This window comes from Clostridium sp. AF15-41 (assembly GCF_003604095.1).
In the GTDB taxonomy this organism is placed as follows: domain Bacteria; phylum Bacillota; class Clostridia; order Lachnospirales; family Lachnospiraceae; genus Coprococcus.
In genome coordinates, this window is record NZ_QTMQ01000008.1 from 269 (window position 1) to 115,611 (window position 115,343).

Below are 115,343 nucleotides of genomic sequence, written 5' to 3' on the forward strand. Positions count from 1 at the left end.
AATACTAAATCAGACGTCAGATGTCAACACTTTTTTTGACAAAAATTGTATTAAAATAAATACAATCTTATATGTACTCTAACGCCTGACTGATATTCGATACTCCTACTACTTTTATGCCCTCTATACTCTTAAGATGCTCTGCATTTGTCTTTGGCATAATACATGTCCGGAAGCCCATTTTCACAGCTTCTCTTACACGCTGCTCTGCTGCGGATACGCCACGAACTTCTCCTGAAAGTCCTACTTCACCGAATACGACCATACTCTCATCCAATGGACAATTACGAAAACTGGAAACAAGTGCAAATACAATTCCAAGATCTGCTGCCGGATCATCAAGCCGCATACCACCGGCTATATTGACATATGCATCACTTCCTGATAATACCATCCCCGCTCTCTTTTCAAGTACCGCAAGAAGAAGGTTCACACGATTATAGTCCAAACCAACTGTTGTACGTCTCGGCAGATTAAAGCTGGTCTGGCAGACCAGTGCCTGGATCTCCAACAGGATCGGTCTGGTTCCTTCTAAAGAACATACCACAACCGAACCGGATGTCTGAAGCGGTCTGCCTGCCAGCATAACCTTCGATGGATTATTCACCTCTGATAAGCCGGTTTCAAGCATTTCAAATACACCGATCTCATTTGTTGATCCAAATCTGTTCTTTACCGCACGAAGAATACGGAAGCCTGCATTACGATCGCCTTCAAAATACAACACCGTATCTACCATATGTTCCAGATTTCTCGGGCCTGCTACCGTTCCTTCCTTCGTAACATGTCCAACGATAAAGATCGCTATATCCATCTGTTTTGCCATCTGCATCAAACGTGCTGTTACTTCTTTTACCTGAGATACACTTCCCGGTGCCGAAGCAATATCCTCTACTACTATTGTCTGGATTGAGTCGATAACAATAACCTTCGGTCTGTCCTTCTTAACATATTCTTCTACATCTTCCAGATTATTTACGCACAAAAGCAGCATATTCTTCTGAAATGTACCAATTCGTTCCGCGCGCATCTTGATCTGTGACAAAGATTCCTCGCCTGAAACATAGAGGATCTTATGACCATCCGCCGATAGATTTCTGCACATCTGAAGCAGGATTGTCGACTTACCGATACCGGGATCTCCCCCTACCAAAACAAGAGAACCGTTTACGATTCCTCCTCCAAGTACTCTGTTCAATTCTTCCAGTCCTGTGGAAAATCTTGTCTCATCAGCCGTTTTTACTTCTAAAATACTTGTAGGCACCACAGCAGTCCGTCCTCCGGACTGTTTTCTGGCGCCTACCGTTACTTTTTCTTCACAGAACGTATTCCAGGATCTGCAACCCGGACACTGTCCCATCCATTTTGCTGACTCAAATCCACATTCCCGGCAAAAAAAGATCTGTTTTTCTTTTGCCATATAAACTCCTAGTCAAATGCTTTTCTGACGTCTACTTTTACTTCTCTGCCCGGTTCAAGATCTACACTGATGCTTAACTTGCCACCGAGATTTGTTTTATTCTTTCCTACATATATATCATCAATATGAATCTTGTAATCTGTTTCCGGTTCCAGCTCCAGTGTAATAGATGAGGTCTCTGTTCCTTCTACTATAAATGATACATCTTCTTCTGATGAACGGAAGCCATGTACCGCTGTACCCGGTACTGATTCATATACAAACATACCATTCTTCTCAAGTTTGGTGATCTCATTGAAAGTCTTGATCTTATAGATATCACCTTTATATTCAATACCATCTTTCTTTGTCTTTGTTGCTAATTCATAATTTCCGAAATCCAGTGAATCGGACTCTATGTTAATTAAATCGTTGATTACTGACATTTTTATCCTCCTGTACATTATACTCATGCCTTACCCGGCACTTTTATAATCTGATTATACAATAATGCTCCGGCTTTTGCCACACCAAATATAATCAGTTCACAATTATTTTATAGAATTGGAAGCAACTACTTTTCAGGCTCATTTTTTACTACAAACTTCACCTTATCGTTGCGCACAGTCACCTGAACGGTATCTCCTCGTTTGATCTCACCTTTTAAGACTGCTTCTGCAAGCTCATCTTCTATATTCGTCTGAATCGCACGTTTCAACGGTCTTGCTCCGTATTTCTTATCGTAGCCTTTCTCAAAGATCAGTTTCTTAACTGCATCTCCAAACTTCAACTGAATCTCCATCTGCGATGCAACACGTTGCTTTAATTCTTTTAATAGAAGATTCGAAATATTTCTTACATCATCCTCTGTCAGTGCACGGAATACGATAATGTCGTCAATACGGTTCAAGAACTCCGGCTTGAAGTTCTGTTTTACCTCATCCATAACATTCTTCTTCATATCTTCGTGCTCTGTATCTGCATTTGACGCGGTAACAAATCCAAGCTTCTTCGGATCAATAATCCTCTGTGCACCGGTATTAGATGTCATGATAATTATCGTGTTCTTAAAATCTACTTTTCTGCCCTGAGAATCTGTAATATGTCCATCATCCAGTACCTGCAACAATATATTAAACACATCACTATGTGCCTTTTCTATCTCATCAAACAATATAACAGAGTACGGATTGGAACGGACTTTCTCGCTCAACTGTCCTCCTTCCTCAAAACCAACATAGCCCGGAGGCGACCCGATCAGCTTCGACACACTGTGTTTCTCCATGTACTCCGACATATCGACACGGATCAGCGCGTCCTCGCTGCCAAATACTGCTTCTGCAAGAGCTTTCGACAATTCAGTCTTACCTACGCCGGTAGGTCCAAGGAATAAGAACGAACCAACCGGACGTTTGGGATCTTTTAAGCCTACACGGCTTCTCTTGATCGCCTTTGCTACCGCATCAACTGCTTCATTCTGACCGACAACTCTCTTATGCAGCTCCTCTTCCAGACGTTCCAGACGTTTGGATTCCTGTTCGGTCAGTTTATTTACCGGAATCTTCGTCCATACAGATACAACATCCGCAATATCCTCTGCATCTACTACAACATTTTTCGCATTTTTATTCTGCTTCATTTTATCAAGCTTTGCTTCCAGCTTTCTCTGTTTCTTTAACAGCTCTGCCGCTTCATCGATACCTCCAGCCTCTAAAATGTTCACAAGATCATCGGAAAGCGCTTGTATCTCAAGCTCCAATGGCAGGGTCTTCTTTGCTTTTTTCCCGAATCCCAGACGTTTTCTGGAACAGGCTTCATCCATCAGATCAATAGCTTTATCCGGCAGGAAACGGTCACTGATATATCGAACCGATAATGATACCGCTGTTTCCAGTGCCTGATCACTGATCTCTACATGATGATGTTCCTCGTATGCAGGTCGAAGTCCCTTTAAGATCTCTACTGTTTCTTCATTGGTCGGTTCTTCCACATAGACCGGCTGAAATCTTCGCTCCAACGCTGCATCCTTTTCTATATATTTTCTGTATTCTGCACGCGTCGTCGCTCCGATCATCTGGATCTCTCCGCGCGATAAGGATGGTTTTAAGATATTAGATGCATCGATTGCTCCCTCTGCTCCACCGGCTCCGATGATCGTATGAAGCTCATCCACAAACAGAATGACATTTCCGGCATTTTTTACCTCTGCGATCACCTTCTTGATCCGTTCCTCAAATTCTCCACGGTACTTGGAACCCGCTACCATACTGGATAAATCTAATGACAGCAGTCGTTTATCCCGCACCGTATCCGGCACATCTCCTGCAGCAATCAGGTAAGCAATCCCCTCTGCTACCGCAGTCTTACCTACACCCGGTTCTCCAACCATACATGGGTTGTTCTTCATACGCCTGCTTAAAATCTGAAGCACACGCTCTATCTCTTTCTCTCTGCCTATAACCGGATCCAGATTGCCCATACGGGCATCCATCGTCATATCTCTGGAGAACTGGTCCAACGTCGGTGTTGCCGATGCCTTGGATTTATTCTTTCCCTTTTTAAGACTTACAAATTCTTTCTTTGCCGTACTGCCATCCACTCCGCATGCAGACATGATATCTACATATATTTTCTGGATATTTGCCTTTAATGACAGTATGATCTTTACCGCCGTACAATCCAGATGCTTCAAAACGGCAATCAGAAGATGTTCACTTCCTATCTCTGTACTTTCCAGACGTTTTGCCTCATTTCCCGCAAGCTCCAGGATTGACTCTGCGGATTTTGTATATTTGCTTTTTTCTGCACCAAAGGTTCCTCCGGCTAATGGTATCTGGCTTAAGATATTAATGATCGACTGTATCGTTACTCCATTTTCCTGCAAAACAACAAACGGTGCCGTATCACTGACAAAGGTAAGTGCCATCAGCAGATGTTCGCTTCCTATATAATTCTGTCCCAGCTTCTTGGATATCCGTTTAGCTTCTTTTAATATTTCCTGTAATTTTTCACTGTTCGGAAGTTTCAAATTATGTCACCTCTTTTTTCATAGTATATGACATTTTCTGTCCTACTATCTTCTGTTATGATACAAAAGTCCCCGGCTCCCATATATTAGTATGTTCCCCAGAGACTTTTTTCTTTCGTATATCTTTCAATAATAATTAACACTCATCAATCGCTTTACCGATATCATGGCGCATATATTTATTCTCAAATGTGATCCACTCGGTTGCCTTGTATGCATTTGCACGGGCTTCATGAAGATCCTTTCCTGTAGCTGTTACTCCAAGTACACGACCGCCATTTGTTACAACTTTGCCGTCTTCAAACTTAGTTCCGGCATGGAATACATAATATCCGTCCTTGTCTTTGAATGTCTCAAGGCCTGAGATCGGATAGCCTTTCTTATAGGAAACCGGATAACCGTCAGATGCAAGTACTACACATACAGCAGCGTTGTCTTCAAATTCAAGCTCTACCTGATCCAGTGTTCCGTCAATACAAGCCTCAAATACATCAATGATATCATTCTTCATTCTAGGAAGAACAACCTGCGCCTCCGGATCTCCAAATCTTGCATTATATTCCAGTACCTTTACGCCCTGTGGTGTGATCATAAGTCCGCAGAATAATACGCCCTTGAATTCTCTTCCCTCTGCCTTCATGGCTGCCATTGTAGGCTTGTATATATTCTCCATGCAGTAATCTGCGATCTCATCTGTATAGAATGGGCTTGGTGAAAATGTTCCCATTCCACCGGTATTCAACCCCTGATCACCGTCCTGTGCACGCTTATGATCCTGTGCAGAGGTCATTGGTTTGATCGTTGTACCATCACAGAATGCAAGAACAGACACCTCACGTCCTGTCATGAATTCCTCGATAACCATAGTATTTCCCGCATTTCCAAAATGCTTATCCAGCATGATCTCTTTTACGCCGGCTTTTGCTTCTTCCAGATCCTTACAGATCAGAACACCTTTACCAAGTGCCAGTCCATCTGCTTTTAATACGATCGGAAAGCTTGCCGTTTCAAGATATGCAAGTGCTGATTCTGCATCTGTAAAATTCTCATATGCGGCTGTAGGTATATTGTATTTTTTCATAAGATCCTTGGAAAATGCCTTTGAACCTTCGATGATCGCTGCATTTGCACGAGGACCGAATGCACGGATACCTGCCGCTTCAAATGTATCGACTGCACCGGCAACCAACGGGTCATCCGGAGCTACAACTGCAAGATCAATTGCTTCCTTCTTTGCGAAATCAACCAGTTTATCAAATTCCATAACACCGATATCCACACATTCTGCCAGTTCTGCAATACCTGCATTTCCCGGTGCACAATAGATCTTTGTTACTTTACTGCTCTTTGCAATACTTGTAATAATAGCATGCTCTCTTCCGCCGCCACCTACAACTAAAATCTTCATTTGTTTTCCTCCTGTCAGTCTTCTACAACTGTTATGCCGTCTTCGATCCGAACCTTTCCATGTGCGATCTTATCAATAGCAGCAGGTAGAATATTCCACTCTGCCTGCTCCATGACTCTCTGCTGAAGCACCTTCGGAGTATCTCCGTTTTGTACTGCAACCGCTTTCTGCATAATGATCGGACCAGTATCGGTTCCTTTATCTACAAAATGTACCGTAGCACCTACTACTTTTACACCTCTTTTTAACGCTGCCTCATGAACCTTGAGTCCATAATAGCCTGTGCCACAAAAAGCAGGGATCAGAGAAGGATGAATATTGATAATCCGATTCTCAAATGCATCGATCACGCTCTCCGGAATAACTACAAGGTATCCCGCAAGTACGATCAGATCCGGATTCACTTCCTGTAAAGTCTTCAACAGGTTCTCATTAAATACTTCTCTTGTTTCAAAATCCTTTGGTGATACTACGATATCTTTTATACCTGCCTGTTTTGCACGTTCCAGTGCATAGGCATTTTTATTATTACTGATAACTGCCGCGATCTCGGTGTCTGTGATCTTTCCTGCTGCGATCGCATCAATGATCGCCTGCAAGTTCGTACCGCCACCGGAAACCAGAACTGCTATTCTTAGCATAAATCTACTCCCTTTTCACCGGCTACTACTGTACCGAGAACAAATGCCTTGTCTCCGGCACTCTCTATAGCTGCTATTGTCTTATCTGCATCTGCAGGATCTATTGCAAGGCACATACCAACACCCATGTTATATGTGTTGTACATCATATGCTCATCTATATCGCCCTTCTTTGCAAGGAGCTTGAATATAGCAGGCACTTCATATGAGTCCTTCTTCACCTGTGCACGAGCTCCGTCCGGAAGCATTCTTGGAATGTTCTCATAGAAACCGCCACCTGTAATATGGCTGCAACCCTTAATCATTACACCGGCATCCTTTACTGCCTTTAATGCTTTTACATAAATTCTTGTCGGAGCAAGAAGTGCTTCGCCAAGTGTTGTTCCGAGTTCATCATAATATGTATCCAGAGATTCCTTTGTCATCTCAAATACTTTACGAACCAATGAGAAACCATTGCTGTGTACACCGCTGGAAGCGATACCGATCAATGTATCTCCGGCTTTGATATTCTCTCCTGTGATAAGTTCATCCTTCTCTACGACACCTACAGCAAATCCCGCAAGGTCATACTCATTCTCCGGCATAAGTCCCGGATGCTCTGCTGTCTCACCGCCAACTAAAGCTGCACCGGACTGGTTACAGCCTTCTGCAACACCACTTACGATCGTAGCGATCTTTTCCGGATAATTCTTACCACATGCTATATAATCCAGGAAGAAAAGAGGTTCTCCACCAGAACATGCAATATCATTCACGCACATAGCCACAGCATCGATTCCGATCGTATCGTGCTTATCCATGATATATGCAAGCTGTACTTTTGTACCGCATCCATCTGTTCCAGACAGTAATACAGGCTCTTTCATCTCTTTGATCTTTGCAAGACTGAACGCACCAGCAAAACCTCCGATACCACCTAATACCTCTGGTCTCATGGTTGTCTTGATGTGCTTCTTCATAAGTTCTACTGACTTATATCCTGCCTCAATATCAACGCCGGCATTCTTGTAATCCATTGTAAAATCCTCCTGTTTTATCCATTATAAAGTGCATTTTCATGCCAATTGATTCTTATAAATTATACGGGATTAATTTCTGTTTGTAAAGAAGCCATTCTCACAAATATACCAACCCAAAACAGGTCTCTGTTCGGCACAATTTTGTTCATCAGCAAAGCGTGTTTCTTTTTTTGAAAAATACTATATAAATATCAAATATAATTTGATAATGATTCCCATTTATGGTAATATAATATCATATGCAGAGTAACTGTATTTTCGTTAACAAGAGGTAGTTGTATGACAAATAATAGATTAAACATCGGATTATTCATATGTCATCTCGACAATGAATATGCAAATGAAATATGTAAAGGAGCTGAATACGCAGCGAAAGAGCTGGACGTGAATCTCATCGTCTTTCCGGGCATGTTTTTAAATGCTTCATTTAACGATCCTGAAAACGAAATTTATGATTATCAGTACAACTCTGTTTTTTATTATGCTAAAAAAGAAAATCTGGATGCCCTGATCGTGTCCGTTGGCACGATTGCATCTTTTATATCACAAAAAAGTATCGAAGCATTTTTGGATACCTTTAAGGATATTCCGATTCTTACTCTGGAATCTAAGGTTTCAGGTTATCCTTGTTTACAGACCGACAGTACTGCCGGTCTTCGAGATGCCATTGAACATCTGATTATTCATCACAACCGAAAGCATATCTGTTTTGTTGCCGGAAGAAAGACAAATGAAGATGCTCTGGAACGTTTGAATATATACCGAACTACAATGAAAGCCCACAACATACCGGTCACCGAAGATATGATCGTATACGGTGATTATTCTGAATACAGTCGTGAGATTGTCGGCAAACTGCTTGATGATAATCCGGATGCTGATGCAATTATTTTCTCTAACGATCAGATGGCTATCGGCGGCTATCAGGAATTGAAAAGCCGTAACATCCGAATCGGAGCTGATATCAGTGTAATCGGTTTTGACAACTCTCCTGGTTCCGTAACTATGGTTCCACCCCTTACAACCGTAAACGCGAACACCCCTGCATTGGGCTATCGTGCCGTTGGCAAGATAATTCAGGATATTAAGGCAGGCGAATTCTGTTCTTCTGTCTTGGATTCCCACTTTGTAAAACGATTATCATGTGGGTGCAGTCTGCATGAAAATACCGAACATATGCCGATTGACAATTCCTCTACTGTAACAGATATTCTGGAATACTGTGATGATTCTATTTTAGGCAACATTAAAAACAGCTTTTTTGGTACGATTGTTCTTGATCAGATCAACAGCATCTGGAAGGATATAATAGAAATTGCTATTTTACCAAAGGCAAAACCATATCCAAAGAATCTGATTGTAGACAAACTGATGTCATTATTGTCATCTTCTGTCACAAGTTTCTTTTCAGTAACCAATATTGCATTTTCATTCCGTTGTTTTTCCGGTGTCATCATAGCATTAATCAATGATCCGGATAAACGGTCTGAATACTATCGGCTAAATTCTCATATTACAAGTGCTATCGCACAGTTTTTGTCAACTTCTTTGTACCAACAGGAACATGACAGCAAAACGGGATCATGGTCTTCAATCTATATTACAAGAGATACTCTTACATATGGAACCGATACAGCAAAAACCTTTTCATCTATGCTTGCTAAATTAAAAGACCTTGGATTTGCAGCATCTTATTTATATGCGTATGATGAGCCCGTCGCCATTCAACCGGACGGAAGCTGGAAAACGCCGGATACTTTGTATCTTCAAGCTTTTTACAATCCAAAACATACAGCTGTTTTATCAGGTGAAACACGTCGTATTGCATCTACCGATATCTTCGACAATGAATATACCGGTTTTGAAGATAGATTTACCGTTGTTATTGTTCCTATTTTTACAAATGAACAACATCATGGTCTGTTTGTATGCAATACAGATGTAAATCACTTTGGACACATTTATACAACTTCTCTTCATCTTGGGGCTTCTTTTAAATATTTATCACTTTTAAAAGAACAGATCCAGACAAAAGAACAATTAGTAATGTCCTTAAATGAGATCCATGAAAAAAATGAGCTGTTAAATCACCTGTCTACCTCCGATGAACTGACCGGAGTCAATAACAGACGTGGATTAATGGAAAAAGTAGAATACCTGATCAATAAACCTGCCAATCATGGACGTAAAGCAATGCTACTGTTTGCAGACATGGACAGCTTAAAGATCGTAAACGATAAATTCGGACACAACGATGGAGATTTTGCTTTAAAGAATATTGCAAATATCCTGATGACAAGTTTCCGGGCGAGTGACATTGTCGGTCGAATCGGCGGTGATGAGTTTGTATGTTTTGCTTTCATTGATGATCTTGATTTTCCTAAGACTGTACAGGCAAGGATTCAGGAATTGTCCAATGAATTAAATGAAACCTGTGGCAAACCATATTATATCGAAATGAGTGTCGGTGTATCGGAATTTTCCTGCGATCCGGATATCAAGATTGAGGATCTGTTAAGCCAGGCAGACAGCGCACTGTATTCAAATAAACGATATAAGCGAATGTCTGTTTTAAAATAATAAAATACGATACGAATACTAACTTCTTTATAAAAGCACAGATAAACGCTATGAAATAAAATAAACCATATAAATGATAGTTTCTCTCCCATGTTCAGGATGATGAATCCACTCTCATTTATATGGTTTATTTTTTATTTTGCCTCTTTAAACGGCTCATTTAACATCTCTGTTCCCGGAAGAACAAATCTGCCATTTTCGATAATGGCAACTTTGGTTCCATCTGCATGAACCGAATAAATGCCTCCGATCTCATCATATGGTATCGTAATATCGGTATGGCAGTTAAAATATGCCTTGCTGATATCCGTCTTTCGAAGGATCGAGCACTCATTATCCTTTGCAACGATTTCCTTGCCGTCCGGATTATGAAGGATATTTTCTTCGCTCCAGCTATAGCAGGTATCACCGACTGCAAAATGCGGCCCCATCTTCTCTACGATCAGAATCGGCAGTTTATATACCATGTTATATTTATTTGCAAGTACATATGCGGTCGTATTTGTTCCGATTGCAAACTCTCCGATCGGCAGTGTCTCCCGTCCGCCCAGAAGATTGTCCTTTACAAATTTGATATTATCTTCTTCTCTGTCAAAGTTCTTGCAGGTATAGGTTCTGATCTTTCCATCTTCAAAGGTCAGCTTGAGATCGACATATTTCAGATCATTCAGATAGACCTCACTTACATTTAAAACTCCATGCGTTCCGGTAAGCTTCGGCGATGTAAAAACCTCGCCAAGAGGAATATTCACATCCGCCAGACAGTTCTCAAAATTTGTCTCTGTCTCCGGGTGCTCTAACACATGCAGCATTACCTTCATATCAGTCTGATTGCCATTCTGTCCGATCACATGTACCCATTCTGCCTGATCCAGCTCATCGATGATCGTCTGATGAATCGGACGATATGCATTACTCTTCAAATTGTTTATTCGAATGATCTGTTCAAATATCTCCTCATAATTATCTCCGATCTCAGGCATTGGATATGCGATGATTGTAAAGCTATACTCATCTCCCGGTATATATTCATTCACAATCTGTGACAGTTCATTGGTATATTCCACACCAAGCTCCTGCTGCTTCTTGCTAAGCGTAAGCTGTCCTGGCTTGCTTACCGGTTCAAACGGTGTCTCACCAAAGATCTCGATACACGCCGGTCCTGCATATACGGACGCCTCATATCTGTATTTCTCATAAGCGCCACGCATTATCTCTAATTTTCGTTCCATCAACTTACGATCAAGGAATAACGCCTGATCCATCTGATGATCGTAATCCATCTGCTTATTTACCGGAGTACCTACATAACCGATCCGGTTCATTCTGATCCGATTGATCCGGTTGGTATCATAACGGAAGCATAACGGTTCCAGCCCCATATCACGGAACTGAAGAATTGCAGCTTTTACGATACGCTCCATACCGATCGAATAGCGGATATTTACATGCTTCTTTTTTGACATATCAATTCCGGCCGCTACAAAGCCCTGTCGAAACCCTTCTGTATAAGTCCGGGCAATCGACGCCATTTTTTCTGATGACATCCTGCGAAGAAACGCTTCCGTTTCCAATTCATTCTTTCCGATGTATTCGCCATATTCATATAAATAGCTGTTATCTCCGTCTTCACATTTCATGACAATATCTGTCGCAAAGGAAAGAATCGGATCCATCTTCTCACGCACACGATAATCCATGAAGAACTCCGCATAATCATGTTCAAAATAATAAATGGCATCTTTTACTGCTTTAACAGATGGAAAATCCTCAAAGATCCCATATACCTCCACAAACAATTCAAACCATACAGTAAGGTCTACAACTCTTCCTTCAAATGCTGCCGCGATCAGTCCATGGAATTCATAACAAAGGAATGTCAGGTAGTCAGCATACGAATATTCCCGCCACTCTGTATCTTCGATCTCATCCTCTGTTATCTTCTCACCAAACATCTGGCGGGTATATTCATAGTTGCAATAGCTTGTTCCATAATTTTCGGGCATAACATCCTGATAAAGTGCTGCATTTATCTGCTGTAATTCATCTGCTGTACAGCTCTCCGAAATGGATATTCCACTTTTTACCTTTTCAATCACTCTATCTAACTGCAGTAAAAATTCTCCGGTCTTTACAAAATAATCCCGATACCGCATGTCCACTGTTTCCTCTTTTGTGATTGAACGGATCCGTTCAACCATCAATTCGTAACGGTCTTCGATATCTTCATATTCTGCTGTTATATCCTTATAATATGTCATTTATTGTCTCCCTTTATGTTTCCAAGTTGAATGTTCTTCCGAAACACCTCATCGATCACCTGATATAACGTCTCTGATCCCTCCGGTGTCCGCTTATTTCTGCCATACACCTGACTCTCAAAAACTCCATGCTCTTTCCAGCCTTTTCCTCCGACTGCATCGCCTAACATAACCGGTGCCAGATTATCCATCACATGTGCAAATTTGGCTTCCGGCGTCTGATACTCCTCAAATTCATCCCATAGCCCACGAAGCTTCTTTGCCTGATCTTCCGGCAGGATATTAAATATCCGGTCAGCAGCCTTCAATTCCCGCTCTCTTTTTGTTGCATTTGCATTTTTATCATATGCATATGTATCACCTGCATCTATCTCGATCAGATCATGAACCAGCAGCATGGAAACCAACCTTAATACGTCAACCGGTTCATTTGAATATTCCGCCAGCAAGATTGCCATAAGTGCAATATGCCAGGAATGTTCTGCGTCATCTTCTTTTCTGATCCCATCTGTCAGATACGTCTGTCTGACTACAAATTTACTCTTGTCTACTTCCAATATAAAATCCAGCTGTTTCCTTAATCTTTCATCCATATACTACATCCCTTTAATAAAAAAGATACCCGCTATCACAAATACAACAATATTCAGGTAAACAGCCATTTTTTTAGATGTGACACCGCCTTCCTCAGAATGGTATCCGATTACGCCAAATACGATTCCTGTTAATGCCATCAAAAATGCACTGATCATCAATACACCATAGATACGTTCTACCGCACCTCTTGATATAATAGATTTGATCACGGACAGTACTATAAAAACACCACCGAGTATTCCTAATATATACGAAATTGTTGTATCTCTTGAATTTCCGGAAGGAGCCATCCTGAAATCACTGTTTTTCAAACTCTTTTCTCCTTTTTCTGTCAAATCTTGCTAAAATATAATAAATAATGTATCCAAGCATGCCGCCAAAGGTATTCATGATAATATCATCCACATCAAACACCCCAAGTTTTGTTATCAACTGTACCAGTTCAATACTTAACGAAAACGCAAATGCCGCCAGAGTCGCTGTAAAAAATCCGGTCTTTTTACCTCTAACCCAGCGGATCAACATTCCAAATGGTACAAAAGCAAGAACATTTCCAACCAGATTCAACATCACGCTTGTGGTCGTCATATAACTTCTGTACTTTACGAAACGCTTAATCTCGAGAAACGGTGTCAGATTGTACCGCATCTCTTCATATCCATGTCCCCTTCCAAACATATCACTGAATATCAGAAAATAGACAATGGATATACTGTATAATATAAATAGCACCAGGCATAACACCCGCAGCTTTTTCTTATTTTCTATGCTCAATGCCAGCCTCCAGGTAATATTATTTCCTCATTTTTATTAACTGGGTAAGAAGTCTGTCTGCACACTCCTCTTTACTCATCTGTGGCAATTCAATATCCTCATCCTGTGTGATCAATGTCAGCACATTGGTATCTGTCCCAAATCCAGCCCCCGCTGTCTTTAAATTATTTGCTGCGACCATATCAATCTTCTTTTTTTCCAGCTTCTTTCTGGAATTCTCTAACAGATTCTGTGTCTCCATCGAAAATCCGCATATGATCTGTCCGGCAAGTCTGCTGTCCCCATTTGTCTTTCTTGCCTCTTCTCTCTGCATTCCAAGGAATGCAAGAATATCCTTTGTTCTTGTAAGCGGAATGCTCATATCAGCATCCGATTTCTTGATCTTGTTATCTGCTACCTCTGCCGGTCTATAATCAGCAACTGCGGCTGCCTTAATAATGATATCCTGATCAGCACTGGCTGCTGTTACAGCTTCATACATATCCTGTGCAGAAGTAACCGGAACCACTGTTACGAATTCCGGTGGTGCAATCGCTACCTTTCCTGTTACGAGGGTTACATCTGCCCCACGGAGCATCGCCTGTCTCGCGATCGCATACCCCATTTTACCAGTTGAATGATTTGAGATAAAGCGAACCGGGTCGATTGCTTCCATCGTAGGACCTGCAGTAACAAGTACTTTTATTCCCTGCATATCTTTCTCTGCTGCAATATTTTTTAATATATAATCAACTAACAACTGCTCACTCGGGAGCTTTCCCTTGCCTGTATCTCCACAGGCAAGGTATCCGCTTGCCGACTCTATGATCTCATAGTCATAGGACTGCAGTTTTCTGATATTATCCTGAACGATCGGATTCTCTAACATATTCGTATTCATTGCAGGTGCGATCAGCTTCGGACATTTTGCTGCCATGATCGTAGTGCTCAACATATCGTCAGCAATTCCGCCTGCAATCTTCCCAATGATATTTGCCGATGCAGGAGCGACCATAAAGACATCTGCCCGTTTTGCAAGTGCAACATGCTCTACGTTAAACTGAAAATTACGATCAAAGGTATCCACCAGACACTTATTTCCTGTTAAGGTCTCAAATGTGATCGGATTGATAAAATTTGTCGCATTTTCTGTCATGATGACATTTACATCTGCATGCAGTTTTACAAGCATACTGGCAACATTTGCCATCTTATATGCCGCTATACTTCCTGTTACACCTAAAACAACGGTCTTATTCTTTAACATCATTTTCTCCATTCTGCATCGTATCATTGAAAATCATTCTGTCCGGAACGAATCCTGATCCGGCTGTTATTTGTTCATATCAAGGATAAAGTTATCGATCAATCTTGCCTTGCCAAATCTGACTGCCATAGCACAAAGGACATGTCCCTCTACTATATCGATTGACTTCATAGTATCCATATCCACCATCTCAACATAATCAATATCTGCAAGTGGCTCTGATCCGATCAGGTCTTTCATTGCTGCTACAATCTTCTTCGCATCTCGCTCACCATCTTCGATCATTTTCTGTCCAAGCTTAACTGACTTGCTCAGTACAACTGCTGCCTGACGTTCTTCCGGCTTCAGATAAATATTTCTGGAACTCTTGGCAAGCCCATCTGCCTCACGGATGATCGGACATCCAACGATCTCAATATCCATGTTCAGATCTGTAACCATACGCATGATGATCGCAAGCTGCTGTGCATCCTTCTGACCAAAATAAGCACGATCCGGCTGAACGATATTGAATAATTTATTTACAACTGTACATACACCTTTGAAATGTACCGGACGAGTCAGTCCGCATAATGCATCCGGAAGCCCTGTCATATTGACATAAGAACAAAATCCCGGCTTATACATTTCTTCCGGTTCCGGATGAAAGATCACATCTGCACCTGTTGTCTCGCATAACTTTGCATCTGCATCAAGATCTCTTGGATAACTCTCCAGGTCCTCTGTTGGTCCAAACTGCATCGGATTGACAAATACAGATACAACGGTTCTGTCATTCTGTTCTACGGATTTCCTGATCAGACTCTGATGTCCCTCATGGAGATATCCCATTGTTGGTACAAGTCCAACACTTAAGCCTTCTTTCTTCCATGCCTTAACCTGACTTCTTACTTCATCTACTGTTTTTAAAATCTTCATTTCTGATTTCCAGTCCTTTCCTGATCCTGTCTCCCGGTTTTTACCGGTTCAGACAGCTTCTATCTCTTAGTATAATTTATCGATTACTTCGTCATCAATTTTGTAGCAGTGTTCTTCTGCCGGAAATGTTCCATCGTCAATCTCTGCTATATAAGTCTTTACTGCTTCACGAATCATGTCTCCTGCATTTGCAAAATGCTTTACAAACTTCGGCTTAAAATCACTGAACATGCCAAGCATATCGTAAATTACAAGAACCTGTCCGTCGCATCCTGCTCCTGCTCCGATTCCGATCGTAGGAATGTTGATGCTCTCTGTTACAAGCTTTGCAAGCTTTGCAGGGACACACTCCAGTACCAGTAAAAACGCACCTGCTTCTTCTACTGCCTTGGCATCCTCGATCAGCTTCTTAGCTGCTGCTTCTGTCTTACCCTGAACCTTAAAGCCACCGAAAGTATTGATTGACTGCGGAGTCAGTCCCAGATGTGCAACAACAGGGATTCCTGCTGATACGATTGCTTTAATCTGTGGGCAGACTTCTTTACCACCTTCTAACTTTACAGCTCCAGCTCTGCCTTCCTTCATCAGACGGCCTGCATTTACGACTGCGTCATATACACTGGTCTGATAGGACATAAATGGAAGATCGGTTACAACCAGTGCATTCTTGGCTCCTCTTGCAACGGCTGCGCTATGATGGATCATGTCTTCTACGGTTACGGAGATCGTATCCTCATATCCAAGGATTACATTTCCGAGGGAATCACCGACAAGGATCGTATTGACTCCTGCTTCGTCCAATAATCTTGCTGTCGTATAATCATACGCTGTCAGCATAGAAATCTTATGCCCGGAATTCTTCATCTGCATAATTGATGTTGTTGTGTTCTTCATACGTCTTATTCTCCTATTCTGAAATCATTTCGTACTTTGTTCATTTCAAAATCCTGTTTTGTTATATCCGCCGGCTTGCCTGTCATAGCCCATCCGGCATAGCAGCATTTTCGTCTTTTACTCCTGCTTTGATAGAATATTCTTCATCTCTGAATAATCACGGTCAGGATATTTCTGTTCTGCCAGAGTAACTACAGCTCTTGATACACCGGTATAAATATATTTCTCATTTTTTTCAAGAACATTCAGATGTTTCTTTACTGTCGTTACGTCATTTCTCTCAATCGGTCCGGTCAGCCCTGCCACCGGTCCATCTTCTGCTATATGCGATGCATTTCCCATAAATAATGGAACAAGCGCACGTTCTGCCTGTTTATTTTCAAATCCGCAGTCTTCCAGTAATGAAACTGCCGATCCGTACAGACCATTTACCAGATTACTGGCAAATACTGCTGCAGCATGATATTTTGTTTTATTTTCTGTTGAGAGAAGTACACAGTCATTTCCTAAAAGACGAATAAAGTGGCAAATTTCATTTCCCCACTCTTCATCACCTTCTACTGTAAAAAAACATTTCTGCATTTCCCTGTAGGATTTTGTCTTTGAACTGATTGCATACATAGGATGAATCGAATAACCAAAGGCTCCTGCCTCTGTTACACCTGAAAAAATATTAGATGTCATAGCACCACTACAATGACAGATCAGTTTGCCCTTGATATCAAAGGCTTTTATACTGTCCCACACTGCTTCTATTCTTCCATCCGGAACGGTAAGCATCAGGACATCGCTTGCACAAACGATCTTCTTCAGATCATCAAACACTGCGGTATCGGTAAATGCTGCAGCTTCTTTTGCGCTCTCCACCTGTCTGCTGTAATATCCGGATACGGTTACTGTCTCCGGAAGATTCTTTTGTATCTTTTCTTTTTTCAAATTCTGCTCAAGATACTTTCCAAGTGTAAAGCCTACTTTGCCTGCACCGATAAATCCAATCCTCATATGATCACCTGCTATCGCCTGTTCTATCTGTGGTGTAAATCAGGTATAGTTTCTTTCGAATACCATCCGCCCTTTACAATACCATTTACAAGGTAAAAAGTAAAGCAGGAGAACCTGAATTTATCATCATTTTTTCTCCTGCTTTTCTTCTGTTTTCACTCTATGCAGATCACATATCTACATATGAAATCATCATTTTATATGACCTGCAACTGATTAATTATATTTTGCTATTACTTCTGCATTTGCCTTCATAGCTGCAGCTTCCATGGACTCACGTTCTGCTAAAAGTTTCTTTCTTACTTCTGCATTGCTATTTCCAATGATCTGAAGTGCCAGGTATGCTGCATTCTTGCTTCCGTTGATCGCTACTGTTGCTACAGGGATACCGGATGGCATCTGAACGATAGAAAGAAGTGCATCCATTCCATCTAATACTGAACCGGAAATCGGTACACCGATAACCGGAATAACTGTCTGGCTGGCTACGACACCCGGAAGTGCTGCTGCCATACCTGCGGCAGTAATGATAACCTGTGTTCCGTTATTATTTGCTTCTTCAATAAACTCCGAAAGTCCCGCATGCGCTCTATGTGCAGACAGACATCTCACATCAACAGTTACTCCATACTCCTTTAAAATGCCGATTGCCGGCTCAACCTTTGGCAGGTCACTTGTTGATCCCATTATGATTGCTACTCTCATGTTTTACATCCTTCTTTCTTACTTTATTATATTTTTAATATTCCTGTGCACTACATATCTATGTATTACACAATAGTATACTACTTACTGTTCAGATACTGATCGATAATCTCACTTGCACCTTCATAATCCATCGCATCTACCGTCATCCTTAACGCATTTAAGAATTCTATGTCAGCATCGCTATATTCATATTTTTCTATCTCGATAAATATCTCTTTAACAGACTTGATATCCGCATCCCGTAAGAAGCTACGCATATCCTTCAGCTGTCCACGATCAACAGAATCTTTCATTATCTTTTCCTGTGATTCTTCTGGATTGATCTTATCAAGATAAAGTCCGATATCCTTAAATAATCGTCTCAACATTGACACAAATTCATGCGTATTCTCTTTTGCATACTGCATATTTCCTATATTAATTGCCGATTCAAGATTGGCCGCTTTACGTTCGATGCTGTATGCGCCGATATTACCACTGCTGCTCTTAATATCATGAATGATATTCCGATATTTTCTGACATCATCGTCGATATATTCTTCCAGTCTGTCCGCATCCTGTTCATAATCTTCCTTAAACGCCATAATAAATCGGTTAAATGTATCAAAATTGCCACCAAGCATCTTCAATGCATTTTCTACAACAATACTGTTCTCCAGAATATAAACATCATCCTTAAATCTGGATTCACTGATATATTGTCTGATATTGCTTGTCTTTTCTTTGATCTTCTCCTCCGGCAGGAATAACCGGAACACCCGTTCAATTCCATCCATTTCAAGGGGTTTTACCAGAACATCACTGAATCCCTCTTTAACAATCTCATCCCTGTTGCTCTCTACATTATTCTCTGAAAGCGCAACAATCGGAACTCTCTTATACTCTTCTCCATCCAGGCCTCTGATCTCACGAACAGTATCTGCTCCATCCATAACAGGCATCACGGTATCAATAAATATCATGTCATATGGTGTCACCATTACCTTATCGATTGCCTCAAAGCCCGATAATGCCGTATCACAGACCAACTCATATGATTCAAATATAACTTTCTGGATTCCCAGACTGACATCAGAATCATCTACAAGAAGTATACGTACATCCGGCAGCCAGATTCTGGAACTCGAGTTACGGAAGGCCAACTCTTTTCGCTTGCTAACATTATAATTTACATAGCTGTAATCAAATACCTGCTGTATGATCGAGAACCGGATCGTCGTTCCTGCTCCATATGTGCTGTCAACCTCAGGAGTTCCACCCATACTCTCAATCAACTGTCGCGCGATCGCAAGCCCGATACTGACATCAAAATTACCGATATCTGTTCTGTCGTAAGAATCATCCAGATCAAAAAAGCTGTCCAAACGTTCTTCCTTTACACCCGTGCCTGTATCCGATATCTCTATATCCAGATATATACTGTCTTCTTTCTCGCATTCCTCAGGCGGAATCGTACGCCAGTCAACCGAAATACTTATACTTCCCTCTTTCGTCGTCTTAGCCGCCCTTTGATATAGATTAAGCAATATCTCTTTTATCTTTGAACAGTCACCAATCAGTCCATTTGGAATATCATCCTCAATACTTACTTTTATACTTACAAGCTCTCGATTGATCATCTCTTTAAATTGTATTGCCAGTTCTTCGATCACATCAGAAACTGCATATTCCTTTTCAACCAGATCAATTGTTCCATCCTGAAGATTTGATAGTCTGGAAATACCATCAATAATTCCAAGTATCTCATAACCGGAACCATAAACCGTTGATAATTGCTTTAGCTCTTCTTCATTTTGAGAATCTACATTACGGAGCAGCATCTCACTGATTGCAAGAATGGAATTCAACGGAACACGGATCTCACGGCTCAGATAATTAACATAATCATTCTTTGCCCGATTTGATTTTTCTGCTTGCTCATTCTTTTTACTTAATTCTTCTACCTGTTTATTTTTTCTGCCAAGTAATATGAAAATATATCTGGCAACCACTATGATCGTAATACAGGTCAGAATCACAAATAAAGCGATCAGAACCTTTGAAAACGATGTTTCCCAGAATTTCAATTCTTTTACGATTGAGAAAGACAGCGGTTCTTTACAGGCTATACCATCTGAATTCTCGGCCGTCAGGACAAAAGTATAGTCCCCGCCTTCCAGATTTGTATACTCCGCTTCAAGATAATCGGTCCCTGATAAGACACGATCCTTATCTTCAAAGCCTTCCAAATGATACTTTACCTGAATGTCTCCACGATTCACATAACTAAGAACCGAAAATTTCACAACGATACGGTTCGTATCTCCCGGAACGCGGATTTTACCATCCAGATCGGAAAATGCATATTCTTTATCATCAACCGTAACTGATGATATACGGACCTGTGGGGAAACCTCATTTGTATATATCTGATTCAGATCCAAAACACTGAGTCCCTGATCACAGCATACATATACTTTTCCAGTTGCTGATATATATTCTGTAGAATTATCCGAAATACCGGAAATCAATCCATCATTTTTTGTATAACTCTCACCTTCAGGCGCCGCTGAACTAAGCAGATCCCCCTCGTAATATTTCTGAATACCTCTGGATCCGAAGATCCATAAATTGCCGGATTCATCCATGATCAGATCTGCAATAGAATTTGATGAATCAATGGCACTAATCTGACGAATCACGCCCTCCTGATAGTACAGACCATTGTCTGTTCCGATCCAGATTCCATTACTGCCACCAACAATAGAAGAAACAATATTGGAATCCAGTCCGTCAGCTGCAGATAGTTTTCGAAGATTTGATTCTATGTCGATCGTATACAGACCGGAACCATTAGAACCTGCATACAGCGTTCCATCATCTCCCTGATACAGTGATATGATATCCGCATTTTCCATTCCGGAAAATCTGCCATAACTTGCTGCCACTTTACCATTACTGAGTATAGTAATACCATTCTCTGTACCGACTGCCATGCTTCCATCTTTCAGTTCAATTATACAGTTAACGGCATTACTGGTAAGAAGCGCTTCACTCTTATTATATACTTTATATTTACCTCTCGGATTAACCTTGATTACACCATAGAGACGATACGAACATATCCATAAATTGTTTCTGGAATCCACACAAAAATCACGGATACTTTTGCCGGAAAGCATGGTCACCAGATCTGATTCTCTGTCCAATGTCCCATCTGCATTAATGATGTCCAGACCATCATCTGTACCAACATACAATCTCCCCTGATATTCTGTCACACAGTTTACAATGGATTCATTCATGCCATATTTCAGTGTCGCATTCTGGAATTTGCTTCGACCGAGAAACAGTAGTCCTTTTCGATAAGAGGTCATCCAATAATTACCTTCAAAGTCTACCAGAATATCACTCATCGATTCATTAAACGCAAGCCCGGTCACATATTGTATACCGCCGTCCTGATTTATGTAACCTATACCATCATCCGCAAGCACCCAGAATCTGTCTCCATATAAGCCAAGCTTATTGATACCACTGAGGGCAGCTGTTGAAATCAGGGTAAAATTTTTATTCGTCGTTAAACGAACAATCGTATGCCCAACCGTACCAATATAGCGATTTCCATCCGAATCCACATACAGGCTGTTCAGATCTTCTTCAGTATATGCCGCCTTATTTGTCTTACTGACGATCTCATTATTTTTAATATTGACAATCGTATCACTGTTTACTATCGCATACACATAAGATTTGTATCCGCCGATTGCAGTCACATCCGGATATACGATATCTTCATCAGCAACTAATGTCATATCTCCGTCTGAATAATAATAAATACCTGAAGATGTTGCCAGCCATATCTTACCCTCTTCATCTTCATACATACTATGGATCGTTGTTATCTCTGCATCGGATGGATTTGTTACACGAAAAAATTTGCCTTTATCATAGACAAACAAGCCATAATTTTCTGTTCCAACATATAACTCACCGGAAGATGTTGATAAAATACTGTTTACAGAATAAACATTGCTTCCTTCATCTTCACCAAGTGTAAATTTACGGAATTCACTTCCGTCATATCGATACAGACCACTATCCGTTCCAATCCATATATATCCACTGGAAGACTGGACTATACAATTCGCCTCACCACTCTCAAATCCATCTTCTTCTGTATACTCTGTCTGACTGTAATCAGAGGTAAAATTCTCTCCGGCAGACACAACTAGCCGTGGTGAAAAAAGTATCATCACGGCTGCTGCTATTAAAATAATCATTCTGATTTTTGAATGTAACTGCTTCATAGTTTTCTTATGCACCTAATAAAAATGCTACATATCCTTTTTTAGTTTCGTAAATATCCGCTTTGGAGGTGATCTCCCATGGAGCATGCATGTTTAATACTGCCACACCACAGTCCACAACTTCCATTCCATATAATGATAAGATATAAGCGATCGTACCGCCACCGCCAACATCTACTTTACCAAGCTCTGCTGTCTGATAGTATACTCCTGCATCATCCATCACCTTACGGATAGCTGCGAGATATTCTGCATTTGCATCGTTGGAACCGGATTTGCCTCTTGCACCTGTAAACTTGTTAAATACCATACCTTCACCAAAGATAGCTGCATTCTTCTTGTCAAATGCACTTGCAAAGGTTGGATCATAGCCTGCAGATACGTCAGAGGATAACATTCTGGAGGATGCCAGACATCTTCTGAGTGCCAGTTCATTATAACAGCCCATCGCATTCATGATCTCAGCGACTGTATTCTCAAAGAAATGAGACTGCATTCCGGTTGCCCCCACGCTTCCGATCTCCTCTTTATCTGTCAACAGACAACAGGTCGTCTTTTCTACATCTTCTGCTTCCAACATCGCAACCATAGATGTATATGCACATACTCTGTCATCCTGTCCGTATGCCATGACCATACTCTCATCGATTCCACAGTTTCTTGCCTTTCCTGCCGGGACGATCTCAAGCTCTGCTGAAATGAAATCCTCTTCCTTCATTCCATATTTTTTCTTCAGAAGTGCAAGTACCTGTTCCTTTACTGCTTCTTTTTCTTTTCCCTTTAACGGCTTACTTGCAAATAAGATATCCAACTCTTCTCCTTCGATGACCTTATTTGCCTTTTTTTCCATCTGGGTACCGGCAAGATGGATCAGCAGATCGGTAACACAAAATACAGGATCATTCTTGTCTTCCCCAATGTTTACCTCTACAACTTCTCCGCCTGTCTTGGCAACTACACCATGGATAGCAAGTGGTAAAGTTACCCACTGATACTTCTTGATTCCACCATAATAATGCGTATCCAGATAAGCAAATCCCTCTTTCTCATATAATGGGATCTGTTTGATATCCATGCGTGGGGAATCAATATGTGCGCCAAGAATATTCATACCCTTTTCGATATTCTTCTTACCGATGTTAAATAGCGCTACGGTCTTATTCATCCATACCGCATATACCTTTGAACCTTTTGTCAGCTTCCTGCCTTCTTTGATTACATCCTGAATATCTTCATATCCGGCTTTTTTTACCTGTTTTACGATCTCTTTTACACATTCCCGCTCCGTTTTTCCTGCATCCAGAAATTCACGATAAGCTTTACATAATTTTTCCAGCTTTGCAAGTTCTTCCTTGTCATAACTGTTCCATGCATTTTTATCTTTCATTTTTATGCCTCCTAAACATATAAGTCATTGCTTATACTCTTTTTTATATATATAATGGCATTTCTGCGGATCCTGTATGTCACAAGTCCGAGAATTACCAGATAGATTGCAAAGATCATAAAAGAATCCATCCTTGTAAACTTAAATAAACAAAAACCGATTCCACATAGGATCATGGATACCAGAATTGCAATCGCCATATTAAAAAACGCATTCAAATTGCCTCTGAGCGCTCCATATTCATCTTCCCAGTTTAATTTCGGATGTGTTGCGTCCAACCAAAGGCCGATATAAGTACAACACATAACCGACAATAACGCAATAATAATAAAATAAATTGCTGTCGGCACACTGATATGCATACAGACACATAATACGATAATCGTAATTATAACCGTAATTCCGCTGTATACCAGACTGACACCTGCTTTGATCCCAATCTGTGTCCGATAGCTGACCGGTACATATTTGATAAAACTGAAATGCTCTCCCTCTCTTGTAAATGAGGTTGATGCGATACTGTTCATTGCTGTTGCAAAGAAAGAAACGATCAGCACCAGCAATAATGCGATCAGATCGGATGCTACAAAACCTTTGGAAAGCAGATTCTCAAATGAAGTCATGAAGTTCTTTGTTGCAGGCAGAACAAACAATGCCACCGCAAGAACCGGCCATATAATATTTACCATTACACAATATTTGCGATATGCCGGTGTCCGGTATAGTATCTTACATTCCTTCAGAAAATATGCTTTGTGAATACTTTTTTTCGCATATGCCGCATCAGAAACCACATCTTCTTTCTTCTCTGCTTTTCCGACAGATGAAACCAGATATACACCACGCAGATACAGCTTGCTTCCAAGAAAGAACAACAGTCCTGCCATAATCACATTTAGCAGAATGAACAGCAGAAAATATGCAATATTGTTCGTTTCAAGCGCTTTTAAGAATACAGGAACCGTAAAGAATATCTTTCCCATGATCACTGTAAACATATTGTTATGATTCATCAGACCATCAATATAATTGTTAATATTGATGCTGTCCATCTGAATAAACGATAATAAAAAGAGTCCGAGGAAAATAACGGTTACCAGTCCTGTCATGACATCTACATTCCGAAACAGTTTTATCCGGCTTAAAAATGCCATACAAAGTAAGGCGAAAATACCGCAATATACAAGCGGAAGGATCGGAAGCAGTGCAACTCCGACCAATGCAGTCAGTGCAGATACCGGCTTAAATCCGGCAGCTATGAAGTAGCCTACAAAGCCACTGAATAAAACCATAAACTCCATAACACTCTCTGCGATATATGCATTTACAAATTTGGCTGCTACGATCTCACCCGGCTTTACCGGAAGTGGAAGCAGATGATCCAGATCCGATGAAAAAAACAGTACATTAAACAGTACCATCACCGAAAAGATCATGCCAAATACGGACATCAACTGTATGATCAGCTCTACACCTTCGGTCATTCCTCCGGCTTCTATCAGTGCTTCTGTCATAATATATACAATAAATCCAACGACCAGACAACAGGGAACCATGATACAGAACATCGCAAGTGAACCAAGTGTCTTATATACCTTCGCTTTTTCTCCGGTGTCCGGCATCGTCATCTCTGTATCCTTTGCCATTACTCTGGTCAAATACAAAAAATTCTTCATAAGCACTCTATTCCTCATGTGTCATTTCTATAAATATATCTTCCAGTGACTTATTCTTATGTGCGGCAACCAGATCATCCAGTGTTCCCTGATAGATATCATGACCTTTCTTGATCATGATGATATTATCACACAATTTCTCTGCAACTTCCAGAACATGCGTTGAGAAAAATACGCAGTTACCTTCATCCGCATGCTCCCGCATCATCTTCTTTAATTCATATGCCGCATTCGGATCCAATCCGGTCATCGGTTCATCTAAGATCCAGACCAATGGTTTATGTACTAATGCGCCTATTACCATCATTTTCTGGCGCATACCATGCGAATAGCTGACCATTTGTTTATTTAAGCTGTCTTCCATACCAAAACGCCCAGCCATTTCCTCTAACCGCTTCTTACGGTCAGTCTCTGATACACCATAAATATCTGCAATGAAATTCACATATTCCAGTCCTGTCAACCGTAAAAAGATATCAGGATTATCTGCAATATATCCGATCGACTGTTTTGCCTCAAGTGGATCTTTCCGGATATCATGACCATTGATCTGAACTCTGCCCTCTGTCGGATTTAATATGCCTGTCAGCATCTTGATCGTTGTCGTCTTCCCCGCACCATTCTGCCCTACGAATCCGACGATCTCACCTTTCTTAATATGAAAGCTTAAATTGTTTACGGACACAAAATCTTTACCGTAAATTTTCTTTAAGTTATTGGCTATTATCATTCTTTATCTTCTCCCGGTTCTTATCTGTCACACCATCGTTTCTATCTGGTCTGTCATTTATCAAAATACTTCTTTCCATTTGGTTTTAATTATACCAAGCCCCTAATCTCTTTACAATATAAATATACCAAAGGCAGCCTGAAAATACTCTGCATAGTAACAGGCTGCCATCTTCTTTAAATGATTGTCCGTGGACATTTTACTGTTTATAAGTTGATACTGTCATCAAAATGAAAGGCATAGATGATCTTCTCTGTTACCATTCTTCCGGTAAGCTGATGTATCGTCTTTGCATACATATCAAGCTGCACATGATAACGGCTGACCAGATCCGATATCTGATCCACCCGATCTGTCTTGTAGTCCATTAAAACCACCTGATCTCCTTCCAGAAAATAGGCATCGATCACTCCCTGAACCACGACCATATCCTTGCTGTCTTTATACTCAGGTGATATATCTTCCGGCTTCATGCCGATATAAAACTGCTGCTCCCGGTATAAGGTATGGTTCTTCTGTGCTTCTGCCATACGGATTCCTAGCGGACTGTTGACCATGTTATAAATCTTATCTGCACGGACATGCTCTCTGTACCGTTCTTCCAGATATCCATGATCAAAAAATGACCGGATCTGCTCTCTGATCTCATCCATGCTGTTTCTTGTAAAATCAATAAGCTCCATGATCTTATGGATCACAGTACCCATCTCATTTCCTTTTACAGGCTCCTCCTTCATGCGGGAATGAAGCACTGGTATTGTAAGCTCTGCTTCTGTCACAGGCGGCTGATACAGGTCAGATCCCGGATTCTCCTCTCCGCGGTGTGCCAGTCGTTTGATCTCTGTAACGGACATCTTATTTTTTACTGCCTGCTCTGTTTTATATGGGTAGGTATAATCTAAAAGTTCCTTATACTTTTCATATAACTGACGATCTTCCTGTGCCATCATACTCTTAGATTTATTCTCTGTTTCATTCTCTGTCTGTACAGCATTTTCTTCTGACATATCTGTTTTTGTTCCGGCAAGTATCTGATTCTGATAGCCGGTCTTTGCAAGTACCCAGGTTGCATAAGTATCCTTTCTGCATACAATATCTTCTGATACGATATGCATAGATAACGCCGATAAGATCCAGTCCATAAAACAGCCGGCTTCCATTCTGGTGATATATGGAAGCTCCATCCGCATCTGTCCGGACGCTTCAATAAGAAAATCAGTCTGCAGCGGATAATCAAAGACTGCCTTTTCCGCTCCGGGGTCTTTTACCGCCGCTGTCATATATAACTTCTCTTTTGCTCTTGACAGGGCAACATATAAGATACGGATCTCCTCCGCCAGCTTCTCTGCATTCATGACACTGAGCATGGCCGCTCTTGCAAATGTTTTCTTCTTCGCACGGTTCTTCCGGTCGATCGCATAACCTGCCAGATAGCTGTCTGCATTTACCGTCACCGGAGATAAGGCATCCAGATTCGAAAAACGATTTGCCAGTCCACTGACAAATACAACCGGAAATTCCAGTCCCTTGCTCTTATGCATCGTCATCATCACAACAGAATCGTCATCATCTCCAAGCACCGACGCTTCTGCAAAATCCAGATCATTCGTCTTCAGCCGGTCCATGTAACGCAGGAAATTAAACAGTCCACGAAAACTGCTGTCCTCATAGGTATCCGCTTTCTGGATCAGCATATCGATATTTGCCTGTCTTCGTTTTCCCGACTGCATCGCGCCAACAAACCAATAATATCCGGTCTGCTCCAATATCGAATGAAGCAGTTCACTGATACTCATATAGTTTTTATCTGCCTTCCAGCTATCCAGCATACGAAGAAACTGTCGAAGCTCCTCTGAAGCTTCTGAGTCCGGCTTTTCTGCATAATAACAGACCTTCTGATAAAAACTCGCCGTCCGCGCCAGATTCTTCTCATGATCCTTGAAGTCCCGGTCATAGATACCTACAATCTCTGCAAGCTCCTGTTCCTTTACACCTGCAAGCGGTGAACGAAGGACTGCTGCAAGTGCATAATCCTGATGGGAATTATCGATCACCGCCAGCATATCAAGCAGGGTACTGATCTCGATCGCATCAAAATATCCACTCTCGCTCTCTACAAATAATGGAATTCCACGCTCCGCAAATGCTTCCTCAAAGGCTTTCGCATTCTTCTTCACACTTCGCATCAATACCGCAATATCCCGGTAAGAAACCCTTCTGGTCTCTCCGTTATCTCCATCCGGAATATAAAGTGGTTTATCACCCTTCACTAACTCATAGATCTCATCTGCGATCATCCGTGCCTCTATATCCACATTTGTTAACGACCGTATCTCTTCCGGCTGGGATTTCTCCGAATCTGCGCAATCATTCCTTACGATCAGGATCTCGGATCCATACCCCATATTATTCTTGTCTTGTCTTCCGATATGCAGCTTTGCCGATTCATCATAATCGATCCCGCCCAGATTCTCTGACATCAACGGTTCAAAGATCTGGTTGATCGTATCAATCACCTTTCCTGCACTTCGGAAATTATTCGAAAGCAGGATCTTCTGATCTTCTGCATCTTCCCGGTCAGAATATGTATTATATTTATTCAGGAACAGATCCGGTCTTGCCATACGAAAACGGTAGATACTCTGCTTGATATCCCCCACCATAAACATATTCTTCCGATCTTCTCCGTGACCTGTCACACAATTTAAGATATCTTCCTGTAAAAAGTTGCTGTCCTGATATTCATCGATCAGGATCTCACGATACCGTCTGGCAACCGTCTTTCCTGCTTCCGATGGAATCACACAGCCATTCTCATCCGTTCCTGCACACAGGATGTCATAGGCAAATTCTGAAATATCACGGAATTCATACAAATTCCTGTCGAGCTTTTCTTCCTTTAACCGCTCCATATAGGAACGTGTCAGGGATAATAAAGCTGACAATGGTCCTTTCATCATCGCACATTCTGAAAGTATGACACCTGTCGGACGGAACAATGCCATCATGTCCTTTACACTCCCACGATAGGTCTGCATAGTCGTCTTTACATACTGCTGTTTCTCCGGATCACAGGCTGCGATACGCTTCAGATTGGAAAATTTGGAAACCCGTTTATATGCCTCATCCATATCCTCGGCCTGTCTCAGATTCCGCAGTAATTCCAGATCCAAGCGTATAATAGGATCATAACCTGCAGGACCATCTGCTTCACCTGCAATCTCTAAGCACTGTTCTGCCTGACCGATCGCTGAATCAAGCGTGTCTGCTACGATCTGCATATAATCCCGATACCATTTTAAGGTATACAGTTCTTCCTTTGTTGATACTTCAAGTGCTGTTTCTGCTTCATTTATCCAACGTTCCGGCTTCGGATAACCGGAAGCAACCCGGTAGATCTGATAGACCAGCTCCCGGATCTTCTCATCCGATTCTTTTCTCGCAAAGCTGTCTACCAGTCCGATAAATTCATCGGATGCTTCCTGATATTTCTGTTCTAATACTTCATCCAATATATCATTCTTGATCAGATCCATCTCTGCATTATCTGCTATATCAAAAGAGGAATCGATCCCGATCATCTGAAAATAGTCTTTTACGATTCCAAGGCAGAAGCTGTCGATCGTCATAATATCTGCCCGTGGCAGCAGGGATAACTGCTTAACGATATGCTCATCCTCCGGATGATCTTCGGCTGCCTGCTCAAGCTTATCGGCAATCTTCTCTTTCATCTGGGCAGCCGCAGCTCTAGTAAATGTTACAACCAGAACCTCATCAATATCGATTTTCTCCTCTGCCTTATTGCCATCCGCATCAACTCCCATGACCATCTCAAGAATCCGTTCTACAAGGACAGCCGTCTTACCGGAGCCTGCCGCAGCAGATACCAGAAGATTACCATGTCTGGAATTAATGACTGATTTCTGTTCATCTGTCCATGAAATACCCATCTCTGCTACTCCTCCCTGTACCGCTTAAGCTTCTCGTTATCCGGTCTGCGATATTGATTTCCGCCATTCTTAACATCAAAATGACAGATATTCTTAAACTCACAATAATCACAGCCTGTATTGCTCTTATTCTTATATGGCTCGATCGCGATCTTTCCCTCTGCGATCTGACTTCCAAGTTCTTCTATATTCTCTCTCGTCAATTCCATGATCGTCCGGATCTGGTCTGCCGATACCACATTCTCACTTTTCTTGATGTCACCATTTTTATCAAGTTTTACCGGAAGTGACTGATTGCAGGTATGATCCATCTTCTGTATCACGGCAGGTGATTCATTGACAAATCCCTGCAGCTTCATTTTCTCCATTCTCTCAGCGTCTAATTTCTCCTGATCCGAGAATTCCGGCTGCTCTGTATCGGTATCAATCTCCGAAGATTCAATCTCGATCACCGGATCATCAAAGCTGTAATATAATAAACCGGCGATCTGAATATTCTTATCGGGATAGATCATTTTTTCAATCTCATATGCGATCGCAGAATAGGTCACAAGCTGAAGCTGTTCTCCATTCAGTATCTCCTCCAGACTGAGTTTTCTGGCAGATGATTTGTAGTCGATCACCTTGATATAAACGGTTCCATCCTCTTCTTCCACATCCACACGGTCGATCTTACCATTGATGCTCATCTGGATCTGATTTGGAAGCTCAAACAGATAGGAACCCACTTCATCCTTTGCGGAATCAAAGGTCTTTTCCAGCATTCCAGGCTTCATGCTGCCAAGTCTTATATGCTTCTGTAACATACCGGCGGATGTCTGTGCCATACGTTCGATCATCTGAAGCATGTAGGCATTTCTTGCATTATCTTCAAAGAAATCTCCTGCCGATTCCTCCGCTGCACGATTTACAAGCTCCGTGACCATCAGCATTCTTTCATCTTCCGGAAAATTCTCCCAGTCATTATTTCTGGTGTCTCTTACCTGCTTAAACAGTCCTTCCATTACACTGTGAAGGATAACTCCGACATTTCTGACATCGACCTGATACATTTCCCGCTCTTTTAGACGCAGACCATATTTTAAGAAATATGCAAATCCGCATCTGGCATATAATTCAAGCTTCGATACTGATGCATGCAGATATCTGCCATATAACAGGGCGATCGTCTCCGGTGGAAGCTGTTCTGCCACGTTTCTGTATGTTCTGCCTTTATAAATGGCTGTCAATTCTCCGGCAAATCCCTTTTCTGTCAAGATTCTTGTCAGTATCCGGCTCTCTGCATCTTCGCTATCCTCTGCACGGAGAATCCGTCTTAATGAACGGTTGACGGTATCCGGCATACAGGAAGCAGCATCATACTCTTCTGCCTGAAGGGACGGAAAAATGCTGCTGATCCTTCCAAGCAGATAAGACGGACGCATGCTTTCAAGTGATGCGCTTAATTTATGATACGATATATACAGATAATCGGATGGTTTCGTCAGTATCGTATAAATATAAAACTGCTCGATATAGCTGTTCTGTTTGTCGGATGGAGCAAGCTCCAGGCCGCAGTCTGACAAAATATCCCGGTCTCTGTCACTTAGGATTCTTCCCTTTTTCGGTGCTTTTGGCACGATTCCATCATTGACCGATGTAAAGAATAACACCTTTATATGATTTAATCTTGACCTTGTGATATCTCCGATCAACACCCGATCAACCGTAGGCGGTACAACACCGACTTCAATATCTGAAAGTCCGGTATCCACGATCTCATAAAACTCTTTCACGCTCATCTTTGTATCGCCTAAGAGTTCCGCTATCTTATCAAATAACCGGACCGTTTTCTCAAAGATCTGACCATAAGCATCTCCTTCATTGATCCGGTTTTCTTCATATAATTCATTCTTTCTGGCTTCTAACTTCTCATACATATGAATCTGAAGCAGAAAGTCATAAAGGGCTTCCACATAATCTTTTGTGACTGCCTTTTTATCTGCAAAGACCTTACGGATATCCCCAAACATCTTCATAAATGCCTGACGGATCTCTTCTATATTTACCGGAGAGGTCTTCTCATAGTTTTCAGATACTGCCCGGTTCCATCTGCTGTAGCCACGGACACCACGCTTTAATGCATAATTTTCCAGAAGCTCTATATCCTCAAAGGACAGATCTGTCATACCCGCTTTTAAGAACCGGAACACACTGTCATAGGAGAAATCATCTGCCAGAACCGCCAGTACACTTCGGATCGTTTCCGCACATGGATTTGCTTTCAGGCAGGCATTTGCATCGATAAATACAGGGATCTCATATTCATCCATCACCCGTTCATAGATGTGGGATGCCTGTTCCAGATCTCCCGCTACGATCGCGATATCCTTATAACGGTATCCTTTCTCCCGCACGAGCCTCCTTATCGTAGATGCGACAAATACGATCTCGTCCTGCGCATCTCCTGTCGCTGTCAGATGGATCCGCTCTAATGGCTGCTTCCATTTCTGATACGGACTACGGAACAAATTCCGCTCCAGAAAAAACAGTTCCCGGTTCTCCCCCAGACGATAGTTGATTGTTCCAGGCAGAACGACCGGAGACTCGATCTCCATACCAGCGGCTGCTGCCGCTTCTGTTAATTTCTTTATCGTAGTCTTTGTCAGATAGAATAATTCGTAGTCTTTTATATGCTCATACTTCTGATCTCTGTCATCTAATGTAAAGGAAAAGGTCAGATCATCCGCACAGGTCATCAACTTCTCAACAAGTTCAAGCTGTACCGGCGTAAATCCGGTAAACCCATCAAAATACAGAGAACTGCCGCACACAAGCTTAGACTGGCCAACATGTCTGGTCAACAGCTCCACCAACTGTTCTGCCACAATATAGCGTTCACCTGCAAATGCTTCAAATTCTTCGTAAATGTGTCTGATATCCTGCATTTTACCTGCAACAACGCTGTCCTCCGGAATCTGCTCCATGATCTCATCGATCGTATCCTGCTTGATATTATACTGGAAGATCTCCGACATCATGGATTTCATCTCGTCTACAAATCCAAGCTTGTCATAATAGCTTCCATATACGTGTAAGGTGTCCTGCTGTTCACATAAGATTTTCTTGATCAGCATACTTTTTCCAAAGTCTTCCAGCACCTGCCCGGTGCTGATCCCCAGTTCGTCAAATACACGATATGCCAGCCGGTTCATGCCGATCGCATCAATGTTCATCATGCCTCCGGCCGGATGCATTGTGACCAGTTCTCTCTGTGCTTCCATCGTATACTGTTCCGGCACGATCAGATAAAAATTCCGCTCCGGTTCTTTTATCGATGCCTGAATGATTTCATTGTAAATCTGTCTGGATTTTCCTGAACCGGATGCTCCAAGTAAGAATCGAACTGACATAACGGTCTCCTTTCACTCATCTGTCAAGCAATACTCTTTTTCTGACTCTCTCTTTGCTAAGCCATATTTACTTCAATATTGTTTTACTAACCATCTGTTCTTTGGTTATATTTTGTTTTCTCCGTGAATACAATATAGTAATAATAAATGAGGGGAATATTTATATGGCATCCACAAAGCTTATCGTTTTAAAATCTAAAGAAATCATATACACGGTTATTTTTCTCGGACTTGTCGCCCTGTTTATCATCATACTGACGATCATGTTCAAAAAACCTGCCACCGTTTCAGAAACTGCTTCTTCGAATACCGCTTCCGAAACAACGGAGCCTTCTTATAACCCCGGTACATATGATTCTACTATCACGCTTGGCGAATCTACTCTGTCTGTTATGGTTACGGTTGATGAACATTCTATCCGGGATGTTGCGCTCTCCAATCTGGACGAAAGTGTCACCACCATGTATCCGCTCCTGTCGTCTTCTTTAGAGGCGATCAACACCGACCTGCAGTATGTGTCATCCGTTGACGACCTCACCGTTTCCGGCGATACCAAGTATACCTCAATGCTGCTGATCAACGCCATCAAAGAGGCGCTTGCCAAGGCTGTGGTTCAATGATGCCACCGTACGATATATGCCGGTCAACTGCCTATTGTTACGCAAAACGTTCCCACTCTATCCTCGACGTAGCGGTACATAAGGCTGCAAAAGACGCAGCCTAAGTACCGACGCTCGGACAGGTTTGCTACACAATATCAGTTGTCCGGCATATATCTGTTTATTGACATAACACCGTTTCCAGCCTTGGCTATTGATACGGTACAACCACCTAAGTACTATGCTCCTTATTTCGCAGAACGCTTTCATAAGTCCTTGAATCAAAATGAAAGATACATTACATATTATTCCGTAAGACGCTTCCGCTCGTATCCACGCTGTGCAACTTCGAACTAACCTCGGCAAAGCCTCACTAAGGTCTCAGTTACTCGTGCAGCCGTACATAAAGTTGCAAAAAACGCAACTTAAGTACCGGCCTCGGATAATGCTTACGTCATAATAGTAATGCTATCTTCCATTTTAACTTAAAGTGCTAACATCTGGACAGGTCTGCTACATAAGGACATTCTACTCAGGTGATTTGTGCTTCTATACCAAGATGCGTTATATAACATTTCTGTATGTCAGTTTTTTGTACACTAGCACACTATTGTCCCAGCCTTGGCTGCGCTGCCTTTCAATCATAAATCGCATAGCCAAATATTTCTTTGTATGCTTACCACAATATAGAAGGATGATAGGTGTAGCCGGTACGCAGCTTTGATATCAAAGACAGAGAATGTGTGTAGATATTTTTATTTGACGGCCTTTTCTCACGTCGGTACTTAACGAATCGCATAAGCGATGAGTTTAGAACCGCTACGTGAGAATAGAGTGAAAACGCCCGGAAAATAAAAGATATCTACATCACATTCTCGTCCTTATACCATAACGTAAAGGCTAGCGACTAATGTTTGTTTACAATGTCGTTCCGGTCTTTGTAGATGCTGTTTGATGGCACATAACCTCTGACACGGGACAATGGGTAGATGTTTGAATGTGAGCCGATCACGGTGCCCGGATTTAAAACGCTGTTACAACCAACCTCTACATAATCGCCGAGCATTGCGCCAAATTTCTTCATGCCGGTTGCAATATCGAAGTCCGCACCTTTGACATGCACCAGTGTTTTGTCTGACTTGACATTAGAGGTAATGCTACCTGCTCCCATATGAGAATGGAAGCCAAGGATCGAATCACCTACATAGTTATAATGTGGAACCTGCACATTATTAAAGATAATGACATTCTTTAACTCTGTGGAGTTACCAACAACGCAGTTATCTCCCACTAAAGCACTTCCACGAATAAATGCACACTGTCTGACCTCTGTATCTTTTCCAATAATACATGGGCCTGCAATATAAGCAGAATCAAATACAGTTGCTGATTTATGAATCCAGATATTTTCACCACGTTTCTCATACTCTTCCGGATCTAAGCTGTTTCCAAGTTCAATGATAAAGTCCTTGATCTTCGGAAGCGCTTCCCACGGATATGTAACGCTTTCAAGCAATGGCTTTGCTGCTGTCTCTGTCAGATCATATAATTCTTTGATCGTTACCTGTTTTACTGTTTCATTATTCATTTTCTTATACCTCACTATCTTTTTCAGAATTTAATAGAAAACAATCATTCGCCCGCAAAGGACAATTTTTATCTAAAAAGCAATCATCTATCCACAAAGGATAATTCTTTCTATTAAGCAACTATGTTCAAGGTTATTTTTTATAATATACCCTTGTTCTGTCAAATACTGTTGTAATCTGGTTCTGATTACTGATTCCTTTTACCAGATTTGTATATTTGATCACAAAGGTGTTCATCTTGTCTGTATATTCTTCTTTTGTGATCGAACCATCAGCGACACCACACAAGCCTTTTTCCCAGCTTGCTGTCAGATCCGCCCGAAGCAGTCCATTGATCGAATAATAAACAACATCATAAATGATCTCGCCGAGAAATGTCGGTGTTACAATCTGCGTTTTCTTATTCAGAGCAATGTATTTGTTATTTACAAGCTTGGTGATGATTCCATCTCTGGTCGCACTGGTTCCGATACCTGCGCCCTTGATCTGCTCACGAAGCTCCTCGTCCTCGATAAACTGTCCGGCATTTTCCATCGTCAGGATAAGCGTACCGGAATTGTAGCGTTTCGGAGGTGATGTCTCACCCTCTTTGATCTCGAATTTGTCAAGTGAAAGAATATCTCCCTTTTTCAAATGTCCGATCGTCTCGATGAATTCCGGGCTGTACTTTGTATCATCCTTTTTCCTTGTAAAGCGGTTCGTGGCAACATTCAGGTAACCTTCTTTTAACATATATTTGAAATTGGCAAATAAGAATTCATCCTGCTTTGCCAGTGTCATTGAAAGCTTCTGATATTCTGCTGCCGGATAAAAGATGCTTAAGAATCGTCTGCAAATAATCTCATACACATTTGCCGCGATCTCAGACAAGCCCCTTAACGCACCCATGCCCTGTCCGGTCGGAATGATCGCATAATGGTCTGTGATCTGTTTATCATTTACATACTTGGTCTTTGCGATCGTCTTATAGCTTCCCATGTTAAGAACCTCATCGGCATAGGCAGCCATCGGCGTATAGCGTTTCAGGCCGGATATGTTCTTATAAATTTCCTTTGCCACAGCCGTTGACAACACTCTGGCATCCGTTCTCGGATATGTCACCAGCTTCTTCTCGTATAACTCCTGCACGATCTTTAAGGTGTCGGACGGACTGATCTTAAAGAGGGAAGAACAGTCATTCTGCAACTCGGCAAGGTTATACAGCATTGGCGGAGCCTTCTTTTCTTTCTTCTTCTCACTTGCAACAAGCGTGGCTTCCATTCCATTTGCCGACAGTTTTTTTACCAGATCTTCTGCATCCTTCTTCTGTTTGAAACCATTTTCTTTATACAGAAGCGGTGAATTAAAATACGGTGTATCCTTTACTGCTTTCCATTCTGCCTCAAATGTCTGCCCGGCAACATTTACCGTACCAACAACACGGTAAAATGGTGTCTTTACAAATTCACGGATCTCCCGTTCCCGCTTCACGATAATGCCAAGAACACAAGTCATAACACGTCCAACCGCAATCACACATTTGTCCAGTTTCAGATAATTTCTTATCACATAGCTGTATTTTAACGATAAGGCTCTGGAGAAATTAATACCCATCAGATAATCTTCTTTTGCACGAAGATATGCGGCATCACTAAGCGAATCATATTCTGAAAGCGGCTTGGCTTCCCGGATCCCACGTAGGATTTCTTCCTCTGTCTGGGAGTCGATCCAGACTCTCCGCTTCTCTTTATTTCCAACCTTTGCCATCTGATCCACCAGACGATAGATGTATTCTCCCTCACGTCCTGAGTCGGTGCAGACATAGATACAGCCTACATCATCCCGGTTCAACAGCCCTGCTACGATCTTGAACTGCTTGCTGACATCCGGTATCACTTCATATTTGAATTCTGTCGGAATAAAAGGAATCGTAGCCAGATCCCATTTTCTTAATTTCTCGTCATAGGCATCCGGATAGCTCATCGTGATCAGATGTCCCACACACCAGGTCACAACAGAATCTTCCGATTCCAGATAGCCCGCTCCGGCATTTCCTTTTACACCAAGCACATCTGCAAACTGCCTTGCAACACTTGGTTTTTCTGCTATATATAAATTCTTCAAATCAAACTCCTGATTCTTTTATATTTGATCAATATTACACATCACATCTTTTTATAATACCAGAAAAACGGGGTTTCGACCATAGCTTTTATGATATCCGTACAGTGATTCCATACGACAATGGCTCAAAGTAAAAAAGCACCCCGCCTTCTATTATAGAAAACGAGATGCCCTTTGACTATTTTAGGTTGTAATAAACATTTACTGTATTTGATCTTACTGCTCGAATAATAACTGCTCGTATGTAGGGAATGGCCATGCTGTCTTTGGAAGTTCTTTTTCCAATTCGTCAGCAGGTGTTCTTACAGAATCAAATGCTGCAAATACTACGTTGTGATAGTATTTTGCCCATGCTTCGATATCATCTTCGTAATCAGCAGCTTTTGCAACAAGCTCTTCCAGTTTTACAGTTGCTGTCTTCAGTTCTGCAAGCTTATCAGAGATTGTATTCAACAGAGATACCTGTACGCTTGGCTCGATACCAAGAGCTTTGATCTCAGCAGCGCCCTTTGCAAGCTCTGCCTGATATTCCATAACTGCTGGGATGATCTCTTCATTTGACATCTCGATCATTGTGAGTGCCTCAATGTTGATCTTCTTTGCGTAATTCTCAAGCATAACTTCTGCTCTGGCTGATAACTCTGCTTTATCCATAACGCCAAGGCCTTCAAAGATCTTAACGCTCTTATCTGCTGCCAGATATGGAACTGCATCTACCATACATTTGATATTTGGAAGTCCACGCTTCTCAGCTTCTGCGATCCATTCATCTGAATAACCATTTCCGTTGAAAATGATCTTCTGATGCTCTGTCAGAGTCTTTCTGATCAATGCCTTACATGCTGTCTCGAAATCTTCTGCACCTTCCAATTCGTCAGTCATCTTCTTTAACTGATCTGCAACGATCGTATTTAATACCATCATTGGGAATGCGATGGACTGTGTAGAACCTACCATACGGAACTCGAATTTGTTACCTGTAAATGCAAATGGTGATGTTCTGTTTCTATCTGTAGCATCCATTGTAAATGTAGGAAGTGTGGATGCACCGGATACATAAGTCTTGCCCTTTGGTGATTCTGTAGCTTCACCCTTCTCAATGATCTGCTTAACGATGGATTCAAGCTGTTCACCAAGGAATGCCGAAATAATTGCTGGAGGTGCTTCATTTGCTCCAAGTCTGTGGTCATTTCCTGCGGATGATGCGGACAGTCTTAACAACTCTGCATTGTTATCAACGGCTGCAAGAACGGCTGCAAGGAAGAACTGGAACTGAAGGTTTGTCTCCGGATGTTTACCAGGATCGATCAGGTTCTCGCCCTCATCTGTTGAAATTGACCAGTTGTTATGTTTACCGGAACCATTGACACCTGCAAATGGTTTCTCATGAAGAACACATTCCAAATCATGCTTTGCTGCGATCTTCTTCATCGTAGCCATAACCAGATGGTTCTGATCGGTTGCTATATTTGTTGTTGAGAAAATAGGTGCTAACTCATGCTGAGCAGGAGCAACTTCGTTGTGCTGTGTCTTAGCAAGAATACCGTATTTCCATAATTCTTCATTTAACTCGGTCATGTATGATGCAACCTTATCTTTGATCGCTGCAAAATACTGATCGTCAAGCTCCTGTCCTTTTGGAGGCATCGCACCGAATAAGGTACGTCCACAAAGCTTCAGGTCTGTTCTCTTGGCGAATTTCTTCTTATCGATCAGGAAGTATTCCTGCTCAGGACCAACAGAAGCTGTAACCTTCTTTGCTGATGTATTTCCAAATAATGCAAGTGCCTTTAAAGCTTCCTTGCTGATTGCATCCATGGAACGAAGAAGTGGTGTCTTGTAGTCAAGTGACTCACCTGTATATGATGTGAATGCTGCTGGGATGCAAAGGATACAGGTTCCTGCATCTGTTGTTTTTACAAATGCCGGTGAGGTACAATCCCATGCTGTATATCCTCTGGCTGCGCATGTCTCACGAAGTCCACCAGAAGGGAAGGATGAAGCATCCGGCTCGGATTTGATCAGCTCTTTACCTGTGAACTGAAGAATAACTCCGCCATCGCCTACTGTACTTACGAATGAATCATGCTTCTCGGCTGTTGTCTCTGTCAGTGGCTGGAACCAGTGAGTATAGTGTGTTGCGCCAAGTTCCATTGCCCATTCCTTCATTGCTGCTGCAACAGAATCTGCAATAGATGTATCAAGAGGTTCGCCCTTATCGATTGTGTTCTTCAAGGATTTATAAACTGCTTTTGGAAGACGCTCTCTCATAACCTGATCGGAGAAAACGTGTGAACCGAATACGGCTGAAATTTTGTTCATCATAATTTTGTACTTCCTTTCTTCTGATAAAACAAAAAAAGAAAGGTGTCCCAATGATTTGGAACACCTTTGTTCATTTCGTCTATTTATTTGATACAATATATATACTCCTTTTGATTTGAAAAATCAAGAGGAAAAATAAAAATTTTGAGGGGAAATTTTTTAGAAAGTTAACAGCAGTAACAATATCCAAAACATACTCACTTTTTTATCCTATAACTGCCAGCTTATATTTTCAGCATTTTTTGCTACTAGCAGTTTGGTTCTGAGTTCTGTATCATCCAGGTCTATAAAGTCACCATTTGAATAATACTTCCACTGTGCTACTTCCTGATTTCCTGACCAATTCATCTCACTGATCACATAAAACTGCATCGAAGCCAACGGTTCCTCACGATATTTCATATATCCATAACAATCGTTAAAATGTTCCCTATGCACCAGTTCCTTTATTTCCATAAATTCCTGTTCATTCTTTACCTGCCATATGGATAGTCTGCAGTCCTTTTTAGGCTTTCGTATTATTTTTTCAACAGATCGGTTGAACAAGATGGATATACAAATATAGAATACCGCATATTCTAATATATACACTCCAATATGTACAGAATCTCCCATGGTTGTATAAAAACGTTCCTGCTGCAACTGATTGCGGTAATATATAATTACCTCCGTAATATACAACGATAAAATGACATCTGTTACAAACTGTCCTATTGTGATTGCCGACTGCATACATTTTGAATTAGCAAAAAAACGGATAACTGCCAGCACAATTGCTGTTATTACAGCAACGATCAATAGCACAATTCCTATATTCCCAATTGAGGAAAATATCCAGTCCTTTTTATCTTTTATGCTTGGATTAACTACTTTTCGCGTACATTCTTCAAGGGACTGCACAGCCTCATTGGAATACAGTAAGGACAGAAAGCCCATTCCAAATCCTATTAAACATATAATCAACCCCATTAATTTCTTTTTCATATCTTCATCCCCCATATCTTATATATTTCTCCAACAATATATTCGTCACACCATCAGGCAAGAACCGCTTCTATTTCAACCCCAAGCACTTCCCCAAGCGTTTCTGCCACCTTCTCTGCGGCATAAAGTTTATAATACAGTCTGGAATCCTGTTCTCCCATCTGGAAATATCCATCGATGATCGTATCCGAAACAGCCACTGCATAATATACTTCTCCCGGTACACTATCCTGATTGTTTGGATCAATATTTCCCGTTGTACCGGTAATACCGATTCCAATGTCTGCACGATATGCCTGTTTACAGGCTTCCGCCATTGCCCGCGCTGTTTCTTTGGAATATACACCATAGGTTTCTATCACCGCTTCCGGAACACCCTGCATGATCTTTGCTTCGTTGGAATAGGTTACAAATGCTCCTTTTAATATTGCAGATGCCCCTTCAGTATCTGTGATCATGGAAGCAATCTGCCCGCAGGTGATACTTTCCATGGTTGTGATCGTCATTTTCCTGTCGATCAGACAGCCTGTCAATCGTCTGTAATTATTCCGTATTGTCTTTTCCATCTGTTCATCCAGTTTTTTTCCTGCCATTTATCCTTCCGCCTTTGTTGCCTTTAATCTATTTATTATTATAATATATTCACAAAAGGATTTCCACAAGTGGAAATCCTTCTGTCATTTCTATTTATCTTATCTCTTCTCCACCACCAGGAGCTCCTCGTCGTTCTTCACCTTTCCGGTCTTTACCGGACGCAGTTTATAGCCATCCGGGAGCTCTGTTATAATGACAGGGGATATTAAGGATGGCGCATGCTTCTTCAGATAAGGAAGATCCAGCCGCATGACCGGCTGTCCGGCAGACACTATCTGTCCGGTCTCAACCAGTACGTCAAAGCCTTTGCCATTTAGCTTTACCGTATCGATTCCAATATGGATCATCACACCGATTCCCTGTTCCGTTACCAGCCCTATGGCATGCTTCGTGTCGAAGACAAAAGCAATCGTTCCAGCAACAGGCGCGGTTATTTCAGGATCCGTTGGCAATACAGCGATTCCATCGCCCATCATTCCACTGGAAAATGCCTCATCCGGCACACTCGATAATTCAAAAACCTCTCCTGTAACCGGACTCAATATAGATACTGCAATAACCACCTTCTCATCATACCCTTCCAGATAATCTTCCAGATTGGATTTGATCACAGACACCTTCGGGCCATAGATGACCTGTACGCCATATCCTTTTTTCACCACGCCGGATGCTCCGCTTGCCCGGAGAACATCTTCTTTTACAAGAGCTGCATCATATACCGTACAACGAAGTCTGGTTGCGCAGCAGTCAACATCCGATATATTGGCCTTGCCGCCGAGTCCTTCACAGATCAGTCTGGAAGTCTCCATCTGTGGGCTGTGATTCCGGAAAACATCCATATTCCGGTCATTGTCTGATCCCTGCTCTCCGGCATTTTCTCCATGCTTTCTGGCATCCATATCACTTCGACGATATAATTTCACTTCGTCATTGTTATCTCTACCCGGTGTTTTCAGATCAAACCGCCGGATCAGATGATAGAACAATACATAATATACGATAAAATAACCGATACCGACAATAACGATCCAGATCCAGTTAGTCTTTGCATTTCCCTGCATGATGCCGAACAGGGTAAGATCGATCAGACCGCCGGAGAAGGTCATTCCCACACCGACTTCAAATACATGCATCAGCATATAGGCAAAGCCTGCCAGAATACAATGGATTCCATACAGAGCCGGTGCGACAAATAAAAATGTGAATTCCAGCGGCTCTGTAATACCTGTGATCATGGCTGTAAGGGCTGCGGAAAGAAGCAGTCCGCCTGCTGCCTTCCGTTTCTCCGGTGCTGCTGTTTTATACATAGCAAGAGCAGCTCCCGGCAGACCAAATATCATAAGCGGGAATTTACCGGACATAAATCTGGTGGCTGATACCGCATACTTTGTAACGGATGGATCTGCAAGCTGTGCAAAGAAGATATTCTGTGCTCCTTCTACAACACGCCCACCAACCTCCAGCGTTCCTCCGACCGCAGTCTGCCAGAATGGCAGATAGAACACATGATGCAGGCCAAATGGTATCAGAAGACGTTCCATAAATCCATATACCCAGGTTCCTGCATAGCCGGAATTTAAAACCAGATCACCTATGGTATAGATGCCTTTCTGGATTGCCGGCCAGATAAAGAACATCAAAATACCAACTCCGGTATATACCAATGCTGATATGATCGGAACGAATCTGGAACCACCAAAGAAAGACAACACCTGCGGCAGTTCAATCTTATAAAAGCGGTTATGCAGGGCAGCCACACCAAGTCCTACCAGGATACCGCCAAATACACCCATTTGCAAAGATGTGATACCGCAGACAGAAGTAACCGCTCCTGCAAGCATTGCTTCCGTACCACCATTTATCGTGATCAGCGCATTGATCGATGCATGCATGATAAAGAATGCAATAGCCGCTGATAGCGCAGCAACTTCCTTCTCCTTTTTTGCCATACCGATCGCCACACCCATGGCAAACAGGATTGGCAAATTGGCAAATACCACATTTCCTGCCTCACTCATTACCCCAAATACAGCAGCAAATATCGTTCCCGGCCCAAGGATCCGCATCAGCCCATATGTTTCAAGCATGGTTTCATTGGTAAATGAGCTTCCGATTCCAAGCAGCAGTCCTGCCACCGGCAGGATCGCAATCGGAAGCATAAACGACCGTCCAACTCGTTGTAATATTCCAAATATTTTATCTTTCATAAAAAATCTCCCTGTTTCATAGATACATATTCATACGAACTAGTATTTGCAAAACAGGGAGAATCATTCTCTTATTTTATATTTAACCTTATTTACTTACCTTACGGAAGTTCTTCTTACCACGTCTTACAACGATTCCGTCTCCATCAAACTTCTCTTCCGGGATTGTAACTGAGATATCAGGTATCTTGTCACCATCAACAGCAACGCCGCCCTGCTCTACCGCACGTCTTCCTTCATTTCTGGAGGATACCAGACCGGACTTTACAAGTACGGATACGATATCGATCGCACCATCCTTGAAATCATCGGCTGACAATGTAACAGATGGCATATCAGCAGCAACACCCTGGGAGAATAATGCTCTTGCACTCTCCTGTGCCTTTACTGCTTCTTCTTCGCCATGAACCAGCTTTGTAAGTTCAAATGCAAGGATCTCTTTTGCTGTATTTAACTGACTGCCTTCCCAGCTGTCCATCTTGTCGATCTCTTCCAGTGGAAGGAAGGTCAGCATACGGATACATTTTAATACATCGGCATCTGCAACATTTCTCCAGTACTGGTAGAACTCAAATGGTGATGTCTTGTTTGGATCAAGCCATACAGCACCCTTCTGTGTCTTACCCATCTTCTTGCCCTCTGAGTTCAGAAGCAGGGTGATCGTCATGGCATATGCATCCTTGCCAAGCTTTCTACGGATCAGCTCTGTACCACCAAGCATGTTGCTCCACTGGTCATCACCACCGAACTGCATATTACATCCATATTTCTGGAATAACTCATAGAAATCGTAGCTCTGCATGATCATGTAGTTGAACTCTAAGAAGCTTAAGCCCTTCTCCATTCTCTGCTTGTAGCACTCTGCACGAAGCATGTTGTTAACTGAGAAATGAGGGCCAACCTCACGAAGAACATCTACATAGTTCAGGTCAAGTAACCAGTCTGCATTATTTACAAGAAGTGCTTTGCCTTCTGAGAAATCAATAAAACGGCTCATCTGCTTCTTGAAGCATTCTACGTTATGAGCGATCGTTTCTGTTGTCATCATCTGTCTCATATCGGTACGTCCGGATGGATCACCGATCATAGCTGTACCGCCACCGATAAGGGCAATCGGCTTATTACCCGCCATCTGTAAACGTTTCATCAGACAAAGTGCCATGAAATGTCCTACATGAAGACTGTCTGCGGTTGGGTCAAATCCTATATAGAAAACAGCTTTTCCGTTATTTACCAGCTCTTTAATTTCTTCTTCATCTGTTGTCTGGGCAATCAATCCTCTTGCCACTAACTCATCATAAACCTTCATTTTTTCCTCCTGTAACAGCATCTGCTTAGATGCTGACCTTTTATATCATAATTATTATCTACTTTTTATTCTGTGTCCAACCGGCTACCGGCAAAATATATGTCTTCGACCACTTTCCGGCAGTTGTTTCATCTATAGTACACATACTTTGTGATTATACAACGAAATATAACACTTTGACAAGCCTGTACTTCCACAATCCCATTAACTCCTGTCAACTTCTCCTTCTCATTCCTGCCATAAGCGCAAGAAACAGGAATAAAAACGGTGTCGTGATCGGCTGTTCCACATTTACAAATGCCTGTACGACATATCCTATCATGCCTGCAAGAAGCGGCATACATAAAGGATTTTCCTTTACCAGCTTCACTCCATTCACAATGGACGTAATGATAAGCCCAAGGTATGTGATAAGACCAACGATACCCATAGTTACCAGATATTGCAGATATTCATTATGTGCACTGTCATAGACTGTTCCTGTCACTTCTATCATCTCATCACTGTACCTTGCGGACATCAATGTATAGATACTCTCATTTCCCGTACCAAATACCTTATTCACAAATGGAAGATCCTGATAAATCCGGAAAAGTCTGTTCCAGACATATCCCCGGTAATTGCCCCATTCATCGTCAAAGGTAAATATCTCCCACTGGTTGCCGACTCCTGTTACCACTGTTACAAATGCAGTAAGAATCAATATCCCAACCACGCTCCAAAATATTACCTTCCAACATTTCATTGTAGATGCCTGCTTTTTATCCTTAACAGACCTTAAACCTTTCTTTTGGGAAACTACACAATCTGCCTTTTTTCTACTGCCCCATCCGTAGAGCAGACTGCCTATCACCAACACTATAGATTCAATTGTTAAAATCAGGCGATGATCCACCAGCTTTGCAAGCCCTGTCAGCTTATCGTATCCCTTTCCGGTTCCGGTCGTAAGAAATGCCATCACCGTATAACCAAGAACGATACCGGCATATCCTATAAACCAACCTAAAAACGGGTCACAGGTGGAATTTTGTCCGATCACCATACGATCATCATATGTCTTTACCCGATTTCTTATCCCTGCTAATAACAGCACCACCATCGGTACTCCGATACCAATATAAGCTACATCACTATTTGCGGCAATAACTGCCATTCCTCCAAGGAACAAAACGAGTGTATATAACACACGCTTCCAGCATTTGTCTGCATACATGCCTGCCGCCATAAATAACGGGATCGTCAGGCAGAGAAAACTTGCGTACATATTAATATTGCCAAATGTCGATATAAACATCGGTCTCTGGTCAAATCGAATCGACGCATACAGATGAAACAGATCAATCTCCAGATGCTGCAGAATACTCATCAGATATGTAAGTCCACTCACACAGGCAAATACCGGATAGATCCATTCTTTCACGCTGCATCCTACTGCCACGCAGATATAGGCTGCTCCGACGAGAAGCAAAAATGCGAAACCGCATCTTCTTCCCAATTCCCCGGTGAATGCCGCCATCCGATCCTTTGCTGCTAAAAAAGCAAAAAATCCTGCAATCAAAAACAAAACCATAAAGACATCCGATGCCAGTATGGTATGTTTTTTTGATACTGCCCTATCACTTCCCGGATGACCCGTATTTCCCGAACGATCTGTCAGATACAGAACCAGAAGCAGTGCCATGATTATAAGAAGTGCCAGAACACCGTTCTTAAAAAAATTATATTTTGTTATGGTAATATCTTTATATCCATCATGCAGAACCAGAGGAAAAATCGCAAACATATAGACCAGATACAGATGGATCACTGCATCCGTTATCTTATAAATATCTCCTCTTTTGTTCTTCTGATCTACTTTTCCCATATTTTTATATCCATTCTACAAAAGCATTTTTCATTTATTTCCAATTCTGTTTAAAGCAGCGGCGATAACAGTCTGAGGAAGGCATCCACCAGTGTAATTCTGGACATATGCTCCTTACACCAGTCCAGCGTGATCTCCTCTGATTCCTTCATCGTTGAAAGCATATCATACTTCACTTCTGCAATGATACTGGAATCATATACCAATACACCGCATTCAAAATGATGATAAAAACTTCGGTTATCCATATTGATAGAACCGATCGATGTCAGATTATCATCCGTCAGGATACATTTGGAATGGATAAATCCCGGTGTGTACTGATAGATCTTCACGCCGGCACGAAGCAGCTCTTTGTAGCTCGACTGTGTCATACGAAAGATCATCTTCTTATCCGGAATCGCCGGTGTTACGATTCGGACGTCGATGCCTCTCTTTGCCGCAAGCTTTAATGCTGTCATCATCTCATTGCATACAATCAGATATGGTGTAAAGATATATACATACTCTCTTGCGTCATTGATCATCTGCATATATATGTTCTCGCCAATCGGCTCTTTCTTGAGCGGATTTGTCGTATATGGTTGAAGATATCCATCGTTCAAATGTTTCTTCTGCTCTGTTGGACGATAGCTTAAGATATGCTTATCTTCATTTCGGATACTGTTCCACAGCTGTAAAAACAGGATTGTAAAACGCCATGCAGCATCACCTTCCATACGGATACCATTATCCTTCCATTTGCCATAAGGCGCTTTCTTATTTATATACTCATCGGACAGATTAAAGCCGCCGGTATAGGCAACCTTACCATCCATAACCGCGATTTTCCGATGATCCCTGTTATTAAAGATCGTTGCCAGAAATGGAACCACCTGATTAAATGCCATACATTTGATCCCATAGCTTCCCATCTCACGCCAGTAATACTTTGGCACATAAAAGACTGAGCCGATGTCATCATAGATCAGACGGACTTCCACGCCCTCTTTTACTTTCTCTTTTAGGATGTCAAGAACCGTATCCCACATTTCACCCGGATTAATAATAAAGTATTCAAGGAAAATATACTTCTTTGCCTCTTTCAGATCATCAACAAAATCCGGCCAGACATCTTCACCCATCGGATAATACCGGACATCCGTATTCTGATATACAAGCGAACCTGCATAATCTTCTGTATATTTGAACAACCGATATGGCTGCTGCCCTTTTATCACATCACTAAAATATGCCATATTCGCATACAGATCCGTCTCATAATCCCATTCTGCCGCATGCTTCATGTATTTCTCTAACTTCTTCGGCATAATGATATGTCCGTAGAGCAGATAAAGCAGACCACCGAGAACCGGAAACATCAGGATCGGAACGATCCATGCCAGTTTAATTGACGGATTCACATCCTTTAATAACAGATGCATCACAGCTATAAAACTTAACAAATGCAGAATAGCCGCCACCAATACATAGTATTGCTGCAGCTTGAATACTTCTACCATAAAGAAGATCAACTGCGCCGCTACCAGCAGACATGTAATTACCATTCGACTAAATAACTTGTTCAATAGTTTCTTCATAGACAATTTCCTTCTTATTAATTTATGACAGGACACAGTAAACCGTGCCCTGCCATTTTATCTTTTATCCCGTATCTCTATTTTACTTGATCGAAGTTACCTTATATCCGGCTTCCTTCACTGTATTCTTAATCTCTTTATCGGATAACTCGCCACTTAAAGTAAGCACCGCCTGCTTCTTCTCATGGCTGACCTCCGCTTCTGTTACCTGTGGAAGTGCCTCAAATGCTTTCTTCACTCTTGCCTCGCAGTGTCCGCACATCATTCCTTCTATATACACCGTCTTATTCATCGTACCAGTCTCCTTTTCTATCTTATTATTTCCCTCAACATTTTTTGATACCATTTTTTGGTGTATTCTGTATTTACTATTATTAACATATATCTTCACAAAATTCAACCGTAATGCATTCATTACTACACAAAAACTGGAAAGGCTCATGGCAAATGCTCCAAACATCGGGTTTAATTTCCAGCCAAACATCGGATACCAGACACCTGCGGCAAGCGGTATTCCGATAATGTTATAAATAAATGCCCAGAACAGGTTCTCTTTGATATTTCGTATCGTTGCCATACTTAACCGGATCGCTGCAGGAACGGTTCGAAGACCTTCCCGCATCAGTACCACATCTGCCGCATCGATCGCAACATCGGTTCCGGCTCCGATCGCCATACCGATATCCGCACGGGTTAATGCCGGGGCATCATTAATGCCGTCACCAACCATGATCACACGGTGCTCCTTCATCAGTTCTCTTACTACCGCTTCTTTTCCATCCGGCAGTACATCAGCGATCACTCGGTCAACACCTGCCTGTTTACCGATTGCTTCTGCTGTCTTTGCATTATCTCCGGTTAACATAACAACTGAATAATTCATCTCTTTTAATTCTTTGATCGCAAGGATTCCATCATCTTTGATTGTATCTGCAACTGCAAGGATACCGATCAGTTTATTCTCATCGATTGCCAGATAGATCGGCGTCTTACCCTGTGAGGCTAATTCTTCTGCCAGTGTCTTATCCGTCTCGGATAAGGTTACATACCGGCTGATGAATTTTTCATTTCCTCCCAGCAAAATATGATCTGATATCTGAGAATGGTTCTGTCCTGCATAAAATACACTTTCATTCTGTGAAGCCGCCCCACTGCTTAATCTACAGCGGAGTCCATTTCCCGGAAGCACCTGAAAATCTTCGATTTTCTGTGGCTTAATTCCCTTCTGTCCGACATATTCCATAATGGCTTTGCCGATTGGATGCTCACTGTACTGCTCCAGACTTGCTGCAAAGGTAAGCAGGTCTGTCTCACTGTATCCATTTCCCGGAACTACATCTACCACTTCCGGCGTTCCGTTTGTGATCGTTCCTGTCTTATCCAGTACAACCACATCTGTTTTTCCTGTCATCTCAAGTGCCGCTGCATTCTTAAATAAGATACCCTGTTTTGCTCCGACACCATTACCTACCATTACGGCAACCGGCGTTGCAAGTCCAAGTGCACACGGACAACTGATCACAAGCACCGATATCCCTCTGGCAAGTACAAATCCTGTGCTCTCTCCTGCAATGATCCATACAATAATAGTGATCAGAGAACAGATCAATACAGCCGGAACAAAAATACCGGATACCTTATCTGCGATCTTTGCGATTGGAGCTTTTGTTGCTGCTGCATCACTGACCATCTCAATGATCTGGGATAAGGTCGTATCTGTACCGACTCTGGTAGCCCGACATTTCAGATAACCGGATTTATTGATCGTTGCGGCAGATACCTTATCTCCCTCAGCTTTATCAACCGGAAGGCTCTCACCGGATAAAGCAGACTCATCAACCGCACTGTTTCCTTCTATAACCACACCATCTACCGGAACACTGGAACCCGGACGGACGATAAATACATCTCCGACTGTCACATCCTCGGCAGCGACTTCCTGTTCTTCTTCACCACGAAGAACAATGGCTGTTTTGGGTGCAAGCTTCATTAATCCCTTTAAGGCATCTGTCGTACGTCCTTTGGAATATTCCTCGAGAGTCTTACCAACCGTTATAAGTGCAAGAATCATCGCTGCCGATTCAAAATAAAAATCATGCATCAAGGTCATAACACGATCGTTATCCTGTCTCATCACAGCATCTGTCATTGCAAATAATACATATGTGCTGTAAATAAAGGAAGCACCTGAGCCAAGTGCTACTAATGTATCCATACCCGGTGCTCCATGGATCACACCTTTAAATCCATTAATAAAAAACTTCTGGTTTACAACCATGATCGCAATTGCAAATAACATCTGGATCAGTCCCATAGCGACATGGTTATCACTGATGATCGCCGGAAGCGGCCATCCCCACATCATATGTCCCATGGAAATGTACATCAGCGGAATTAACATAACGATAGATGCGATCAGCCGGACCTTCATCTTGTGCAGAGCTGCATGATTATCCAGTTCATCTGCATCCATCGCCTGCTTCTTCCCGGCATCCTTCCGGTCTTCTCCTGTCATCAGACTGGCTCCGTATCCTGCCTTCTCTACTGCTTCGATAACTGCTTTTGGATCAGCCTTTCCTTCTACCGTCATCGAATTTGTAAGCAGACTGACTGTACAACTGTCAATCCCTTTCACTTTCTTTACTGCCTTTTCTACACTTGCGCTGCAGGCACTACAGCTCATTCCTGTTACGTTATATTTATCCAAATCATTCACCTTCTTATCAAGCTTTTTTATCATGTGCTTCATACATTCTATGCATTCCGCAAAATCAGCATCCTTGCAAGCAAATAATTTTGCGTTCATTATATCATGTGCTTCGCACATTCTATGCATTCCGCAAAATCAGCATTCTTGCGAGCAAATAATTTTGCGTTCATTATAATTTTTATTATGTTTCAGATCGAAACAATCATACGAATATATTATCCTTTCCGGCTGAAACATCTCTATGTATTTATTTCATTAATTTTTTAATAGTATCAACCAGATCATCCACTGTATCCTCTTTTCCTGCTTTGATATCCTCGATCACGCAGGTTCGGATATGCTCTGCGAGAAGTTCCTTATTAAAGCTGTTCAATGCAGAATTGACAGCAGCAACCTGTACTAATATATCCGTACAATATGCATCCTTTTCCAGCATCCCCTTGATTCCACGGATCTGACCTTCGATCCGATTCAGCCGGTTCATCAGCTTCTTATATTCACCTTCTGTTCTCTGTTTTGTTTTATGACAATGGCAACATGGTTCTTCCATTCCTGTTTGCTCCTTTCTGATCTGTTATGCAAATTCATCTATTTATAAATATCAGACTGTATCTTATCAGCCATCAGGTTATTTATACGATATATTTTATATACCCCATAGGGGTATTTTGTCAAGTCAGCTAATGATAAAATATTGCAATTATAAAAAAGAGTCACCAGCGGCTCTTTCCTGTAAAATAAAAACAGAGAATCTGATATCTTCTATCAAACTCTCTGTTCTATTCTTAATTATTATAGCCCTGATTACTTCGTTCTTTATTCTACATCGACAATGGCATCATCGTTACTTTCCAGTGTATCAATATCTGAGCTGTCTTTCTCATTATCTACATCACTTGAATCGATATCTGTATCGTCTGAACCATCATCTCCACCTATAATGGTGTCATCATCATATTCATCTGATCCGTCTTCTTCTCCGCCAATGGTATAAGTGCTGTCCATCGTATCATCATAATAAGCGGATGCATCTGTACTCTGAAGAACCTCTTTCAGATCATATATCGTTCCGTCAACTGCATTTACCATGATTGCCTGTACCGGATAATCATAATCGTAAGTTCCATCTTCTTCATCTGCCTGTGCGAATATCCATACCGGTACATATTGATATATATTCTCCTGCGATTCATCCTTCATGCAATAATACGTAAGTCTTACATCGTTATATTCAATATCATTATAAGAAGTCTTATTTTCTGTATAGTATGCCGGTACATTCTTATTCAATGCACTTAACAGATCTTTCCAGCTCATCAGTTCTACATTCTTCTGCTCATCTCCTGTCGGTGCAAGAAGCGGATAACAGCTTGCATTGATCACTCCGTTTGAATCAACCTGTATCGTAAATGTCTCAGATGTTGAATCATACCAGACATCATCATCGGATGAAAGGGAATCTACCATGGACAGATCCGCACTATATGGTGCAGTACCATTTACCGAACGTCCAAATGTCATGATATATCCGTCGTATTCTGTCGCTACAACGTCATATGAGGTATCGTAATATTCCCATAAAAGCTGGGATGTATATGTAGGGATCACATCATCAATACCACAGCTGCTCAGGAATTCCTGTGCAAGAGAAACTGCCTCGTCCTGTGTAAATGTACAGCTGTTCGGCATACTTTCATCTACATCTTCATCACCATACTGCGCATCATATGCATAAACATATGTAGCGCCCTCATGTGGCTTATAATTTATAAGTCCTTCGGACGGATAATAGGACAATTCAAAATTTGCTCCCAGACCCTCTTCCGAATCTGAAAATGAAAGCATATATTCATAATCACCGATATTACCTATAAAATCTGTTGCACTGTAATCACCCGCACCTGTACGTTCGTCTGTTGCATTCGTCATCTCATCTTCCAGATAAGATATATATTCATTACAATAGCTCTCCGTCTCTGTGTCTCCCGATGCCTTTGCCTCTTCTAACATTGCCTGAAAGGAGTCAATCTGCGACTGAAGATCACTCTTTGTCTGATGTTCCCAGTCATATACATAGATTCCTTTTGATTTATCAAACACTGCCTCGCAAACTTTCTGCTTATATGCATTATCAAATGTATTACTTTTATAGTTAATGATGGACATACTGTCAGATGACGGAATACTTATATCGTCATCTTTTATCTTAATACTCTTTAATCCGGAATCACCGACCTCAATATCTCCCTCATAAGATTCAGGAATTCCCAGACGTGAAGCAAGCGCACCACTATCTCCCGAACCACTGTTTTCACTGCTGCCGTCTCCATCCACATCATAATCCACCTTTTTATTACAGCCGGAAAAAACGGTTGCTGCTGACAATGCTGTTACTAAAAGCAGAGCTGTCATTTTTGTGAACTTTTTCTTTCTCATGATTTCCTCCTAGAAATTTTCAGACTATACACTGATTTTATTCAATTAAACAAGGTTATTATAATCGAGTGAATATTTAATAGCAAGAAAAAACACGCATAAAAAAACGAAAATACTGTGAACACACAATATTTTCGCCTTTATTTCAATTATTTTTATTCTTTTGATATTACAACTTTTCCGTCAACAACCTGAATCTTTACTTTATTTGTGTCAATTCCTGCTGCCTCCAGAATATCATCACTGATCTGAACACGATGCGCTTTATCCAGAACTGAATATTCCTCATGAGAATCTGATCCGTTGAAATTAACGCCTTCCATGTCATTAATTCTTTTCCGATAGTCCTCTTTCATAATCTTCTCTGTACTGATCTTGCCATCAGCGATCATAACCACTCGGCTTACCTTATTTGCCAGACTGATATCATGTGTTACTATGATAACCGTAATACCAAGCTCCTCATTCAGTTTCCGGAACAGATCCTGTATCATATCCGATGTCTTGGAATCGACTGCACCTGTCGGCTCATCTGCCAGAAGTATCTTCGGGTCATTTGCAAGTGCGATCGCGATCGCAACTCGCTGCTGCTCACCACCGGACATCTGAGACGGATAAGAATTCACCTTTTCCTTCAATCCCACTTTACATAACAGATCATATGCTTTCTTTTCTCTGTCTGCTTTATTATCTTTGTCAAAATACATCGGAACCTGAACATTCTCAAGTGCTGTCATATAAGGAAGCAGGTTTCTGGAATTCTTCTGCCATACAAAACCAACCGTATGCTTTCTGTATTCCACCAATTCCTTATCAGTCATGGCAAACAGATCCTTACCATCTACATACAGCTTACCCGCCGTAGGACGTTCCAGACCGCCGATCATATTTAACAGCGTTGATTTACCGCTACCGGATTTACCGATAACCGCCATCAGCTCACCTTTTTTGATTGTAAGCTCCAATCCCTGAAGTGCCATAACCTCAACTTCATCTGTCTTGTAGATCTTAACCAAACTGTCACAATCAATGATATTATCAGATTCCACAGAATCTGTATCAGTCCCAGCTGCCTCTGATGCTTCTGTATCCGTTTCAGCATCTGCTGCCGGCTTCTCCATTGTCTCGTCATTTTCTGCAGTTTCATACATTTCCGTATCTGTTTCCTGCTTTTCGGCTGTATCATCAGCTAAGACTGTAAGGCTGTCATTCTTCTGTTCTTCCATATCCCGTTGAACATCTGTATTGTACTCATCTGTAGATACAGAATCAAGCATCTCCGCCCCAGATACATTCTTTTTTTCTTTCTTCTTAAATAATCCACTATGCTTTGCCAACGATCTCACCATCCTCTATCTCAAATACAACATCTCCGAGTTCCATCAGGTTTGGATCGTGGGTCGTCATAACAATGGTTATTCCCTCTTTTGCAACCAGATCCTTGAACAACCGCATAACATTCAATCCGGAAGCCGTATCAAGTGCTCCCGTCGGTTCATCTGCAAATATAACTTTTGGCTTATGAGCAACTGCCCTTGCTATAGCTACACGCTGCTGCTCACCACCGGACATCTGATTTGGCATATGATACATTCTGGAACTCAGTCCAACCATCTCCAGTACTTCGCGAATTCGTGAATCACGATTGCCTTCATACTCCGCCAAGCGGAGTCCGAAATCAACATTTTCGTATGCATTCATGATCGGAATCAACGCAACCGACTGAAATACAAATCCAATATCAAATCGTCTTAATTTCTCTTTATCCGCAACAGACATCTCTGACAGGTCATTATTTTCTATAATAACCTGTCCCTCCGTTGCATCATCAAGAGCACTCAGTATATTTAACAATGTCGTCTTACCAGAACCGGATCGACCTTTTAATATTGCAAGCTTGCCTTCAGGAATATCCAGATCAATTCCCTTAAGAGCATAAAATGGTTCGCCGTTTCCAACCGTAAAGCATCGTTTTATTCCTCTTGCAGTAATCATATCCATAGTTTAATCCTCCCCAAGCTTCAATGCCTGTGTAATGTTCATCTTCTTTAATATTGTACGAAGAACAATAAAACAGATAACAAACATTACTACAATAACGATTGTCAGTTTCAAAATATCAAACAGATTAACCGTTATACTTATCGCTATATTATGAGCCTCCGGCAAATATACAACAGCTACCAGCTTTACGAACAGTGCTGTTGCTGCAGCTCCGACTCCGTAACCGGCAAGACTTGCAAGTACGGAGCTGAACATCTGCTCATTGATCAGCATCTTATTGATCTCATGCATACTCATACCCATAGCACGGTAAATACCAAACAGAAGCTCTCTCTGCTTGATGGATGTGATCCAGTAGATCAGGAATCCGATCGTACAAAGAATGACTGCAACTAAAAAGCTCAATGAGAATAAACCATTTGTGATCAGAACCAATGGGGATTCCAGCATGTCTCTGACATCCTGATCAACACTTTCATAACTGTTCAACTGAATATCCTGCTTCTGTACTGCATTAACGGCTTCTTTATAATCATGCCCTGCTGTGAGTCTTCCCCATACCTGATATGGTGTCAACCCAAATGATCCAACTACATATGCATAATTGGCAACAACCAGATAACGCTCATTTTCGACGATCTTACCACTGCTGTCTTTTTCATATGTATATTGATTGAAGCCCGGCCATGCATCAACAATCGCACAGATCGGACCACTTGCCGAACCAAGCTCTACATCTTCGCGTCCTTTGATATCGCTGTATCTCGTATACTTGATATTATCTCCGATCGACAGATCATATTTTTTTGCCAGATTAGATGAAATAATTACACCATTTGAAACAGTCGCTATGCTGTTCAGGTAATTAAACCAGTGTTTATCATTAAGACCGGATTTCAATTCTGCGGTCTCACCAAATTCTTTTGTATTAATACCCATCATAACAGAACCTGACAATTCTGAACCGGCAACGTTAATTGATACATTATCATCATAAATAACACGCGTCAGATCGGAGCAAATACCCGAAAGGCTTTCTGTATATCTCTCATAATCCGGTTCCTCATAATACCAGTGGCTCTGCTTATCCTTATCCAGATATGCACCGGCTTTCCAGCGTTCCTTCAAGATCAGATCCGTTCCCATATTATATTCGATACGTTCCTGATTATTTTCATTGATCGTTCTTGCCATATTCGAATTGAACATACCCATAGCGATCGTCATTACAAGAAATACAGAGATAAAGCCCTGTTTCTTAACCGTTCTTGTAATCTGAAGGAAAGACGCATATACTGCCGGAGACCACTTCTTCTTACCTACGAAATAGATGAACTTAATCAGATATTTAATCAGACGAAGCACCAGAAGACCTACCGCGAAAATAAACAGTGAGGAATTCAGGAAGATCAATGGATCCGGCTTCTTACCGGCTAAAATATTAAGTGCAATATCACTTTTCTGTTTATTGTAGTTGTACAGCAGATATACCGATACCGCTACCAGGATCACATCGAGAAATGCTTTCTCCCAGAACGGTTTGGTACTGATCTTGCCCATTTTGCTCTTTTGTTCTACGATCGAGTTCTTTGCATATTTCAAAACCGGAAGTGTCACAAACAGAACTGCCACCAAAGCTGCAACGAAACTGTATAACAACATTCCCCATGTCAGTTTATAGAAATGAGTATCACCAAACGTAAATTTCAGGAAGGATGTTGCACTTGCACATAACTTACATAACAGATAACCGATCGGAATACCTATTACAATTGCGATTCCTGAAAGAATTGCCGATTGTCCGAAATATATTCCAAGGATCTGTCTGGTACTTGTACCTCTGCTCTTCAACATGGCGATCTCGCCATCTTCCATTTCAAGTATCTGACTGGATACCATATAGATAAATGCCAGCAATAATACAATGATCGGAAGCTCCAGTACCCATATGATGATCATTATAGAAGTTGCATCATCCTGATACTCTGCGAGGATACTGCTGAAATTCTGTGTAAAATTACCATCTGCCTTCGAAAAAGCACTCAGGTAATAACGAATATCCGCTGCATTTGAATGATCGATATATGCATAATCAAGCATATCCGAATTCGTATAATATACAGTAAGTATATTATATTTCCGGATCATCTCATCAAAGGATGCCTTATCGGTAAACATCATTTTGTCAAAATCTGCCGGAGTCTCTTTCCAGTAAATATCACTTTCATCCGATGGTTCAAAAATACCAACGATCGTACATTTCAAAGTATTACCATCCGAATCGGTAAGCTTGTCAATAGATACTACCTCACCAACGACCAGATTATATGTGTCCATATCCTGCTGTGTCATCAAAACCGGATAAGTTCCTTCTTCTACCTTTCCGTTTTCCAGATCATCTCCAAATGCTACATTGATATGTTCCTCCATATCAGGCATATAGTTAATACTGAAAAATCTTCTGGAACCGAGGCTGGTCGTTGCATATGTCCCTTCAATAAACATACGGATCTGTCTGCTTAAAACCGGTACATCGATATAACTGAGCCATTTTTTCTCATAAGCACTTACTCTTGCTTCTACTGCATCTGAGTCCGGATATTCCTTTGTATCACAGGATCCTCCTCTTCCGATCACCGCCGAATATACATTGTTATCTTCTATCGCAGCGTCAAATTTCGATGATAATGTCATATCCATAGCACCGTTTTTGAACATCGGATTACAGGATGCTACTGCAACCAGAAGTACAATACCAAGAAGAAGACATGCATTGAGCCATTTCTTGTTTAATAACTTATGTCCTAAAAATTTAAACATTCCTCTTCTCCTTTCTACTCCTCTGAATCATCCTTCGATTTCTTCGATGTATTCTTACCTTCGTCCTCTATCGCACTCTTGATAATAACATCGCCTTCCGAAAGTCCTGTCAGTATACATACTTCCGTCTGTGTCTCATCTCCGAGAGTAACATATTGTTTTACGATTTCATCGCCTTCAAGTTTCCATACATATTTGTATTGTTTTCCGGATGTCTTATTCTGCTCTTCATAGACCAGGTTTCGCGGAATCGTTACAATACTGTCGAGTGACAGCTGAGCATAATTTACAAAATAGCCTTTTGGTGAGTCATAGAATTTTTCATCATCCACCTTGATATAGTATCTTGTTTCATCTGATGAAGCACTGCTTGTTACATATACTTCACCATCAATTGTTGTTACATATGCTTTCTGTGAATCCGCTGTTGCTCCGATACATCTTCCTGTATACTTATCGCTGTCATCCTTCTGGTTAACCAAAGTTATTTCCTGATTGATCAAAAGCTTTGCATTTGCATCGCCTGATCCGCCATCGGAATCATCGCCGCCGCTGTTATTTCTTCTGCTGTTTCCGCTGTTATCCTTTAACGACAGAGACATCATTTTAGACTCATTACTTCCTATACTGACAACCTTGTCGCCCTCCTGCAGCTGGTAACCGGTACTTACATATACATTCTGAACAACACCATCACTATCTGCATATACACTGATATTGCCTTTTCCGTCATTATTCTCATTCAGCTTATCCCGTTTTGCAATCAACGGATTTACAGTTGCATTATAGTTGATCTTTGCAAGCTGTTCATTATATTTCGCTACTTCTATCTGACATGACAACTGTTCAACCATATAAAGGGTATTTTCACCATCTGCATCACCCGGGGTTGCTGCCTGCTGCTTTTTCTTACCTGATTTATATTCGTTGATCTGTTTTCTGAGATCTGAAATCTGTTCCTCATATCCTGATATATTAGAATCATATTCCGTCTTTGCATCCGTAATCTGACCATTCAGCTCTAAAAGCTCTGCGCTTCCTCCACCACTGTCAACTGTAAATAACAGATCACCTTTCTTGACCTCCTGTCCTTCTGCCAGATCAAATTTGGTAAAATAACCCTCTACCGGTGATGAATATGTTACCTGATTAGTGTCCACCATCTTATAGGATCTGCTGGTTCCTGTTTTTTTGAAATTATTTAATTTGATATCATACGTTGTGTAATCGCTTGGTATGGCCGAATCAGAATCGTAATAAACAAGCTCTCCCTCTGATAAGCCGCTTACTACTTCTGTATAATTATCATCTGATGCACCGATCTTAATATCACGTCTCTCTTTATCACTGCTTTCTGTCTTCACATATACGAAATTCTTATCTCCATCCTGATACAGAGAATCGTTTCCGACAACAAGAACCTGAGATGCATCCGAAGTACTGAAATAAAGAGGTGTAACAGTTCCGGTTTTCAGGATTTTCTTATTATCCGCACCTTTTAGTTTGAATCTGACGTATGGAAGCTTGGATGCACTCTGTGCTGCTGCAATCTCCTGGTTGGTATAACTGTATTCTTCCAGATCATATCGTTTACCGTCGATCATCGTATACATTGTATTATAAACTGCCGCATACCCGTCTTTTGTGATCTGTTCTCCGGTAATCTCAATATATGGATCGTTATAATCTGAAATAATTACAACATTTTCACCGCCTGCAGCAGTTTCGCTGTTTTCATCTGATCCTGACAGATTCTTTGCATATGTAACATAACCGCTCTGGTTTGCCACTAATTTACTGTCAGTTGCAAGTGATTCTTTTTCCTTAATCTGCTGATTAAGTTTTTTCACCTGATATTTATACAGCAGATTATCATAGCGGTTATTTTCTGCATTTACAGCCTTTGCACTCTGATATTCTTTGGCTCCTGCCGTATCTCCTGCCTCTTCACAGGCCTTTATCTTATAATCATTTTCTTTCTGTGTCTGCTCATATATCTTTTCATTAATAGTGTGTGTCTGCTCCTGTGTAGATAATGAAGCCTTTAAATCATCAATTCCTGATGTGGTCTCATCATCATCTGCTTCAGCAAGTACAGTCCCTTTTTCAACATAATCTCCGACATTCACATAGATCTTCGAAATTGTCACAGAGGACTTATAGAAATAGCAATAATCCGTTGGAACTACAGAACCATTCTTTATGATTTTCTTACCAACATCTCCTTTTGATACCGGACGATATGCTTCATTGGTCGATACCGGATCCAACAATTCGGGTGCTTTCTCCGGTTTCTTGCCACAGGAAGTCACACACAACATCAGTGCCATAGATAACGCTACCAGTCGGGCTCCGTAAGATTTTCTTTTATAATTCATATTTATCTTTCTCAATTTATCGTCACCTGCTCTCCTGCTGTTAATCCTGATTTAATAATCGTGGATCCATCTACGGTCTCACCAACTGTTACATCTACTGCCAAACGATAACCATCATCATTAATTGTGTATACATAATACTGGCCTTCTGACTTTTCACATACTGCCTTTTCAGGAACATATACTACATTTTTAATTACCGGTTTATGAATAGTCATCGTTAGTTTATTATCTTCGGATATACCTGCCATATTGTCTACAGGCTCAAAAAGGATTGTTTGCATATCTTTTCCGGTCGCATCATCTGTATATTTCTTAACATCAATAACTTTCATATTGTATTTTGCGACCTCATAATCTGCCTCGTATTCATCTCCAACCTTAAATTCATACGTATCATCTGTAGTTACTGTATAATTTGAGGATCCTGATGCCACCGTTATCAAATTGGACGCGGAATTTGCATATCCATATCCCAGACTGTCGTCAACATAGGTCACTGTTCCGTCCTTTTCCGCAATCAGGCAGTAATCCTTCATCTTCTCATTCTGCTCTTTAATATATGTATCTGCAATTGTCAGATCTTCTTTCAGGCTTTCAATATCATCTGAATAATCTTCCGATCCATCAATCTGCATCAATTTCTGATAATGTTCGATTAAAAGCTGTTTTTCTTCCTTTTCTGCTGTATATTCATCAATCGTCTGCTGAATCTCATCTGCCTTAAACTGTACCATGATATCACCGGCTTTTACACGATCACCTTTTGCCACATTTACTTTTTCAACTTTATAATCATCCTGTTGAACTTTATATGACTTTGTTTCATATTTATCCGGGGAAAGATCTAACTCCAGAACAGGAGCAATGTCACCCGACTGAACTGTAGCTGTATCATATCCTACCTTGGTATATTCATCAATATGGATCGATGGCTTACTGCTTTCTGCCTTCCTGCTGCTACATCCACTGAGAAGGGCTGCAACCATGCTGGCACATAATATATATGTCATACCCTTTTTTATATGTTTTCGCATTGTTTCCTCCTTATTACACATCATTATTATGTATCTGTTTATTTTTATTTAAGAAAAAACCATTGTAATTTTACTCTGTCTTCCTGCTTTATTCAAGCAATGTATCAGCATATTAAACAATCTTAAGGTTTTCTGTATAATATTGTCATTACTTAATATTACAGTCTTCTGCTTTGGTATTATAAAAAAGAAATGTATCATATTTGCATCTTATAATTTTCTTTTTGCACATACATATCGGAAGTAGTATAGCATATAAATATGTCCATTTTGTGGTGAAAAGTCCTGTCATACTGCGTGTGTTTTAATTTTTTGAAAAAAAATGAAAAAACTTGTTGACATTTATATAGCACAGTGGTATTATCTTACTTGCGTCGGCGGTAAGCCGTACGGAATAAGACATGCGGGAGTGCTGGAATTGGCAGACAGGCTAGACTAAGGATCTAGTGCTGGAAACGGCGTGTGGGTTCAAGTCCCATCTCCCGCATCTTTATTTTTAGAAAACCTTTGAGGTTTTCTTTTTTTATGTCCACAAAAGCCTGATGCCGGAAGTTTTGCTTCTAATGTCAAGATTTTGTCTGTAGATATATCTTTATGTAGCAGACCTTTTCTTACATCGGTCCTTAACGATCCACCGTCAGGGGGGAGTTTAGTACCGTTATGTAAGAAACAGAGTGAAAGCGTTCTGCGGAATAAATGATATATCTACAGACAAAATCCCTGACGCGGATACAGCTTCCGACATCAGGGATTTTTCCATCTCAAATTTTTATCATATTGGTAAGTTTCTTTTCTACGTCTTCTAACAGATGTGCCTTAAATGCACTGTAGTACTCATGTGTAAACTGTGTATAAAGGAATTTGTTCCACAGATTACTGCAATATGTACTGTCAAAATCGTAGTAAGAGTCTGTGTACATCATTCCGTTGCTGTATCTGGTCACATCCAGATATGGCTCTTTTCCTGCATAATTCAATCTCATTACCAGATTCTTCTGTTCGCTGCAGCATGCGAATGTCTCTAAAAACATCTTCATCTGCTCTCTTGTTACTCGTTCTACAAACATAATATGTCACCCTCCATGTCCCATAAATTAGCTCAATATATAGTTCTATTATAGTATGAACAGGACAACTATGTAAAGGCAATTATGTCGATGTCCGCCTATTATTTATGATCTTTAAAATAACGGATCACTTGTCAAGGCAAACTTTCTGATAACGCAAAAACAGACCATAACCATCTTCTTCCGAAAATCATCATGATCTGTTTTTATCTGCTTATATTAAATTAAGCAAGCTTTTCCTTTGCAACAGCAACAAGCTTCGCAAATCCTTCAGGATCACTGATAGCCATCTCTGAAAGCATCTTTCTGTTGATGTCTACACCTGCAAGCTTTAAGCCGTGCATTAATTTGCTGTATGAAATATCATTCATTCTTGCAGCAGCATTGATACGAGCGATCCATAACTGTCTGAATTCTCTCTTTCTCTGCTTTCTGCCAGCATATGAACTTGTTAAAGCTCTCATAACTGACTGCTTTGCTACTCTATACTGCTTTGATCTGGCTCCTCTGTAACCTTTAGCCAGCTTAAGTGTTCTGTTATGTTTTTTCTTAGCGCCAACGCCGCCTTTTACTCTTGCCATTCTCTAGTTCCTCCTGATTTATTAGATATAAGGTAAAATCTTCTTCATTACCTTTTCATTTGTTGAATCTGTCATTGTTAATTTTCTAAGATTTCTCTTTCTCTTAGTTGTCTTCTTTGTTAAGATATGGCTCTTGTAAGCCTTGCTTCTCTTAAGACCGCCGTTAGCTGTTTTCTTGAAACGCTTAGCTGCTGCTCTTTTTGTCTTTAATTTAGCCATGTGTGTATTTCCTCCTTAATATATGTCATATTGTAAATTAACGTTTTTCAGTTAAAAACATTATCATACTTCTTCCTTCAAACTTGGCAGGCTTATCGATGACCGCGATGTCTGAAAGCTTCTCGGCAAATTCATCAAGAATGCCCTTTGTCTGTTCTACATGGGCAAGCTCTCTACCTCTGAAACGAAGTGTAACCTTTACTTTATCGCCATGTGTCAGGAACTTTCTTGCCTGATTTACTTTTGTATTCAAGTCGTTAGTATCAATGTTTGGAGATAAACGAACTTCCTTGATCTCCATTGTCTTCTGTTTCTTTCTGGCTTCTTTCTCCTTACGAGCAAGCTCATAACGGTACTTACCATAATCAATAATCTTGCATACAGGTGGTTTTGCCTGTGGAGCGATCTTAACCAGATCAAGCTCTGCTTCCTTTGCAAGCTTCAGTGCATCTCTGGAGGACATAATTCCGATCACCTGACCATCCTCGCCGATCACGCGCACTTCTCTGTCTCTAATCTGTTCGTTAATCATTAATTCGCTAATGACTTTTTACCTCCATTGCATAAAAAATAGTGGACAGCGCAAACCATCCACTATTATATATAAGTACATATTATAATCTACTTAGATATGAACCCGAGTCACTGTTCTTCGTGCTAAGGTGAGAGTGGATACTCTGCTTTCTTGTCTGTCTCTGCTAAACAGCTTCTACAGGTTAGCATATATATGTGCAAATGTCAAGAATTTTTTTACTGTATCCAGCAACTTTTTAATGCTCGCTCTCTTCCGCTTCGATCGGGATAAATACCCGGTCATGGGAGATTGCGGCATCTGCATCCTCCGGCTTTGCAGAACGCTTACGGGCTTCTTCTGCGAAATACATCTGGGAATCCAGCTTTACCTTGCCGCGAAGATCCTGCTTCTCGTAACTGCCATCCGGCTGCATGATGTGAGCCTTTAAAGTATCGGCAAGCTGGATCTTTAAGATGTCCTTGATCCGTTTCTTCAGATCAGGATCTTCTACCGGGAAGGTGATCTCGACACGCTTGTCAAGGTTTCTCGGCATCCAGTCCGCACTACCCATATAGATATCTTCAAATCCATCATTATAGAAATAGAAGATTCTGGAATGTTCCAGGAAATTACCAACGATCGAACGAACCGATATGTTCTCGCTGAGTCCCGGCACACCTGCTTTGATACAGCAGATACCGCGGACGATCAGATCGATCTTAACACCGGCAGCCGATGCATCATATAAGGCTTCCATCACCTTCGGATCACAAAGAGAATTCATCTTAGCAATGATCCGTGCCTTCTTACCCTGTCTGGCATTTTCCGCTTCACGGTTAATAAGCATCAGAAATTTATCCTTTAACCAGATAGGTGCAACTGCCAGTTTGTTCCATTTTCTTGGCTCTGAATATCCGGACAGCATATTAAATACTGCCGTTGCATCTTCGCCGATCGGGTCTGAACAGGTCAGGAGTCCCATATCTGTATATAACTTTGCTGTCTGATCGTTATAATTACCGGTACCAAGATGTACATAACGCTTGATACCATCTTCTTCTCTTCTGACAACCAGTGCGATCTTGGAATGAGTCTTAAGTCCGACCAGGCCATAGATAACATGGCAACCGGCTTTCTCAAGCTTTTTTGCCCATGCAATATTGTTTTCCTCATCGAATCTTGCCTTTAACTCAACCAGAACAGTTACCTGCTTGCCATTCTCCGCAGCCTGCTCTAACGCTGCTATGATCGGTGAATTGCCACTGACACGATATAAGGTCTGCTTGATCGCAAGTACATTTGGATCGACTGCTGCCTGACGGATAAATTCAATAACCGGCGTGAACTCATAATATGGATGGAACAACAGACGGTCATGCTTCTTGATCTTATCAAATATATTGCTGTAGTCACCATTTGAAAATGCTGGCTGTGGAACATATTTCTCATATTTCAGATGATCAAAGCCCGGCAGGCCATTTACTTTCATAAGGAAGGTAAGGTCAAGCGGTCCGTTTATCTTATATACAACACGATCAACCACATCCAGATGCTTCTTTAATTCTTTTAACAGCTTCTTATCCATCGTATCTTCTACTTCCAGACGGATAACCTCACCCCACTGGCGCTGCTTTAACTGCTTCTCGATCTCCTTTAACAGATCGGCTGTCTCTTCCTCATCAATTGAGAAATCCGCATTACGCATAATACGATATGGATGTGCACATACGATATCATAGCTTAAGAACAGCTTATCCAGATTCTTCTCGATCACTTCTTCAAGCAAGATGATCTCTGTCATGCCTTGTCGCTCAGATGGCAGAATGATCACTCTTGGAAGTACAGATGGAACCTGAACGGTCGCAATATCTGTAACGTCTTTCTTCTTATCATAGATCAGCGCACCGATATTTAAAGATTTATTTCTTACAAGAGGAAACGGTCTGGAAGAATCCACTGCCATCGGTGTTAATACCGGATAGATATCCCGCTCGAATAATTTATCTACATATCTGGACTGTTCCGGTGTCAGATCTTCATAATGTCTGACGATCTTCAGTCCATTTGCCTCTAATAACGGAACCAGAGAACGATTATAGGTCTGATACTGATTCTTCATGAATTCCTTTGTTGCAGGAATCAGCTCATCAAGCTGTTCTTCCGGTGTCATTCCGGCGATATCCTTCTTCGTATATCCCGCATTCTTCATATCCTTTAAGGATGCGATACGCACCATAAAAAACTCATCCAGATTGGATGCTGTGATGCTTAGGAACTTGATCCGTTCAAATATCGGAATATTCTTATCCTTCGCTTCACTCAGGCATCTTTTATCAAATTCCAACCAGGACAGTTCCCGGTTGTAAAATAAATTCTTATCGCTCATTTATATGCCCCTCCTTTGTTTCAATACTACTTTTACACCATAGACCTTTTCAAATAAGATATTATTCGTTTTAAACATGCCTGCTTCAAGTGTAATATCCTCCAGCGTATCTGTATAGATCACCAGTGTATTGTCATGTAATGAAATCCTGAGATTTGTAATCTTCTGTTTATAGCTCTTATCAAGCACATCTGCCAGTCGAAGGATAGCGGTAAGCTTGGCCACCTTCATATAATCTGCCGATCCGATCCGCCCGGATGCCCTTAATTCCGACGGAAGGTAAAATCCATTATAATAAACCGCATTTGCGATCTCCTCTCTCTCTTTATGAGAAAGTCCAAGGATTTCCGTCGCCATCACGATATGATAAGAGATCAGGGATACATCCTTCATATTTACAAATTTACCACAGTTATGCAGGATCGCCGCGATCTGTAACTGCAACCGTTCCCGTTTACCAAGTCCGTGTAATTTTCGTATGCTGTCAAATATTGCAAGTGCATTATCCGATACATTCTGGACATGCGCACGATTTACTTTATATTTCTTTGCAATCGTATTCACAGATGCAAGAATATCCTGATCAAAATTCTTGTCCATCAGGAAGGTTCCCTGCTTATCCATATAGTCGGCAATAATACCATCACAGAAGATCACGTTCGGAGTCAGGATCTCCTCTGCCCTGGAATTATCCAGAAATGACTGATAAATAATCGCCATCGGAAGCATCAGGGTGGCACGCTCATATGGAATACCATATCGTTCCGCCAGATCTTCCGGTTTTATGTCAACTACCCGTTTATAGAGAATGCGGAATTGTTCTCTCGATATACTGTTCGCAATCGAAAGCTCCGGACCAACTTTTTTCAGGTTGTTGATACCATCACCGATTGCAATAATACTCTTAATATCTTTATCATTTAAAAACAGATTTCTGAATTCTATGATCGCATTTGATGCGTACTCTTCCATCAGTGTTTCAAGATCTACCGTATCGGAACCGAACCGGGTCAGATAATCACGGATTCGGACTGCACCGATCGGAAGATTCTGTGTCTGTACCAGATTTCTTCTGTCAAAGATCGAAATCTGTAAGCTTCCGGCTCCGATATCAAGCAATGCGTTATTCTTATGAGTTGCCACATCCACATCCATCCCGGTTGCCACGAATGCTTTATAATTCATAAAACGTTGTTCTGAATTACTGAGTATCTGCACATCAAAATCCGTACACATCTTAATTCTCTCAATGATCATAGAAGCATTCTCCGCTTCTCTGACCGCACTGGATGCATATGCCCTGTAATCAGATACATCGTATTCCTTCATCTTTCTCCGGAATTTAATCAACGTGTCACACAGCTTATTCAAATTATTTTCTTCGATATATCCTTTGTTATAGGTATCACTTCCAAGCTCAATGATCGTTTTTACGGTATCAAGCTCCCTCGCACCCTTTCTTGGTGTGATCTCGCAGATCTTCATTGATATCTCATTAGAACCTACATTGATCGCGGCAAATGTCTTTCCTGCCATACTTTCATACACCTCACTTCTTTTTTACACCCCTAATATGTACCGATCAGACGAAAATCCATCGCATCTTCACAGATTCCCTGTAATGCATGTCTTGTTCTTGAATCTAATAGACTGCCTTCCATTGTAACAAAAAAGGCATATTCCCATTTTCTACCGGTAAGCGGTCTTGATTCGATGCTTGTCATATTAATTCCGTTCAGATTTATATGGCTCAATATATTGTAAAGTGTACCACTTTCATCCGGCAAGGAAAAGCGGATACTTATATTTTCAGCCTTTTCCACAAAGATTTTCTGTTTTGACAGGATTATAAAACGTGTCGTATTGTTGTCATTGTTCACAATGTCCTTTGCAAGGATCTGAAGTCCATAAAGCTCTGCTGCAAGCTCACTTGCAATCGCTGCCTGTGTCTTATCTCCTTCTTCAATAACCTTGACCGCCGCTACTGCCGTATTTGCAACACTGCACTGCTTCCACGGCTTCCGGCTCAGATAATTCGCGCACTGAAGCAAACCCTGTGTGTGTGAATATACGGTTTTGATCCGGGAAAGGTCACTGCCCGGCACACCCATTAATGCATGTGCTACATGAACCTCTTCTTCGCCGACGATGGTCACATCATTATTTCCCACCATGTCATAGATTCCATTTACAAATCCGGCTGAAGAATTCTCGATCGGAAGTACACCATAGTCTGCCTTGCCGTTCTTCACCATCTCGATCACATCTCCGAAATCCGGCACATTGATATTCTGGATCTCTTTTCCGAAGAACCTGAACATTGCCTGTTGGCTGTATGCTCCCGGAACCCCCTGATAACAGACAACAGTGTCCTTATCTACTTCTAATTTCTTCACACAGGTAAAATCCTTCATTCCATCACAAACAACCTGAGAGCTGTCATTCGTCAGTTTCTTATTCTCATTTGCCATACCTGCCAGGATCTTATCTCTTGTCTTTACAAGAGAAGCAATCTGTGCTTCTACTGTCCGTAAATCTTCCATATTATATTTATCCATTGTTTTATCTGCTCCAAATACAGGACATTCCGCCTGCAGTCTTTCTATAATATTGATATTGTCTTCAAAATTATGCAATACCATTAAATGCACATGCTCATTCATTTTTCCCGGTTTATTCTTCGTTCCGTTCCAGCTCGTCAAGCAGCTCCCGGATTGTCCTGCCATTGACCGGATGTCTCTTATAGCCTGCTATATTGGACAACGGCTCTAATACAAATTCCCGCTTGCACATCTCTATATGTGGGATATGGAGATTCTCCTCATCACAGACAAGATCATCATACAAAAGAATATCGATATCCAGTGTTCGTGGTCCCCAGTGGATAAGGCGTTCTCTTCCGGCATCCTTCTCAATCGCATTGATCAGATGTAACAGTTCATCCGGTGAATGAAGTGTCTCCACCTCGATACAGCCATTTAAGAAATTATCCTGTTCCACGCCACCATATGGCTCTGTCTCGATGAAATCGGAAACCTTTGTCACCTTGGTATATTCATCTTTATTTAATTCATCAATCGCAAAATCGAGATAGGATTCCCGGTCGCCCATATTCGAACCAAGTCCCAGATAAGCAATGTGTCTCTTTCTTCGTATCTTTACTGACACTGTCTGAAGAGGCATCAATACCGGTGCCCATGGTTTCTCAACCTCTACTTCAACCTCTGACATCGTCGGATATGACAGAAGGATATTCGCCGCTACTTCTTCTGCGACTGCTTCGATCAGCTTATACGTATGCTCTTTCATCGTCTTTTCAACCAGATTACAGATAGCTCCATAATCAATAGACAGCTTCAGATCATCCCGGATCCCTGCCGCCCTTGTCGATGTATACATATCAATATTAATTACAAATTTCTGTCCAAGCACATTTTCTTCTTTAAAAACCCCGTGATTGGCAAATATTTCCAGTCCTTTTATGCTGATTCTATCCATCCGACGCCTCCTGTCTGTTCTCCCTTTTACCAGATCAAACTTCATCTTTTTTATTTATGATTCATTGAAATTTTTCTTCTGTTCATTGAATCATTAAGTACTGCTTCATTTTCTCTTATTGACTGTATTAACTATGCATGATCGCCCATGCCATCTGAAGTGCGCGCGCATTTCCTTTTACATTATGCACACGGAAGAACCGGCACCCCTTCATAAGCCCCATGACCGATGTCGCGATCGTTCCTTCTTCCCGCTCTGTAACCGGAAGATCAAGAGTCAGACCGATCATGGATTTTCTGGATGTGCCAAGAAGAACCGGCAGCTCCCATTTGTGCAAAAGCTCCAGATGATTCATCAAAGCAAGATTCTGTTCTAAGTTCTTTGCAAATCCGATTCCCGGATCTACCATGATCTTCTCCTTCTTCACACCTGCATTCAGTGCCATCTGAACAGATTCGTCCAGATCTTTAACAACGTCGTTTAAATAATCGGTATAATCCATTACCCTTCTGTTATGCATCAGACAACATGCCACATCATGTGAAGCAACGATATCTGCCATCCTTCCATCCCATTTGAAGCCCCAGATATCATTGATCAGATCTGCACCTGCCCGGATTCCGGCTTCCGCCACGCCAGCCTTATAGGTATCCAGTGAAATTACGGTATCAAATCGTTCCCGGATCGCCTCGATCACAGGAACAACACGACCAATCTCCTCATCATCTGAAATTAATGTATAACCGGGTCTGGTCGATTCTCCACCTACATCTATAATATCTGCGCCATCCTTTATCATCTGCTCTGTAGCATACAATGCATCATCGAACTTATTATGTGTTCCTCCATCGGAGAAAGAATCCGGTGTCACATTCAAGATTCCCATTACGTATGGTTTTTCATTCAGTTTAAATTCTTTGTTCCCTATAATCATCAGTAGACCACTCCTTTGTTCTTTTCGTCTTCCTTCCAGTAACACTCGTCATAAACCTCACAGTCAAAACAACGTCTGGAAAGCTTGTCTGCCCTATATATCACATAGGAAAGCCCCTCTGCTTCCTTCCCTGTCGTATTATGTTTGCTGATTGCTTCTAGGATCAGCTCTGTTTCCTCACCGGAAAATCCGGTTGCCAGCAAAATACTCCGGCTGTTGCGGACACTTGCCAGATGATGTTCTTCGCTGGTCTGATAGCTGACCGCCCGTCCGATATCATGTAATAATGCTGCCGCATAGATAAGCTCCGGTTCCAGTCCCAGCTTCTCCTCCAGATTCATCAGCATTCCGATCCTTGCTACATCCAGACAATGATCAATCCCATGACAGCAGAATCTCCGCTCTTTCTCCGATCTCCTGATCTGCTCCATCCAGTCTTTATATTCTTCATTCGCTAATATTGCGTTGACTCTGTCCATCGTCATTTCTTCTCTGTAGTCCTCTCCTGGTTTATCGTACTACTTATCCGCGGTATCAGCGGTCCAATAAAAGATAATGAACCAAATACCACGATCACCGGCTCTGTCAATTCTTGTGCCAGTGTTTCCGCCTGTCTCTGCGCAGCAAACACATCCTCTGCCGTATCCACCGGCTTTCCGTATGAACGATAGCATTCTGCCAGAATCTCCTTATCAAGCGCCCGTGGATTATCCGGCGTTACCGTTATGATAAAACTTGCAAATGGTGCCATGATATCCACCATTTTCTCATACTCTTTATCTGCAAGAACACCACAGATATAGATCAACGGCCGCCCTGTAAAATATGCCCGGATATTCTCTCTGAGACTTCTCCATCCGCCTTCATTATGTGCTCCATCAATATAAGTCAAAGGCACATCCTTAATCTTCTGGAATCTGCCCTCCCACAACGTCTTTTTTAATCCGTTCTTTATACTCACATTTTTTAAATCAAACTGTTTTTTTATACAATTACAGACCTCAATTGCGGTTATACTGTTATAGATCTGATAGATTCCGGGAATCCCCAGCTCATACTCCTGTCCTTTATAACAAAACCTGCTTCCATGCAGATCTTCTGCTATGACCTGCAGTTGGTCGGTATCTGCCATGATCGGTTCTATCTGCATTTTATCACATTTTTTTAGCCATATCTGTCTCATCTCATCCTGCATCGGATATGCCACACACGGAACCTGTTCCCGAAGGATCCCCATCTTCTGTTCCAGAATCTCCTGCAATGTATCACCAAGAAACTGCATATGATCTCTGCTGATGCTTGCAAGCACGGTACAAAGCGGCTGTTTTACCACATTTGTCGCATCGTTCTTTCCTCCCATTCCGGTTTCCAGTAACACGATATCGACCTTTTTCTGCACAAAATACAGAAATGCTACCGCAGTCTCAAGCTCAAATGCGGTCGGAATCGGAAGCCCGGCTTCCTCCATATCCTCGCAAACCGGGATCACAGTCTCCATGATCCGTGCAAATTCCGATTCCTTCATATAATGTCCATTTATCTGAAATCGTTCCAGATATGTAAAGATCGTTGGGGATATATAGCGTCCGACAACATACCCTGCATCCTCCAGAATATGCCCGACAAATGCGAATATAGAACCTTTTCCGTTTGTTCCGGCTATATGAACGACAGGAACCCGATCCTGTGGATTCCCCAGTCTTAAAAGTAGTTCTTTCACTGTCTCCGTTCCGTAGACACTGCCTCTTTTTCCCGCTTCTTTCATATATAGATATGCTTCTTCGTATGTCATTCTTTAGCCTCTTTACTTGATTATGTATAGATAAAATATAATGAACTATTTCTAATGTGTTCTATGTTGGATATGCGGTGTATCATCATCAATCGGAAGGATCTCATATCCATGTTCCTCTAATTGTTCAATCAGTGACGGCAGAGATTCCACTGTTTCATGACAGCAATCCAGATCATGCATCAATATGATCGTGTCATCATAATTTAATGCATCCTTCAATATATTCTTTACAAGCTGATCCGGTGTCTGTCCGGCAATCACCGCATCATTATTCAATGCATTCCAGTCAAAATACGTCAATCCTGCCGAGTCCAGATAGTCGATCAGGTCATTCACCGGTACCTGCGTAACACGGTTTGAACTTCCACCCGGGAACCTGTAATACCGGCAGTCCACTCCTGTAACATCATACAATAATTTTCTTAATTCCTCAACATCATTCACGAAATTGTCATAGCTTGCATAGATCGTACTATATTCATGGGAATATGAATGGATCGCCAGCGTATGCCCTTCCTCCACGATCCGTTTGTACATGGGATAGTATCGTTCATTTCTTCCTATTACAAAGAACGTAGCTTTAACGTTATGCTCTTTTAAAATATCAAGGATCTCTCCGGTCTGATCGGATGGGCCGTCGTCAAAGGTCAGATATGCCCGTTTTCGCGTCACTGCCTTTGATGACATGGCAGCCACGCTGTCTGAATCCGGAAATTTATCTTTCTGATCGATAATGAATTTTCCTGTAAACAATAAAAATACGATCAGTGCAGCAACCAGAATTATATTTTGCCAATAAGCTGCAAAAAATCGGTCACACTCTTTTAACGCTTCATTGGCTTTTATGTGGGATAAAACTGTTTTTATTATTTTCCTCATTTTTATAAGATCTTCCGTTTTTTATACATCTATACTCCTAATCTGATATTTTTATTCGAATAAAAAACAGGAAATGTCAGATACTATTTTTATCAAATGGAAAAGGAGAATAAAAAATGAAAAAATCATTTCTTTTATGCGCATGTCTGGTTGTCATGGCATTTACCCTGACTGCATGCGGCGAGAAAAATAACCCTGAAACAACCGGTACAACAACCGGGAGCAGTACAGAGGACAGCAGTTCCACAGAAAATGGAAATAATTCAAACGGTACAGGTTCTGTAGGTAAGGATCTCGGTAACATGATCGATGATGCCGGAGATATTGTAGATGATGCAGCAAAGGATGTATCCGATGCTCTGACCGGAAGCTATGATACTTATGACCATGCTTATAAGTATTTTATGGATCAGATTCCCGGTGACTCTAAAAACTATGAAGTCCGTAATAACGACAAGGATCTTACTGATTATAACTCCGGCAGCATGGGCTACCACTTTGAGCTTCATGACACCAGAAAATCTGACAACTCTAAGGTTGGTGACTTCTATGTAGATTCTACCTCCGGCAAGGTCTACAAGGCAGTCTCCGGCTCCGGCGTGTCCGAATTTGACTTCTCAACCTTGAAGTAGACCACCTTTAAAAAACGGAAGACAGGGTTACCTATTATTATGCAAGACGCTTTCGCTCTACCTTCAACGCAGTGGTACGTAAGGCTGCAAAGTACGCAGCCTAAGTACCAGCGCTCAGGCAGGCTTGCTTCATAACAGTAACCCTGTCTTCCATTTTTTTTACGGTATCAAAAAAGGACGATAACCATATTCAGACAAACAGAACTGGTCGATGGTTATACTATTATGTAGCAAGCCTATCCGAATGTCGGTCCTTGATGAGCTGTATAAACAGCGAATCTAGTACCGCTACATGAGGATAGAGTGCAAACGTCTTGCGTAATAATAGGTATAACCATCGACCAGTTCGTCCGTTTTAAGATTTATCGTCCTCTTTTTTGACAATTTCATGGGTGATGGGATTTACGACTACGCCCATCTCCTCTGCCATTTTGAGGTAGACATCCATCTCATGGTCTTTTCTCTGCTGTTCGCGTTTGCGGATAGCTTTTGACCGGATGATCTCCACGATACCGAATACGATCATACAGCATCCAAAGAAGATCATCACAGGGCTTAAGGTACCTATACACCCCTTTACCAGACAGATCGTTCCGATTCCGATCATGATGATTCCCATTACCAGATTAAACATTTAACTTTCCTTTCCTGTATAAAATGCATCTTTTCCTGCTTTTTCCATCATTTTGTCATACTGATCGTACATTCTCTGCACGCTGTTTTCGAGTAAATAATAATGCCGGATATATGGGATCAGTAAGACAAACAGTGCTGCCGCTAACAGTAAGATCTGTATTTTTTCCGTTACCACAAAGGTCACACAACAGCCTACCGTAAGGATTGCAAATAAGATCGTCACAAGAAGATGGATCAAACGCTCATGCATGAAAAATTCAATCTGCACCAGATGTCTCCGCATCTCCTCATCAAAATCAACATCATCCCTTGCAAGCAGTTTATCTACATATACCAGATATTCTTTGATTCGTTTTGCCATATTCGATCACCTAACCCATATTTGCCTTATTCAGGAAATGATTCCATCCGGCAATTACCTTATCATAATAAAAGCTTACTATATAAGAATCTTCGTCAACATCAACGATCATCTGATAACACTTCTTATCTGCTTCCGGCTTACCACCATAGAAGATATAGTTCTCTTTGAACTTTCCAAATATCTTTTCATACTCATCTTCCGCAAGTTTCTGATCCGGAACTTCTTCTACCAGATTATCATTTGCATCATAATACTTATGACCTTCCAACAATACCGCTTCAATGACCGGATTCTTAAACCGTATCTCCATCTGATCGGCATATTTGTCTGTATAGTATTCGTTCTGAGAATTGTTATCCTTTACAACCGCACCTTCTACATAGAGTTCCAGCCATCTTGCCCGAAGCCCTTTAAGGGAAGCTGCTTCGCCATCTGTTTCCACTTCTCCGACTCCGACAAGCTTCATTTCTTTGATCTGTGCATCCCGTAACTGAATGGTTTCTATCTCATTTGTACTCTTAAATTTCATATTTTATACACCGTCCTGAACAATTTTAACTGCCTATAACTATAAACTGTTTTTCATAGCTTGTAAATGGAATTTAAGACAGAAAAATAAGAGGAACCCGTCTTACAGGCTCCTCCTGTTTATCTAATTCAAAGCATCATAGCCGCTTTCCTTCGTACGGATCTTCATGGCGGTGCGGATCTCATAACTGAAGATCTTGCCGTCTCCGACTTCTCCGGTGTATGCTGCCTTCTGGATCGCATCGATCGTCTTCTTCTCCCATTCTTCCGAAGAAACTACGATCTCAAATTTGATTTTCGGCTGCATAACGACATCAACCTCTGTACCACGTACCAGCTTCTTATATCCTCGCTGTGCACCGCATCCCATTACCTGAGATACCGTAATACCATTTACATCGATCGCATTCAGTGCTTCCTTTACATCTTCAAATACTTCTTCTCGCACGATTGCTTCTATCTTGATCATCATATTATCATACTCCTTTCCGCAACTTCTATGAATCCAGTCCGTTAAATGTCGGATATGCACTTTCTCCCTGTTCTGCGATATCTAGACCGATCTTTTCTTCCTTATCTGATACACGAAGCGGTGTGATCAGTCTTACAAGTCCAAGACAGATAAACGTTCCGACCACTGCAACTGCTATTGTCACAACGATACCGATCAACTGTGCAACAAAAAGGTGATAGTCTCCGAAGAACAGTCCATCCCATCTGGCAACGCTGTTGATCGAACTCTTACCAAATAATCCGGTCGCGATACCACCCCAGACACCACCGATACCATGACATCCAAAAGCATCGAGTGCATCATCTATTTTCAATTTCTTCTTCAATAAAGTAATCATACCACAACAGATCGGACTTACAAGTGCACCGATGATAAATGCAGACCAGATCGGAACAAAGCCTGCTCCCGGTGTGATCGCAACCAGCCCGACAACAAGACCGGTCGAAGCACCAACCAAGGTTGGCTTTCCATCTTTTATCACATCGATCAGCATCCATGACATCATGGCACTCGCACTTGCGATCGCTGAGGTTAAGAATGCATGAGCTGCAAGGCCATTTGCTCCGAGGGCACTTCCTGCATTGAAGCCGAACCATCCGAACCAGAGGATAAATGCGCCAAGAGCAACGAATGGAATGTTATGAACACGATAAGCAGTATTCTCATAACCTTTTCGTCTGCCAAGGATAATCGCAAATATCAATGCACTTACACCGGAGCTGATATGTACGACATTTCCGCCTGCAAAATCGACGGAACCGATCTCTGCAAGGAAACCGCCCTGTCCCCATACCATATGTGCCATCGGGTAGTAAACCAGAATCGACCAGAACATGATAAAGAAGAATAAAGCCTTAAACTTTACACGTCCGACTAATGATCCTGTGATCAGTGCCGGCGTGATCATTGCAAACATCATCTGAAATGCAATATATACAAAATGCGGAATATTGTCTGCATACGGTCCGGCCTCATTCATGGATATGCCATTTAACGCAAACCATCTGAGATCACCAATGATTCCTCCGTGATTTCCCCCAAAAGAAAGGGAGTAACCAAATAATATCCACATCACAACCGAAAGTCCCATAATAAAAGTACATGCCATCATCGTATTAACGACATTTTTCCTTCGCACCATTCCACCATAAAAGAAAGCAAGTCCCGGTGTCATAAAAAATACCAATGCTGTACAGATCAGCATAAAACCAGTATCACCAGTATTCATAACTATTTCCTCCATTTTTTTCTGAAATTCTTTTTGAAATCTCCGGCAGGTGCGCATCCCCCGACAGGTTTCGCTTCACTTTTTTACAAAATTCCATGGTACTTTTTTTGTAAAACAGAAAAGACGCCAATCGAACGTATCTCGTTCAACTGACGTCTTTGTCTGAAGACATACTAGCAGACCTGATTTATTTTTTCAAGTATTTTTTACAAACTCTTTACCATTCTTTAGCCAGGACATCATTTTACCTGTTTTTCTAAAGCAGATCGTATTTGTTTGACTTTTTTCTCATATTACGCTATGATTTTTTAGTTATGTATTCTATTACGAAATTTAACGATTTTGTCCATGTTATGCATACGCAATAAAAAATTGGAGGATATTTAAATGTTTATGACAACTAACTTTTTCATCATGCTTGCAATCGTTGTCTACCTGGCGATCATGCTTGTGATCGGCTTTGTTTACAGCAAGCGTAACAACAGTACAGAAGATTTCTATCTTGGCGGCCGTAAGATGGGACCTCTCGTAACAGCCATGAGTGCTGAAGCAAGTGATATGTCAAGCTGGCTCCTGATGGGACTTCCGGGCGTTGCATATCTGTCCGGTATCTGCGATGCCGCATGGACTGCCATCGGTCTTGCCGTTGGTACATGGTTGAACTGGTTCTTCGTGTCCAGAAAACTCAGACGTTATTCAAATAATATCGGTGCGATCACTGTGCCTGATTTCTTTGCAAAACGATTCCATGATAAGAATAATGTTATCACAGCACTTTCCGCTCTTGTTATCATTATCTTCTTCATCCCTTACACAGCATCCGGTTTTGCTGCCTGTGGTAAGCTGTTCAACAGCTTATTCGGTATCAATTATCAGGTTGCCATGATGTTGTCCGCCCTGTTGATTGTTGGTTACACTATCACCGGTGGGTTCAATGCCGTATGTGTTACAGACCTTGTTCAGAGTATCGTTATGACCGGTGCACTTGCGATCGTTCTGATCTATGGAATCTCAAGCGCAGGTGGTTGGACAGCTGTTATGGACAACGCAGCCGCCCTTCCGGGTTATCTGTCTCTGACATCTACCTTTGATGTTGCCTCCGGTTCTGAAGTCAAATATAACTTTTTGACAATTTTCTCAACCGCAGCATGGGGACTCGGTTACTTTGGTATGCCTCATATCCTTGTCCGTTTCATGGCAATCGAGGATGAGAAAAAACTGGTACTTTCCCGCCGTATTGCCTCTGTATGGGTAGTGATCGCTATGACCGCAGGTGTTCTGATCGGTATTGTCGGTCTTGGTATGACCAAAGCCGGTGCACTCGACACTCTGACCGGTTCAAACAGTGAAACTATTATCGTTCGTATCGCAGGTATCATCAGCCAGCATAATGCATTAACTGCTCTTATCGCAGGTATCATCCTTGCCGGTATTCTTGCCGCTACGATGTCTACCGCAGACAGTCAGATGCTTGCTGCTGCATCCGGTGTTTCACAGAATATCGTACATGATTTCTTAAAGATCAAGATTTCCGAGAAGACAAATCTTCTGATCGCACGTTTAACAATTGTTGGTATTGCGATCGTAAGTATCTTCCTGGCAAGAAATCCTGACTCCAGTGTATTCAAGATCGTTTCCTTCGCATGGGCAGGCTTCGGCGGTGCATTTGGTGCTGTTGTGCTTTGTTCTTTATTCTGGAAACGTTGTAATCTTGCAGGTGCGATCGCCGGTATCATATCCGGTGGTGCTACCGTGTTTATCTGGAAGTATCTGGTTCGTCCACTTGGAGGAATTCTTGATATCTACGAACTGCTTCCTGCATTTATCGTATCCCTGATCTTCATCATTGTGGTCAGCCTGCTTACAAAGGCTCCTGATGAAGAAATCGTCCGGGAGTTTGAAGCAGCCAGCCAAAAGGCGTAGGCAAATCTCCCCCCTTACGAAAAAGGAAGCCGCTATACATATTATTGCGCAAGTCGTTTGCACTCTATTTCAACGCAACGGTGCTAAGCTCCTCGCCTATAAGGTGACTCACTAAGTACCGGCGTTGAAAAAGGCTTGCTTCATAATAGTATAGCGGTTTCCTTTTTCTTATGTATATTTTGAAATAACTTACATTTTCAAAATTACGGCTCTGTTATAGTTCACTATTATGAAGCAAGCCTGCCCGAATGTCGGTACTTAGTGAACTGCTGTAAGCAGTGAGCTTAGAACCGCTACATGAGGGTAGAGCGAGAGCGTCTTGCGCAATAATATGTGAACTATAACAGAGCCGTAATTGGATAAAGAAAATAAAGTTGATTTTATCTGCTTTTGTTATATAATCAGTGGAAATAACTATTTTCGACAGGATGATTTTTATATGACTGATTATATTACAACTTATACCGGGGATCATTTTGATCCGACTCTTCCGGAGGCAGAACATCTTCATATCGAGGACATCGCACACGCATTATCACTAATTTGTCGTGGAAATGGTCATGTAAAGACCTTCTTTTCCGTCGGCAGTCATTGTATCAACTGTGCAAAGGAAGCGGCTGCCCGTGGGTATTCCGGCCGACTGGTGCTTGCCTGTCTGCTTCACGATGCAAGTGAAGCCTACCTGTCAGATGTTCCAAGACCTTTTAAGAAGCATCTTCCTGCATATAAAGATCTGGAACAGAATCTGTTAAATGTGATCTATACAAAATATCTAGGTTCTCCTCTGACAGAGGAAGAAGAACGCAGGATCAAATGCATCGACGACGACATGCTCTATTTCGATCTTCTCACTTTGCTAAATGAGCCATCGAACAGACCGGAGCCTGAGCTTCACATCAACCTTTCTTATGAGGTTCGTCCGTTTGAGAATGTCGAACAGGAATATCTTCAGTTGTTTCATATACTGTATAAATAGTATTTATTTTTCCTCTTTCGGCAAAATGATATTTAAAAGGATTGCTACCATTGCTGCCGGTACAATTCCCGATCCGCCAAACACCAACTGTACCACCTCCGGTGTATGTACCAGAATTCCGGGATTAGCTCCCATTCCATATCCAACGCCCAGTGCTACTGATACAATGGAAAGATTTCTGGCATTCAACGGATTCTTCGTGATCAACTGAATACCACTGATTACAATTGACGAAAACATCATGACTGCTGCGCCACCTAATACAGACTGTGGCATGATTGATACCAACGCAGCAAGCTTTGGGCATAAGCCGCAAAGGACAAGGAAAATGGCTCCGGTTGCAAGAGCGAACCGGTTTACAACCTTTGTCATGGCTACCAATCCAACGTTCTGACTGAATGATGTATTTGGCAGGACACCAAATATCGCTGCAAATGAAGAACCCAGTCCGTCACACATAACACCGCCTGCAAGTTCTTTATCTGTTGCTTCTCTGTCCAATCCGCCTTCCATAACACCTGAAATATCTCCAACCGTCTCAACTGCAGTTACAATGAACATAATAAGAACCGGAAGAATCGCACGCAGATCGAAAACAGGTTTTACAGGCAAAAGCTTCGGAACCGCAAACCAGGAGGCTTCCGCAACTTTATCCCAGTTTAGCACCCATGCCTTTGTATATTCTACACCATCTGCCGTCACTCCGGTTTTCGGCAAAACAAAGCCCATGATCATTGCTGCAATGTATCCGAAAATAATGCCAAATAAAATAGATGAAGAACTCAAAAAGCCTTTTGTCGCATGTTTGAAAAACAAGATCGCAATAAGTACAAACAACGCAAGTAACAGATTCTCAATGGAGCCAAAATCTTCTGCTTTATTTCCTCCACCAAAAGAATTGATACCTACCGAAATCAGACTTAATCCGATCGACATTACCACGGTACCGGTTACGACCGATGGAAAGAACTTACGAAGGGGCTTTAAGAAAAAGCCAAGCACTGTTTCAAAAAGACCACCTATAATAGATGCTCCCATGATCGCGCCATATGCCAGTATACCACCACCCATGGTTGCTGCTACACTGTTAAAGACACCTATAAATCCGGAAGATGTTCCCATTATGATCGGTACCCGGCCCCCTACCGGACCAATTCCGAACAACTGTACCAATGTCACAATTCCTGCGATCAGCATCGCATTCTGAAGCAAAGAAAGCTGTAGATCTGCGAACTCACCGCCTGCCAGGCCACATGCTCCTGTGATGATCAGAAGTGGAGTCAGGTTTCCTACAAACATTGCCAAAACATGCTGTAATCCTAACGGAATCGCCTGCGAAAGCGGCATCTTTCCATCCATCTGAAATGCTGTCTCAGACAGCTTAAATATTTTTTTCATTTGTGAATTCTCCTCATCTTTATTCTTTTTCATCCAACATGGACATCAATATCTTTTCCGGAGTGATCGGAAGTTCTCTGTGCCATACGCCTGTTGCACGATAGATTGCATGTGCAATTGCAGGTGCAGGTGTATTGATCACTATCTCTCCTATAGACTTGGCTCCAAATGGGCCTGTCGGTTCATAACTGTGTTCAAATTCTACCTGAAGATGTCCCATATCAAGGCGGGTTGGAATCTTATACTGCATGAAACTGGATTCAATCGGACATCCTCTTTCATTGTAGGTGACATTCTCAAACAGTGTATGCCCGATTCCCTGTACGATGCCGCCTTCTGCCTGAATACGTGCCAATGCCGGGTTGATAGGAATTCCACAGTCAACAACAGCTACATAATCCAGAATTTTTACCTCTCCTGTATATCGGTCTAACTCAATCTCAACCATGCCGACCATATAAGGCGGAGGCGATACAGGTGAAGAATGGGAAACCGTTGCTACTGCTGCGATATCATTTGCAATCTGGTCTTTTACACTAATCTCGGCAAGTGACACACTTTGATCTGTATTGACCCGACATGCCCTTCCATTTTCAAAGATCATTTCCTCCGGACTGCAGGAAAGCATACCGGCTGCTATCGCACAAAGCTTTTTTTGCAGTTTCTCACAGGCAAGTTCTACGGCCTTACCCGTAACATATGTTGTAGATGATGCGTACGAACCGGAATCATATGGTGATGCATCTGTATCTGCCCCAAATACAGCTACATCATCCACAGAACAATCCATACATTCTGCCACCATCTGAGCCAGAATCGTGTCACATCCGGTTCCCATATCTGCCGCACCGATGATCAGATTAAATGTTCCGTCATCGGCCAGCTTTACCGTTGCCGATCCGACATCCAGATTGGAGATACAGGAGCCTTGCATCGCCATAGCTACTCCGGCTGTTCTTACCTTCCCATCTCCCATCTCACGAACAGGATATTTTTCGTCCCAATGAAATAATTCTTTGCATTTTGCCATACATTTATCAAGTGCGCAGGCATTTGCTGTCTCTCCATAATATGCCGGCATCTTCATTCCTTCACGGATCATGTTGTTTTCACGGATTACAGTCGGATCAATTCCAAGTCTTTCTGCAAGTTCATTTACAGCACTTTCCAGTGCAAATATACCCTGTGTCGCACCATATCCCCGGTAAGCACCGGCTGCCATCGTATTGGTATATACTACATCATAATTAAACCGATATGCTTCAAGTCCACCTGTATAAAGGGGAATCGATTTATGTCCGCTCAGACCAACTGTTGTAGGTCCGTGTTCTCCATATGCTCCTGTATTTGAAAGTGTATACAGATCCAGTCCGCGGATATGTCCGTCCCGGTCTGCTCCCAGGCGTACACGAACTTCCATCTCATGCCGCGGAGAACCGGCAATCTGACTCTCTTCTCTTGTGAATATAAGTTTGGCGGGTTGTCCGGTCTTCAGTGTGACAAACGCCGGATAGACTTCACTGACTGCTGTCTGTTTTGCCCCAAACCCTCCACCGATTCTTGGTTTCTCAACACGTATCCTGCTCTTTGGAATGCCCAGTGCTCTGGAAAGGATACGACGCACATGAAATACAATCTGTGTAGATGAGATCACATGAAGCCTTCCATATCGGTCAAAACAGGTATAGGTGCGGAAGGTTTCCATCATTGCCTGGTTAAACGCCCGCATATGATATGTGTGTTCGAACACCTCATCACAATCCGCTATTACAGCATCCACATCACCATCTCCGTTTTTTTCACTTGCAACCAGATTCCGTCCGGGATCTCCTCCAACTTCCATAGGTGGAAACCAGTCCTCCTCCGGGTGTACAAGGACAGCACTATCCTTTGCCTGATGAAAATCAAGAACCGGTTCGAGGATATCATATTTCACTTTTATCAGCTTCATTGCTTTTAAAGCAGCTTTCTCATCCGTAGCCGCAATAATAGCAACAACATCCCCTACAAAACGCACATGCCGGTCTATGATCAGCCGATCATAGGGAGATGGTTCCGGATATGTCTGTCCTGCAATCGCAAACCTCTGCTTTGGCACATCCTTCCATGTATAAACATCTACAACTCCCGGAACTTTTTTTGCTATTGCTACGTTGATATCTTCTACAATAGCATTGGCATATGGGCTTCTTAAAAGCTTTACCGTCAAAGCATCTGATGATGTAATATCATCAACATAAACCGGTTTTCCCAAAAGGAGCTGCATTGCATCTTTTTTACGAACCGAATGATTGACTGAATTATACTTCTTTTCTTCCATGAATGCCCTCCTCTGATCTCTTATATTCCAGATAATTTCGAATTCCCCGTAACTGACCTTCATATCCGGAACATCTGCAAAGATTTCCTGCCAGATAAGCACGAATCTCATCATCTGTAGGATCCGGATTCTCTCGCAATAATGCAATCGTGTTCATAACAAATCCAGGATTGCAAAATCCACACTGATCAGCTCCCTGATCTGCAATAAAACCGACAAATTCAGAAGCTTCCTCCTGAAGTCCCTCTAATGTCTGTACCTCATGACCAGCTGCCCTTGCTGCCGGCACGGAGCAGGAAAGCACAGGAATGCCGTCCAAAAAGACTGTACATAATCCGCAATTTGCAGTTTCACAGCCTCGCTTTACACTGTAGCAGCCATGCTTTCTCAGAAAATCGATCAGAAGCAGATCCGGTTCAATAGAATCCACCAGTTTTTTCCCATTTACAATTACTGTTATCTCCATTTCTGCTCCTCTCTCAATTTATTTAATAATCGCTGACTTAATACACGAATCAATCTGGAACGATACTTTGCTCCGGCTCGATGATTACTTCCTGTCGGAATATGTTTCTCTGCCCACATAGCAAAGTCCTCTATAGAGTCTTCTGTCAGTCTCTCTGACAGAAGCCCTTCTTCATCCAGAAGAAGCATCGCTCGTCCCGGTCTTGCTCCCACTGATAAACGATATTCGCCGCCTACAACAGAAGCCGCACATGCGATGACCGGAAAATCAGTACTCTGATTTCTTACAGATGCATAAGAGAAGCATCCGGACGTCTTCTTTACGATCAGGCGAACCAGAATATCCTGATCCGGTTTCTGCCCCACAAATTCTCTAAGTGGTATTCTCCCACCCTGATATAATTCCACATATGTATCCATGGCAAGAAATACCGTCAGCACATCAGAGAAACCAAAACGTCCCCAGATACTTCCACCTACCGTTGCCAAGTTACGAAACTGTACACCGACAATATCTTTTACAGCGTCTCTGACAGAATTTTGTGTATAATTATTTAAGCCTCTATGCAATTCAAGCTGTCGTAGAGATACCATCGAACCGATAATGATCTCATTCTCTGTCTCCTCGATCTGATCCAGTTTCAGATCACACAGATCAATTGCTGTCAATATCGTCCGGTTCTGCATCTTTGTCCATAACATTCCACCGATTATACAGCTGCCTTTTTTTTGATTTAACTGATAAGCCTCTTCCAGACTTTTAACACGTATATAATTCTGAATTGTTACCATAAAAAGCTCCTTTAAATGTTGCATTAGCCGCACTATATCAAGATATATTATAGTAAAAATACTTGTTTTTGAAAAGATGCTTTGCTACAATACCGTTGTATTATTTAAAATATAACGAAAAGGAGTTATTATGAAAAAAACATTAAAAAAATGCTTATCCTTATTTTTAATCTGTTCCCTGCTTTTATCTCTGGCAGGCTGTAATACTTCATCAAAGCCTGCAGGCACGGGGACAACCGCTTCATCAGAAGCGACCTCAGAATTATCATCAGAAACTTCTTCAGATGATGTGTCTACAGAAGCTGACGAAAAAGAAACCTCTTATCCGGTCACAGTTACGGATCAGGCAGACCGCACCGTTACCATTGAAAAAGAGCCAGCTAAGATTGTAAGCGGATACTACATTCCTTCCAGTCTTCTGATCGCACTTGGATTATCGGGCAAGGTGGTAGGTATTGAGGCAAAGGCAGACAAAAGACCGATCTACAAACTGGCTGCCCCGGAGCTTCAGGAACTTCCAAACGTCGGAACAGCAAAGGAATTCGATCTGGAAACCTGTGCTTCTCTTTCACCGGATCTTGTGATTTTGCCGTTAAAGCTAAAGGATGCCGCAAAGAGTCTGACAGAGCTTGGTATGCCTGTGCTGCTGGTAAATCCAGAAAGTCCGGATCAGTTATCCGAAATGATCAGTCTTATTGCCACAGCTACAAATACCCAGGATAAAGCAGACCAACTGCTTGACTTCATTAATCAGGAAAAAGAAATGCTTACTACTTCTCTTGCAACCGCAGACGACACTCCGAATATTTACCTTGCAGGTAATTCTTCTCTCCTGTCAACTGCCGGTCCAGCTATGTACCAATCAGGTATTATCGAACTTGCAGGCGGTAAAAATGTAGCATCTGATATCTCTGATACCTATTGGACCGAGATTAGCTATGAACAGCTTCTCTCCTGGGATCCTGATTATATTATTCTTGCTTCCGATGCAGAATATACAGTAGACGATGTATTAAGCGATCCGAACCTGAAAGACTGCATAGCAGTAAAAAACAATCACGTTTATGCCATTCCGGGGGATATAGAAGCACTGGACAGTCCTGTACCTGCTAGTATCCTGGCTTCCATCTGGCTTGCCGGAATCCTGCATCCTGATCAGGTTTCAACTGATACTTATACGAAAGAGATGAATTCTTTCTATGAAACATTCTATGGAATCAAAAAATAAAGCAAATTTATATCTTATTGCCGGAAGCGTAGGTCTGATTCTTCTGACAGCAGCTTCCCTGTTTATCGGAAAATACAGGATCACCCTGACCGGTCTGATAGCCGGAGACTCCATGCAATGGCGAGTATTTCTTACGCTCCGTGCCAGCCGCGCTGTTATCGGTGCTATCGGAGGATTTGTCCTTGGCATGGCAGGTTTTGTCTATCAGACCGTTTTTCGGAATCCTCTGGCCTCCCCTGATATCATTGGCGTATCTTCGGGAGCCAGTGCCGGTGCAGCATTTGGAATTCTGTTCTTATCCGGTTCTATGGCGATCACAGTCTCTGCTTTTGCAGGGGCTGTTTGTTCTGTTATCCTTGCACTGGTATTATCTTTCTTAACCGCAGACCGAGATGGTCACAGCATTGTACTTGCCGGAATTGCTGTTCACAGTCTCGCACAGACGGCACTGGTTTGTCTGAAATTAACCGCAGATCCGGAAAAACAACTGGCATCGATTGAATATTGGATCATGGGAAGCCTAAATGGAATCAGCATCTACTCCATAAAAGGAAATATTATCCTATGTCTTTTCTGTTCAGTCATTCTATTCTTATTATATCGACAGATCATCCTTCTCTCTTTAGATGATAATGAGGGAAAAATGCTCGGTGTAAATGTACAGCAGATTCGTCTGATTGTTTTGTTGATTGCGACACTGGCTGTTTCCGGTGTGATCAGTATGACCGGACTGATCAGCTTCGTATCTCTTCTGGCACCCCACGGAGCACGTTTATTACTAAAAAATAACCGGATATCCACTATGCTGCTAAGTGGGCTGATTGGTGGATGTCTGCTAACCATGGGAGATATATTTGCTCGTAGTATAGCATCCACAGAACTGCCTGTAAGTATCTTTACAAGTCTTTTAGGAGTCCCATTCTTAATCTATCTATGTATAAGGAGAAGTGATCGGATATGAAATTACTGACTGTAAACAATCTGTCTGCCGGATATAATGGAACAAACATTATCAAAAATATCAGTTTTTCCGTCGACTCCGGTCAGATTATTGGTATACTTGGGGCAAACGGTTGCGGAAAAACCACCTTGATCAAGTCCCTGGCAAATCTGCTTCCCCATACGGGGAACTGTCAGCTTGATACAATTACCGTAGAATCAATTTCCCCAAAGGAACTGGCAAGGCTTTGTGGATATATACCACAAAATAACAGTATCTCTTTAGATCTCACGCTTTTTGATGTAGTTATGATGGGGTTCAACCCTGAACTTAAACTGTTGCAGACTCCAACCCGGCAAATGAAGGAATCAGCTATACAGGCACTTATGGATGTTGGTCTTGGCAACCGGATGTATGATAATTTTCAAAGCCTGAGTGCCGGTCAGAAACAATTATGTATATTAGCACGTACATTTGCAGGCAAACGAAAACTTCTTCTTTTGGATGAACCGGAAAGTGCCTTAGATTTTCGGCTACGTTATCAGGCAATGGAGCTTTTACAGGATTATATCCAACAAAATCATGCTTCTGCCCTGATCACACTACATGATTCAGCTCTGGCGCTAAATTATTGTGATTCACTTCTGATCCTGTCAGACGGCAGATTGATCGGTACGATCATTCCATCCGAAACATCAATTTCCGAGATGGAACAGCTTCTTTCCAAAATATATGGTACAATCAGTCTGTCAAAGCTTATCGATCGTCTTGGAAATAGCAGGCTTGTTATGATAAAGGAGGCTGAAACATCTTGAAAGCAATAACAAAAATTTATTTTGTAAATGAAAATCACGAAAAATTTTTTGGAGCCGGGCCATGCCAACTGCTTCATATGATCGAAGAAACCGGCTCTCTCCGTTCTGCATCAATCTCTATGGGACTTGCCTATACAAAGGCACTCCGTATGATCAATAAGGCAGAAAAAGAACTGGGATTTTCTCTGACAAAACGCAGCACCGGTGGCAGATCCGGTGGTGGAAGTACTCTGACTCCAGAGGGAAAGGAATGGCTGAAAAAATATGAAACCTACCGGAATGCCTGTAATGAGGCCAACAGCAAACTCTATATGGAGATCTTTTCAGACTAGCGGAAAAAAACATCTGGTTCTGACAGGAGCATCCGGAAGTGGAAAAACAACACTTCTGTCATCTCTCTTTTCCTCCCCGATGCCCGGTGTTACCTCCTGGGTAGTACCGGAAAAAGGGGTCTACCTGAAAAATAACTGTTCAAAAGAAATAATCCAGATTGGACGTTTTCATCCGGATCCAACCCATAAGAGAAATCAGATGCGTGCTATTCCCGAAAACTTTGATGAAAAAGGAACCGCATTCTTACATTCCTGTCTGCATGCAACTTCCGAATGGATCACGATTGATGAAATCGGCTTTCTGGAAAGTAATTCCTGCAAATACCGGCAAGCTATACGAACCTTAATGAAGCACAAACAGCTTCTCATGGTCGTGCGAAAACAAAAGCTTCCATTCCTGGAGGAACTGCGTAACCATAAGGATGTTTTCCTTGTGGATCTCGATCAACCATATGGAAATGCAGGCTGTATCATCATGGCATCCGGTCAGGGTACCCGCTTTGGTGGAAATAAGCTGCTTGCTGATTTCAATGGACAACCATTGATCGATTTCTCTCTTAACATTATTAAGAATCTGTTTACAACATCTGTCGTGGTAACCATTCACAAGGAAATTCAGAGCCTATGTATAAAACAAAATATTCCGGTACTGCTTCATACCTTTCCGCATCGAAACGACATGATTCGCCTCGGTCTGGAAACCATTGGTGATCATATCGATCGCTGCGTCTTTCTCCCCGCCGACCAGCCTTTGCTTCAAAAAGAATCCATGATCTCGCTGCTTCTTTGTGCGGAAAATGACAGAAACTCAATCTGGCGAACCTGTTATGGAGATATAGTCGGTTCTCCTGTTATCTTCCCGTCTGAATTTTTTGAGGAACTTCAGAATCTTCCTTTAAGAAAAGGCGGCAGTCTGGTAATAAATAATCATCCTGATCGTATCCGTACCATTTCTGTTTCAGATATAAACGAACTAAGGGATATTGATACACCTGATGATTTATCCCAATTACTCCACGGGAACCTTTAATCATTCTTGACATTTTATTTTATCGTTCTATAATTCATCATGTCATAAAAAAAGAAATGAGGACGAATAAAAATGAACAAGGATCTGACCGTAGGGAAACCGGAATCTGTGCTGTGGCGTTTCTGTCTGCCACTCTTTGGAAGTGTGATCTTTCAGCAGCTCTATAACATTGCCGACAGTCTGGTTGCCGGAAAATTTATCAATGAAAGTGCTCTTGCCGCTGTTGGCAACAGTTACGAGATCACATTGATCTTTATCGCATTTGCATTTGGATGCAATATGGGATGCTCGGTTATCGTATCCAGATTATTTGGAGCAAAAGAATATCGGAATATGAAGACGGCTGTATCGACCACCTTTATCTTTACGGCTGTTTTACTGGCTGTTATGGTGATCGCCGGTCTGCTCACCAGCCGGGAGCTGCTTGCTCTGATTCACACTCCGGGCGATATCATGGATGCTTCCCTGCTGTATCTGAACATCTATATCTATGGTCTTCCATTTATGTTCTTTTACAACATTGCAACCGGAATCTTCTCCGCTCTCGGTGATTCCAGAACTCCGTTCATCTTCCTTGCAATATCATCCGTTTCCAATATATTTGTCGATATCTTATTTGTAAAATCCTTTCAGATGGGAATCGCAGGTGTTGCCTGGGCAACCTTCCTCTGTCAGGGTGTCAGTGCCGTTCTGGCTGTCACTGTTGTGATTCGCCGTCTTACCGGTATCAAGACAGAAGGCCGGTTCCGGTTCTTTGATGGCAGCATCTTAAAACAGATCTTGGTCGTTGCTATCCCAAGCACCTTACAGCAGAGTTTTATATCCATCGGAAATATTATCATCCAGAGCGTTATCAACGACTTCGGAACCAGCGTTATCGCCGGATATTCTGCGGCTGTCAAGCTGAACAATCTGGTCATTACCTCTCTTACCACACTGGGAAACGGTATATCAAACTATACCGCCCAGAATATCGGTGCGGGTAAAATTGACCGTATCCGTTCCGGTTTCAAAGCTTCCTTAAAACTGGTCTGGCTGTTATGTATTCCGTTTGCGCTGTTGTACTTCACCTGCGGAAGATGGCTGTTACTGCTCTTTCTTGACAATCCGACTGCAACTGCGATCAAGACAGGTATCGTTTTCCTGTGTATCCTTGCACCATTTTATTTCATCGTTTCCATCAAATTAATGGCAGACGGAATCCTGCGTGGCGCAGGTATCATGAACAAATTCATGATCTCCGCCTTTACCGATCTGATTCTTCGAGTAATCTTATCCATCATCTTTTCAAAGATGTTCGGTTCTGTCGGTATCTGGTGCTCCTGGCCGGTCGGCTGGTGCTGCGGAACTGCAGTCTCCGTCCTCTTTTACCGCGGTGAACAGAAACGGGATTTTAAAAATGCATTTGAAACATAGAGAAGCTATAACTTCTTTTAGCAGCTTTAAAGCGACTTGTCTCTCATCTTCTTATTCATATGAATATAGAAGATGATATTGATCACAATACCAAATATCGTTGCAACCGGTGCTGCAAGTCCGATCTTCGTCAGGCTGGCATCCGGCTGGATACTCATATAATAGGCCAGCGGCAGGCGGACAAGCAGGGTCTGGATCAATCCCTGTATCATAACCCACAGCGTCTTGTCATGTCCATTGAAATATCCGATCATGCTAAACAACACCGCTGTTACGATGGTCTCCAATGCGAAGCCCCGCAGATAATCATATCCTTTCTGAACAACGATTCTATCAGTTGTAAAGATTCCTGTCAGAAGATTTCCTTTAAACATTACAAAGATAAATACGATACATCCGATCACAAGGCCAACACCGATTCCGGAATACATTGCTTTCTTCGCCCGCTTCTCATTTCCGGCTCCCACATTCTGCGAAACAAAGGATGCCATCGACTGCATCAGGGAGCTTGGTATCAGCATGGCAAAATTTACAACCTTACAGGCTACACCATAACCCGATGATGCTTCCAGTCCCAGACGATTCACGAACGCACATAATGCTAGAAAGGATCCCTGGGTCAGGCACTCCTGAAGTGCCAGTGGCAGTCCTGTTTTCAGTACTTTTCTGCAATGCTCATTCAATCTGAAATCTGCCTTCGTGATCGTAAATGAAAGCTGCTTCTTTATAAGCAGACAGATTGCAAATACCACGCTCACTGCCTGTGCTGCTACAGTTGCGATCGCAGCTCCTGTCGCATCCATATGACAGCCTGCTACCAGGATCAGATCCCCAATGACATTTACCACACAGGCAACTGCCACAAAGATCAATGGGGATTTACTGTCTCCGAGTCCACGAAATATCGCCGCCAACAGGTTATATGCAACAATAAAGAAAATGCCTGCTCCACAGATACGGACATAACTTGCGGTAAGTCCTACTGCCTTTTCCGGCGCCTGCATCAGTATCGCGATTGGCCGCGAAAAGGCAATCATCACAACAAACAGCACGGCTGAGATCACCGCAAATACGACGGCAGATCCACCGATCAATGCTCCGATCTGTTCCGGCTTCTTCTCACCGATATATCTCGCAATCAATACTGTAATTCCCATAGCAAGCTGTGTAATCACAAATGTAACCAGATTTAAAACCTGACTTCCGGTCGATACCGCAGACAGACCGGAGGTACTGCCAAATCGTCCAACCACCAGAAGGTCAACTGCTCCATATGCCGCCTGTAATACAAGTGCACCAAGCACCGGCATCATAAACGGAATTAACTTCCCAAGTATACTTCCCTGTGTAAAATCTGACTTTGAACTATTCAATGGTAACCCTCCTCTCACTCATGACCTTATAGAATTTACTGATCGTATCGATCATACAGTCCGCTTCATCATCTGAAATGTCATCCATATATCGAACTAAACGACTGTAATAATTCTTATCATATTTATCTGACAGCAATTCACCTTTCTCTGTGATCTGAATATAAGTGATCCTGCCGTCCTCCTCTGAAGCATATTTGCTGAGATACCCTTTGCTTTCCATCTCTTTTACCGTCCTTGTCACGCCCGGTCTTGGCAGCTTCAGATAGTCACTGATATCGGAAATCTTTACATGCTCCTGCTGCTCCTTAATGATATGTATGACATCCATGTACTGAATATATGCTGGTGTAACACCCTCTGGCAGCTCCGGAAGCAATTCCCGGATACGTTTTGCCAGATAACAGGCATCTAACATCCGTTTGATCTTATCTGCATTCATGCTCTGATACTCCCTTCTGATCTTAATTTGTTGAAAAAATCTCTCATAAAAACTGCTCTTTCCCTGCAAATAATGATATAAATTTACTTTCATTTGATAATTACCTTTGTTAATTACCATAGGTAATTATATGGGTGTGTACATAAAATGTCAATACAAAATTCTTGAAAACAAAAAATCTCCCTTTGACTGCGATATATTTTCCACAGTCAACAACTGCGGTCATAATACAGACAATGGGGAGATTTTATTTATATTTTTAAATGAAGTTTTGCTTTTTATCCTACATCGAGATCCAGCCAAGTGCATTTGCAACCGAGCTTGCAAGAATGATCAGGGCAAAGACCGGACATATGTATTTGATCATCACAACAAAGATCTTCTTTCTGCGGAATGCACCCTCGCCATGACGAATCTCTTCTTCTATCTTATTGATTCCCACAACTCTTGAAACCAGTAAGCAGGTCATAAGTGCTGCGATCGGCATCATAACCGAATTCGTCAGGAAATCAAACAGGTCTAAGAACTGCATACCGATAATCTTTACACAGGCGAGCGGTCCATATCCAAGTGATGACAGACTTCCAAGGATCAGCATGATCACACCTACGAAAACAATTGCTTTCTTTCTGCTCCAACCGATCTCATCCTCAAATGTGGATACTGCACTCTCAGTCAGTGCGATTGAGCTGGTTACTGCTGCAAATAAAACCAACAGGAAGAACAGAATACCGACTATTGTTCCAAGTCCCATATTCTGAAATACCTTAGGGATCGTTATAAACATCAATGAAGGACCTGCCTGTAAAGTGTCAGGATTACCGCCTGAAAATGCGAATACCGCAGGAATGATCATAAGTCCTGCCATGATCGCAATCGCCGTATCAAACACCTCAACATTCCTTGTAGCATCCTCGATCGCCGTATCCTTTTTCATATAAGAACCAAATGTGATCAGAATACCCATTGCGATCGACAGGGAATAAAACATCTGCCCCATCGCCGCTACCACAGTCATCCATGAGAAATTATCAAAATTCGGAACAAGAAAATACTTCACGCCCTTTAATGCCCCCGGTCTTGTCACTGAATATACAGCAATAAGGATCGATAATACGATCAGTACCGGCATCATGATCTTTGATACACGTTCAATACCATTCTGAACACCTGCAAAGATGATCCCAAGCGTAAACAGACAGAATACGATGAAACAAAGCTCTGTCGAAATGCCATTCGAGATAAAGTCTGTAAAATATCCATCCTTTGCCAGATTCTTTCCATTTCCTTTGACATATTCCACCAGATATTTGATAACCCAGCCACCGATCACCGAATAATATGGTACGATCAGCACCGGTATGATCGCATTGATCCAACCGCCAAAGGACAACCATTTCTTCTTACCAAATGACCGAAACGCTCCGACCGGACTCTTTCTTGTCATACGACCGATCGCAGACTCAGCAACGATCATCGTATATCCAAATGTGAGTGCCAGCAGAATATAGATCAGAAGAAAGATTCCTCCTCCGTACTTTGCTGCCAGATACGGGAACCGCCATATATTTCCAAGACCGACCGACGCTCCTGCCGCCGACAGCACATATCCTATCTTCCCCGAAAATGAACTTCTGTTGTTATTGTTTTGTATATCCATCGTACTCTAACTTCTGCTCCATGTACCCTGAAGCAAAATATCCCTTCTCTTTTTCTTTTTACAGTGTACAGCTTCGATTCTAACATGAATGATCAATTAAGTCACTACTTTATCATATTTTCAATAAATACAGCATACCCTTCCGTCGGATCATCCACAAGCACATGTGTGACCGCACCGATCAGCTTGCCATTCTGTACGATTGGGCTTCCGCTCATGCCCTGACAGACGCCGCCGGTAAGTGCGATCAGATCCTCGTCCTCTACCTTAAATTCCATATTTTTATTGGCAGTATCGGTATGAACCGCCAGAATGTTGATCTTGTATTTTTTCAGATTCCCATCCAATCTGGAATAAATATATGCCTCTCCGGTCTGAACTTCACCAGGATCTGCGATATACATGGCTTCTGCAGCTTTGTAATGCTTCGCCACATATTCTTCATCGAGATATCCGCCGATTCCGTTATCATAATTACCTTCTACAATTCCGATCAGATCCTTCTTGTAAAGGATCGTTCCCTGAAGCTGCCCCGGCATCGATACAAAAGATCGGTTGATCTTCGTTATATGTGTAGTATAGATACCCCCACCGGTGCTGCTGATCTTAAGCCCGGTATCATTATCCGATACGCTGTGTCCAAGTGCCATAAACTGATTGCCACATAGGAAGGTCACTGTTCCGATACCCGATATGTCATCCTTCACCCACAGTCCTAACATATAAGCATTCTTATTTGTTTTCACAGGTGTAACCTCTGCTACCTGTGACTTTCCGTCCCGCAGAAATGTAAGTCTCACAGTTCCGGTATTATTCCCGGATAAAGCCTGCATCAGTTCCTTTTTTGTTGATATGGCTGTTTCATTTACAGCTGTGATGTAATCTCCTGTCTGAAGCAGGCCGTTACAGGGAGAGCAGATCTCTCCCTGTGCAGTTTCCACCTCGCCACAATCTACGACCATAACGCCATCTGTTTTCAGATAGATCCCGACCGGCTCGCCGGACGGTATTACTTTCTGTCCGGACAGATCATCGAATACAAGCTCCGCATCTTCATACTTGATCTCCTGATCTCCGATATCTCCATTCCAGAAATAAGCGATTGCCAACAGTGTAAATGCGATCAGATCCAAGATCAAAAATCCGATCAGCAGCGAACGGTAACGGTTCGACGTCTTTGTTCCTTCTTCCATCCCAATACTCCTTTCTGTAAATGCTGCATAGACCATAAGAAACATGCCTCCGGTTTCTTATGGTTATCGCGACAGTCGCCAAGGTCTTGTGCAAGCACAGACTTTGGCTCGTTGTCCGCGTAAAAAAAGAGCAGCAATTGTTTTATTGCTACTCTTAGTATTGGTTTTTTTGTTCTGTTTTTAATTAGTGTATTTTTGCTTTGTCTGCCAGTTCTTTCATATCCCTGGCATTTTCAACCGCGGCATTTGTGATCTCTGCACCGCCAAGCAGTCTGGCAATCTCAAGCACAGATTCTTCCCGGTCTAACTTGGAGATCTGCGTGATCGTCTTGCCATTCTTTACCACTTTTTCAATTCTGTAATGGCTGTCCGCCATTGCCGCGATCTGTGGCAGATGCGTAATACTGATCACCTGATGCGCTTTTGATATAACCGCAAGCTTTGCTGCCACACTTGATGCTGCTCTGCCGCTGATACCAACATCAATCTCATCAAATATCAGAGTATCAATGTTATCTTCCGATGCCATGCAGGATTTGATCGCAAGCATGATCCTCGATAGCTCACCGCCGGATGCAACCTCATAAAGCGGACGTTCCTTTTCTCCGACATTTGTCGATACAACAAAGTAACAATCATCGATACCGGAGATGCCCGGATGCGCCAGACGGTCAAAATGCATATCGAACCGGATCTGATTAAAGCTCAGATCCTCCAGCGCCTCTGATACCCGCTTACATAATTCTTTTGCCTGAATCTTTCGTTCTGCACTTAAAGCTTCCGCTGCCTGATCCAGTTCTTTTTTTGCTGATTCTACTTTCTGCTGCAATTCTCCCGCATATTCCTCATACTGCACAAGCTTTGCTTCATCCTGCTTCAACTGCTCCAGATAGGCAAGCACATCGTCTGTCGTTCTGCCGTATTTTCCTTTTAAATTATTAATGGTATTCAACCGGTCTTCAACCTCATGGAATTCAGACTCATCGAATTCCATACTCTGCATATAATCACTGACCGATACATTAAAATCATTTAACAACGAATCAATATTGGTAAGCTCACTGAAGATGCTCTCCATCTCCTCGTCCAGACCTTTTACCGCTTTTAAGCTTGCAAGCGCACGTCCAATCTCATTTCCGGCAGATGCGTTCCGATTATACCCTGTGATCGAATAAACCTCAGAAACTGCTTCCACGATATCCTTGGCATTCACCATCTTACGATACTGTTTTTCCAGTTCTTCATCTTCTCCCGGAACCAGCCTGGCACCTTCAATCTCTCCTGCTTCAAACTGGATATATTCCAGCTTCCGTTTCCGCTCGCCCTCATCCATCTGTCCTTCTTCCAGTTCTTTTCGAAGATCTTCAAATGTTTTATAGCAGTCTTCATATTTCTGTTTTAATGATGCAAGCGGTCTTTTTGCAAATTTATCCAGAATATTCAAATGCTCTGCCTTCTTCAACAGGATCTGCTGCTCATGCTGTGCATGCATATCCACAAGAAGTGCCGAAACATCTTTTAACTTTGCCGCTGTTACTGTCCGGTCATTAATAGTATTCATGGTTCTGCCATTTACTATTCGTCTGGTTATGATGATCTCTCCATCCTCTGATGGTGTAACGTCAAGCTCCTGCAGCTGCTCAAACAATGATTCATCATCAATAAAAAATAATAACTGACAGAAGCCTTCTTTTTCCGGATCTCTCAGCATATCTTTTGGGAGCTTGCCTCCCATACCAATCTTTAAAGCTCCCATGATAATAGACTTACCTGCACCGGTCTCACCGGTTAAGATATTCAGTCCATCTGTAAAATTGATATTTGCATCTTCAATCAATGCGATATTTTTTATGTGTACATTTAAAAGCATATGTCCTCCTGTATATTCCATGCACAAAATAACAGAATTTACATCTTTTCAATCTGCGCCTTGATCGACATCGTCAGGCTCTTATCCTTCACAGCAAGGAAGATCGTATCATCTCCCGCAATACAGCCCATCAGCCCATCAATATCCATATGATCCAGCGCTGCCGCTACAGCCATGGCAACACCAGAGATTGTCTTGATCACGATCAGGTTCTCTGCCGCATCTACAGAAATAATTCCTGTGCTCAGAACCTTCTTATAGGAATCCAGTGTCTCATAACGATTGTTCTTCTCTACGGCATATTTCTGTCTGGCTCCCGGTACGGATACCTTGGTCAGATTCATTTCCCGAATATCTCTGGAAACGGTTGCCTGTGTTGCCTGAAATCCTTCTTCCTTCAGCTTCTCCAGAAGATCATCCTGTGTTTCAATATCATATTTTTCAACAAGCTCCAATATCTTTGCCTGTCTTTGATATTTCATCTCAGTTTCCTCCTAATTTATTTCTAAGTATTTCATAAAAATTTACATTACTTGCCTTGATCAGTCTGGTTATCTTCTCAGACTTGCGGATATCCACCCGGTCACCAACGGATAATTCCACATCATTACCACCATCAAAGGAACAGATTGCCTCTGTATCCTGTGTCTTACGCTTCTTGGTGATCTCTATCGTGATCCTCTCTTTGCTGGATAATACGATACTCTTTGCAGTCAGCGAATGCGGCGATACCGGCGTGATCACTAACAACTCTGCATCCGGGCTGACGATTGGTCCCCCCGCTGACAGATTATAGCCGGTAGAGCCTGTCGGTGTCGATATCACAACACCATCTGCCTCATATGTATCAAGCACCTGTCCATCAACAGACACATTAAGCCCTATCAGTCTGGAAAATCCTGCACGACTGATCACGATATCATTTAAGGCACTCTTGCGATACGTTGTGCCATCTGCTTTTGTCACCGTACCTGTAACCATCATTCGTTCTTCGATCGCAAAATCATCTGTCAGCAGCCGATCCAGTATCTCTTCGATATTAGCAACCTCCCCTTCTGTCAGGAAGCCTACTGTACCCAGATTAATTCCAAATAACGGTATATCGATATCTTCCGTCTCACCTGCCATGCATAACAGTGTTCCATCACCACCGAGAACCAGTACACAGTCAAACTGCTCTTTCTTTAAAGTCTCCCAGTCCGAAGGCTCCAGCCGGAATACATCCCTCACCATACAAACTGCTCCATGTGCTTCCAGATAACTCTGTATTCTGTTTGTAACTGTCGAATCGGTGTCCTTATCGGGATTCACCACGATCATAAAACGATTCATCGGATCTATACTCCTCTTACAGGCTTCTGTGTGACTCTTCCACCATAGCCTTTATATCAAATTCTTTATTTTCCTTTGTCTGATCCTTTGTTATGTACAAAAGATACTCGATATTTCCTTCCGGTCCCTTGATCGGAGAATAGCTTAAGTCAAGTGTCCTGAATCCGATCTGTCTTGCGAAGTCAACGATCATCTCAACCACTTCCACATGCACCTTCTGATCTCTGACAACGCCTTTTTTACCGACCTTTTCTCTGCCAGCTTCAAACTGTGGCTTGATCAGACACACGATCTCTCCGTCGTCCGTCAGAAGCTCTTTTACCGGAGGAAGCACCTTTGTCAAAGAGATAAAGGATACGTCGATCGATGCAAATTCAATCCTGTCTTCGATATCATCCGGTGTCACATAACGGATATTTGTTTTCTCCATACAGACAACCCGCTCATCGTTTCGAAGCTTCCATGCAAGCTGTCCGTGTCCGACATCCACCGAGTACACCTTGACCGCACCATTTTGCAGCATACAGTCTGTAAATCCACCGGTTGAAGATCCGACATCCATTGCCACTTTTCCCGCAAGACTTACTCCGAAGCAGTCCATTGCCTTTTCAAGCTTTAAACCCCCACGGCTCACATATTTTAATGTATTTCCTCTTACTTCTATCCGGGCTTTCTCATCAAATGTCGATCCGGCCTTGTCTTCCTTTATGTTATCCACATAGACAATGCCCGACATAATGATCGCCTTTGCTTTTTCTCTGGACTCTGCAAGCCCACGATTTACCATCATTACATCCAGTCGTTCTTTCATCTCTACTCCATCACATTCTGAATCCGGTCATATATGGATTCAGCATCTATCTTTAACATCTTTCTCAGTTCTTCTACACTTCCGTGACGGACAAAGGTATCTTCGATCGCGATCGGAAGCACCTTCACATCACTCGCCTTTGATTCCAGATATTCCTCAACCAAAGCACCATAACCGCCATGCAGGATACCTTCCTCGATCGTCACGATCAGCTTATGTGTCTCTGCCAGACGGTCGATCATCTCTTTATCTAACGGCTTGATAAACCTTGCATTGACAAAGGTCACCTGTCTGCCTTCCTGTAAGAACCGGTTATATAATTTCTCGGTTTCTTCCACCATATTTCCAACCGCTACTAATGCGATCTCACTTCCCTCACGGAGGATCTCACTCTTTCCGTATTCGACCGGCTCATTATAATCTTTTAAGCCATAATATGCCTGTCCTCTGGCGTATTTGATCGCTACCGGTCCATCATAGGCTACTGCCCATTCCATCGCTCTAGTGAGCTCATAGCGGTTCTTCGGAGCCATAATGACCAGATTCGGAATATGCGATAAAAATGCCGTATCAAAGATTCCCTGATGTGTCTCACCGTCTGCCCCGACCAGCCCTGACCGGTCGATTGCAAATATAACATGCAGATTCTGCATACAGACATCATGCAGGATCTGATCATAAGCCCGCTGTAAGAAGGAAGAATATACCGCTACCACAGGGATCATTCCTTCCGCAGCAAGTCCTGCCGCAAATGTAACCGCATGTTCTTCTGCAATTCCCACATCAAAGGTCCGATCCGGGAATTTCTCTGCAAATTTATTGACTCCGGTTCCCTTGCTCATCGCCGCTGTGATTGCAACGATCCGATTATTTTCTGTTCCAAGTTCTACCAGTTTTCTCGCAAATACACCTGTATAGGATAAACCTTTTTCAACATTTTTAACTTTACCGGTTTCAACATCAAAAGAACTGATCCCATGGAAGTAGCATGGATGCTTCTCCGCATATTTATACCCTTTTCCCTTGATCGTTTTCACATGAACCAGAATCGGTTTATTTAACTTAAATGCACGTTTAAAGGTTTCTTCCATCAATCTTATATTGTGTCCATCGATCGGTCCGATATAGGTAACGCCCAGCTCCTCAAAGAACATTCCCGGAACAAACATCTGCTTCAGGGAGTCCTTTGACCGCTTCAGTCCTTTGGCAAGCTTCTCGCCTGCTACCGGTATATGCATCAATGCTTTCTCGATTCCGTTTTTCAAATCATTATATGGCTGACCGACACGAAGCTTACTCAGATAGCTTGACATTCCTCCTACATTGTGATCGATCGACATCTCATTGTCATTCAGCACGACCAGACATCCGGTCTTGACCTCTGCCATGTTATTTAGCGCTTCATAGACCATACCACCGGTGAAGGAACCATCACCGACAACGGCTGCAATCTTCTCCTTTGTTCCTTTGATCCCTCTTGCGCATGCCATACCAAGTGCCGCCGACATCGCGGTCGAACTGTGTCCTGTATTAAAAGCATCACAATCACTCTCACTGGTCTTGGGAAATCCGCTTAAACCGCCAAACTTCCGTAACGTTGTCATCTGATCTTTTCGTCCGGTCAGGATCTTATGCACATAGGACTGATGTCCTACATCCCATACCAGCTTATCAGCCGGGAAATCCATCGCACGATGAAGTGCGATCGTAAGTTCCACGCACCCAAGGTTTGACGCCAGATGCCCACCCGTCTCGCTGACATTTGCAATCAGAAACTCTCGGATATCCTGTGCCAGCTCCGGCAGATCTTTCTCATCTATTTTCTTTATGTCATTTGGTTCTTGTATTCGATCCAGTATACTCATATCTTTCATCTCTGTTATTTCTTTCTGTTGACCAGTTCCAGAATCAATTCATCCAGAAATTCGTTCTTATACGGAAGCTGATCCAGCCTTGTAACTGCACGCCTGGATATCTCCGCGACATCCTTCTTGGACTCCTCAAGTCCGTGGACCGTGACATAGGTTACTTTACCATTTTCTTCATCTGAGCAGACAGGTTTTCCAAGAACTGCGCTGTCACCCAGAATATCCAGAAGATCATCCTGGATCTGGAATGCCAGTCCGATATCCGATGCGATCATCTCGACCTGCTTCAATTCGTCTTCCGTTGCTCCGGCAAGTACTGCACCGATCATCATCGATGCCTCGATCAACGCACCCGTTTTATTCTCATATACAAAATGAAGCTGATCACCACTCATCTGCTTCCCTGTCATCTCTACATCTACAACCTGGCCACCGATCATTCCGTTTACACCTGCTTTTTTTGCAAGGATCATGAATGCCCTGGCAACAGTCTGATTCCCCGGTTCCAGTTCAAATGCCTTACAGGCTGTCTCAAATGCATAATTTAAAAGCGCATCACCAGCAAGGATAGCCATTGCCTCACCGAATACCACATGAGAAGTCTTTCTGCCTCTGCGGTACTCATCATTATCCAATGCCGGCAGATCATCATGGATCAGGGAATAGGTATGTATCATCTCGATTGCTGCCATGAAAGGCTCTACAACTTTTCCTGTTCCGCCAAATAAACGATAGGTTTCCTGCATTAATAACGGACGGAGTCTCTTTCCTCCTGCCTGAAAGGAATAGTTCATTGCCGTAAAGATAGTTTTCTGAAACCCTTCTTCTGCCGGTGCATATGTGTATATAATATCCTGTACTTCTTTTGTACGAAGTTCTAATTTATTCTTTTCCACTGTTTTCTCCACTTAATACGATCATTTCTTTTTCTACATCACACAAATTATCCTTACATGCCTGAACAAGCTGTACGCCCTCGGCATAGGCTGCCAGACTATCCTTTAACGATGTCGCAGGATTCTCTAAGACAGCCGTAATCGCTTCTATTTTCTTCAGGGATTCCTCGATCGAGAAATCCTCCTTTTCCATCTTCTCTGCCATTTCTAATCTTCCCCTTTTACATCCGTTACTCTTGTCTCGATCAAACCATCATGAACACGGATGGTAATGTGGTCACCTTTTTCTATCTCTTTAATCGTTGTTACCGGTGTTCCGATCTTTTCGATGTATCCAAATCCATTTACAAGCTTCGCCGATGGTGACAGACCATGCAGTCGTTCTGCAAGAAGCATCACCCGGTGTTCGTATCTGTCGTATTTGTTCTTCATAGCACGGTTTAAACGATCTGACAGATCATCCAGATAGATCTGCTGCTGTGCAAGCCTCTGCTTCGGATTCAGGATACGAAGATGCCTTTCTGCAGCCTGCAGCTTCTCCTGATATGCTGCAAGTCTTCGCTTCATCAGATAGTCCATCTGTCTGCCCTGATTTATGACCTGATGGACTGTAGACATCACATCCGGGATTGCCTGCTCACAGGCGGCTGATGGTGTCGGTGCTCGAAGATCCGCCGCATAATCAGCGATCGTATTATCAATCTCATGACCTGTACCGGAAATGATCGGCGTCTTTGCATGATAGATTGCCCATGCAACAACCTCCTCATTAAACGCCCAGAGGTCTTCGATCGAGCCGCCGCCGCGACCGATAATGATCGTATCTACGCCCATGTTATCCAACACTTCGATTCCATGCGCGATATCTTCTGCTGCCCCATCTCCCTGTACCTTTGCCGGATACAGGATAAGCTGGACATATGGATTTCTTCTCTTTGCGATGTTTCTGATATCCTGGATCGCCGCACCTGTCTGTGCTGTCACGATACCTACCCGCTTCGGATATGCCGGTATCGGCTTCTTGATATCAAATTCAAACAGTCCCTGTTCATACAGCTTCTGTTTCAACTGTTCATACCGCTCATAGAGATTTCCAATCCCATCCAGCTTGATCTCTTTTACATATAACTGATATCTGCCATCCCGTTCGTAGATATTCACACTTCCGTGGCAGACTACCTGCTGCCCATTTTCCAGTTTGAAATCAAGACCGGAATATGCATAACTTTTAAACATAACAGCCATGATCGAACCGGTCTCATCCTTCAATGAAAAATAGATATGCCCGGAACTGTGATATTTGCAGTTAGAGACTTCTCCCTTCACATAAATATCACCAAGCAGATAATCACTGCTGATCAGATTCTTGATATATCCATTTACCTGTCCGACGGTATAGCTTTTCTTTGCCATATTCTCACCTAATCTGCAAGCTTTGCAAGAAGTGCATTAATGAAGCTCTTTGCTTCTACATCGCAGTATGTCTTTGCAAGCTCTACTGCTTCATTGATCGCTACCTTTACAGGAATATCTTCATCAAACTTGATCTCATATACAGCCAGTCTTAAGATAGCAAGCTCTGCTTTTCCGATTCTGCCAAGCTTCCATCCCTGGGAAATACCACTGATCGTTTCATCGATCTCTGTAATATGGGCTACGACTGCCTCTACTCGATCTATAACATAGGCTTTTTCTTCCTCTGTCATGGCTACTGCATCCATCTTGTTATCGTCTTCATCATAAAGGCTGGCATGCTCCAGTTCGAGTTCTGCTTCTTCTCTGATCTCTGAAATGTCATTGAATTCCAGACTGAATAAAATTTTAAATACGGTTTCTCTTATCTCTCGTCTTGTCATATGTTCCTCTCTAGTTTGCGTCTGCCATGCGAACGCCGGCTACACGTATATTTACCTTGGTTACATTAAGACCTGTCATAGTCTCGATCGCCTGCTTTACTTTATCCTGAACCTGTGTTGTCACAGTTGGAATGCTGTACTCATATAATACGTCAATTGCCAGATCTACCTTTACTTCGCCCGGCAATAATTCTACTTTCACGCCCTTTGCCGGATTCTTCTTGCCCAGACGGCTTGCGAGTTCATTTGATAGTGAGCCGGCAAGTCTTGATACGCCGTCTACCTCGGTTGCTGCCAGACCTGCAATGATCGCGATTACCTCGCCTGCGATCTGTACATGACCGATGGAATTTTCTTCTTCTATATTTTCATACGTGCTTGTATTTTCTTCACTCATTCTGTATACCTCCAGACTTCCTGTATTTGTACATATTGATTCAATATTATACCGCAATTATAAAAAACATTCAACACCCGGAATTGGCGGGGAAAATTCAGAATTAGCCATTAGTTTTGTGAGGGATATGCAGGTATGTTGTGTCCGCTGGTGCTTGTATCATATAACAACGCGCTTCTCTTCCTATGAAGTGCACATGTCTTATCCGCACATACTCCTGTGCAAACTCGCCTGCGGCTCAAACATGCACCCGTATGTGCTGACAATGTGCACTTCATAATGGAAGCTTCGCTAATGTTGTTATATGATACAAGCACCAGCCAGACAGATCATACCTGCATATCCATTCACTTTGTACAATAGCTAATTCTGAATTTGTTCATATTCTTTGAATATCTTATGACTTTATACTAATTTATAGTTTCCAACATAGTATCTGCATTGTTGGTGATGTTTATTTATATTTTGGCATAATATAATTAAAATGTATATCCGTTGCGATATCTTCATTTCTGACGATAATACATATTTTTACATAATAAAATACATCTTGTAACAGACACCCTTGCTGTTTAGTTGTACAAAACAGGCAGGATGTTATGCACCCTGCCTGAAAAGCTTTATATTAATAATATCAATATTTCACTTTTAAATAAATCATCTGTTCATTTAATCTTCATAGTCACTGTCATAAGTTAAATTGAATATTACATTTGCAACATTTCCACTTTCTTTTGATAACTTATAATAGTAAGTATGACCCGCATACATATATGCAGTAATTGACGCACTGGAACTTGAATCAAACCAGTCATATCTATCATTCGAACTATCCGGATCTGAGTATTCATATACATCTATACTCTTATCCAGTCCGCTTACACTTGGCACATAGAATTCATAATATCCGCTTGTTGTAGGTGTAAATTTAAGAATCGCAGGACTGACCGGAGATACTGTAATGCTCTGATTTGAACCCGTATTGACTGTGCTTATATTACTGGAAATAACAACATTTGCTGTTACCATAGTACTGTTTCCTGCAACTGTTACATATGCTGTAGCCGTATAGTCATATATGGAGTTCTTCGTCTTGCTTGTTAATACATAATTTCCATTTTTCAGGTAAAGTGTATTTCCGAATCCACAGCTCTTACCGGTAGCATCATACCAGGTTTCGAATGAAGAATCTGATACAATTGAATTATTGGAATAAATCATAACCTTGTAAAGCGGAAGCTGGATATCATAACCTGACTGGGTAGCCTGAAGCGACTGGGAGTACAGATACTTCAATGTTCCTTTGTAAGAAGCTTCAATATCATATGTACCCTGCTCTAATGTAATAGAATATGCACCTTCACTATTTGCCGATGTGCCGATATCTGAACTATAACGGCTTGCTTTATTCTGATTTGTAAATGAAATATCTGCATATGGAACTGGATTTCCATTCATATCCTTTACAATACCTGCGATTGTAACGCCCTGCTTTACATGAGCTACAACCTGTGTAGAAGTCTGAAGAGCCGGATTATTTTTATCTGTTACGACAACAGTAAATACATAATCACCGGCCATTGGAAGGGTTCCATGTAATTCTCCGTCACTGTCAATCACACAATTATAGTTTGTGCCGGTTAACGCATAAGAATAACTGCCGCTTCCACCTGCAGCGGTTACATACTGACTGAAATAAACGCCCTGTGCAGAGCCATACACCAGGTAAGACGGTGTTGCGGCTGCATAAAGACTGCTGTCATTATATACAAGCCATGTAACGGTCTCTGTCATACGATTACCTAATTCATCATCTGTTACGATCGTAACATTATAAACACCTGCCTGAACCGGTGAACCATAGAACTGAACATAAGAATAACTGTTTGAATAGACAACCTTATATCCTACACCGGCCGGTAAACCGGAAACTGTTGCAGTTGCAAATCCATAACCATCCAGATCATATCTGTATCCACCTGAACTGGAATCCATCTTGGTACCTACAGCCACCTTGTAGATACTTTCATCTGTATACTGGAATGCGCCCTTTGTATAATAAACTTCCTTCTCCGTACCATACTTTGGAATTGCAACCTTTACATAATGATCCTCGTACAGACCTGTCTCATCATTCAGTGTTAAAATGTAATTTACACCATCTGAAGATGATATGCTGTCGATCACACACTGTTTTCTGTATACACCTGTTGCATACTCCTTTGTATATAATACGAAATCATTTACATTAAGTGATTTTGCAGGAGAAATAGATACCTGAACAGAATGATCGTTCAAAGCAGTAAGTCCTGTAATAACTGCAGGTACTTCCTGTTTCTTCTTTACTGTTACTTTACAGACTTTTTTCTTACCGGAACCATCCTTTGCAAGTGCTGTGATCTTTACTGTACCTGCTTTGATTCCCTTTACTACACCGTTTGCTGATACAGTAGCAATTTTCTTGTTTGATGTCTTCCATACAACTGACTTGCTGCTGGCTTTTTTAGGAGCAACTGTTGCCTTCAGCTTTAAGGTCTTGCCTACTGTCAGGCTTGCCTTTGTCTTACTTAACTTGATGCTTGTTACCGGCGTTCCTACCGTCACCTTGATCTTAACTGTTTTTTTCTTGTTTGCCTTAGAAATAACAGTTATCACTGCTTTTCCGTTTTTCTTAGCTGTGATCTTACCCTTTGCATTTACAGTTGCAACTTTCTTGTTACTGGTCTTATAGGTAACTGCTTTTGATACCTTTTTACCAGAAACGCTTACTTTCGTTTTCAGAGTAAATGACTTACCCTTTTTGAGTGTCAGCTGTTTTGCCGGCAGGTTTGTAACTGCTACAGATTTTACTTTACCGGTCGCCGCACTTACTTCCGCATCCGGAATTGTAAGCATGGAAACAGCTACCGCTACTGCAATTACAACTGCCAGAATACGTTTTAATACTGACATTTTTACTTGTTTTCTCATAAAAAATAGCCTCCCTTTATTGAATTCTTCTCCCAATTTCATCCGCTGAGAATGCAATATCACTCATATCATATGATAAACGTGATCATCAATTCTTCTATGTATGAATATGTACCCTCATTTACTGCTCCTTTTGTATACGAATAAAACTCGAAGAGCATATTCATTATATATCACATTGTTAATTCGTGCAAGAAATTTGCATACATCATGTGTATGTTGTATGTTGAGAATTCAGAATCAGCCGTTAGTTTTGTGAGGGATATGCAGCTATGGGCTGCCGGCTGGTGTTTGTATCCTATAACAACGCGTTTCTCTTCCTGTGAAGTGCACATGTCTTATTCGCACATACTCCTGTGCAAACTCGCCTGCGGCTCAAACATGCACCCATATGTGCTGACAATGTGCATTTCATAACGGAAGCTTCGCTAATGTTGTTATAGGATACAAACACCAGCCAGACAGATCATACCTGCATATCCATTCACTTTTGTACAATAGCTAATTCTGAATATTAAGCTTATATTTTTATATAATAAAAACGAATACCCATTATAATGTGGCATGAGCATTAAGTCATTATAACAGGTACCCGTCTTATAATTGTAATCTTTTACGATTATTATTCTTTTTTTATTTCGCCACTACATGCGCGGTCACTGTTGCAGACCGTGTAGTATCCGTAACTGATATCTGAAGAGTTGCCTGATAAGTCACACCATCTTTCTCTGCGGTACCGGTTAATGTATAATTGCCAACCGCCAGATAGAGGTATCTGCCTTTGCCCTGTACAACTCCATTTTCATCCTTCCACTCTCCCATTTCGCTAAGATCTGCAAAATCCGTATTATCCGACACGATGGTCTGTTGATATACAGGAAGAGCAAACGTAACTTCATTCGTAGCTGCACTTACAAAATAATCACTTGCATAGGCTCCTGTTCCGCCTCTTTCATCCTCAATCGAGATATCATAGACTCCTTCCGGTACATAGCTGTATATTGCCATTCCATCGCTAATCTCCCCGACCTCTCGTGCATAGCTGATCTCACTGTATGAATTATCCTTCCACTGGGATTTAAGTCTGCACAAATAAGTATCTATACCGGTATATTTGATCTTATTTCCATCCAGATCGGTAGCTGTAACACTGAGCAGGACTCCCGGCTTTATAACAAAGGTCACTGTGCAGTATGTGAAAACACTGGCATCCCTGCTGTCAGAGATCTTTATCTTCATGGTATATTCACCAGCCTGATCTGTATCAATCGAACAATACTGTACTCCGGTTGTTGACATCACCAAATCCAGACAATCTGCTTTTGACACAACTTCATATTTGTAACTGCCATTACCACCAATAGGACTTATCTGTGCTCCATACTTTACTGTATAAGTTCCATTTGGTTTGTTTGGAGCTGGAAAACTCAGACATCCATATTTTGTAATATCCTGTGCTATGACTGCCCTTTCATCATATACTTTCCATACCTTGATATAATGAATCTTATTTCCAAATTCATCTACGACATCAACCTTTGTCTCCCAGATTCCTGTCTCTTTTAAGGTACCATAAAACTGCAGATAACCGGATTGATCTGCGTCATCTACCACCTTATACGAAAGACCGGTTGGAAGATTGCTTACTGTATATACTGCATAGCCCTGTACATTCGGATCATAAACTCCTGAAGTATCTAAGGAATTTTCACCTACCACTGTTCCTTTCTTACGTCGTACTTCTGATCTTGTTGTTATCTCTGTCGGCGTTGTCCGATATGTCAGTTCCTTTGTACTGTTTAATGCCGGAACAGATACCTGAACAATATCTCCATTATAAAAAATATCCTGTTTGTCCAGATAAAGCTTATATGTAATGTTATCTGTTGTTTCCAGATGATCGATCACACATTTTCTTACAAAGCTTCCATATCCATATACCTTGCTGGATACCGCGAAATCCGATGTCTGTAATATTTTTGCTTTATTTAATGTTACCTGAAGTACTGCTTTATTCACAATACTCACGTTCCGGATCACAACCGGTTCTTCCGGAACAATCGGAGCCACCGCCGCTTTCTTTACAGTAATCTTACAGGTTGCTTTCTTACCGGAACCATCCTTTGCTGTTGCTGTGATCGTAACCGTTCCCGCTTTCTTTGCCTTTACGACACCTTTGCTCGTAACTGTTGCTACCTTGGTATTCGAACTTTTCCAAATGATTCCCTTATTACTTGGTTTCTTTGGTGAAAGGGTTGTCTTTAAGGTCAGTGATTTACCGACATTTAAGTCTGCCTTTGTCTTATTTAACTTCACCTTTGTAACCGATGTTCCGACTGTCACCTTGATCTTACAGGTCTTTTTCTTATCTGCCTTAGAGTAAACGGTGATCGTAGCGGTTCCCTTCTTCTTTGCCGTGATCTTACCCTTTGCATTTACAGTTGCAACTTTCTTGTTACTCGATTTATATGCGACCTTTTTGGAAATCTTTCCTGTCGCTGTTACCTTTGTCTTTAAGGTAAAGGATTTTCCTTTTTTTAAGGTTAACTGCTTTGCCGGCAGATTCGTAACCGCTATGGTTTTGATCTTACCACCGGCTGCATAGCTCTCTGTCTGTGGAACAGTCAGAATGGATACTGCAACCGCGATCGCTATCACCCATGCCAGAAATCTTCTCACAGACAAATTATATCGTCTTTCTTTCATCTATACTCTCCTTCTGTTGATTCCCTTATCTGTTCTCATCCGAATCTTATTCCTTGACATATGCATATGCGGTCGTATTACTTCCGTCCACCGTCACATCCAGATAAAAATTATAAATTTCACCACTTATACTCTTTCGACAGGTTAAATGATGAGTACCGTTTTCCAGATAAACGGTTTTGGTCGATCCATAATAACTTCCATCTGAAACATCCTGCCAATTGCCAAAACTGGTTATATTTTTCACTGCATCCGGTGCATCCGGATCCAGCTCTATATTAACCTTATATACGGGAAGTGTGACATCAAATGACCAGACCGGATACACATCATCTGTTCCATATGCCGCTTTCTGAGTCTTCAGATTATAAACAGTAGTACTTACTGTTCCACTATAACTGGATACCGTAACATCATAAGTACCGGCTTCCAGATCCTGCATTAAAATGGCTCCATCCTTACTGACACCATTCCATCTGCCACTTACCACGTCCGAATATTCCGCATATTCATTTTGGTTCTTCATAGTAAATTGAAAACTGGTCAGTGGATCGCCATTTGCATCTTTTACTTTTCCCTGTAAATAACCGCCTTCTATAATTTTTAGTGTAAGAGTTCCTGTGCTTGTCATAGAAGTGTCTGTCTTATCTGTCGCACGGATACGAAGCTTGTAGGTTCCGACTGACAGTTTTGGGGATGATACCTGTATCCCGGCTCCACCATTGATAAGTGAAGAAACTGCTAATGCAGCACTGTCACTTTCTTCTCGTAAAATCTCATATGTATAATCGCTCGTATCAGTACCGTTTCCGCCATATACCTTAAGCTGTGGAAGCGTAGTTCCCCATGCAGTTGTCAGAACTTTTTCTGCATCCTTTACAAGCAATTCCGTTCCATCATAAACCAGCCAGATGATAGTCATACTGAATTTGTTACCAAGTTCATCTTCATAGACTAATTTACTTGTATATTTCCCTTGCTTTGTCACGTTACCGCTAAATTTAAGTGTACATGTGGCAGCAGCTGTCTTGATCTGATATTTAACCCCTGCCGGCAGTCCGCTGACAGAGCAATTGGAATAGCCCTTTCCAAGTGCCTGACTCTTATCAACAGAATCTCCAAGTTTGTATACATATGTTTCTGATTTTTCTATCGTATAAGTTTCATCCCGATAGATACATTCTCTTGACAGATTTAATTTTGGAACTACTACTTTTATATATGAGTTTTTCTGTAACACCGAATCTCCTGTAAGCTTAATCTTATAAGTAAGCGAATCCGTTGTTGTTATCTGTCCGATCGTATACTGTTTCAGATAGTCTGCACTTTCATATTTCTTTGCCCATACCTGAAAGTCCGAAGCCGTGAGTGCTGCCTGCTTTGTTAATGTAACGGTTAACATATCCGGCTGTGCTATATTCAGGCTCTTAACGATCAGTGGTTCTTCCGGTGTTGGCATCGGTATGATCGAAGCTGCTTTCTTCACTGTAATCTTACAGGTGGCTTTCTTACCGGAGCCGTCCTTTGCTGTTGCTGTGATCTTAACCGTTCCGGCTTTCTTTGCCTTTACAACACCTTTGCTCGTAACCGTTGCAACCTTGGTATTTGAACTTTTCCAAATGATTCCCTTATTGCTTGGTTTCTTCGGTGAAAGGGTTGTCTTTAATGTCAATGATTTACCAACATTTAAATTCGCCTTTGTCTTATTCAGTTTCACCTTTGTAACAGGCGTTCCGACTGTTACCTTGATCTTACACGTCTTTTTCTTATCTGCTTTAGAGTAAATGGTAATCGTAGCGGTTCCTTTTTTCTTCGCCGTGATCTTACCCTTTGCATTAACAGTAGCAACTTTCTTGTTACTGGTCTTATAGGTAACTGCTTTTGATACCTTTTTACCAGAAACGCTTACTTTCGTTTTCAGAGTAAATGACTTACCCTTTTTGAGTGTAAGCTGTTTTGCCGGCAGGTTTGTGACTGCCACCGTTTTTACTTTGCCACCGGCTGCATACGATTCCTGTACCGGTACTGTCAGGATCGAGACAGCTACCGCAAATGCCAGAACCAAGGCAAAAAACCTTTTTATCATTGTTGTTCTTCCGTTTTTCATTCATACCTCCCTGTAAAAAAACTTGTTTTTTATGTAATTCTACGTCTTTTTCTGCTATATAGACATATAGCTTAATTATATCTGACGCCCTACATAAAAACAAGGTAACACATTCTATTTATACAAAATATCCAGTTGTTTTTGTGCAGTTTTTCCATTGTGCCTGTTGGTGGATAATACAAATCAAATCCCCTCTATAAATGATTTGTTGCGGTTCCGATTCGCTGCACATGCCCTATTCGTAAATACTCCTGTGCCAACTCGCCTACGGCTCAAACAGGCACCCGTATTTACTGGCAATGTGCACCTCATATCGAAATCCTCACAAGGATCATTCTATAGAGGGAATTTGTATTTGAATTATTTCTCCAACAGGCACTATAATCTTTTATATCTTCAGACAGGCACTATAACAAGAACCGGATACCCCTTGTAACATGACATCTGCGAGCATTTCGACAGGAGAAGTAAATTGCCAGTAAATACGGGTGCCTGTTTGAGCCGAAGGCGAGTTGCACAGGAGTATTTACGAATAGGGCATTTACTTCGAATCGAAAGCACAGCAAGTCATTTACAATGGGGTATCCGGTTCTTATTATAGTGTCGTCAGATGCGCTTTGATGCGAAAGCGCAGCAAGTCATTTATATAGGGCATCATATTTATGTCATAAACCCAGCAGGTGTATTCCTACTTATCTTCGGCAACTGTTATTACAAGCTGGGATACGTCATAGCCAGTTTTTCTGGTTACAATGTCTTCTACCTGTGCCCGTTCGGTATCGGACAGGTTTGCAACAGGAAGTGTAACATCGACGGTATCATCATTTACGGTTACGATGCAGTCAGTGTAGCCTTTGGCTGTCAAGACGGTTTCTGCATCTGTTTCTTTCTCGATCGTATCGGTAAGTTTTACATAACTGTTTACTGCTTCATCTTTTGCTGCACTGTCCATCGTTTCATCGTTGATGATCGCAAGCAAAGCTTCTTTGCTTCTTGCGCGGCTCTGCTCCCGGTTCAGTTTTGCAGTCGCAAGATTACTTTTCATGGTCTGAGCACTTGTAAGAACAGCTTCTCCGATATCCTCCTCATCACTGTTCAATTCTACATTTTCTTCAAGAGCTGCCTTTTCCAGATATGTAGTATCGGTATTCTCCGATGCAGCTTCTCCCACTTCTGTATTGTCAGAAATGCCCATCGTTTCTTGGTCTGCCTGATCTGTAAGTTCATCTTCCGTAGCATCCGCTTTATCGCTGTCATAGCTGATAACTTCGGCATCCGCATTTGTCTCCTTTGCCTTTTGGCGCAACAGGTCGTCTCTTTTCCCTGCATTGAAATTCAGATAACCTGCAACTCCGATCATAACCGACAGGGCAAGTATCACCAGACGGTTTTTCTTAAAGATCTTTTTCTTCATCCATATCCTCCATGCTTTATTCTTGTTCTAATACAACTATCTTATGCGCCGGAACATCAAATAATGCCTGAATCGCTTCGGTTATTTTTATCGCAATCGTCGGATCGGAAGCCCCCGTACAACTGACCAGAACTCCCTCAATCTCCGGTTCCAGTGTTTTGCTCACATAGGGATATTCGCCGCTGTCTGCATTTGTCATAACAGAAGTCTCACTCCTGCTCTTCTGACTGCTGCCATCTGACTCACTATCGGACTTCGTCACATCCTTCTCTATGATCTTCTCGCCTCCATCTTTTAATGTGATCATGACACTTACCGTTCCGACGCCTTTCACCTGAGACAGTATTTCTCGCAGCTTCTCCTCCTGAAATGCTATATAATCTTCATAACTGCTGTTTGCCGATGATACTTCTCCTGAAATTCCCTGCCCATTGTCTGAGGCATACTCTCCGTTCTGTTGCTTTCCGGTCACTCCACCGGACGTTTTGTCCTGTTTCGTTCCGGTTAAAGCATCAAGTCCTGAAAATCCGTTTTTCTTATCAGACGGCCAGAGAATGACCAGCAGACAAATACCTGCAAGCAAAATTCCCATGCACT

The 115,343-nt window shown here is 41.9% G+C and carries 89 protein-coding genes, 1 tRNA gene and 1 other annotated feature (1 of these 91 cut by a window edge); of the genes, 12 read left to right on the forward strand and 78 right to left on the reverse strand.

The window, feature by feature from the left end; genetic code table 11:
• Positions 1–67: 67 nt before the first annotated feature.
• The 6 genes from radA to purM all read right to left on the reverse strand — a co-directional run bounded on the left by radA (position 68) and on the right by purM (position 7,495).
• The gene (gene radA / locus DWW43_RS07035) at positions 68–1,420 is read right to left on the reverse strand and encodes a DNA repair protein RadA (protein ID WP_119963135.1); all 1,353 of its coding nucleotides are present in this window, start codon (positions 1,418–1,420) and stop codon (positions 68–70) included.
• An 8-nt stretch (positions 1,421–1,428) separates the two neighbouring features.
• Complete coding sequence (locus DWW43_RS07040) at positions 1,429–1,845, reverse strand: hypothetical protein (protein WP_021944051.1); 417 nt, start codon at positions 1,843–1,845, stop codon at positions 1,429–1,431.
• Between the two features lie 128 nt (positions 1,846–1,973).
• Positions 1,974–4,427, reverse strand: coding sequence for an ATP-dependent Clp protease ATP-binding subunit (locus DWW43_RS07045; protein WP_119963136.1), 2,454 nt, complete (start codon positions 4,425–4,427; stop codon positions 1,974–1,976).
• 136 nt (positions 4,428–4,563) lie between these two features.
• Positions 4,564–5,835, reverse strand: coding sequence for a phosphoribosylamine--glycine ligase (gene purD, locus DWW43_RS07050; RefSeq protein WP_008403065.1), 1,272 nt, complete (start codon positions 5,833–5,835; stop codon positions 4,564–4,566).
• 14 nt (positions 5,836–5,849) lie between these two features.
• A complete protein-coding gene (gene purN, locus DWW43_RS07055; RefSeq protein WP_118675599.1) occupies positions 5,850–6,476 on the reverse strand; it encodes a phosphoribosylglycinamide formyltransferase in 627 nt (208 codons plus the stop codon).
• Positions 6,470–7,495, reverse strand: coding sequence for a phosphoribosylformylglycinamidine cyclo-ligase (purM, locus tag DWW43_RS07060; RefSeq protein ID WP_008403067.1), 1,026 nt, complete (start codon positions 7,493–7,495; stop codon positions 6,470–6,472). The genes purN and purM overlap by 7 nt, the downstream gene beginning before the upstream one ends.
• Positions 7,496–7,777: 282 nt before the next feature.
• Between purM and DWW43_RS07065 the strand changes: the two genes are divergently transcribed.
• The gene (locus tag DWW43_RS07065; RefSeq protein WP_119963137.1) at positions 7,778–10,078 is read left to right on the forward strand and encodes a GGDEF domain-containing protein; all 2,301 of its coding nucleotides are present in this window, start codon (positions 7,778–7,780) and stop codon (positions 10,076–10,078) included.
• Positions 10,079–10,212: 134 nt separating this feature from the next.
• Here DWW43_RS07065 and DWW43_RS07070 read toward each other — a convergent pair whose 3' ends face one another.
• The 15 genes from DWW43_RS07070 to DWW43_RS07140 form a co-directional block, all read right to left on the reverse strand.
• Positions 10,213–12,339, reverse strand: a complete 2,127-nt coding sequence (locus tag DWW43_RS07070; RefSeq protein WP_119963138.1) for an aminopeptidase — start codon at positions 12,337–12,339, stop codon at positions 10,213–10,215.
• A complete protein-coding gene (locus DWW43_RS07075) occupies positions 12,336–12,932 on the reverse strand; it encodes an HD domain-containing protein (protein ID WP_119963139.1) in 597 nt (198 codons plus the stop codon). The genes DWW43_RS07070 and DWW43_RS07075 overlap by 4 nt, the downstream gene beginning before the upstream one ends.
• A gap of 3 nt (positions 12,933–12,935) precedes the next feature.
• Positions 12,936–13,247 carry a hypothetical protein gene (locus DWW43_RS07080; protein ID WP_243104420.1) on the reverse strand — a complete coding sequence of 104 codons (312 nt, stop codon included), beginning with the start codon at positions 13,245–13,247 and terminating at the stop codon, positions 12,936–12,938.
• Positions 13,234–13,710 carry a VanZ family protein gene (locus tag DWW43_RS07085; RefSeq protein ID WP_243104421.1) on the reverse strand — a complete coding sequence of 159 codons (477 nt, stop codon included), beginning with the start codon at positions 13,708–13,710 and terminating at the stop codon, positions 13,234–13,236. The genes DWW43_RS07080 and DWW43_RS07085 overlap by 14 nt, the downstream gene beginning before the upstream one ends.
• A 19-nt stretch (positions 13,711–13,729) precedes the next feature.
• Complete coding sequence (coaBC, locus tag DWW43_RS07090; RefSeq protein WP_119963140.1) at positions 13,730–14,956, reverse strand: bifunctional phosphopantothenoylcysteine decarboxylase/phosphopantothenate--cysteine ligase CoaBC; 1,227 nt, start codon at positions 14,954–14,956, stop codon at positions 13,730–13,732.
• A gap of 66 nt (positions 14,957–15,022) precedes the next feature.
• A complete protein-coding gene (panC, locus tag DWW43_RS07095; RefSeq protein WP_008403076.1) occupies positions 15,023–15,874 on the reverse strand; it encodes a pantoate--beta-alanine ligase in 852 nt (283 codons plus the stop codon).
• 66 nt (positions 15,875–15,940) lie between these two features.
• Positions 15,941–16,768 (reverse strand): 3-methyl-2-oxobutanoate hydroxymethyltransferase, encoded by an 828-nt coding sequence (gene panB / locus DWW43_RS07100; protein WP_119963141.1) that lies wholly within the window; start codon positions 16,766–16,768, stop codon positions 15,941–15,943.
• Between the two features lie 117 nt (positions 16,769–16,885).
• A complete protein-coding gene (locus DWW43_RS07105; RefSeq protein ID WP_119963142.1) occupies positions 16,886–17,770 on the reverse strand; it encodes a Rossmann-like and DUF2520 domain-containing protein in 885 nt (294 codons plus the stop codon).
• A gap of 216 nt (positions 17,771–17,986) precedes the next feature.
• Entirely contained in the window at positions 17,987–18,475 is a 489-nt protein-coding gene (purE, locus tag DWW43_RS07110) for a 5-(carboxyamino)imidazole ribonucleotide mutase (RefSeq protein ID WP_119963143.1), read from the reverse strand.
• An 80-nt stretch (positions 18,476–18,555) separates the two neighbouring features.
• Positions 18,556–22,713 carry a response regulator gene (locus DWW43_RS07115; RefSeq protein ID WP_243104422.1) on the reverse strand — a complete coding sequence of 1,386 codons (4,158 nt, stop codon included), beginning with the start codon at positions 22,711–22,713 and terminating at the stop codon, positions 18,556–18,558.
• A gap of 61 nt (positions 22,714–22,774) precedes the next feature.
• Positions 22,775–24,154: an aminopeptidase gene (locus tag DWW43_RS07120; protein WP_008403082.1), complete on the reverse strand. Its 1,380-nt coding sequence runs from the start codon at positions 24,152–24,154 to the stop codon at positions 22,775–22,777.
• 11 nt (positions 24,155–24,165) lie between these two features.
• Entirely contained in the window at positions 24,166–25,830 is a 1,665-nt protein-coding gene (locus tag DWW43_RS07125) for a hypothetical protein (protein WP_243104423.1), read from the reverse strand.
• Between the two features lie 7 nt (positions 25,831–25,837).
• The gene (locus tag DWW43_RS07130; RefSeq protein WP_119963146.1) at positions 25,838–26,560 is read right to left on the reverse strand and encodes an ABC transporter ATP-binding protein; all 723 of its coding nucleotides are present in this window, start codon (positions 26,558–26,560) and stop codon (positions 25,838–25,840) included.
• Positions 26,561–26,766: 206 nt separating this feature from the next.
• Positions 26,767–30,510, reverse strand: coding sequence for a helicase-exonuclease AddAB subunit AddA (addA, locus tag DWW43_RS07135; protein ID WP_119963147.1), 3,744 nt, complete (start codon positions 30,508–30,510; stop codon positions 26,767–26,769).
• A 5-nt stretch (positions 30,511–30,515) separates the two neighbouring features.
• Positions 30,516–33,902 (reverse strand): PD-(D/E)XK nuclease family protein, encoded by a 3,387-nt coding sequence (locus DWW43_RS07140; RefSeq protein ID WP_119963148.1) that lies wholly within the window; start codon positions 33,900–33,902, stop codon positions 30,516–30,518.
• A 164-nt stretch (positions 33,903–34,066) separates the two neighbouring features.
• On the opposite strand from DWW43_RS07140, the gene DWW43_RS07145 reads away from it, so the two are divergent.
• Entirely contained in the window at positions 34,067–34,522 is a 456-nt protein-coding gene (locus tag DWW43_RS07145; RefSeq protein ID WP_119963149.1) for a hypothetical protein, read from the forward strand.
• An 886-nt stretch (positions 34,523–35,408) separates the two neighbouring features.
• Here the strand turns inward: DWW43_RS07145 and DWW43_RS07150 are convergent.
• The 17 genes from DWW43_RS07150 to DWW43_RS07230 all read right to left on the reverse strand — a co-directional run bounded on the left by DWW43_RS07150 (position 35,409) and on the right by DWW43_RS07230 (position 62,441).
• On the reverse strand, positions 35,409–36,089 hold the full coding sequence (locus DWW43_RS07150; protein WP_119963150.1) for a UDP-N-acetylglucosamine pyrophosphorylase: 681 nt from the start codon (positions 36,087–36,089) through the stop codon (positions 35,409–35,411).
• 133 nt (positions 36,090–36,222) lie between these two features.
• Positions 36,223–38,193: a DNA topoisomerase gene (locus tag DWW43_RS07155; RefSeq protein WP_119963151.1), complete on the reverse strand. Its 1,971-nt coding sequence runs from the start codon at positions 38,191–38,193 to the stop codon at positions 36,223–36,225.
• 216 nt (positions 38,194–38,409) lie between these two features.
• Complete coding sequence (locus DWW43_RS07160) at positions 38,410–40,518, reverse strand: glutamine synthetase III (protein ID WP_008403090.1); 2,109 nt, start codon at positions 40,516–40,518, stop codon at positions 38,410–38,412.
• A 210-nt stretch (positions 40,519–40,728) separates the two neighbouring features.
• Complete coding sequence (locus DWW43_RS07165) at positions 40,729–41,502, reverse strand: hypothetical protein (protein WP_133302406.1); 774 nt, start codon at positions 41,500–41,502, stop codon at positions 40,729–40,731.
• A 53-nt stretch (positions 41,503–41,555) separates the two neighbouring features.
• Entirely contained in the window at positions 41,556–42,095 is a 540-nt protein-coding gene (locus DWW43_RS07170) for a CinA family protein (protein ID WP_119963153.1), read from the reverse strand.
• Positions 42,096–42,194: 99 nt separating this feature from the next.
• Positions 42,195–44,303: a PTS transporter subunit IIABC gene (locus DWW43_RS07175; RefSeq protein ID WP_119963154.1), complete on the reverse strand. Its 2,109-nt coding sequence runs from the start codon at positions 44,301–44,303 to the stop codon at positions 42,195–42,197.
• A gap of 88 nt (positions 44,304–44,391) precedes the next feature.
• The gene (tyrS, locus tag DWW43_RS07180) at positions 44,392–45,612 is read right to left on the reverse strand and encodes a tyrosine--tRNA ligase (protein WP_021943639.1); all 1,221 of its coding nucleotides are present in this window, start codon (positions 45,610–45,612) and stop codon (positions 44,392–44,394) included.
• A gap of 214 nt (positions 45,613–45,826) precedes the next feature.
• On the reverse strand, positions 45,827–47,476 hold the full coding sequence (locus tag DWW43_RS07185; protein WP_119963155.1) for an O-antigen ligase family protein: 1,650 nt from the start codon (positions 47,474–47,476) through the stop codon (positions 45,827–45,829).
• A gap of 50 nt (positions 47,477–47,526) precedes the next feature.
• Complete coding sequence (gene cls, locus DWW43_RS07190) at positions 47,527–49,056, reverse strand: cardiolipin synthase (protein ID WP_119963156.1); 1,530 nt, start codon at positions 49,054–49,056, stop codon at positions 47,527–47,529.
• Positions 49,057–49,138: 82 nt separating this feature from the next.
• A complete protein-coding gene (locus DWW43_RS07195; protein ID WP_119963196.1) occupies positions 49,139–51,796 on the reverse strand; it encodes a heavy metal translocating P-type ATPase in 2,658 nt (885 codons plus the stop codon).
• 217 nt (positions 51,797–52,013) lie between these two features.
• Positions 52,014–52,316 carry a metal-sensing transcriptional repressor gene (locus DWW43_RS07200; protein ID WP_008401532.1) on the reverse strand — a complete coding sequence of 101 codons (303 nt, stop codon included), beginning with the start codon at positions 52,314–52,316 and terminating at the stop codon, positions 52,014–52,016.
• A gap of 266 nt (positions 52,317–52,582) precedes the next feature.
• Positions 52,583–54,202, reverse strand: a complete 1,620-nt coding sequence (locus tag DWW43_RS07205; RefSeq protein WP_119963157.1) for a DUF6034 family protein — start codon at positions 54,200–54,202, stop codon at positions 52,583–52,585.
• Positions 54,203–54,357: 155 nt separating this feature from the next.
• Entirely contained in the window at positions 54,358–55,548 is a 1,191-nt protein-coding gene (locus DWW43_RS07210; protein ID WP_347475256.1) for an ABC transporter ATP-binding protein, read from the reverse strand.
• Positions 55,526–56,203 carry an ABC transporter ATP-binding protein gene (locus tag DWW43_RS07215; RefSeq protein ID WP_119963158.1) on the reverse strand — a complete coding sequence of 226 codons (678 nt, stop codon included), beginning with the start codon at positions 56,201–56,203 and terminating at the stop codon, positions 55,526–55,528. The genes DWW43_RS07210 and DWW43_RS07215 overlap by 23 nt, the downstream gene beginning before the upstream one ends.
• Before the next feature lie 3 nt (positions 56,204–56,206).
• On the reverse strand, positions 56,207–59,026 hold the full coding sequence (locus tag DWW43_RS07220; protein WP_119963159.1) for an ABC transporter permease: 2,820 nt from the start codon (positions 59,024–59,026) through the stop codon (positions 56,207–56,209).
• Positions 59,027–59,040: 14 nt separating this feature from the next.
• Positions 59,041–61,419: an efflux RND transporter periplasmic adaptor subunit gene (locus tag DWW43_RS07225; protein ID WP_119963160.1), complete on the reverse strand. Its 2,379-nt coding sequence runs from the start codon at positions 61,417–61,419 to the stop codon at positions 59,041–59,043.
• Complete coding sequence (locus DWW43_RS07230) at positions 61,416–62,441, reverse strand: hypothetical protein (RefSeq protein WP_243104424.1); 1,026 nt, start codon at positions 62,439–62,441, stop codon at positions 61,416–61,418. Before DWW43_RS07230 ends, DWW43_RS07225 begins: the two co-directional genes overlap by 4 nt.
• Before the next feature lie 403 nt (positions 62,442–62,844).
• Here DWW43_RS07230 and DWW43_RS07235 point away from each other — a divergent pair.
• A tRNA-Leu gene (locus DWW43_RS07235) sits at positions 62,845–62,928 on the forward strand.
• A gap of 274 nt (positions 62,929–63,202) precedes the next feature.
• On the opposite strand, the gene DWW43_RS07240 is transcribed toward DWW43_RS07235, so the two are convergent.
• The 12 genes from DWW43_RS07240 to DWW43_RS07295 form a co-directional block, all read right to left on the reverse strand.
• A complete protein-coding gene (locus DWW43_RS07240) occupies positions 63,203–63,508 on the reverse strand; it encodes a hypothetical protein (protein WP_008401521.1) in 306 nt (101 codons plus the stop codon).
• Between the two features lie 224 nt (positions 63,509–63,732).
• Entirely contained in the window at positions 63,733–64,089 is a 357-nt protein-coding gene (rplT, locus tag DWW43_RS07245) for a 50S ribosomal protein L20 (RefSeq protein ID WP_008401519.1), read from the reverse strand.
• Positions 64,090–64,110: 21 nt separating this feature from the next.
• The gene (gene rpmI, locus DWW43_RS07250; RefSeq protein ID WP_008401518.1) at positions 64,111–64,308 is read right to left on the reverse strand and encodes a 50S ribosomal protein L35; all 198 of its coding nucleotides are present in this window, start codon (positions 64,306–64,308) and stop codon (positions 64,111–64,113) included.
• A gap of 37 nt (positions 64,309–64,345) precedes the next feature.
• Positions 64,346–64,840 carry a translation initiation factor IF-3 gene (gene infC / locus DWW43_RS07255; protein ID WP_008401517.1) on the reverse strand — a complete coding sequence of 165 codons (495 nt, stop codon included), beginning with the start codon at positions 64,838–64,840 and terminating at the stop codon, positions 64,346–64,348.
• A gap of 27 nt (positions 64,841–64,867) precedes the next feature.
• Positions 64,868–64,997: a sequence feature (ribosomal protein L20 leader region), on the reverse strand.
• Between the two features lie 81 nt (positions 64,998–65,078).
• The gene (locus DWW43_RS07260) at positions 65,079–67,208 is read right to left on the reverse strand and encodes an RNA degradosome polyphosphate kinase (protein WP_119963162.1); all 2,130 of its coding nucleotides are present in this window, start codon (positions 67,206–67,208) and stop codon (positions 65,079–65,081) included.
• On the reverse strand, positions 67,209–68,744 hold the full coding sequence (locus DWW43_RS07265; RefSeq protein ID WP_008401515.1) for an HD domain-containing protein: 1,536 nt from the start codon (positions 68,742–68,744) through the stop codon (positions 67,209–67,211).
• Positions 68,745–68,776: 32 nt separating this feature from the next.
• Entirely contained in the window at positions 68,777–69,934 is a 1,158-nt protein-coding gene (locus DWW43_RS07270; RefSeq protein ID WP_243104425.1) for a prephenate dehydratase, read from the reverse strand.
• Positions 69,882–70,706, reverse strand: coding sequence for a 2-amino-4-hydroxy-6-hydroxymethyldihydropteridine diphosphokinase (folK, locus tag DWW43_RS07275; protein WP_044945318.1), 825 nt, complete (start codon positions 70,704–70,706; stop codon positions 69,882–69,884). Before folK ends, DWW43_RS07270 begins: the two co-directional genes overlap by 53 nt.
• Before the next feature lie 127 nt (positions 70,707–70,833).
• Positions 70,834–71,640 carry a dihydropteroate synthase gene (gene folP / locus DWW43_RS07280; protein WP_008401512.1) on the reverse strand — a complete coding sequence of 269 codons (807 nt, stop codon included), beginning with the start codon at positions 71,638–71,640 and terminating at the stop codon, positions 70,834–70,836.
• Positions 71,640–72,119 carry an HD domain-containing protein gene (locus DWW43_RS07285; protein ID WP_044945426.1) on the reverse strand — a complete coding sequence of 160 codons (480 nt, stop codon included), beginning with the start codon at positions 72,117–72,119 and terminating at the stop codon, positions 71,640–71,642. Before DWW43_RS07285 ends, folP begins: the two co-directional genes overlap by 1 nt.
• A gap of 2 nt (positions 72,120–72,121) precedes the next feature.
• Positions 72,122–73,432, reverse strand: coding sequence for a folylpolyglutamate synthase/dihydrofolate synthase family protein (locus tag DWW43_RS07290; protein ID WP_119963163.1), 1,311 nt, complete (start codon positions 73,430–73,432; stop codon positions 72,122–72,124).
• A gap of 51 nt (positions 73,433–73,483) precedes the next feature.
• Entirely contained in the window at positions 73,484–74,314 is an 831-nt protein-coding gene (locus DWW43_RS07295; protein WP_008401509.1) for a polysaccharide deacetylase family protein, read from the reverse strand.
• Between the two features lie 116 nt (positions 74,315–74,430).
• Here DWW43_RS07295 and DWW43_RS07300 point away from each other — a divergent pair, with 116 nt between their 5' ends.
• A complete protein-coding gene (locus DWW43_RS07300; protein WP_008401508.1) occupies positions 74,431–74,946 on the forward strand; it encodes a hypothetical protein in 516 nt (171 codons plus the stop codon).
• A 355-nt stretch (positions 74,947–75,301) separates the two neighbouring features.
• Here the strand turns inward: DWW43_RS07300 and DWW43_RS07305 are convergent, their stop codons facing one another.
• From DWW43_RS07305 to DWW43_RS07325, 5 genes are all read right to left on the reverse strand, one after another.
• Positions 75,302–75,580 (reverse strand): DUF308 domain-containing protein, encoded by a 279-nt coding sequence (locus DWW43_RS07305; protein ID WP_008401506.1) that lies wholly within the window; start codon positions 75,578–75,580, stop codon positions 75,302–75,304.
• Complete coding sequence (locus tag DWW43_RS07310; RefSeq protein ID WP_118675334.1) at positions 75,581–75,943, reverse strand: hypothetical protein; 363 nt, start codon at positions 75,941–75,943, stop codon at positions 75,581–75,583.
• A 10-nt stretch (positions 75,944–75,953) separates the two neighbouring features.
• The gene (locus tag DWW43_RS07315) at positions 75,954–76,475 is read right to left on the reverse strand and encodes a hypothetical protein (RefSeq protein WP_119963164.1); all 522 of its coding nucleotides are present in this window, start codon (positions 76,473–76,475) and stop codon (positions 75,954–75,956) included.
• Positions 76,476–76,598: 123 nt separating this feature from the next.
• On the reverse strand, positions 76,599–76,946 hold the full coding sequence (locus tag DWW43_RS07320) for a P-II family nitrogen regulator (RefSeq protein ID WP_008401503.1): 348 nt from the start codon (positions 76,944–76,946) through the stop codon (positions 76,599–76,601).
• A gap of 25 nt (positions 76,947–76,971) precedes the next feature.
• Positions 76,972–78,216 carry an ammonium transporter gene (locus DWW43_RS07325; protein WP_119963165.1) on the reverse strand — a complete coding sequence of 415 codons (1,245 nt, stop codon included), beginning with the start codon at positions 78,214–78,216 and terminating at the stop codon, positions 76,972–76,974.
• 387 nt (positions 78,217–78,603) lie between these two features.
• Here DWW43_RS07325 and DWW43_RS07330 point away from each other — a divergent pair, with 387 nt between their 5' ends.
• Together DWW43_RS07330 and DWW43_RS07335 are read left to right on the forward strand one after the other, a co-directional pair.
• Positions 78,604–80,139, forward strand: coding sequence for a sodium/proline symporter (locus DWW43_RS07330; RefSeq protein WP_119963166.1), 1,536 nt, complete (start codon positions 78,604–78,606; stop codon positions 80,137–80,139).
• Between the two features lie 439 nt (positions 80,140–80,578).
• The gene (locus tag DWW43_RS07335; RefSeq protein ID WP_165853035.1) at positions 80,579–81,115 is read left to right on the forward strand and encodes a hypothetical protein; all 537 of its coding nucleotides are present in this window, start codon (positions 80,579–80,581) and stop codon (positions 81,113–81,115) included.
• A gap of 3 nt (positions 81,116–81,118) precedes the next feature.
• Here the strand turns inward: DWW43_RS07335 and DWW43_RS07340 are convergent, their stop codons facing one another.
• The 4 genes from DWW43_RS07340 to DWW43_RS07355 are packed head-to-tail and all read right to left on the reverse strand — an operon-like array spanning position 81,119 to position 86,090.
• On the reverse strand, positions 81,119–82,513 hold the full coding sequence (locus tag DWW43_RS07340) for a nucleobase:cation symporter-2 family protein (protein WP_021944738.1): 1,395 nt from the start codon (positions 82,511–82,513) through the stop codon (positions 81,119–81,121).
• A 19-nt stretch (positions 82,514–82,532) separates the two neighbouring features.
• Positions 82,533–84,833, reverse strand: a complete 2,301-nt coding sequence (locus tag DWW43_RS07345) for a molybdopterin cofactor-binding domain-containing protein (RefSeq protein ID WP_119963168.1) — start codon at positions 84,831–84,833, stop codon at positions 82,533–82,535.
• Positions 84,814–85,299, reverse strand: coding sequence for a (2Fe-2S)-binding protein (locus tag DWW43_RS07350; RefSeq protein ID WP_117785068.1), 486 nt, complete (start codon positions 85,297–85,299; stop codon positions 84,814–84,816). Before DWW43_RS07350 ends, DWW43_RS07345 begins: the two co-directional genes overlap by 20 nt.
• Complete coding sequence (locus tag DWW43_RS07355; RefSeq protein ID WP_165853036.1) at positions 85,290–86,090, reverse strand: FAD binding domain-containing protein; 801 nt, start codon at positions 86,088–86,090, stop codon at positions 85,290–85,292. The genes DWW43_RS07350 and DWW43_RS07355 overlap by 10 nt, the downstream gene beginning before the upstream one ends.
• Positions 86,091–86,220: 130 nt before the next feature.
• On the opposite strand from DWW43_RS07355, the gene DWW43_RS07360 reads away from it, so the two are divergent.
• From DWW43_RS07360 to DWW43_RS07385, 6 genes are all read left to right on the forward strand, one after another.
• Entirely contained in the window at positions 86,221–87,318 is a 1,098-nt protein-coding gene (locus tag DWW43_RS07360; RefSeq protein ID WP_119963170.1) for an ABC transporter substrate-binding protein, read from the forward strand.
• Entirely contained in the window at positions 87,302–88,279 is a 978-nt protein-coding gene (locus DWW43_RS07365) for an iron ABC transporter permease (protein WP_119963197.1), read from the forward strand. Before DWW43_RS07360 ends, DWW43_RS07365 begins: the two co-directional genes overlap by 17 nt.
• Positions 88,276–89,073, forward strand: a complete 798-nt coding sequence (locus DWW43_RS07370) for an ABC transporter ATP-binding protein (RefSeq protein WP_119963171.1) — start codon at positions 88,276–88,278, stop codon at positions 89,071–89,073. Before DWW43_RS07365 ends, DWW43_RS07370 begins: the two co-directional genes overlap by 4 nt.
• The gene (locus DWW43_RS07375; RefSeq protein WP_119963172.1) at positions 89,070–89,405 is read left to right on the forward strand and encodes a LysR family transcriptional regulator; all 336 of its coding nucleotides are present in this window, start codon (positions 89,070–89,072) and stop codon (positions 89,403–89,405) included. The genes DWW43_RS07370 and DWW43_RS07375 overlap by 4 nt, the downstream gene beginning before the upstream one ends.
• Positions 89,362–90,435, forward strand: coding sequence for an NTP transferase domain-containing protein (locus tag DWW43_RS07380; RefSeq protein WP_243104426.1), 1,074 nt, complete (start codon positions 89,362–89,364; stop codon positions 90,433–90,435). Before DWW43_RS07375 ends, DWW43_RS07380 begins: the two co-directional genes overlap by 44 nt.
• Positions 90,436–90,507: 72 nt before the next feature.
• Positions 90,508–91,851, forward strand: a complete 1,344-nt coding sequence (locus tag DWW43_RS07385) for an MATE family efflux transporter (protein ID WP_119963173.1) — start codon at positions 90,508–90,510, stop codon at positions 91,849–91,851.
• A gap of 26 nt (positions 91,852–91,877) precedes the next feature.
• Here DWW43_RS07385 and DWW43_RS07390 read toward each other — a convergent pair whose 3' ends face one another.
• The 19 genes from DWW43_RS07390 to DWW43_RS07480 form a co-directional block, all read right to left on the reverse strand.
• A complete protein-coding gene (locus DWW43_RS07390; RefSeq protein WP_119963174.1) occupies positions 91,878–93,224 on the reverse strand; it encodes an MATE family efflux transporter in 1,347 nt (448 codons plus the stop codon).
• Positions 93,217–93,666 carry a MarR family transcriptional regulator gene (locus DWW43_RS07395; RefSeq protein ID WP_021944748.1) on the reverse strand — a complete coding sequence of 150 codons (450 nt, stop codon included), beginning with the start codon at positions 93,664–93,666 and terminating at the stop codon, positions 93,217–93,219. Before DWW43_RS07395 ends, DWW43_RS07390 begins: the two co-directional genes overlap by 8 nt.
• 283 nt (positions 93,667–93,949) lie before the next feature.
• Complete coding sequence (locus DWW43_RS07400; RefSeq protein WP_119963175.1) at positions 93,950–95,326, reverse strand: sodium-dependent transporter; 1,377 nt, start codon at positions 95,324–95,326, stop codon at positions 93,950–93,952.
• 104 nt (positions 95,327–95,430) lie between these two features.
• Positions 95,431–96,519 carry a SpoIVB peptidase S55 domain-containing protein gene (locus DWW43_RS07405; RefSeq protein ID WP_165853037.1) on the reverse strand — a complete coding sequence of 363 codons (1,089 nt, stop codon included), beginning with the start codon at positions 96,517–96,519 and terminating at the stop codon, positions 95,431–95,433.
• Positions 96,520–96,703: 184 nt separating this feature from the next.
• Positions 96,704–98,389 carry a DNA repair protein RecN gene (gene recN, locus DWW43_RS07410; RefSeq protein ID WP_243104427.1) on the reverse strand — a complete coding sequence of 562 codons (1,686 nt, stop codon included), beginning with the start codon at positions 98,387–98,389 and terminating at the stop codon, positions 96,704–96,706.
• 38 nt (positions 98,390–98,427) lie between these two features.
• A complete protein-coding gene (gene argR, locus DWW43_RS07415; RefSeq protein WP_008401485.1) occupies positions 98,428–98,871 on the reverse strand; it encodes an arginine repressor in 444 nt (147 codons plus the stop codon).
• A 1-nt stretch (position 98,872) separates the two neighbouring features.
• Complete coding sequence (locus DWW43_RS07420) at positions 98,873–99,721, reverse strand: NAD(+)/NADH kinase (protein ID WP_243104428.1); 849 nt, start codon at positions 99,719–99,721, stop codon at positions 98,873–98,875.
• A gap of 16 nt (positions 99,722–99,737) precedes the next feature.
• Positions 99,738–100,532 (reverse strand): TlyA family RNA methyltransferase, encoded by a 795-nt coding sequence (locus DWW43_RS07425; protein ID WP_119963178.1) that lies wholly within the window; start codon positions 100,530–100,532, stop codon positions 99,738–99,740.
• Positions 100,533–100,534: 2 nt separating this feature from the next.
• Entirely contained in the window at positions 100,535–102,406 is a 1,872-nt protein-coding gene (gene dxs / locus DWW43_RS07430) for a 1-deoxy-D-xylulose-5-phosphate synthase (protein ID WP_119963179.1), read from the reverse strand.
• Between the two features lie 5 nt (positions 102,407–102,411).
• A complete protein-coding gene (locus DWW43_RS07435; protein WP_243104429.1) occupies positions 102,412–103,296 on the reverse strand; it encodes a polyprenyl synthetase family protein in 885 nt (294 codons plus the stop codon).
• Positions 103,283–103,501: an exodeoxyribonuclease VII small subunit gene (gene xseB / locus DWW43_RS07440; protein ID WP_117823484.1), complete on the reverse strand. Its 219-nt coding sequence runs from the start codon at positions 103,499–103,501 to the stop codon at positions 103,283–103,285. The genes DWW43_RS07435 and xseB overlap by 14 nt, the downstream gene beginning before the upstream one ends.
• 2 nt (positions 103,502–103,503) lie before the next feature.
• Positions 103,504–104,709: an exodeoxyribonuclease VII large subunit gene (gene xseA / locus DWW43_RS07445; protein ID WP_119963180.1), complete on the reverse strand. Its 1,206-nt coding sequence runs from the start codon at positions 104,707–104,709 to the stop codon at positions 103,504–103,506.
• 8 nt (positions 104,710–104,717) lie between these two features.
• Complete coding sequence (nusB, locus tag DWW43_RS07450) at positions 104,718–105,152, reverse strand: transcription antitermination factor NusB (protein WP_021944759.1); 435 nt, start codon at positions 105,150–105,152, stop codon at positions 104,718–104,720.
• A 10-nt stretch (positions 105,153–105,162) separates the two neighbouring features.
• Positions 105,163–105,549 carry an Asp23/Gls24 family envelope stress response protein gene (locus tag DWW43_RS07455; protein ID WP_008401476.1) on the reverse strand — a complete coding sequence of 129 codons (387 nt, stop codon included), beginning with the start codon at positions 105,547–105,549 and terminating at the stop codon, positions 105,163–105,165.
• Positions 105,550–106,218: 669 nt separating this feature from the next.
• Entirely contained in the window at positions 106,219–108,519 is a 2,301-nt protein-coding gene (locus DWW43_RS07460; RefSeq protein WP_165853038.1) for an Ig-like domain-containing protein, read from the reverse strand.
• A 633-nt stretch (positions 108,520–109,152) separates the two neighbouring features.
• Positions 109,153–111,225: an Ig-like domain-containing protein gene (locus DWW43_RS07465; RefSeq protein WP_119963182.1), complete on the reverse strand. Its 2,073-nt coding sequence runs from the start codon at positions 111,223–111,225 to the stop codon at positions 109,153–109,155.
• A 46-nt stretch (positions 111,226–111,271) separates the two neighbouring features.
• Positions 111,272–113,332 (reverse strand): Ig-like domain-containing protein, encoded by a 2,061-nt coding sequence (locus DWW43_RS07470; protein WP_119963183.1) that lies wholly within the window; start codon positions 113,330–113,332, stop codon positions 111,272–111,274.
• A gap of 688 nt (positions 113,333–114,020) precedes the next feature.
• On the reverse strand, positions 114,021–114,746 hold the full coding sequence (locus tag DWW43_RS07475; RefSeq protein ID WP_119963184.1) for a SpoIIIAH-like family protein: 726 nt from the start codon (positions 114,744–114,746) through the stop codon (positions 114,021–114,023).
• 16 nt (positions 114,747–114,762) lie between these two features.
• On the reverse strand, positions 114,763–115,343 hold the 3' portion of the coding sequence (locus tag DWW43_RS07480; protein WP_119963185.1) for a hypothetical protein. It continues 73 nt past the right edge of the window; only the last 581 of its 654 coding nucleotides appear in the window; its start codon lies beyond the right edge, outside the window — the gene reads right to left on this strand; it ends in the stop codon at positions 114,763–114,765.

Coding starts and splice junctions, on each gene's coding strand:
- DWW43_RS07350 (WP_117785068.1), bottom strand. CDS start 85,299: ATGGAGATAACAGTAATTGTAAATGGGAAAAAACTGGTGGATTCTATT.
- DWW43_RS07420 (WP_243104428.1), bottom strand. CDS start 99,721: ATGAATCGTTTTATGATCGTGGTGAATCCCGATAAGGACACCGATTCG.
- DWW43_RS07310 (WP_118675334.1), bottom strand. CDS start 75,943: ATGGCAAAACGAATCAAAGAATATCTGGTATATGTAGATAAACTGCTT.
- tyrS (WP_021943639.1), bottom strand. CDS start 45,612: ATGAAGGTTTATGATGAGTTAGTGGCAAGAGGATTGATTGCCCAGACA.
- DWW43_RS07150 (WP_119963150.1), bottom strand. CDS start 36,089: ATGAATAATGAAACAGTAAAACAGGTAACGATCAAAGAATTATATGAT.
- DWW43_RS07300 (WP_008401508.1), top strand. CDS start 74,431: ATGAAAAAATCATTTCTTTTATGCGCATGTCTGGTTGTCATGGCATTT.
- DWW43_RS07380 (WP_243104426.1), top strand. CDS start 89,362: ATGAGGCCAACAGCAAACTCTATATGGAGATCTTTTCAGACTAGCGGA.
- DWW43_RS07160 (WP_008403090.1), bottom strand. CDS start 40,518: ATGATGAACAAAATTTCAGCCGTATTCGGTTCACACGTTTTCTCCGAT.
- DWW43_RS07315 (WP_119963164.1), bottom strand. CDS start 76,475: ATGAAATTTAAGAGTACAAATGAGATAGAAACCATTCAGTTACGGGAT.
- DWW43_RS07040 (WP_021944051.1), bottom strand. CDS start 1,845: ATGTCAGTAATCAACGATTTAATTAACATAGAGTCCGATTCACTGGAT.
- DWW43_RS07325 (WP_119963165.1), bottom strand. CDS start 78,216: ATGAATACTGGTGATACTGGTTTTATGCTGATCTGTACAGCATTGGTA.
- DWW43_RS07115 (WP_243104422.1), bottom strand. CDS start 22,713: ATGATACTTTTTTCACCACGGCTAGTTGTGTCTGCCGGAGAGAATTTT.
- rplT (WP_008401519.1), bottom strand. CDS start 64,089: ATGGCAAGAGTAAAAGGCGGCGTTGGCGCTAAGAAAAAACATAACAGA.
- DWW43_RS07355 (WP_165853036.1), bottom strand. CDS start 86,090: ATGGTAACAATTCAGAATTATATACGTGTTAAAAGTCTGGAAGAGGCT.
- DWW43_RS07285 (WP_044945426.1), bottom strand. CDS start 72,119: ATGGACAGAGTCAACGCAATATTAGCGAATGAAGAATATAAAGACTGG.
- folP (WP_008401512.1), bottom strand. CDS start 71,640: ATGATTATAGGGAACAAAGAATTTAAACTGAATGAAAAACCATACGTA.
- DWW43_RS07395 (WP_021944748.1), bottom strand. CDS start 93,666: ATGAATGCAGATAAGATCAAACGGATGTTAGATGCCTGTTATCTGGCA.
- DWW43_RS07330 (WP_119963166.1), top strand. CDS start 78,604: ATGTTTATGACAACTAACTTTTTCATCATGCTTGCAATCGTTGTCTAC.
- DWW43_RS07265 (WP_008401515.1), bottom strand. CDS start 68,744: ATGGCAGGAAAGACATTTGCCGCGATCAATGTAGGTTCTAATGAGATA.
- DWW43_RS07305 (WP_008401506.1), bottom strand. CDS start 75,580: ATGTTTAATCTGGTAATGGGAATCATCATGATCGGAATCGGAACGATC.
- DWW43_RS07385 (WP_119963173.1), top strand. CDS start 90,508: ATGAACAAGGATCTGACCGTAGGGAAACCGGAATCTGTGCTGTGGCGT.
- DWW43_RS07270 (WP_243104425.1), bottom strand. CDS start 69,934: ATGGCAGGACAATCCGGGAGCTGCTTGACGAGCTGGAACGGAACGAAG.
- DWW43_RS07290 (WP_119963163.1), bottom strand. CDS start 73,432: ATGACATACGAAGAAGCATATCTATATATGAAAGAAGCGGGAAAAAGA.
- DWW43_RS07475 (WP_119963184.1), bottom strand. CDS start 114,746: ATGAAGAAAAAGATCTTTAAGAAAAACCGTCTGGTGATACTTGCCCTG.
- DWW43_RS07120 (WP_008403082.1), bottom strand. CDS start 24,154: ATGAAAGATAAAAATGCATGGAACAGTTATGACAAGGAAGAACTTGCA.
- DWW43_RS07165 (WP_133302406.1), bottom strand. CDS start 41,502: ATGAAAAAGAAATTAATGGGGTTGATTATATGTTTAATAGGATTTGGA.
- DWW43_RS07340 (WP_021944738.1), bottom strand. CDS start 82,513: ATGAAAAAAATATTTAAGCTGTCTGAGACAGCATTTCAGATGGATGGA.
- DWW43_RS07145 (WP_119963149.1), top strand. CDS start 34,067: ATGGCATCCACAAAGCTTATCGTTTTAAAATCTAAAGAAATCATATAC.
- DWW43_RS07170 (WP_119963153.1), bottom strand. CDS start 42,095: ATGGCAGGAAAAAAACTGGATGAACAGATGGAAAAGACAATACGGAAT.
- rpmI (WP_008401518.1), bottom strand. CDS start 64,308: ATGGCTAAATTAAAGACAAAAAGAGCAGCAGCTAAGCGTTTCAAGAAA.
- argR (WP_008401485.1), bottom strand. CDS start 98,871: ATGAAATATCAAAGACAGGCAAAGATATTGGAGCTTGTTGAAAAATAT.
- coaBC (WP_119963140.1), bottom strand. CDS start 14,956: ATGTTAAAGAATAAGACCGTTGTTTTAGGTGTAACAGGAAGTATAGCG.
- DWW43_RS07140 (WP_119963148.1), bottom strand. CDS start 33,902: ATGTCAGTTCGATTCTTACTTGGAGCATCCGGTTCAGGAAAATCCAGA.
- DWW43_RS07215 (WP_119963158.1), bottom strand. CDS start 56,203: ATGGATATGATTACTGCAAGAGGAATAAAACGATGCTTTACGGTTGGA.
- recN (WP_243104427.1), bottom strand. CDS start 98,389: ATGCTTTTAAATGTACACATAAAAAATATCGCATTGATTGAAGATGCA.
- addA (WP_119963147.1), bottom strand. CDS start 30,510: ATGGGTATTTCATGGACAGATGAACAGAAATCAGTCATTAATTCCAGA.
- folK (WP_044945318.1), bottom strand. CDS start 70,706: ATGGATAGAATCAGCATAAAAGGACTGGAAATATTTGCCAATCACGGG.
- panB (WP_119963141.1), bottom strand. CDS start 16,768: ATGAAGAACACAACAACATCAATTATGCAGATGAAGAATTCCGGGCAT.
- DWW43_RS07465 (WP_119963182.1), bottom strand. CDS start 111,225: ATGAAAGAAAGACGATATAATTTGTCTGTGAGAAGATTTCTGGCATGG.
- infC (WP_008401517.1), bottom strand. CDS start 64,840: ATGATTAACGAACAGATTAGAGACAGAGAAGTGCGCGTGATCGGCGAG.
- purN (WP_118675599.1), bottom strand. CDS start 6,476: ATGCTAAGAATAGCAGTTCTGGTTTCCGGTGGCGGTACGAACTTGCAG.
- DWW43_RS07130 (WP_119963146.1), bottom strand. CDS start 26,560: ATGATAATAGCCAATAACTTAAAGAAAATTTACGGTAAAGATTTTGTG.
- DWW43_RS07360 (WP_119963170.1), top strand. CDS start 86,221: ATGAAAAAAACATTAAAAAAATGCTTATCCTTATTTTTAATCTGTTCC.
- DWW43_RS07470 (WP_119963183.1), bottom strand. CDS start 113,332: ATGAAAAACGGAAGAACAACAATGATAAAAAGGTTTTTTGCCTTGGTT.
- DWW43_RS07365 (WP_119963197.1), top strand. CDS start 87,302: ATGGAATCAAAAAATAAAGCAAATTTATATCTTATTGCCGGAAGCGTA.
- DWW43_RS07195 (WP_119963196.1), bottom strand. CDS start 51,796: ATGATAAAAAAGCTTGATAAGAAGGTGAATGATTTGGATAAATATAAC.
- panC (WP_008403076.1), bottom strand. CDS start 15,874: ATGAAGATTTTAAAAACAGTAGATGAAGTAAGAAGTCAGGTTAAGGCA.
- DWW43_RS07070 (WP_119963138.1), bottom strand. CDS start 12,339: ATGACATATTATAAGGATATAACAGCAGAATATGAAGATATCGAAGAC.
- DWW43_RS07240 (WP_008401521.1), bottom strand. CDS start 63,508: ATGTTTGTAGAACGAGTAACAAGAGAGCAGATGAAGATGTTTTTAGAG.
- DWW43_RS07175 (WP_119963154.1), bottom strand. CDS start 44,303: ATGAAAGATAAAATATTTGGAATATTACAACGAGTTGGACGGTCGTTT.
- cls (WP_119963156.1), bottom strand. CDS start 49,056: ATGAAGAAACTATTGAACAAGTTATTTAGTCGAATGGTAATTACATGT.
- DWW43_RS07405 (WP_165853037.1), bottom strand. CDS start 96,519: ATGGAAGAAGGAACAAAGACGTCGAACCGTTACCGTTCGCTGCTGATC.
- DWW43_RS07125 (WP_243104423.1), bottom strand. CDS start 25,830: ATGAAGAATTTTTTGTATTTGACCAGAGTAATGGCAAAGGATACAGAG.
- DWW43_RS07205 (WP_119963157.1), bottom strand. CDS start 54,202: ATGAGAAAGAAAAAGTTCACAAAAATGACAGCTCTGCTTTTAGTAACA.
- radA (WP_119963135.1), bottom strand. CDS start 1,420: ATGGCAAAAGAAAAACAGATCTTTTTTTGCCGGGAATGTGGATTTGAG.
- purD (WP_008403065.1), bottom strand. CDS start 5,835: ATGAAGATTTTAGTTGTAGGTGGCGGCGGAAGAGAGCATGCTATTATT.
- DWW43_RS07345 (WP_119963168.1), bottom strand. CDS start 84,833: ATGGAAGAAAAGAAGTATAATTCAGTCAATCATTCGGTTCGTAAAAAA.
- DWW43_RS07460 (WP_165853038.1), bottom strand. CDS start 108,519: ATGAGAAAACAAGTAAAAATGTCAGTATTAAAACGTATTCTGGCAGTT.
- DWW43_RS07220 (WP_119963159.1), bottom strand. CDS start 59,026: ATGTTTAAATTTTTAGGACATAAGTTATTAAACAAGAAATGGCTCAAT.
- DWW43_RS07455 (WP_008401476.1), bottom strand. CDS start 105,549: ATGAGTGAAGAAAATACAAGCACGTATGAAAATATAGAAGAAGAAAAT.
- DWW43_RS07320 (WP_008401503.1), bottom strand. CDS start 76,946: ATGATGATCAAGATAGAAGCAATCGTGCGAGAAGAAGTATTTGAAGAT.
- DWW43_RS07200 (WP_008401532.1), bottom strand. CDS start 52,316: ATGGAAGAACCATGTTGCCATTGTCATAAAACAAAACAGAGAACAGAA.
- DWW43_RS07370 (WP_119963171.1), top strand. CDS start 88,276: ATGAAATTACTGACTGTAAACAATCTGTCTGCCGGATATAATGGAACA.
- purM (WP_008403067.1), bottom strand. CDS start 7,495: ATGGATTACAAGAATGCCGGCGTTGATATTGAGGCAGGATATAAGTCA.
- DWW43_RS07425 (WP_119963178.1), bottom strand. CDS start 100,532: ATGAAAGAACGACTGGATGTAATGATGGTAAATCGTGGGCTTGCAGAG.
- DWW43_RS07260 (WP_119963162.1), bottom strand. CDS start 67,208: ATGAGCGATAAGAATTTATTTTACAACCGGGAACTGTCCTGGTTGGAA.
- DWW43_RS07075 (WP_119963139.1), bottom strand. CDS start 12,932: ATGGATGAAAGATTAAGGAAACAGCTGGATTTTATATTGGAAGTAGAC.
- DWW43_RS07105 (WP_119963142.1), bottom strand. CDS start 17,770: ATGAGGATTGGATTTATCGGTGCAGGCAAAGTAGGCTTTACACTTGGA.
- nusB (WP_021944759.1), bottom strand. CDS start 105,152: ATGACAAGACGAGAGATAAGAGAAACCGTATTTAAAATTTTATTCAGT.
- dxs (WP_119963179.1), bottom strand. CDS start 102,406: ATGAAAGATATGAGTATACTGGATCGAATACAAGAACCAAATGACATA.
- DWW43_RS07295 (WP_008401509.1), bottom strand. CDS start 74,314: ATGAGGAAAATAATAAAAACAGTTTTATCCCACATAAAAGCCAATGAA.
- DWW43_RS07400 (WP_119963175.1), bottom strand. CDS start 95,326: ATGGATATACAAAACAATAACAACAGAAGTTCATTTTCGGGGAAGATA.
- DWW43_RS07230 (WP_243104424.1), bottom strand. CDS start 62,441: ATGCGAAAACATATAAAAAAGGGTATGACATATATATTATGTGCCAGC.
- DWW43_RS07335 (WP_165853035.1), top strand. CDS start 80,579: ATGACTGATTATATTACAACTTATACCGGGGATCATTTTGATCCGACT.
- xseA (WP_119963180.1), bottom strand. CDS start 104,709: ATGGCAAAGAAAAGCTATACCGTCGGACAGGTAAATGGATATATCAAG.
- DWW43_RS07065 (WP_119963137.1), top strand. CDS start 7,778: ATGACAAATAATAGATTAAACATCGGATTATTCATATGTCATCTCGAC.
- DWW43_RS07185 (WP_119963155.1), bottom strand. CDS start 47,476: ATGGGAAAAGTAGATCAGAAGAACAAAAGAGGAGATATTTATAAGATA.
- xseB (WP_117823484.1), bottom strand. CDS start 103,501: ATGGCAGAGAAGATGGAAAAGGAGGATTTCTCGATCGAGGAATCCCTG.
- purE (WP_119963143.1), bottom strand. CDS start 18,475: ATGAGAGTAGCAATCATAATGGGATCAACAAGTGACCTGCCAAAGGTT.